Origin of the sequence: Glycomyces tenuis DSM 44171 (genome assembly GCF_000427885.1) — a bacterium.
In the GTDB taxonomy this organism is placed as follows: Bacteria; Actinomycetota; Actinomycetes; order Mycobacteriales; family Micromonosporaceae; genus Glycomyces; species Glycomyces tenuis.
Window position 1 is genome coordinate 1 of sequence record NZ_ATYW01000022.1, and the last position, 111635, is coordinate 111635.

The 111635-nt window shown below is 71.9% G+C and carries 110 protein-coding genes, 1 pseudogene and 1 riboswitch; of the genes and pseudogenes, 65 read left to right on the top strand and 46 right to left on the bottom strand.

All coding sequences use genetic code 11. The annotated features are described in order from the left end of the window. Positions 1 to 300 precede the first annotated feature (300 nt). From sigJ to YWW_RS31960, 3 genes are read left to right on the top strand one after another with little or no spacing between them, the layout of a single operon-like run. Positions 301 to 1209 carry an RNA polymerase sigma factor SigJ gene (gene sigJ, locus YWW_RS0120630; protein ID WP_026931590.1) on the top strand — a complete coding sequence of 303 codons (909 nt, stop codon included), beginning with the start codon at positions 301 to 303 and terminating at the stop codon, positions 1207 to 1209. Positions 1210 to 1236: 27 nt separating this feature from the next. Continuing rightward, positions 1237 to 1902 carry an NAD(P)-dependent oxidoreductase gene (locus tag YWW_RS0120635; protein WP_026931591.1) on the top strand — a complete coding sequence of 222 codons (666 nt, stop codon included), beginning with the start codon at positions 1237 to 1239 and terminating at the stop codon, positions 1900 to 1902. Positions 1903 to 1929: 27 nt separating this feature from the next. Beyond that, positions 1930 to 2286, top strand: coding sequence for a DoxX family protein (locus YWW_RS31960; protein ID WP_035699743.1), 357 nt, complete (start codon positions 1930 to 1932; stop codon positions 2284 to 2286). Between the two features lie 2 nt (positions 2287 to 2288). On the opposite strand, the gene YWW_RS31965 is transcribed toward YWW_RS31960, so the two are convergent. Continuing rightward, the gene (locus YWW_RS31965; RefSeq protein WP_051326113.1) at positions 2289 to 3218 is read right to left on the bottom strand and encodes an aminoglycoside phosphotransferase family protein; all 930 of its coding nucleotides are present in this window, start codon (positions 3216 to 3218) and stop codon (positions 2289 to 2291) included. 32 nt (positions 3219 to 3250) lie between these two features. Then, entirely contained in the window at positions 3251 to 3907 is a 657-nt protein-coding gene (locus YWW_RS31970) for a TetR/AcrR family transcriptional regulator (RefSeq protein WP_051326114.1), read from the bottom strand. A gap of 83 nt (positions 3908 to 3990) precedes the next feature. Here YWW_RS31970 and YWW_RS0120655 point away from each other — a divergent pair, with 83 nt between their 5' ends. The 11 genes from YWW_RS0120655 to YWW_RS31975 all read left to right on the top strand — a co-directional run bounded on the left by YWW_RS0120655 (position 3991) and on the right by YWW_RS31975 (position 18145). Next, a complete protein-coding gene (locus YWW_RS0120655; protein ID WP_026931592.1) occupies positions 3991 to 5451 on the top strand; it encodes a serine hydrolase domain-containing protein in 1461 nt (486 codons plus the stop codon). A 241-nt stretch (positions 5452 to 5692) separates the two neighbouring features. Next, a complete protein-coding gene (urtA, locus tag YWW_RS0120660) occupies positions 5693 to 6967 on the top strand; it encodes an urea ABC transporter substrate-binding protein (protein ID WP_026931593.1) in 1275 nt (424 codons plus the stop codon). A 27-nt stretch (positions 6968 to 6994) separates the two neighbouring features. After that, positions 6995 to 7879 carry an urea ABC transporter permease subunit UrtB gene (gene urtB / locus YWW_RS0120665; RefSeq protein ID WP_026931594.1) on the top strand — a complete coding sequence of 295 codons (885 nt, stop codon included), beginning with the start codon at positions 6995 to 6997 and terminating at the stop codon, positions 7877 to 7879. Next, positions 7876 to 8958 carry an urea ABC transporter permease subunit UrtC gene (gene urtC / locus YWW_RS0120670; RefSeq protein ID WP_026931595.1) on the top strand — a complete coding sequence of 361 codons (1083 nt, stop codon included), beginning with the start codon at positions 7876 to 7878 and terminating at the stop codon, positions 8956 to 8958. The genes urtB and urtC overlap by 4 nt, the downstream gene beginning before the upstream one ends. Next, on the top strand, positions 8955 to 9719 hold the full coding sequence (gene urtD / locus YWW_RS0120675) for an urea ABC transporter ATP-binding protein UrtD (protein WP_026931596.1): 765 nt from the start codon (positions 8955 to 8957) through the stop codon (positions 9717 to 9719). The genes urtC and urtD overlap by 4 nt, the downstream gene beginning before the upstream one ends. Then, on the top strand, positions 9703 to 10413 hold the full coding sequence (locus YWW_RS0120680; RefSeq protein WP_026931597.1) for an ATP-binding cassette domain-containing protein: 711 nt from the start codon (positions 9703 to 9705) through the stop codon (positions 10411 to 10413). The genes urtD and YWW_RS0120680 overlap by 17 nt, the downstream gene beginning before the upstream one ends. After that, complete coding sequence (locus YWW_RS0120690; protein WP_035699737.1) at positions 10410 to 11123, top strand: GntR family transcriptional regulator; 714 nt, start codon at positions 10410 to 10412, stop codon at positions 11121 to 11123. The genes YWW_RS0120680 and YWW_RS0120690 overlap by 4 nt, the downstream gene beginning before the upstream one ends. Before the next feature lie 24 nt (positions 11124 to 11147). Beyond that, positions 11148 to 14717: an urea carboxylase gene (uca, locus tag YWW_RS0120695; RefSeq protein ID WP_026931599.1), complete on the top strand. Its 3570-nt coding sequence runs from the start codon at positions 11148 to 11150 to the stop codon at positions 14715 to 14717. Between the two features lie 29 nt (positions 14718 to 14746). Further along, on the top strand, positions 14747 to 16414 hold the full coding sequence (gene atzF / locus YWW_RS0120700; protein ID WP_026931600.1) for an allophanate hydrolase: 1668 nt from the start codon (positions 14747 to 14749) through the stop codon (positions 16412 to 16414). Between the two features lie 96 nt (positions 16415 to 16510). Next, positions 16511 to 17353 (top strand): YwqG family protein, encoded by an 843-nt coding sequence (locus tag YWW_RS0120705; protein ID WP_026931601.1) that lies wholly within the window; start codon positions 16511 to 16513, stop codon positions 17351 to 17353. A gap of 39 nt (positions 17354 to 17392) precedes the next feature. Then, positions 17393 to 18145, top strand: coding sequence for a maleylpyruvate isomerase family mycothiol-dependent enzyme (locus YWW_RS31975; protein WP_051326115.1), 753 nt, complete (start codon positions 17393 to 17395; stop codon positions 18143 to 18145). A 57-nt stretch (positions 18146 to 18202) separates the two neighbouring features. On the opposite strand, the gene arfA is transcribed toward YWW_RS31975, so the two are convergent. Together arfA and YWW_RS0120720 are read right to left on the bottom strand one after the other, a co-directional pair. Further along, positions 18203 to 19714 carry an arabinosylfuranosidase ArfA gene (gene arfA, locus YWW_RS0120715; protein ID WP_026931602.1) on the bottom strand — a complete coding sequence of 504 codons (1512 nt, stop codon included), beginning with the start codon at positions 19712 to 19714 and terminating at the stop codon, positions 18203 to 18205. 85 nt (positions 19715 to 19799) lie between these two features. Beyond that, positions 19800 to 20807, bottom strand: coding sequence for a LacI family DNA-binding transcriptional regulator (locus tag YWW_RS0120720; protein WP_026931603.1), 1008 nt, complete (start codon positions 20805 to 20807; stop codon positions 19800 to 19802). A 257-nt stretch (positions 20808 to 21064) separates the two neighbouring features. Here YWW_RS0120720 and YWW_RS31980 point away from each other — a divergent pair, with 257 nt between their 5' ends. From YWW_RS31980 to YWW_RS0120805, 17 genes are all read left to right on the top strand, one after another. Then, on the top strand, positions 21065 to 21424 hold the full coding sequence (locus YWW_RS31980; RefSeq protein WP_081687631.1) for an L-rhamnose mutarotase: 360 nt from the start codon (positions 21065 to 21067) through the stop codon (positions 21422 to 21424). Beyond that, positions 21421 to 22590: an L-rhamnose isomerase gene (gene rhaI, locus YWW_RS0120730; RefSeq protein ID WP_026931604.1), complete on the top strand. Its 1170-nt coding sequence runs from the start codon at positions 21421 to 21423 to the stop codon at positions 22588 to 22590. Before YWW_RS31980 ends, rhaI begins: the two co-directional genes overlap by 4 nt. Then, positions 22590 to 24623: a bifunctional rhamnulose-1-phosphate aldolase/short-chain dehydrogenase gene (locus tag YWW_RS0120735; RefSeq protein WP_035704828.1), complete on the top strand. Its 2034-nt coding sequence runs from the start codon at positions 22590 to 22592 to the stop codon at positions 24621 to 24623. Before rhaI ends, YWW_RS0120735 begins: the two co-directional genes overlap by 1 nt. Further along, positions 24620 to 26089 (top strand): rhamnulokinase, encoded by a 1470-nt coding sequence (locus YWW_RS0120740; protein WP_026931606.1) that lies wholly within the window; start codon positions 24620 to 24622, stop codon positions 26087 to 26089. Before YWW_RS0120735 ends, YWW_RS0120740 begins: the two co-directional genes overlap by 4 nt. A 74-nt stretch (positions 26090 to 26163) precedes the next feature. Further along, positions 26164 to 27459 (top strand): ABC transporter substrate-binding protein, encoded by a 1296-nt coding sequence (locus YWW_RS0120745; protein WP_026931607.1) that lies wholly within the window; start codon positions 26164 to 26166, stop codon positions 27457 to 27459. Between the two features lie 27 nt (positions 27460 to 27486). Next, positions 27487 to 28476, top strand: a complete 990-nt coding sequence (locus tag YWW_RS31985) for a carbohydrate ABC transporter permease (RefSeq protein ID WP_051326117.1) — start codon at positions 27487 to 27489, stop codon at positions 28474 to 28476. After that, positions 28473 to 29363 carry a carbohydrate ABC transporter permease gene (locus YWW_RS0120755; RefSeq protein ID WP_051326118.1) on the top strand — a complete coding sequence of 297 codons (891 nt, stop codon included), beginning with the start codon at positions 28473 to 28475 and terminating at the stop codon, positions 29361 to 29363. The genes YWW_RS31985 and YWW_RS0120755 overlap by 4 nt, the downstream gene beginning before the upstream one ends. Before the next feature lie 32 nt (positions 29364 to 29395). Next, the gene (locus tag YWW_RS0120760; RefSeq protein WP_026931609.1) at positions 29396 to 30016 is read left to right on the top strand and encodes a hypothetical protein; all 621 of its coding nucleotides are present in this window, start codon (positions 29396 to 29398) and stop codon (positions 30014 to 30016) included. A gap of 100 nt (positions 30017 to 30116) precedes the next feature. After that, the gene (locus YWW_RS0120765; protein ID WP_155830310.1) at positions 30117 to 30740 is read left to right on the top strand and encodes a hypothetical protein; all 624 of its coding nucleotides are present in this window, start codon (positions 30117 to 30119) and stop codon (positions 30738 to 30740) included. A 309-nt stretch (positions 30741 to 31049) separates the two neighbouring features. Beyond that, positions 31050 to 31652, top strand: a complete 603-nt coding sequence (locus YWW_RS0120770) for a CDP-alcohol phosphatidyltransferase family protein (RefSeq protein ID WP_026931611.1) — start codon at positions 31050 to 31052, stop codon at positions 31650 to 31652. Between the two features lie 191 nt (positions 31653 to 31843). After that, on the top strand, positions 31844 to 32221 hold the full coding sequence (gene gcvH, locus YWW_RS0120775; RefSeq protein ID WP_026931612.1) for a glycine cleavage system protein GcvH: 378 nt from the start codon (positions 31844 to 31846) through the stop codon (positions 32219 to 32221). 34 nt (positions 32222 to 32255) lie between these two features. Continuing rightward, positions 32256 to 32693, top strand: coding sequence for an FHA domain-containing protein (locus YWW_RS0120780; RefSeq protein ID WP_026931613.1), 438 nt, complete (start codon positions 32256 to 32258; stop codon positions 32691 to 32693). 125 nt (positions 32694 to 32818) lie between these two features. After that, on the top strand, positions 32819 to 33280 hold the full coding sequence (locus YWW_RS0120785; protein ID WP_035699718.1) for a bifunctional nuclease domain-containing protein: 462 nt from the start codon (positions 32819 to 32821) through the stop codon (positions 33278 to 33280). 140 nt (positions 33281 to 33420) lie between these two features. Further along, positions 33421 to 33954 (top strand): MerR family transcriptional regulator, encoded by a 534-nt coding sequence (locus YWW_RS31990; RefSeq protein WP_051326119.1) that lies wholly within the window; start codon positions 33421 to 33423, stop codon positions 33952 to 33954. Positions 33955 to 33987: 33 nt separating this feature from the next. Continuing rightward, positions 33988 to 34088: riboswitch (glycine riboswitch) on the top strand. Positions 34089 to 34174: 86 nt separating this feature from the next. Continuing rightward, the gene (gene gcvP / locus YWW_RS0120795; protein WP_026931615.1) at positions 34175 to 36997 is read left to right on the top strand and encodes an aminomethyl-transferring glycine dehydrogenase; all 2823 of its coding nucleotides are present in this window, start codon (positions 34175 to 34177) and stop codon (positions 36995 to 36997) included. 179 nt (positions 36998 to 37176) lie between these two features. Beyond that, positions 37177 to 38796 (top strand): substrate-binding domain-containing protein, encoded by a 1620-nt coding sequence (locus YWW_RS0120800; protein WP_155830311.1) that lies wholly within the window; start codon positions 37177 to 37179, stop codon positions 38794 to 38796. A 71-nt stretch (positions 38797 to 38867) separates the two neighbouring features. Beyond that, positions 38868 to 40019: a chorismate-binding protein gene (locus YWW_RS0120805; protein ID WP_245595478.1), complete on the top strand. Its 1152-nt coding sequence runs from the start codon at positions 38868 to 38870 to the stop codon at positions 40017 to 40019. Here YWW_RS0120805 and YWW_RS0120810 read toward each other — a convergent pair. Beyond that, positions 40005 to 40259: a hypothetical protein gene (locus YWW_RS0120810; protein WP_155830312.1), complete on the bottom strand. Its 255-nt coding sequence runs from the start codon at positions 40257 to 40259 to the stop codon at positions 40005 to 40007. The genes YWW_RS0120805 and YWW_RS0120810 overlap by 15 nt on opposite strands. Before the next feature lie 242 nt (positions 40260 to 40501). Between YWW_RS0120810 and YWW_RS0120815 the strand changes: the two genes are divergently transcribed. Further along, the gene (locus YWW_RS0120815; RefSeq protein WP_026931619.1) at positions 40502 to 40882 is read left to right on the top strand and encodes an ankyrin repeat domain-containing protein; all 381 of its coding nucleotides are present in this window, start codon (positions 40502 to 40504) and stop codon (positions 40880 to 40882) included. An 83-nt stretch (positions 40883 to 40965) separates the two neighbouring features. Here YWW_RS0120815 and YWW_RS0120820 read toward each other — a convergent pair whose 3' ends face one another. Next, positions 40966 to 41898 (bottom strand): LysR family transcriptional regulator, encoded by a 933-nt coding sequence (locus YWW_RS0120820; protein WP_342673586.1) that lies wholly within the window; start codon positions 41896 to 41898, stop codon positions 40966 to 40968. Positions 41899 to 42029: 131 nt separating this feature from the next. Between YWW_RS0120820 and YWW_RS0120825 the strand changes: the two genes are divergently transcribed. From YWW_RS0120825 to YWW_RS0120840, 4 genes are all read left to right on the top strand, one after another. Further along, positions 42030 to 42707, top strand: a complete 678-nt coding sequence (locus tag YWW_RS0120825) for a succinate dehydrogenase/fumarate reductase transmembrane subunit (protein WP_026931621.1) — start codon at positions 42030 to 42032, stop codon at positions 42705 to 42707. A gap of 1 nt (position 42708) precedes the next feature. Next, a complete protein-coding gene (locus tag YWW_RS0120830; protein ID WP_026931622.1) occupies positions 42709 to 44649 on the top strand; it encodes a fumarate reductase/succinate dehydrogenase flavoprotein subunit in 1941 nt (646 codons plus the stop codon). Beyond that, the gene (locus tag YWW_RS0120835) at positions 44646 to 45392 is read left to right on the top strand and encodes a succinate dehydrogenase/fumarate reductase iron-sulfur subunit (RefSeq protein WP_026931623.1); all 747 of its coding nucleotides are present in this window, start codon (positions 44646 to 44648) and stop codon (positions 45390 to 45392) included. Before YWW_RS0120830 ends, YWW_RS0120835 begins: the two co-directional genes overlap by 4 nt. Positions 45393 to 45660: 268 nt before the next feature. Continuing rightward, positions 45661 to 46422, top strand: a complete 762-nt coding sequence (locus YWW_RS0120840; protein ID WP_026931624.1) for a MerR family transcriptional regulator — start codon at positions 45661 to 45663, stop codon at positions 46420 to 46422. A gap of 61 nt (positions 46423 to 46483) precedes the next feature. On the opposite strand, the gene YWW_RS0120845 is transcribed toward YWW_RS0120840, so the two are convergent. The 10 genes from YWW_RS0120845 to YWW_RS0120895 all read right to left on the bottom strand — a co-directional run bounded on the left by YWW_RS0120845 (position 46484) and on the right by YWW_RS0120895 (position 59353). Continuing rightward, on the bottom strand, positions 46484 to 47668 hold the full coding sequence (locus YWW_RS0120845) for a hypothetical protein (RefSeq protein WP_026931625.1): 1185 nt from the start codon (positions 47666 to 47668) through the stop codon (positions 46484 to 46486). 159 nt (positions 47669 to 47827) lie between these two features. Beyond that, positions 47828 to 48994: a type III PLP-dependent enzyme domain-containing protein gene (locus YWW_RS0120850; RefSeq protein ID WP_026931626.1), complete on the bottom strand. Its 1167-nt coding sequence runs from the start codon at positions 48992 to 48994 to the stop codon at positions 47828 to 47830. Next, positions 48958 to 50490 (bottom strand): IucA/IucC family protein, encoded by a 1533-nt coding sequence (locus YWW_RS37850; protein WP_051326120.1) that lies wholly within the window; start codon positions 50488 to 50490, stop codon positions 48958 to 48960. The genes YWW_RS0120850 and YWW_RS37850 overlap by 37 nt, the downstream gene beginning before the upstream one ends. Next, on the bottom strand, positions 50487 to 51848 hold the full coding sequence (locus YWW_RS32000; protein WP_051326121.1) for an IucA/IucC family protein: 1362 nt from the start codon (positions 51846 to 51848) through the stop codon (positions 50487 to 50489). Before YWW_RS32000 ends, YWW_RS37850 begins: the two co-directional genes overlap by 4 nt. A gap of 48 nt (positions 51849 to 51896) precedes the next feature. Next, positions 51897 to 53171 carry a J domain-containing protein gene (locus YWW_RS36995; protein WP_081687652.1) on the bottom strand — a complete coding sequence of 425 codons (1275 nt, stop codon included), beginning with the start codon at positions 53169 to 53171 and terminating at the stop codon, positions 51897 to 51899. A gap of 163 nt (positions 53172 to 53334) precedes the next feature. Then, a complete protein-coding gene (locus tag YWW_RS32010) occupies positions 53335 to 54861 on the bottom strand; it encodes a molybdopterin-dependent oxidoreductase (RefSeq protein WP_051326122.1) in 1527 nt (508 codons plus the stop codon). 62 nt (positions 54862 to 54923) lie between these two features. Then, complete coding sequence (locus tag YWW_RS0120880; RefSeq protein ID WP_026931629.1) at positions 54924 to 55427, bottom strand: hypothetical protein; 504 nt, start codon at positions 55425 to 55427, stop codon at positions 54924 to 54926. After that, entirely contained in the window at positions 55420 to 57306 is a 1887-nt protein-coding gene (locus tag YWW_RS0120885; RefSeq protein ID WP_051326123.1) for a dynamin family protein, read from the bottom strand. Before YWW_RS0120885 ends, YWW_RS0120880 begins: the two co-directional genes overlap by 8 nt. Then, positions 57303 to 57878: a nucleotide exchange factor GrpE gene (locus YWW_RS36150; RefSeq protein ID WP_155830313.1), complete on the bottom strand. Its 576-nt coding sequence runs from the start codon at positions 57876 to 57878 to the stop codon at positions 57303 to 57305. The genes YWW_RS0120885 and YWW_RS36150 overlap by 4 nt, the downstream gene beginning before the upstream one ends. Positions 57879 to 57898: 20 nt before the next feature. Further along, entirely contained in the window at positions 57899 to 59353 is a 1455-nt protein-coding gene (locus tag YWW_RS0120895; protein WP_245595479.1) for a dynamin family protein, read from the bottom strand. Between the two features lie 212 nt (positions 59354 to 59565). On the opposite strand from YWW_RS0120895, the gene YWW_RS37855 reads away from it, so the two are divergent. Together YWW_RS37855 and YWW_RS0120905 are read left to right on the top strand one after the other, a co-directional pair. Next, a complete protein-coding gene (locus YWW_RS37855; RefSeq protein WP_051326124.1) occupies positions 59566 to 61983 on the top strand; it encodes a helix-turn-helix transcriptional regulator in 2418 nt (805 codons plus the stop codon). Then, positions 61980 to 62492 (top strand): hypothetical protein, encoded by a 513-nt coding sequence (locus YWW_RS0120905; RefSeq protein WP_026931633.1) that lies wholly within the window; start codon positions 61980 to 61982, stop codon positions 62490 to 62492. The genes YWW_RS37855 and YWW_RS0120905 overlap by 4 nt, the downstream gene beginning before the upstream one ends. Positions 62493 to 62504: 12 nt before the next feature. On the opposite strand, the gene YWW_RS0120910 is transcribed toward YWW_RS0120905, so the two are convergent. Further along, positions 62505 to 63218: a DUF6319 family protein gene (locus tag YWW_RS0120910; RefSeq protein ID WP_035699694.1), complete on the bottom strand. Its 714-nt coding sequence runs from the start codon at positions 63216 to 63218 to the stop codon at positions 62505 to 62507. A gap of 175 nt (positions 63219 to 63393) precedes the next feature. Between YWW_RS0120910 and YWW_RS32020 the strand changes: the two genes are divergently transcribed. Then, positions 63394 to 64566, top strand: a complete 1173-nt coding sequence (locus YWW_RS32020; RefSeq protein WP_051326125.1) for a glycosyltransferase — start codon at positions 63394 to 63396, stop codon at positions 64564 to 64566. Here YWW_RS32020 and YWW_RS32025 read toward each other — a convergent pair. After that, a complete protein-coding gene (locus YWW_RS32025) occupies positions 64463 to 65008 on the bottom strand; it encodes a DUF2269 domain-containing protein (RefSeq protein WP_155830314.1) in 546 nt (181 codons plus the stop codon). The two genes, YWW_RS32020 and YWW_RS32025, sit on opposite strands and share 104 nt — an antisense overlap. 158 nt (positions 65009 to 65166) lie before the next feature. Here YWW_RS32025 and trhA point away from each other — a divergent pair, with 158 nt between their 5' ends. The 3 genes from trhA to YWW_RS0120935 all read left to right on the top strand — a co-directional run bounded on the left by trhA (position 65167) and on the right by YWW_RS0120935 (position 66709). Continuing rightward, complete coding sequence (trhA, locus tag YWW_RS0120925; protein ID WP_035699693.1) at positions 65167 to 65832, top strand: PAQR family membrane homeostasis protein TrhA; 666 nt, start codon at positions 65167 to 65169, stop codon at positions 65830 to 65832. 38 nt (positions 65833 to 65870) lie between these two features. Then, positions 65871 to 66257: a DnaJ family domain-containing protein gene (locus YWW_RS0120930; RefSeq protein WP_026931636.1), complete on the top strand. Its 387-nt coding sequence runs from the start codon at positions 65871 to 65873 to the stop codon at positions 66255 to 66257. Between the two features lie 83 nt (positions 66258 to 66340). Beyond that, positions 66341 to 66709, top strand: coding sequence for a DUF4180 domain-containing protein (locus YWW_RS0120935; protein ID WP_026931637.1), 369 nt, complete (start codon positions 66341 to 66343; stop codon positions 66707 to 66709). Here YWW_RS0120935 and YWW_RS0120940 read toward each other — a convergent pair. Further along, positions 66706 to 67452, bottom strand: a complete 747-nt coding sequence (locus YWW_RS0120940; RefSeq protein WP_026931638.1) for a class I SAM-dependent methyltransferase — start codon at positions 67450 to 67452, stop codon at positions 66706 to 66708. The genes YWW_RS0120935 and YWW_RS0120940 overlap by 4 nt on opposite strands. 71 nt (positions 67453 to 67523) lie before the next feature. On the opposite strand from YWW_RS0120940, the gene YWW_RS32030 reads away from it, so the two are divergent. Beyond that, on the top strand, positions 67524 to 67823 hold the full coding sequence (locus YWW_RS32030; protein ID WP_051326127.1) for a putative quinol monooxygenase: 300 nt from the start codon (positions 67524 to 67526) through the stop codon (positions 67821 to 67823). Between the two features lie 14 nt (positions 67824 to 67837). On the opposite strand, the gene YWW_RS0120950 is transcribed toward YWW_RS32030, so the two are convergent. Then, positions 67838 to 68809, bottom strand: coding sequence for an NAD(P)/FAD-dependent oxidoreductase (locus YWW_RS0120950; RefSeq protein ID WP_026931639.1), 972 nt, complete (start codon positions 68807 to 68809; stop codon positions 67838 to 67840). An 86-nt stretch (positions 68810 to 68895) separates the two neighbouring features. Here YWW_RS0120950 and YWW_RS0120955 point away from each other — a divergent pair, with 86 nt between their 5' ends. Both YWW_RS0120955 and YWW_RS0120960 read left to right on the top strand, forming a co-directional pair. After that, on the top strand, positions 68896 to 69516 hold the full coding sequence (locus YWW_RS0120955; protein WP_026931640.1) for a helix-turn-helix domain-containing protein: 621 nt from the start codon (positions 68896 to 68898) through the stop codon (positions 69514 to 69516). A gap of 48 nt (positions 69517 to 69564) precedes the next feature. Beyond that, a complete protein-coding gene (locus tag YWW_RS0120960) occupies positions 69565 to 70293 on the top strand; it encodes a response regulator transcription factor (RefSeq protein ID WP_051326128.1) in 729 nt (242 codons plus the stop codon). Here the strand turns inward: YWW_RS0120960 and YWW_RS0120965 are convergent. Together YWW_RS0120965 and YWW_RS32035 are read right to left on the bottom strand one after the other, a co-directional pair. Further along, on the bottom strand, positions 70280 to 71050 hold the full coding sequence (locus YWW_RS0120965; protein WP_026931642.1) for a polyphosphate polymerase domain-containing protein: 771 nt from the start codon (positions 71048 to 71050) through the stop codon (positions 70280 to 70282). The two genes, YWW_RS0120960 and YWW_RS0120965, sit on opposite strands and share 14 nt — an antisense overlap. Further along, positions 71047 to 71631, bottom strand: a complete 585-nt coding sequence (locus YWW_RS32035) for a DUF4956 domain-containing protein (RefSeq protein ID WP_035699688.1) — start codon at positions 71629 to 71631, stop codon at positions 71047 to 71049. Before YWW_RS32035 ends, YWW_RS0120965 begins: the two co-directional genes overlap by 4 nt. A gap of 163 nt (positions 71632 to 71794) precedes the next feature. Between YWW_RS32035 and YWW_RS0120975 the strand changes: the two genes are divergently transcribed. Then, positions 71795 to 73378: a CotH kinase family protein gene (locus tag YWW_RS0120975; RefSeq protein WP_026931643.1), complete on the top strand. Its 1584-nt coding sequence runs from the start codon at positions 71795 to 71797 to the stop codon at positions 73376 to 73378. Between the two features lie 203 nt (positions 73379 to 73581). Here the strand turns inward: YWW_RS0120975 and YWW_RS32040 are convergent, their stop codons facing one another. Next, complete coding sequence (locus YWW_RS32040; RefSeq protein WP_081687633.1) at positions 73582 to 74661, bottom strand: hypothetical protein; 1080 nt, start codon at positions 74659 to 74661, stop codon at positions 73582 to 73584. Between the two features lie 872 nt (positions 74662 to 75533). On the opposite strand from YWW_RS32040, the gene YWW_RS0120990 reads away from it, so the two are divergent. After that, positions 75534 to 75959: a VOC family protein gene (locus YWW_RS0120990; protein ID WP_026931645.1), complete on the top strand. Its 426-nt coding sequence runs from the start codon at positions 75534 to 75536 to the stop codon at positions 75957 to 75959. A gap of 72 nt (positions 75960 to 76031) precedes the next feature. Here the strand turns inward: YWW_RS0120990 and YWW_RS0120995 are convergent, their stop codons facing one another. From YWW_RS0120995 to YWW_RS32045, 5 genes are all read right to left on the bottom strand, one after another. Then, on the bottom strand, positions 76032 to 77030 hold the full coding sequence (locus YWW_RS0120995) for an ABC-2 transporter permease (protein WP_026931646.1): 999 nt from the start codon (positions 77028 to 77030) through the stop codon (positions 76032 to 76034). Then, positions 77027 to 77929 (bottom strand): ABC transporter ATP-binding protein, encoded by a 903-nt coding sequence (locus YWW_RS0121000; RefSeq protein ID WP_035699686.1) that lies wholly within the window; start codon positions 77927 to 77929, stop codon positions 77027 to 77029. Before YWW_RS0121000 ends, YWW_RS0120995 begins: the two co-directional genes overlap by 4 nt. Next, entirely contained in the window at positions 77926 to 78315 is a 390-nt protein-coding gene (locus YWW_RS37860) for a GntR family transcriptional regulator (RefSeq protein ID WP_026931648.1), read from the bottom strand. The genes YWW_RS0121000 and YWW_RS37860 overlap by 4 nt, the downstream gene beginning before the upstream one ends. Positions 78316 to 78443: 128 nt before the next feature. Then, positions 78444 to 78668 carry a hypothetical protein gene (locus YWW_RS0121010; RefSeq protein ID WP_026931649.1) on the bottom strand — a complete coding sequence of 75 codons (225 nt, stop codon included), beginning with the start codon at positions 78666 to 78668 and terminating at the stop codon, positions 78444 to 78446. A 12-nt stretch (positions 78669 to 78680) separates the two neighbouring features. Further along, positions 78681 to 79277, bottom strand: a complete 597-nt coding sequence (locus tag YWW_RS32045; protein ID WP_035699684.1) for a rhomboid family intramembrane serine protease — start codon at positions 79275 to 79277, stop codon at positions 78681 to 78683. A gap of 137 nt (positions 79278 to 79414) precedes the next feature. Here YWW_RS32045 and YWW_RS0121020 point away from each other — a divergent pair, with 137 nt between their 5' ends. After that, positions 79415 to 80077, top strand: a complete 663-nt coding sequence (locus YWW_RS0121020; RefSeq protein WP_026931650.1) for an NAD(P)-dependent oxidoreductase — start codon at positions 79415 to 79417, stop codon at positions 80075 to 80077. On the opposite strand, the gene YWW_RS0121025 is transcribed toward YWW_RS0121020, so the two are convergent. After that, on the bottom strand, positions 80074 to 80550 hold the full coding sequence (locus YWW_RS0121025) for a MarR family winged helix-turn-helix transcriptional regulator (RefSeq protein ID WP_026931651.1): 477 nt from the start codon (positions 80548 to 80550) through the stop codon (positions 80074 to 80076). The genes YWW_RS0121020 and YWW_RS0121025 overlap by 4 nt on opposite strands. A 141-nt stretch (positions 80551 to 80691) precedes the next feature. On the opposite strand from YWW_RS0121025, the gene YWW_RS0121030 reads away from it, so the two are divergent. Continuing rightward, positions 80692 to 81123 (top strand): FKBP-type peptidyl-prolyl cis-trans isomerase, encoded by a 432-nt coding sequence (locus tag YWW_RS0121030; RefSeq protein ID WP_245595480.1) that lies wholly within the window; start codon positions 80692 to 80694, stop codon positions 81121 to 81123. Between the two features lie 52 nt (positions 81124 to 81175). Here the strand turns inward: YWW_RS0121030 and YWW_RS0121035 are convergent, their stop codons facing one another. Both YWW_RS0121035 and YWW_RS0121040 read right to left on the bottom strand, forming a co-directional pair. Then, positions 81176 to 81463, bottom strand: coding sequence for a MoaD/ThiS family protein (locus YWW_RS0121035; RefSeq protein ID WP_026931653.1), 288 nt, complete (start codon positions 81461 to 81463; stop codon positions 81176 to 81178). Between the two features lie 2 nt (positions 81464 to 81465). Next, positions 81466 to 82617, bottom strand: a complete 1152-nt coding sequence (locus YWW_RS0121040; protein ID WP_026931654.1) for a WD40/YVTN/BNR-like repeat-containing protein — start codon at positions 82615 to 82617, stop codon at positions 81466 to 81468. Positions 82618 to 82823: 206 nt separating this feature from the next. On the opposite strand from YWW_RS0121040, the gene YWW_RS0121045 reads away from it, so the two are divergent. Next, positions 82824 to 83516: an HNH endonuclease family protein gene (locus YWW_RS0121045; RefSeq protein WP_035699679.1), complete on the top strand. Its 693-nt coding sequence runs from the start codon at positions 82824 to 82826 to the stop codon at positions 83514 to 83516. A gap of 9 nt (positions 83517 to 83525) precedes the next feature. Here YWW_RS0121045 and YWW_RS32050 read toward each other — a convergent pair whose 3' ends face one another. Continuing rightward, positions 83526 to 84194, bottom strand: coding sequence for a maleylpyruvate isomerase family mycothiol-dependent enzyme (locus tag YWW_RS32050; RefSeq protein WP_035704821.1), 669 nt, complete (start codon positions 84192 to 84194; stop codon positions 83526 to 83528). A 39-nt stretch (positions 84195 to 84233) separates the two neighbouring features. Between YWW_RS32050 and YWW_RS0121055 the strand changes: the two genes are divergently transcribed. Together YWW_RS0121055 and YWW_RS37555 are read left to right on the top strand one after the other, a co-directional pair. Further along, positions 84234 to 84956 (top strand): hypothetical protein, encoded by a 723-nt coding sequence (locus YWW_RS0121055; protein ID WP_026931656.1) that lies wholly within the window; start codon positions 84234 to 84236, stop codon positions 84954 to 84956. Positions 84957 to 84978: 22 nt separating this feature from the next. Further along, positions 84979 to 85623, top strand: coding sequence for a tetratricopeptide repeat protein (locus YWW_RS37555; protein ID WP_081687634.1), 645 nt, complete (start codon positions 84979 to 84981; stop codon positions 85621 to 85623). 456 nt (positions 85624 to 86079) lie between these two features. Here YWW_RS37555 and YWW_RS37865 read toward each other — a convergent pair. Beyond that, positions 86080 to 86250 (bottom strand): annotated as a pseudogene (locus YWW_RS37865) (nucleotidyltransferase domain-containing protein); the annotation flags it as partial. A 4-nt stretch (positions 86251 to 86254) separates the two neighbouring features. Continuing rightward, complete coding sequence (locus YWW_RS0121070) at positions 86255 to 86707, bottom strand: MerR family transcriptional regulator (RefSeq protein ID WP_245595481.1); 453 nt, start codon at positions 86705 to 86707, stop codon at positions 86255 to 86257. Positions 86708 to 86758: 51 nt separating this feature from the next. Between YWW_RS0121070 and YWW_RS0121075 the strand changes: the two genes are divergently transcribed. Further along, positions 86759 to 87724: an aldo/keto reductase gene (locus tag YWW_RS0121075; RefSeq protein ID WP_051326129.1), complete on the top strand. Its 966-nt coding sequence runs from the start codon at positions 86759 to 86761 to the stop codon at positions 87722 to 87724. On the opposite strand, the gene YWW_RS0121080 is transcribed toward YWW_RS0121075, so the two are convergent. Next, positions 87721 to 88140 carry a secondary thiamine-phosphate synthase enzyme YjbQ gene (locus YWW_RS0121080; RefSeq protein WP_026931660.1) on the bottom strand — a complete coding sequence of 140 codons (420 nt, stop codon included), beginning with the start codon at positions 88138 to 88140 and terminating at the stop codon, positions 87721 to 87723. The genes YWW_RS0121075 and YWW_RS0121080 overlap by 4 nt on opposite strands. A 93-nt stretch (positions 88141 to 88233) precedes the next feature. Here YWW_RS0121080 and YWW_RS0121085 point away from each other — a divergent pair, with 93 nt between their 5' ends. The 3 genes from YWW_RS0121085 (at position 88234) to YWW_RS0121095 (ending at position 91285) form a co-directional block, all read left to right on the top strand. Next, positions 88234 to 89211 carry a tyrosine-type recombinase/integrase gene (locus YWW_RS0121085; RefSeq protein ID WP_026931661.1) on the top strand — a complete coding sequence of 326 codons (978 nt, stop codon included), beginning with the start codon at positions 88234 to 88236 and terminating at the stop codon, positions 89209 to 89211. A 65-nt stretch (positions 89212 to 89276) separates the two neighbouring features. Beyond that, positions 89277 to 90776, top strand: a complete 1500-nt coding sequence (locus YWW_RS0121090; RefSeq protein WP_026931662.1) for a DNA-3-methyladenine glycosylase 2 family protein — start codon at positions 89277 to 89279, stop codon at positions 90774 to 90776. Further along, on the top strand, positions 90773 to 91285 hold the full coding sequence (locus YWW_RS0121095; protein ID WP_026931663.1) for a methylated-DNA--[protein]-cysteine S-methyltransferase: 513 nt from the start codon (positions 90773 to 90775) through the stop codon (positions 91283 to 91285). Before YWW_RS0121090 ends, YWW_RS0121095 begins: the two co-directional genes overlap by 4 nt. 76 nt (positions 91286 to 91361) lie before the next feature. Here YWW_RS0121095 and YWW_RS0121100 read toward each other — a convergent pair whose 3' ends face one another. Continuing rightward, positions 91362 to 91805, bottom strand: coding sequence for a hypothetical protein (locus tag YWW_RS0121100; protein WP_026931664.1), 444 nt, complete (start codon positions 91803 to 91805; stop codon positions 91362 to 91364). Positions 91806 to 91936: 131 nt separating this feature from the next. Between YWW_RS0121100 and YWW_RS0121105 the strand changes: the two genes are divergently transcribed. Then, the gene (locus tag YWW_RS0121105) at positions 91937 to 92632 is read left to right on the top strand and encodes a lytic polysaccharide monooxygenase auxiliary activity family 9 protein (RefSeq protein ID WP_026931665.1); all 696 of its coding nucleotides are present in this window, start codon (positions 91937 to 91939) and stop codon (positions 92630 to 92632) included. A 73-nt stretch (positions 92633 to 92705) separates the two neighbouring features. Here the strand turns inward: YWW_RS0121105 and YWW_RS0121110 are convergent, their stop codons facing one another. The 4 genes from YWW_RS0121110 to YWW_RS0121125 are packed head-to-tail and all read right to left on the bottom strand — an operon-like array spanning position 92706 to position 97513. Beyond that, a complete protein-coding gene (locus tag YWW_RS0121110; protein ID WP_026931666.1) occupies positions 92706 to 93350 on the bottom strand; it encodes a maleylpyruvate isomerase N-terminal domain-containing protein in 645 nt (214 codons plus the stop codon). Between the two features lie 13 nt (positions 93351 to 93363). Continuing rightward, positions 93364 to 94347 (bottom strand): VldE C-terminal domain-containing protein, encoded by a 984-nt coding sequence (locus YWW_RS36155; RefSeq protein WP_155830315.1) that lies wholly within the window; start codon positions 94345 to 94347, stop codon positions 93364 to 93366. A gap of 35 nt (positions 94348 to 94382) precedes the next feature. Next, complete coding sequence (locus YWW_RS0121120) at positions 94383 to 95162, bottom strand: exodeoxyribonuclease III (RefSeq protein WP_026931668.1); 780 nt, start codon at positions 95160 to 95162, stop codon at positions 94383 to 94385. A gap of 59 nt (positions 95163 to 95221) precedes the next feature. Beyond that, on the bottom strand, positions 95222 to 97513 hold the full coding sequence (locus tag YWW_RS0121125; RefSeq protein ID WP_155830316.1) for a hypothetical protein: 2292 nt from the start codon (positions 97511 to 97513) through the stop codon (positions 95222 to 95224). 114 nt (positions 97514 to 97627) lie between these two features. Here YWW_RS0121125 and YWW_RS0121130 point away from each other — a divergent pair, with 114 nt between their 5' ends. Genes YWW_RS0121130 through arfB form a run of 5 tightly spaced genes read left to right on the top strand, consistent with a single transcriptional unit; the run spans position 97628 to position 103631 of the window. Next, positions 97628 to 98434: an exodeoxyribonuclease III gene (locus tag YWW_RS0121130; protein ID WP_026931670.1), complete on the top strand. Its 807-nt coding sequence runs from the start codon at positions 97628 to 97630 to the stop codon at positions 98432 to 98434. A 35-nt stretch (positions 98435 to 98469) separates the two neighbouring features. After that, a complete protein-coding gene (locus tag YWW_RS0121135) occupies positions 98470 to 100965 on the top strand; it encodes a DUF3516 domain-containing protein (protein ID WP_035699655.1) in 2496 nt (831 codons plus the stop codon). 43 nt (positions 100966 to 101008) lie between these two features. Then, complete coding sequence (locus YWW_RS0121140; protein ID WP_026931672.1) at positions 101009 to 102139, top strand: hypothetical protein; 1131 nt, start codon at positions 101009 to 101011, stop codon at positions 102137 to 102139. Between the two features lie 12 nt (positions 102140 to 102151). Then, positions 102152 to 103198 carry a phosphotransferase gene (locus YWW_RS32060; protein WP_051326131.1) on the top strand — a complete coding sequence of 349 codons (1047 nt, stop codon included), beginning with the start codon at positions 102152 to 102154 and terminating at the stop codon, positions 103196 to 103198. 19 nt (positions 103199 to 103217) lie between these two features. Next, a complete protein-coding gene (gene arfB / locus YWW_RS0121150) occupies positions 103218 to 103631 on the top strand; it encodes an alternative ribosome rescue aminoacyl-tRNA hydrolase ArfB (RefSeq protein WP_342673587.1) in 414 nt (137 codons plus the stop codon). Here the strand turns inward: arfB and YWW_RS37870 are convergent. From YWW_RS37870 to YWW_RS0121180, 6 genes are all read right to left on the bottom strand, one after another. Next, entirely contained in the window at positions 103628 to 104620 is a 993-nt protein-coding gene (locus YWW_RS37870) for an NAD(P)-dependent alcohol dehydrogenase (RefSeq protein WP_026931674.1), read from the bottom strand. The genes arfB and YWW_RS37870 overlap by 4 nt on opposite strands. 102 nt (positions 104621 to 104722) lie before the next feature. Next, the gene (locus YWW_RS0121160; protein ID WP_026931675.1) at positions 104723 to 105406 is read right to left on the bottom strand and encodes a TetR/AcrR family transcriptional regulator C-terminal domain-containing protein; all 684 of its coding nucleotides are present in this window, start codon (positions 105404 to 105406) and stop codon (positions 104723 to 104725) included. A gap of 63 nt (positions 105407 to 105469) precedes the next feature. Further along, positions 105470 to 106441 carry a glycoside hydrolase family 43 protein gene (locus YWW_RS0121165; protein WP_026931676.1) on the bottom strand — a complete coding sequence of 324 codons (972 nt, stop codon included), beginning with the start codon at positions 106439 to 106441 and terminating at the stop codon, positions 105470 to 105472. Between the two features lie 45 nt (positions 106442 to 106486). Continuing rightward, positions 106487 to 107116 carry an IMPACT family protein gene (locus YWW_RS0121170; protein WP_245595482.1) on the bottom strand — a complete coding sequence of 210 codons (630 nt, stop codon included), beginning with the start codon at positions 107114 to 107116 and terminating at the stop codon, positions 106487 to 106489. Beyond that, positions 107103 to 107744, bottom strand: a complete 642-nt coding sequence (locus YWW_RS0121175) for a response regulator (RefSeq protein WP_026931678.1) — start codon at positions 107742 to 107744, stop codon at positions 107103 to 107105. Before YWW_RS0121175 ends, YWW_RS0121170 begins: the two co-directional genes overlap by 14 nt. Positions 107745 to 107753: 9 nt before the next feature. Then, positions 107754 to 108128 carry a CBU_0592 family membrane protein gene (locus YWW_RS0121180; RefSeq protein WP_026931679.1) on the bottom strand — a complete coding sequence of 125 codons (375 nt, stop codon included), beginning with the start codon at positions 108126 to 108128 and terminating at the stop codon, positions 107754 to 107756. 479 nt (positions 108129 to 108607) lie between these two features. Between YWW_RS0121180 and YWW_RS32065 the strand changes: the two genes are divergently transcribed. The 3 genes from YWW_RS32065 to YWW_RS0121195 are packed head-to-tail and all read left to right on the top strand — an operon-like array spanning position 108608 to position 111582. Then, on the top strand, positions 108608 to 109555 hold the full coding sequence (locus YWW_RS32065; protein ID WP_051326133.1) for a LysR family transcriptional regulator: 948 nt from the start codon (positions 108608 to 108610) through the stop codon (positions 109553 to 109555). 54 nt (positions 109556 to 109609) lie between these two features. Further along, positions 109610 to 110968 (top strand): UDP-N-acetylglucosamine 1-carboxyvinyltransferase, encoded by a 1359-nt coding sequence (locus YWW_RS32070; RefSeq protein ID WP_051326134.1) that lies wholly within the window; start codon positions 109610 to 109612, stop codon positions 110966 to 110968. Between the two features lie 29 nt (positions 110969 to 110997). Further along, a complete protein-coding gene (locus YWW_RS0121195; RefSeq protein ID WP_026931680.1) occupies positions 110998 to 111582 on the top strand; it encodes a hypothetical protein in 585 nt (194 codons plus the stop codon). Positions 111583 to 111635: the final 53 nt, after the last annotated feature.

The window sequence follows — 111635 nt, forward strand, 5'->3', positions numbered from 1 at the left end:
CCTGCCAGGGGCTGCGCAGCGAGATCATCGACAGCACCGGATCGCGTGAGGCCCAAGTGATCGCGCCGATGCCCGGCACACACCTGTACTGGCCGAGCACCAGGCTCCCCGTGCTCAGAGGCGTCCTCGAACCAGGCCACCACGTTCTGAAATCACTGATATATATCGGCCAAGAGTTATTAATCACCGGTCACCTCACCGATGAGAGACCGGCCACAATCCCGAACCGGGCGTCACAGCGACGGCCCCGGCACACTCTCAGATCGGCGACCATCGAAACCGTCGATCCAGGAGGAGCCAGTGGCACCCGATTCGCAGCATCGCTCGGCGACCGACGTGTTCACCGAGCACCGCGAGCTGCTGTTCGCGATCGTCTACAACATGCTCGGGACCGTCGCCGACACCGAGGACGTGCTCCAGGAGACCTGGCTGTCGTGGGAGGCCCGCTCGCGCGGCGAACCGATCGGCCACCCGCGCGCCTACCTCGTGCGCGTCGCCGTCAACGCCGCGATCGCGCGGCAGCGCGACGTCAAACGGCGGCGCGAGACCTATATCGGTCCATGGTTGCCCGAGCCGCTGCCCGGCGGCCCCTCGACCGGCAATACGGCGGCCGACGGGGCCGAGCGCGTGCTCTTGTCCGAGTCCGTCTCCATGGCGCTGCTCGTCGTGCTCGAGTCCCTGACACCGGCCGAGCGCGCCGTGTTCGTGCTCGGGGAGGTTTTCGGGTTCGGGCAGAGGGAGATCGCCGAGATGCTCGAGCGGACTCCGGCCGCGGTCAGGCAGCTGGCCCACCGCGCCCGCTCCCATGTCCACTCGAGACGGCCGCGCTACCGGGTGGATCCGCGGGTCCACCGGGAGGTCACCGAGCGGTTCATGTCCGCCGTCGGCGGTGGCGACATGGAGGCGCTGCTGCGCCTGCTCTCGCCGGAGGTGTCCTTGACGTGCGACGGCGGCGGCAAGGCCCCGGCGGCCGGGCCCAGGCCCGTCCACGGCCCTGATCGCGTCGCCCGTCTGCTGGCCAAGCGCACGTTCCCGCGGTCCGATGGCCTCGAAATCGACTACCGGATCGTCAACGGCGCCCCGGCGGCGTTGCTCGTCCGCGACGGGGAGGTCGTCGGCGTCCTTCTGCTCGACCTCACCGCCGAGGGCGACCGTGTCCTGGGCGTCTACGCCGTCACCAATCCCGCCAAGCTTTCCCGCCTGCGCTGACCGCGCCTCAATCGCACAAGGAAGACCATGAAACTCACCGTCATCGCCGCGACGGGTGGGATCGGCAGTGCCGTGCTCGCCCAGGCCCTCGAAGCCGGCCACGAGGTCACCGCCGCCGTCCGCGATCCCGCCAAGGTCGACGCCGACGTCCGCGTCGTCGCCGTCGACATGGGCCGCCCCGATCCCGGCGCGCTGCGCTCGGCGGTCGAGGGCGCCGACGCCGTCCTGTCCGGGCTCGGGCCGCGCGGTCAGGCCGAGTTCGGCATCGTCTCCCGAGGCACCGCCGCCCTGGTGGAGGCGGTGCGAGCCGCCGGCGTGCGCCGCGTTCTGGCCATCACCGGGGTCGGTCTTTCCACCGTCGCCACGCCGATCCGTCCGAAGCCGTCGAGGCGCGAGCCCGGTGCGGGGGCGATCATGAACCTGATCACGCTGCCGCTGGCCAGGAGGGTTCTCGGTGGGCACATGCCCGATGCGGCCCTGGCGGAGCAGATCCTCGCCGACAGTGGCCTCGACTGGACCTCGGTCCGTGTGCCCTACCTGCTCGATAAGCCGCTGACCGGTGTCTACCAGGTGGCCTACGGCGTGAGTCTGCCTCGCGCGTTTCGGCTCGGCCGCGCCGACGCCGCCCACTTCATGCTCCGCGCGATCGGTGACGAGCGGTCTTTCGGCCGCTATGTCACCGTCGCCTACTGACCCGTCGCTCACTGATCTGGAGATCCCATGTCCACGCTGTACACCGTCATCGTCGCCATCGCCGCTGTGTTCAACCTCGGCTCGGGCATCCTCACGATGCTCAGGGTCCGGTTCATCTTTCCGCTGTTCGACGGTGCGGGCATACCGCACTCGTGGGCGGTGTTCCCCATCGGGACGTTCAAGGCCCTGGGAGGACTCGGTCTGGTCCTCGGCCTGCTGGGGGTGCCCTGGATCGGCTTGGCCGCCTCGATCGGGTTGGTGCTGTTCTGGACGTGCGCGATCTACACCCACTTCTTCACGAGGTTCTGGCCGCCGCAAAGCGTCTTCACCTTCGTGTTCTTCTCGCTGTCAGCCGGCTCGCTGTCATTGGGCCTGTTCGTCTGACCTCACAGGAGTCGGGCGGCGACGTCGAGTTTCTCGTGGCCCCAGTCGAGGCCGTGTTCGAGGACGTAGAGGCCCGTCGCCACCCGCTCGAGGAATCCCCACTCCCAGATCGCTTCGGGATCTGCTCCGGTGTGCTCGGCGAGCAGTGCGCAGTAGCGGCGGGCCAGTGACGGTGCGTCGCCGCTTGCGAGTTCCTTGTCCCAGTCGCGGAGTATGACGCCGAGGTCGTAGGCGGGTTCGGCGGCGAAGCCGTCGGGGTCGATGAACACGAAGCCGGATGCGGCTCCGGGCCGGTCGGCGGGGGCTCGGAGGGCGTTGCCGGGGTGGGGGTCGCCGTGGACGTGCACGCAGTGGTCGTCGCGGTGCGCCGCGGCTCGGCGGTCGGCGAGGCGCCTGGCGTGGTCGACGACCGCGGCGGGGCAGGGCCGGTCGAGTTCCCGCCAGAGTCGTTCGATGAGTTCGGCCAGTCCGTGGGCCTTCTGTCGGCCGTCGTGGGGTGCGGATTCGATCGGCAGGGTCCACGCTTCCCGGAGCGTGGCGCACAGGGTCGCGAGCATGCGCTCGACCGGCCAGCCGTGGTCGTCGAGTGCGGGGCCGAGCGCCTCCATGAGCATCGCGTCTTGGGGCGGGTCGGCGGCGAGGAGTCGCACGTACCCTCGGCCTTCGGCCCGTTCGATCGCGGCGCCGTGCCATTCGCGCCACGGCATCGGCATGGCGACTTTCAGAACGGCGGCTTGGCCGTCGGCGGTTGTCGCGGGGGCCACATAGCCTTCGTTGGCTCCCGGGAACGCCGGTCCGAGGGTGATCGACCACCGCTCGGTGAGTTCGGCGATGATGCCTTCCAGGTCGTCGAGCCAGCGTGTGCCGGTGTGGCCGAGCAGTGCTGCTCGGGTGCGGGCGGTGGGGGAGAGGTCGAAGGGGCGGTCGTTCATGGCCCGATCGTGCTCTGGTGCTGGCGAGTCGGTCAATCGGTTTTGACCGGGTCGGTCCAGTCGGGGTCGTGGTGGTGGCATTCGCCGGTGAAGACCTGTGCCAGGCCGTCTCGGAGGAGGTCTGCGGCGGTGGTGGCGAGTGGCCGTCCAGGGTCGTGGTAGAGCTGGTCGGCAAGGCCGTTCACCAGTGCCGAGAGGCCGACTGCCGCGGTCTCGGGGTCGGCGGTGAGGTCGACTTCGCCGCAGTGTTTGCCGTTGCCCACTGCTCGGGCGATCTGGGCGCGCAGGTTCGCGGCCGTCTTGCGGGCGACTGATGCGACGGTCGGGCTGTCGAGTGAGCGGGCGTGGAAGGCTCGGCCGATGCGGTATTCGGCGCGGCGTCGGTCGTCGAGCGGCCAGAGTTCTTGGAGGCCGGTGAGCATGATGTCGGCGATCGTCTGCTTCGCCGCCTCGCCTTCGGCCACCAGGCGCATGACGCGTTCGAGTTGGCCTTCGGTCGTGCGCCGGTAGACGAACAGCAGCAGTTCGTCTTTGGAGGGGAAGTAGTGCTGTACCAGGCCGACGGAGAAGCCGGCTTCGCGTGCGACGGCCGCCATCGTGGCCGTGTCGAGTCCGGTGTGGGCGATGAGGCGGTGTGCGGCTTCGGCGATCTGGGTGCGGCGGAGGTCGTGGTCTGCGGTCCTTGGCATTCAATAATCATATACGTGTATGGTTATCTTGAAACCATACGACCATATGGTTATGGTCGTCCCTTGAACACCCTGAGGAAACCATGCGAACCACCGCACTCACCTGTGCCGCCGTACTCGCCTGCATCGCTGCGGCGGCGACTCCCGCACACGCCCAAGAGGCGGCCGCGGCCCCGTATGCGGCCGTCGACGACTACCTCGCCGAGCGGTTGGCGTCCAACGGCGTTCCCGGCGCCGCCTACGCCGTCGTCTCCCCGGACGGCATCGAGCACACCGCCGCCTGGGGCGAGGACGGCGACGGCGAAGCGGTCACCGAGTCCACTCCGTTCCTGTGGGGCTCGGTCGCCAAGCCCGTGACCGCCACCGCCGTCATGACCCTCGTGGAGGACGGCAGGGTCGGCCTCGACGAGCCGGTCGCCGTCTACCTGCCGGGCTTCCGGCTCGCCGACGAGGACCACTCGGCGCGCATCACCGTGCGCCACCTGCTGGAGCAGACCAGCGGCATCCCCGAGGGCACCGGTGTCACCGACCGCTTCGAGGAGCGCGAGGACCCCTACGGCGAGGCCGTCGCCGACCTCGCCGATGCCGAACCCTTCGCCGAGCCCGGTGAGACCTTCGAATACGCCAGCGCCAACTACCTCGTCCTCGGCGCGATCGTCCAAGCCGTCAGCGGGCAGCCGTACGAGCAGTACCTGCGCGAGGCCGTCCTCGACCCGCTCGGCATGGACGGCGCGGTCGCCACCGCCGAAGACGCCGAGTCGGTTCCCGACGGCCACACCTACGTCTTCGGGCAGACCGTCGCCATCGACGCCCGCTTCGACCCGACCGGACCGAGCTACGGGTACCTCGGCGGCACGGTCACCGATCTCGCCCACTTCGCGATGGCGCACCTCGGCGGCGGATCGCCGGTACTGGAAGCGGCCTCGGTCGAGCAGATGCACACCGGCGCGGCGGAGATCTCCGAGACCAGCTCCTACGGACTCGGTTGGTACGCCAACTCGCGCCACGACGGTCTGGACACGTCGACGGTCTGGCACGTCGGTGCCACCCCCGGCTACAGCGCCAGCGTGATCCTGCTGCCCGAGCTCGACCGGGCGCTGGTGATGGCCCAGAACGCCTACGGCTACTTCCAGGACGGCCCCTTGATCGGCGCCATGTTCGACGCGGTCCGCCTCCTCGCGGGCGGTGAGGCGACCGACCCGGGAGGCGACTGGCTCTACCCCTCGCTCCTCGGCCTGCTCGTCGCGCTGACGGCCGCCGCCGTGGCCGTCGTGGCCCTCACGCTGCGGCGGCTCCGCCGCGGCGAGCGCCGTCCGGCGCCGCGGTGGCGCACCGCCGTCGGCATGGCGGCTTGGACGCTCGGCGGTCTGGCCGTGGCCTATGTCGCGGGCGTGGCGGTGCCGAGCATCGCGCCGAGCCGGACGGTGCTCCTGCTCTTGACGCCCGATCTCGGATGGGGACTGTACATGGTGTCCTTCAGTGCGCTCGCGGTGGTCGCGGTGCGGCTGTGGGCGGGCGTGCTCCGGCTGCGGGCCCCGAACTGAGGCGAATCGTCCACGCACCCGCACGGCCAGTGGTCGTGCGGGCTTTTTTACGGCCTGGAAACCACAGTTCATCGGCCTGTGCGCAACGGGCATTGGGGTGAAACATCGCGAACCTAGCGTGTACGCAACGCGGATACGCCGTTGTATACGCACCTGTGCACCGCCGCTGCCTGCGGCGGTGTCCCATGCAGACCCCGCCGTCCCGCCGGCGGGGCACTCCTCTGCGAAAGGTCGAGCCCGCATGCCACACCGCCCCGAACATCGCCCACGCCGCGCCGCCCGCGCGATCGCCGCCACAGCGGCCCTCATCGTCACCGCCGGCGCGGCTGCCGCGTGCGGTGCCCGCGCCGGCGAGGAGACCGACGCCTTCGAGCCCTGCCTGGACACCTCCGGCGACACCGTCAAGGTCGGTGCCCTCAACTCGCAGTCCGGCACCATGGCGATCTCCGAGACCACCGTCTTGGACGCGATCCTCCTCGCCGCCGATCAGATCAACGCCGCAGGCGGCGTCCTCGGCAAGCAGATCGAGGTCATCGACGAGGACGGCGCCTCCGAGCCGGTCGTCTTCGCCGAGAAGGCCGAGAAGCTCATCCGCGAGGACTGCGTCGCCGCGGTCTTCGGCGGTTGGACCTCCGCTTCCCGCAAGGCCATGCTGCCGGTCTTCGAGGACTACGACTCGCTGCTGTACTACCCGGTCCAGTACGAGGGCCTCGAAGCCTCGGAGAACATCTTCTACACCGGCGCGACCACCAACCAGCAGATCATCCCCGCTCTCGACTACCTCGCCGAGACCGGTGTCGAGTCGCTGTACCTGGTCGGGTCCGACTACGTCTTCCCGCGCACCGCGAATGCGATCATCAACGCCTACGCCGAGGCGCACGGCATCGAGATCCTCGGCGAGGACTACGTCCCGCTCGGCTCCACCGAGTTCTCCACCATCGTCAACCAGGTCTCGGCCGCCGGGGCCGACGCGGTCTTCAACACCCTCAACGGCGACTCCAATGTGGCCTTCTTCCGCGAGTACGCCAACGTCGGCCTCACCGCCGAGCAGATGCCGGTCATGAGCGTGTCCATCGCCGAAGAGGAGGTCGGCGGCATCGGCGTGGAGAACATCGTCGGCCAACTCGCCGCCTGGAACTACTACCAGACCGTCGAGTCCGAGGCCAACGCCGCGTTCGTCGAGGCGTTCAAGGCCGAGTACGGTGCCGACCGCGTCACCTCCGACCCCATGGAGGCCGCCTACAACGCCGTCCACCTGTGGGCCGCCACGGTCGAGAAGGCCGCCTCGTTCGCCGTCGACGACGTCCAGGAGGCCGCCGGCGGCGTCTCCTTCGAGGGCCCCGAGGGCACCGTCGTCATCGACGGGGAGAACAACCACGTGTCCAAGACCGCCAGGATCGGCGAGATCCGCTCGGACGGGCTGCTCTACACCGTGTGGGAATCGGAGGGGCCCATCGAACCCGACCCGTTCCTCGACGGCTACGAGTGGGCCGCCGATCTGGCCGTCGCCGAATAGCCGGCCGATCGGGAAGGAGACCGACTCGTGGACATCCTCGTCGGACAGCTGTTCACCGGGTTGAGCACCGGTTCGATCCTGCTGCTCGCCGCGCTGGGCCTGTCGCTCACGTTCGGGCAGATGGGCGTCGTCAACATGGCGCACGGCGAATTCATCATGGCCGGCTGCTACACCGCGTACGTCACCCAGCAGGTCGTCGGCGGCGCCGGCGTCTCCCTGCTGATCGCCCTCCCGATCGGTTTCGCCGTCGGCGGCGCGATGGGCCTGATCCTGGAGGTCCTGCTCATCCGCCGCCTCTACCACCGGCCCTTGGACACGCTGCTGGTGACCTTCGGTGTCGGATTGATCCTCCAGCAGGTGGCGCGGGACGTCTTCGGGGCCCCGGCGGTCAACGTGACCGTCCCGCAGTTCCTGCGCGGCGGCGTCGAGATCCTGGGCACGACGGTGCCGAAGACGCGCCTGTTCATCATGGCCTTGGCCGTCGTCGCCGTCGCCGCCCTCGCGCTGGTCCTGCGGTTCACTCCCGCGGGGCGGCGCATCAGGGCCGTGGTCGGCAACCGGGACCTGGCCGAGACGGCCGGGATCTCCTCGCGGGCGGTGGACGCGGGGACGTTCTTCATCGGCTCGGGCCTCGCCGGCGTCGCCGGTGTCGCCCTGACGCTCATCGGGTCGACCAGCCCCACCACCGGGCAGTCCTATCTGGTCGACGCGTTCCTCGTCGTCGTCGCCGGAGGCCTGGGCCGCATCAAGGGCGCGGTGGTCGCCGCCGTCGCGCTCGGGGCGCTCCAGTCGGTCTTCGAGACCTACTCGACCGCGTCGCTGGCGAAGGTCGGCGTCTTCGTCGTCATCGTCGTCTTCTTGCAACTGCGCCCCCAGGGGCTGTTCACGTTGCGGACAAGGAGCCTGGCATGAGCAAGTTCTGGGAGTCCCGGCTCGGCGTCTGGTCCGGGTTCGCCGCCGCCGCGGCCGTCCTGTTCGGTCTGGCGCCGCTGCTGCTGTCGGGTTTCCGGCTCGGCCTGTTCGCGCAGTTCATCTGCTATGCGATCGTCGCCGTCGGCATCGGTCTGGCGTGGGGGAGGGGCGGCATGCTCACGCTCGGGCAGGGCGTGTTCTTCGGGATGGGCGCCTACCTGATGGCCATGCACCTCAAGATGGCCGACGCCGAGTTCCGGGGCGGGCCCGGGGCCGTGCCCGACTTCATGGAGCTCGCCGGGGTGCGCGAGCTGCCCGCCTACTGGGTGCCGTTCGCCTCCCCGGTGTTCACCATCGCCGCGATCGTGCTGCTGCCCACCGGCCTGGCCGTCCTGCTCGGCCTGGCCGTGTTCAAGCGCCGCGTCAAGGGCGCCTACTTCGCGATCCTGTCCCAGGCGCTCGCCGGGGCCTTCGCGATCTTCCTGATCGGGCAGCAGAGCCTCGGCGGCTTCAACGGCCTGAGCTACTTCCGCTACTTCTTCGGGTTCACGCTCAACGACCCGGTCAACCAGCGGATGCTGTACTTCATCACCGCCGCGGCGCTCCTGGTCGTCGTCGCCGCCTCACTGCAACTGCGTCGCTCCCGGTACGGCGAGCTGCTGGTGGCCGTCCGCGACGCCGAAGAGCGCGTCCGCTTCCTCGGCTACGACGCCGCGGGCGTCAAAGTCGTCGCCTATGCCGTAGCGGCCCTGTTCGCCTCGATCGCCGGGGCCCTGTTCGTGCCGGTGGTCGGGATCATCTCCCCGGCCAGCATCGGCATCGTCCCCTCGATCATGTTCCTGCTCGGCGTGGCCATCGGCGGCCGGGGCACCCTGATCGGCCCGGTCGTCGGCGCGCTGGCCGTCGCCTTCGCCCAGACCGCCCTGTCCGAGCAGTTCCCTTCGGCGTGGACCTACGCCCAAGGGCTCCTGTTCGTCTGCGTCATCGCCCTGCTCCCGGGCGGGATCGCCTCGATCCCGGCTGTGGCCGGGCGCATCCGAGTCAAGCACCGCCCCGAAGCCGTGGAGGCGACCACATGAACGCTATCGCTTTGAGCTGCACCGATATTCGCGTCGACTTCGACGGTTTCACCGCCGTCGACGGCGTCGACCTGACCTTGCGCCGCGGCGAGGTCCACTTCCTCATCGGCCCCAACGGCGCCGGGAAGACCACCCTCGTCGACGCCGTCACCGGCCTGGTCAAGTACACCGGCTCGGTCGTCAAGGACGGCCGGGAGCTGCGCGGCAAGAAGGTCCACCACATCGCCCGCGCCGGCGTGGGCCGGACCTTCCAGACCGCCGCGGTCTTCGAGAACCTCACCGTCGCGCAGAACCTCGACATCGCCGCCGGGGCCGCCCGCTCGCCGTGGACCCTGCTGCGCCGCCGCACCTCGCTCCCGGCCGCCGTCGCCGACACCATGGAGCGCATCGGCCTGGCCGAGCGCGCCGGCGCGGCGGCGGGGACGCTCGCCCACGGCCAGAAGCAGTGGCTCGAGATCGGGATGCTCCTGGTCGGCGACGCCGACGTCCTCCTGCTCGACGAACCGATCGCAGGCATGGGCCAGGCCGAACGCGAGACCACCGGCAGGCTCCTCCACGACATCGCCGCCGAGCGGGCCGTGGCCGTGGTCGAGCACGACATGGACTTCATGCGCGCCAACGCCTCCCGTGTGACCGTCCTCCACGGCGGCGCGGTCCTCGCGGCCGGATCGGTCGACGAGGTCTCGGCCGACCCGAAGGTCCAGGAGGTCTACCTCGGGGCCGCCGAGCGCGAGGAGGCCGTCGATGCTGCGGCTGCGTGAGCTCACGTGCGGCTACGGCCGCTCCGCCGTCGTCCACGGCATCGACCTCGACGTCGGGGTCGACGAGGTCGTCGCCGTCATGGGCCACAACGGGGCCGGGAAGACCACCCTGCTCAGAGCCGTCGTCGGCCTCATCCCGGCCATGGGGCGCGGCACGATCGAGTTCGCCGACGCCGCCGGGAACTGGACCGACGTCACCGGCCGTCCCGCGAACCGGCGCGTCCGCTCGGGCATGGCCTACGTCCCCCAAGGCCAGCAGTGCTTCGCGCACCTGACCTGCGCCGAGAACCTCCGCCTGGTCGCCGACGGCCGCAAACGGGGCAAGGCCCTCATCGACGAGCAGCTCGACCTGTTCCCGGCCCTGCGCGGCCTCCTGACCCGCCAGGCCGGGCTCCTGTCGGGCGGACAGCGCCAGCAGCTGGCGATCGCCCGCGCCCTCATCGGCGAGCCGCGCCTGCTCATCCTCGACGAACCCACCGAGGGCATCCAGCCCACCGTCGTCGCCGAGATCGAGTCCACGATCGTCGCCCTCGCCGCCCGCGGCGGCCTGTCGGTCCTCCTGGTCGAACAGCATCTCGGCTTCGCCCTCCAGGCCGCGAGCCGCTACTACGTGCTCCGCTCGGGCCGCATCGCCTCCGAAGGCGAGACCGGCACCGGAGCCGAGGCCCGAGTCAGGGAGGCCATGGCCATATGAGCGACGCCTTCTCGCCGCTGGCCCCGACCGGCGAGCCGCTCGCCGCCCGCGTCTACATGGCGCTGCGCACCGACCTCATGGCCGGACGGTACGAGCCGGGCCGCAGGCTCGGCGAGGAGCGGCTCGCCGGGAACTACGGCGTCTCGCGCACCCCGGTGCGCGAGGCGCTCAGCCGATTGGCCGCCGACGGCCTGGTCGCCCGCGAAAGCGACGGCCTCTACCCCTACCGGCCCCGCATCGACCAGCTCAACGACCTCTACGAAGTCCGGCTCACCCTCGAATTGCGCGGCCTGGCCCGCGCCGCCGCCGACCCGGGAACCGCGCACGACCGCGACCTGCTCGGGCCCGAGCTCGACCGCTGGTACGCCCTGCGCAAGGCCCCGCCGGGCCCCGACGCCGGCTTCGTCGACGCCGACGAGCGCTACCACGTCACCCTCCTGGCCGCTGCGGGCAACCCGCAGCTGGCCGAAGCGCTCAAGGCCGTCAACAACCGCATCCGGCCCGCGCGCATGTTCGACTACTTCACCGACGAGCGCATGGCCTCCACCATCGCCGAGCACATCGCCATCGCCGAAGGCGCCCTCGACGGACGCTACGAGGAGGCGACGGCGATCCTCACCGGCCACATCGAAACCTCCCGGTCCATCGTGGTCGCCCGCGCCGAGGCGGCCCTGTCGTGGGCGCGCCTCGCCGGCGCCGTCCGGCCCTGACACCCCTGAAAGCGAGAGCCATCCGTGTTCGACCGCATCCTCATCGCCAACCGCGGCGAGATCTCCCGGCGGATCACCGGCACCGCCCACCGGCTCGGCATCGAGACCGTCGCCGTCTACTCCGAGGCCGACGCCGCCTCCCTGCACGTCAAGGACGCCGACGAGGCCGTGTGCATCGGCCCGGCCGCACCGGCCGAGTCGTACCTGAACGTCGATGCGATCCTGTCGGCCGCCAAGGACACCGGCGCGCAGGCCGTCCACCCCGGCTACGGCTTCCTCGCCGAGAACGCCGAGTTCGCCCGCCGCTGCGCAGCAGCCGGACTGGTGTTCATCGGCCCGACCCCCGAGCAGCTGGAACTGTTCGGCGACAAGGTGGCCGCGCGGGCCGCCGCCACCGAAGCGGGCGTTGCGCTCGCGGCCGGCACCGCGGCGCTCACCGACCTCGACCAGGCCACCGAGGCGGCCGCATCGATCGGCTACCCCGTCATCGTCAAGGCCTCGGCCGGCGGCGGCGGCATCGGCATGCGCGTCGCGGCCGACGCCGCCGAGCTCGCCGACGTCTTCGCCTCGGTCAGGCGCCTGGCCGCCGACAACTTCGGCGACGACGCGGTCTACCTCGAACGGTACGTACGCCGCGCCCGCCACATCGAAGTCCAGGTCTTCGGCGACGGCGCCGGCCGCGTCGTCAGCCTCGCCGACCGCGACTGCACCCTCCAGCGGCGCCACCAGAAAGTCATCGAAGAGGCCCCCGCGCCCGCCCTGCCCGGTCCCGTCCGAGCGGCCATGCACGCCTCGGCCCGCGCCCTGGCCGCCTCCGCGGCCTACCGCTCGGCCGGGACCGTCGAGTTCATCTACGACGCCGACCGCGGCGAGGCGTCCTTCCTGGAGTTCAACACCCGCCTCCAAGTCGAGCACCCGGTGACCGAGCGGATCCTCGGCATCGACCTGGTCGAGTGGATGATCCGCCACGCCGCCGGCGACACCGGCCTCCTCGACGGCGTCCCCGACGCCGGGCCGCCGCCCACCGGCTGCGCGGTCGAGGCCCGCGTCTACGCCGAAGACCCCGCCCGCGGCCACCTCCCCAGCGCCGGACTGCTCACCTGCGCCGACCTGCCCGCATCGGCCCGAGTGGACACCTGGATCGAACGCGGCGTGACGGTCCCGTCCGCCTACGACCCGATGCTCGCCAAGATCATCACCGCGGGCGAGGACCGCGAAGCCGCCTGGGCCGCCCTCGCCGAAGCCTTGGGCCAGACCAGGATCGAAGGCGTCCACACCAACCTCGGGCAGCTGGCCGCCGCCGCCCGCGACCGGCGCGTCGCCGCCTGCGAACACACCACCGCCACCATCGCCGACATCGCCGACGACTCGCCGCGCATCGACGTCATCGCACCAGGCGTGCTGACCACCGTCCAGGACTGGCCCGGCCGCATCGGCCACTGGCAGGTCGGCATCCCGCCCTCGGGCCCGATGGACGACTACTCGTTCCGCCTGGGCAACCGCGCCCTCGGCAACGACGAGGGCTCCCCCGGCCTCGAATGCACCATCACCGGCCCCACCCTGCGGTTCAGCGCCCCCGCCGTCGTCTGCGTCACCGGCGCCCCCGCACCGGTCACCCTCGACGGCGAGACGGTCGAGCAATGGGTCCCCCTCACCGTCCCCGCCGGCGGCGAACTCGCGATCGGCCAGATCGGCGACGCCGGCGCCCGCACCTACCTCCTCTTCCAAGGCGGCCTCGACGTCCCGACCTTCCTCGGCTCGGCCGCGACCTTCCCGCCGGCGCGGATCGGCGGCTACACCGGCGACCAGCTGCGATCCGGCGACCGCCTCCTCCCGGCCCCGGCCACCGGCGCCGCCGCCGCACCGGTGCCGGTCGCCGCCCGCCCGAGCTTCGGCCACGAATGGACCCTCACCGTCACCCCCGGGCCCCAGCCCGCCCCGCACTACTTCACCCGAGCGGACATGGCCGCCCTCTACGACGCGGCATGGACCGTCCAAGTCCACGCCGGACGCTCCGGCGTCCGCCTCGACGGGCCCCGCCCCGCCTGGGCCCGCACCGACGGGGGAGAAGCGGGCCTGCACCCCTCCAACCTCCACGACAACCCCTACTCGGTCGGCACCGTCAACTTCACCGGCGACACCCCCGCCCTGCTGGGCCCCGACGGGCCCAGCCTCGGCGGCTTCGCCTGCCCCTTCACCGTCACCACCGCCGACCGGTGGAAACTCGGGCAGCTGCGCCCCGGCGACACCGTCACCTTCGCGCCGGTCGACCAGACCGAGGCCGACCGGCTCCGCGCCGCACCCCTCGCCGCGCCCGCCCTCCTGGCGGGCGCGGCCGACGACGACGCCACCCTCGCCCGCATCGAAGCCGGCCCAGACCGGCCCGCCGTCGCCTACCGCCGCGCCGGCGACGACGCCGTCCTGGTCGAATACGGGCCCATGCGCCTCGATGTGGGGCTGCGGATGCGCATCGGCGCCCTCATGGACGCCCTCGCCGAGGCCGCGCCCGCAGGGCTCGTCGACACCACACCGGGCGTGCGGTCCCTGCACCTGCACGTCGACCCCGACGTGCTGCCGATCCGCGCCCTCACCGGCCTCCTGGTCGAACTCGAGGCCGAGCTGCCGGTCATCGACGACATGGTCGTGCCCTCCAGGCAGGTGCGCCTGCCGATCTGTTGGAACGACGCCGTGGTCGACGAGGCCATCGCCCGCTACACCACCAACGTCCGCGACGACGCGCTCTACAACCCGTCCAACATCGAGTTCATCCGCCGCATCAACGGCCTGGACTCGACCGAGGACGTCGCCCGGATCGCCACCGCCGCCGAATGGCTCGTCCTGGGCCTGGGCGACGTCTACCTCGGCGCGCCCGCCGCCGTCCCCGTCGATCCCCGCCACCGCCTGGTCACCACCAAGTACAACCCCGCCCGCACCTGGACCGCCGAAGGCACCGTCGGCATCGGAGGGTCCTATATGTGCATCTACGGCATGGACTCCCCGGGCGGCTACCAGCTCGTCGGCCGCACCGCCCCCATCTGGGCCGGGCTGCGGAACCTCGCCTCGTTCCACGGCGGCCTGCCCTGGCTCCTGCGGTTCTTCGACCGCGTCGTCTTCGAGCCCGTCGCCGAGGACGAACTGGCCGACATCCGCCGGGAACTGGCCGCCGGGCGGCGCGAGATCGACATCCGCCCCGGCTCCTTCGCCTACGCCGACTACCGGCGCCTGCTGGCCGACAACGCCGCCTCCATCGAAGCGTTCACCGCCCGCCAGGCCGCGGCGTTCGAAGCCGAACGGCTGCGCTGGGCCGAGGCCGGCGAATTCGACCGGGACGTGGCCGAGGAGGGCCCGGCCGCGGCCGCGGTCGACCTGGCCGAGGGCGAGACCATGGTGGAGGCGCCCATGGCCGCCAGCGTCTGGCGCGTCGCCGTCGCCGAAGGCGACCGCGTCGAAGCCGGCCAGACCGTCCTGGTTCTGGAGGCGATGAAACTCGAGATGCCCCTGGCCGCACCGGTGTCCGGGACCGTGCGGCGCGTGCTGGCCCGGCCCGGCGACCAGGCCGCGCCGGGCACACCCCTGCTCATCGTCGCCCGATAGCCTTGGAAGCAAAGGAGACACCCCAGCCCGTGAACACCACCGACCGCGCCCTGGCCGCCTACGCCCGCATCGCCGAGATCGACCGGCCCGAAGCCTGGATCGCCCTGCGCGACCAGGACGACGTGCTCGCCGAGGCCGCCCGCCTCGACGCCGCCCGCGCCGCCGGAGCGGACCTGCCCCTGGCCGGGAAGGTCTACGCCGCCAAGGACAACATCGACGTCGCCGGGCTGGCGACGAGTGCCGCGTGCCCCTCGTTCGCCTACGAACCCGACCGCGACGCGACCGCCGTCGCCCGGCTCCGAGCGGCCGGAGCGGTCTGCCTGGGCAAGACCAACCTCGACCAGTTCGCCACCGGCCTGGTCGGCACCCGCAGCCCCTACGGCGCGGTCCGGTCCGCCGCCGACCCCGCCCTGGTCGCCGGCGGGTCCTCCTCCGGCTCGGCCGTCCTGGTCGCCCTCGGCGCGGTCGACTTCGCGCTCGGCACCGACACCGCCGGATCGGGCCGCGTCCCCGCCGCGCTGGGCGGGATCGTCGGCGTCAAGGCCAGCCTCGGACTCGTGCCGGTCGACGGCGTGGTCCCCGCCTGCTTCTCCTACGACTGCGTGACCGCCTTCGCGCCCGACCTGGCCGGCGCGGTCGAGGCCATGCGGGTCATGACCGGCCCGGCCGAGACCGACCCCGCCTCACGGACCTGGCCCGCCGAGCTCCCGCTCGCCGCGCCGCCCGAGCCGCGCGTGGCCGTCCCGCGCCCCCAAGACCTCGCGCCGCTCGATCCGGACTTCCGGCCGCTGTTCGAGGCGGCCGCGGCCGCACTCGAAGCGGCCGGCGTCACCTGCGTCGAGACCGACGTCCGGCCGTTCCTCGACGCCGCGCTGCTGCTGTACGAGGGCGCGCTGGTCGCCGAACGGTTCGCGGCCTTCGGCGCGCACCTCGACGCCTGGCCCGAGGACGCCGACCCGGTCGTGGCCGAGATCGTGCGGGGCGCCGGCAAGTTCACCGGCGCCGAGCTCGCCGCCGACCAGCAGCGGCTGCGCCGCTCCCGCGCCGCCGCCCGGGCGGCCCTGGACGGCCTGGACGCGCTCCTGCTGCCCACCGCGCCGATGCACCCGGCGATCGCCGAGGTCCGGGCCGACCCGATCGCGACCAACGCCCGCATGGGCACCTACACCAACTTCGTGAACCTGCTCGACATGGCCGCCGTGGCCGTCCCCGCCGGCACGGCCGGGTCGAAGGGCTTCGGCGTCAGCCTCATCGTCCCGGCCTTCGCCGACCAGGTCGCGATCGACCTCGCCGCCCGCCTCCAAGGCGTCGAGGCGCCGCTGTACGCCCCGGCCGGGGCCGAACTGGTCGTCTTCGGCGCGCACCTGGCCGGCATGCCCCTCAACGGGCAGCTCACCGCCCTGGGCGCGCGATTCGCCGGCGAGGTCGCCACGGCACCGGCCTACCGGATGTACGAACTGGACACCGAACCGTCCAAGCCGCTCGTCGTCCGCTCCGGCGAGGGCGCGAGCCTGCCCGGCGAACGCTGGCTGCTGAGCCCGGCCGCGCTCGGCCGCTTCCTGTCCGCCCTGCCCGCGCCGATGAGCCTGGGGAAGGTCGAGCTGTCCGACGGCACCTGGGCCACCGGCTTCGTCGCCGCCGCGCCGGAGGGCGCCGACATCACCGCCGCGGGCGGCTGGCGCGCGCACCGCGGATGAGGCAATCGCCGCAAACGGTCACGAACCAGCTCGCCTCGCACGCCGGGTGCGGCATGAGCGGCCGACACGGTCGCGGGATTGCGCTACGGTGCGGTGATGACGGATACTCAGGAGCTCGCCGCGCTGGCCGACCAGCACCTCCCGGCCGAGGCCGCCGCGCGGTGGAAGAGCCTGCTCAGGCCGGCGATCCAGTTCGACTGGGCCGCCGGGAGCGACCCCGTTGCGGCGCAACTGGGCGGCGATCCCGAGCTGCCCGTCGGCCACGCCTGGCCCGAGTGGGACGGGCACGGCCCGCTGACGTTCATCGCCGCTTTCGACTGCGCGCGGCTGCGCATCGGCGGCTTCCCCCTGCCCGAGACCGGGCGGCTGCTGTTCTTCTACTTCGACGGGCAGATCGACGGCGGCATCGAGACCGCCGGGGCGTTCGAGCCCGGCACCCAGGGCGGGGCCCGCGTGCTGCACGTCCCCGCCGGCGCCCCGCTCGAGCGGCGGCCCGCCCCGAGCCCGCTCAAGGCCTACCCGCAGCAGCTGCTGCGGGCCGAGGCGGTGACGACCGCCCCCGAACCCGACGGGCCCCGCATCGCCGCCGCGTTCGGGGCCGAGGCGGGGCGGGGCCCGGGGCACCCGATCGACAACGCCGCCTTCCACGACGCGGTCTATGAGGAGGTCTCGGTCAGCGTGTGCCACCAGGTCGGGGGCTACCCGCTGTCGGTCCAGGGCGCGGTCGAGTACGAGGCCGCCGGCGCCGCCGCCGAGGTGCCCGGCGGCGGGGCCGCCTACGCCGACCCCGACCGGTGGCTCCTGCTCGCCCAGATCGACACCGACAGCGGCTCGAACATGATGTGGGGCGACGCGGGCATGCTCTACTGGCTCATCCAAGAACCCGACCTCGCCGCGGGCCGCTTCGACCGAGCCGTGTTCACCTGGCAGTGCGCCTGAACGGCGCCGGTGTGGCACCGGTGTGGAAGGATCGCGGGCATGGAATCCTCCTCCCTCAGGTCCCACCTCATCGACGAGGCCGCCCGACTCAAGACCGCCGTCGCCGGCGCCGGAGCGAACACGCCGGTGCCCACCTGCCCTGATTGGACCGTCGCCGAGCTGCTCGACCACGTCACCGAGGTCTACGACCACAAGATCCAGTGCATGCGGCTGCTCAGGGAGCCGGGCGAGGACGAGCTGCTGTCGCGCAAGGGCAGCCCCACCGAGCGTTTCGACGCGGCCCTGGCCGAGCTGCTCACCGAGTTCGACGACCGCGGCCCCGACAGCCTGGCCTTCACCTGGTACGGGCCCGACCAGACCGTCGGCTTCTGGATCAGGCGCATGGCCTGCGAGACCGTCGTCCACCGCGCCGACGCCGAACTGGCCGCCGGAGCGGACATCGGCCCGGTCGAGGCGGCGTTCGGCATCGACGCCGTCGAGGAGATGCTCACGGTCATGATCGCCTGGGGCAGCCGCGCCTACCGGCAGTGGCTCGCCGAGACCCTCGAGGCCAACGACGGCCTCACCGTCGCCGTCGACGCCGAGGAGCGGTCCTGGACGCTGCGGGTCGGCCGCGAGGGCGTCGCACTGAGCGACGGCGTCGCCGCCGACGCCCAGGCCACCGTCGCGGGCACGCCGCGCGAGATCCTCATGTGGCTGTGGCGCCGCCTGGGCGCCGGGGCCGTGGCCGTCCGCGGCGACCGCGCGAAGGCGAAGGCCCTCTACGGCATGATCGAGACCTTCGCCCAATAGCCGCATCGGACGCGGGCGGGCGGGGGCGATGCGCCCGGGCCCGCCCGCGACCGGTGTCTACTTCGGGTGGATGCGGATCGTGTTCCAGCTCATCGCGGGCAGTTCGACGGTGACCGTGCCGTCGGCGGCCCGCACGGTCTCGTTCGCCGCCGGGGCCACCCGGGTCTGGTCCTCGAGGGTGTTCTTCGCGTCGGGGTCCGCGTGGGTCAGCGTCGAGCACGTGACCTCGCCGATGCCGGCCATGGCGCCGGGGTCGACCTCGAGCGTCAGCGGCGCCTTCAGGTCGCGGTTGACCGCGAACACGGTCACCGAGCCGTCCTCGTTCGCCACCGCCACCGAGTGGAGCGCCTCCACGGGGCCGAACTTGGCGGTCGTGAACGACGGCGAGGCCGCGCCGAGCCGCAGGACCTTGCCGCGCCCGAACCGGCTGGCCTCGGCGAAGGGGAAGAACGTCGTCTGCCGCCACGCCGGGCCGCCCGGCTCGGTCATGATCGGGCCGATCACGTTGACCAGCTGCGCCAGGCACGCCGCCGTCACCCGGTCGCAGCGGCGCAGCAGCGTGACCAGCAGCGAGCCGAACACGACCGCGTCCATCGCCGAGTACTGGTCCTCGAGCTGGCGGGGCGCCTCGGACCAGCGCTCGGGCGGCTCGTAGCCCTCCGAGCTCTGGTACCACACGTTCCACTCGTCGAAGGAGATGTTGATCTTCTTGTCGCTTTTGAGTTTCGCGCCGACCGAGTCGGCGGTGGCGACGACGCCGTCGATGAACAGCTCCATGTCCTGGGCGCTGGCCATGAAGCTGTCGAGGTCGCCGTCGACGGGGTGGTAGTAGGCGTGCGCGGAGATGTAGTCGACCGACTCGTAGGAGTGCTCCAGCACCTCGGCCTCCCAGGCGCCGAAGGTGGGCATGCCGCGGCTGGAGGAGCCGCAGGCGACCAGGTCGAGCCCGGAGTCGAACATGCGCATCGCGCGGGCGGTCCGGTCGGCGAGGCGGCCGTACTCGGCGGCGGTGCGCTGGCCGATCTGCCAGGGGCCGTCCATCTCGTTGCCCAGGCACCACAGCCGGATGCCGTAGGGTTCCTCGTCGCCGTGGGAGCGGCGCAGGTCCGACCAGTGGGTGCCGCCGGGGTGGTTGGCGTACTCGAGCAGGTCGAGGGCCTCCTGAAGGCCGCGGGTGCCGAGGTTGACGGCCATGTTCGGTTCGACGCCGACGGTGCGGCAGAACTTGATGAACTCGCCGAGGCCGAACTGGTTGGTCTCGGTGACGCCCCAGGCCAGGTCCAGGCGGCGGGGCCGGTCTTCCTTGGGGCCGACGCCGTCCTCCCAGCGGTAGCCGGAGACGAAGTTGCCGCCGGGGTAGCGGATCATCGTCGGGCCGAGTTCGGCGACCAGGTCCAGCACGTCGCCGCGGAGGCCGTCGGCGTTCGCGGTGGGGTGGCCGGGCTCGTAGATCCCGGTGTAGACGCAGCGGCCCAGATGCTCCACGAAGGAGCCGAAGAGCCGCTCGGGCACCTCGGCGACGGTGAAGCGGGGGTCGAATTCGATGCGTGCTCGGCGGTGTTCGGCCATGGCTGCCTCCCGGGGACGGCGACCGCGTCGGCGGCGTCCACGGCGCGCCGATCACGGTACTTTATCGGTAAATACCCGCGTCATGTTACAGGTCGACGGCCGTCGACGCGCGGGCCACCAGCTCCGGCTGGAAGACCACGTTGCGGTGCGTGTGGCCCTTGCCCTCGGCGATCTCCTCGAACAGCAGCTGCGCGGCGGTGCGCCCCAGCTGCGCCCGCGGCTGGCGGACCGAGGAGAGCGGGACGGCCGCCGCCGCGGCGAAGTCGATGTCGTCGTAGCCGACGATCGCGCACTCCTCGGGCACCTTGACCCCGTGCATCGTCAAACCCTGGAGCGCGCCGAGCGCGACCAGGTCGTTGGCGCAGAAGACCGCCGTGGGCGCGTCCGGCAGCCGCAGCATCTGCTCGACGGCCTGCCTGCCGCCCCCGACGTTCAGACTCACCGAGGTGAACGTCTCCAGGCGGGTCCCGGACCGCTCGCAGACCTCCCGGCACCCGGCCAGGCGGTCGCGGACCTGCGGGATCGACAGCGGCCCGCCGATGAACGCGACCGAGGCGTGCCCCTGCTCGACCAGGTGCGCGGCGGCCAGGCGGCCGCCGTGGACGTCGTCGACCGCCACCGAGCAGTGCGGGTGGAGCCCGGCGCCGCGGTCGACCAGGACCACCGGGATGTCGTGGGCGGTCAGCCGCTCGAGCCGCTCGGCCGAGGTGTCGTCGACCGGCGTGATGAGCAGGCCCCGGACCCGCTGCTCCTCCAGGATCTCCAGGTGGCGCTGCTCGCGGCGCACGTCCTCGCCCGAATCGCAGACGGTGACCACGCCGCCGGCCGAGTCGACCAGGGGCTCGGCGCCGCGCACCACGTCGGTGAAGAAGGGGTTGGAGACGTCGAGGACCACGATCGCGACGTTGCGGCTGCGGCCGGCGCGCAGCTGCCGGGCCGAGTCGTTGCGGACGTAGCCGAGCGAGGCGATGGCGGCCAGCACGCGCCGCCTGGTCTCCTCGGCCACCGCGTCGGGCCGGTTGAGCACGTTGGAGACCGTGCCGACCGAGACGCCCGCGGCCCGCGCCACGTCTTTCATGCTGCTAGTGGTCATCGTCACCTCATGGAGTGTATCGAGGGGCACTGCGAGGGCCCCGGCCCCGGACGGCGCGCCGGGGCGCGCAGGTGTTGAAACGAATCAACACCGGATCGGGAGCACGCGGAATCATATCGCGAGTCTGTCACGGAATTGTCGCCGGACGGGTCTTGACAGCGCTGGCCAGCGCGTCTTATGTTAACGGGACCCCCGCGTGAAACGATTCAATTATTCCGGTGTAATAATCGTGACCACGACCTCAAGGAGGTACCCCCGTGACACAACGAGTGTGTTTCACCCTTCGCGTCCGGCGCGACCGACTCGGCGAATACCGCGAACGGCACGCCGCCGTCTGGCCCGACATGCTCCGCGCTCTGGCCGAGACCGGCTGGGGCAACTACTCGCTGTTCCTGTCCGACGACGGACTCCTCGTCGGCTATCTCGAGACCGAGGACTTCGAGGCCGCGAACGCCGCCATGGCCGAACGCGACGTCAACACCCGCTGGCAGACCGAGATGGCCCCCTTCTTCGAAGGCACCGACGGAGCCCCCGCCGACCAGTCGTTCAACGTGCTCACGGAGGTCTTCCACCTGGAGGACCAACTGGCGGCGGCAGAGGCGAAGGAGCCGAAATGAGTGACACAGTCGCGCACGCGAAGACGGTGCTGGCGAGTCAGAACATCGAGACGCCCTCGTGGGCGTTCGGGAACTCCGGCACCAGGTTCAAGGTGTTCGCCCAGCAGGGCATCCCCCGCGACCCCTACGAGAAGATCGCCGACGCGGCCCAGGTCCACCGCTTCACCGGAGCGGCCGGCACCGTCGCCCTCCACATCCCCTGGGACAAGACCGACGACTACGCGCACCTGGCCGCCTTCGCCGCCGACCAGGGCATGCGGATCGGGACGATCAACTCCAACACCTTCCAAGACGACGACTACATGCTCGGCAGCGTGTGCCACCCCGACCCCGGCGTGCGGCGCAAGGCCACCGACCACCTCCTCGAATGCGTCGACATCATGGACGCGACCGGCTCGGACTCGCTGAAGCTGTGGTTCGCCGACGGCACCAACTACCCCGGACAGGACTCCATCGCGGCCCGCCAGGACCGCCTCGCCGAAGTCCTGGCCGAGGTCTACGCCCGGCTCGGCGAGCACCAGCGGATGCTCCTGGAGTACAAGCTGTTCGAGCCGTCCTTCTACCACACCGACGTGCCCGACTGGGGCACCTCGTACGCCCACTGCGTCGAACTGGGCCCCAAAGCGCAGGTCGTCATCGACACCGGCCACCACGCGCCCGGCACGAACATCGAGTTCATCGTCGCGTTCCTGCTGCGCCAGGGCCGGCTCGGCGGCTTCGACTTCAACTCCCGGTTCTACGCCGACGACGACCTCATGGTCGGCGCGGCCGACCCGTTCCAGCTGTTCCGGATCATGCACGAGCTCGCGCTGCGCGAGGCCATCGGACCGGACTCGGGCATCGCCTACATGCTCGACCAGTGCCACAACCTGGAGCCGAAGATCCCCGCGGTCATCCGCTCGGTCCAGAACGCCCAGGAGGCCACCGCCAAGGCCCTCCTGGTCGACCACGCCGCGCTCGAAGCGGCCCAGACCGCCGGCGACGTCCTGGGCGCCAACGCCGTCCTGATGGACGCCTACAACACCGACGTGCGCCCGCTCCTGGCCGAGCTGCGCGAAGAGCGGGGCCTGCACCCCGACCCCTTCGCCGCCTACGGCGCCAGCGGCTACGCCGAGACGATCATCGCCGACCGCCAGGGCGGCCAGGCCGCCGGATGGGGGGCCTGATGAACCGGACGGTCGAGGACCTCATCGCCCGATCCAACCGGCTCGGCGCCGACAAGCGCAACACCAACTTCGCCGGCGGCAACACCTCCGCGAAAGGCACCGAGACCGACCCGGTCACCGGCGAGCCGGTCGAACTGCTGTGGGTCAAGGGCTCCGGCGGCGACCTGGGCACGTTGCGCCCGCAGGGCCTGGCCGTGCTCAGACTCGACCGGCTGCGCGCCATGACCGGCACCTACCCCGGCGTCGAGGCCGAAGACGTCATGGTCGAACGCTTCGACTACTGCCTCCACGGCCGCGGCGGCGCCGCACCGTCGATCGACACCGCCATGCACGGCCTGGTCGAGGCCGACCACGTCGACCACCTCCACCCCGACTCCGGGATCGCCTTCGCCACCGCCGCCGACGGCCCCGAACTCACCAAGGCATGCTTCGCAGACCGGGTCGTGTGGGTGCCGTGGCGCCGCCCCGGCTTCCAACTCGGCCTCGACATCGCCGAGATCAAACGCGCCAACCCGCAGGCCATCGGCTGCATCCTCGGCGGCCACGGCATCACCGCCTGGGGCGAGACCTCAGCGCAGTGCGAAGCCAACACGCTGGAGATCATCCGCGGCTGCGAGACGTTCATCGCCGAGCGCGGCAAGGCCGAGCCCTTCGGGGCCCGCGTCGACAAATGGACGAGCCTCGACGACGCTGCTCGCGTCGAGCGCGCCGCCGCCCTCGCACCCGTCATCCGCGGCCTGGTCTCCACCGACCGCCGCCAGGTCGGGCACTTCTGCGACGAGGACACCGTCCTCGACTTCCTCTCCACTGAGAAGATGCCCGACCTGGCGGCGCTCGGCACCTCCTGCCCCGATCACTTCCTGCGCACGAAGGTCCGGCCGCTGGTCCTGGAGACCGCGGCCGACGCTCCGCTCGACGAAGTGATCGCTCACTTGACCGAGCGCCACGCGGCCTACCGCGAGGAGTACCGCGCCTACTACGAACGCCACGCCGGGCCCGACTCGCCGCCCATGCGCGGCGCCGACCCCGCGATCGTCCTGGTGCCCGGCGTCGGCATGTTCTCCTTCGGACCCGACAAGAAGACCGCGAGGGTCGCCGGCGAGTTCTACGTCAACGCCATCGGCGTCATGCGCGGCGCCGAGGCGATCTCCTCGTACCGGCCCATCGACGAGTCCGAGAAGTTCCGCATCGAGTACTGGGCCCTCGAAGAAGCGAAACTCAAACGCCTCCCGGAGCCGAAGCCGCTGGCCGGCCGCATCGCCCTGATCACCGGCGCGGCCAGCGGCATCGGCAAGGCCACCGCCGAGCGGCTCGCCGCCGAGGGCGCCTGCGTGGTCATCGCCGACCTCGACGGCGACAAGGCCTCGGACGCCGCCGCCGACATCGCAGGCACCGATGTCGCCGTCGGCGTCGGGGCCGACGTGACCGACGAGGGCGCCATCGCCGCCGCGATCGCCCGCGCCGCCCTGGCCTTCGGCGGCGTCGACCTGGTGGTCAACAACGCCGGCCTGTCCCAGTCGAAACCGCTGGTCGAGACCACCGCCGCCGACTGGGACCTCCAGCACGACGTCATGGCCAAAGGCTCGTTCCTGGTCAGCCGCGAAGCGGCCAAGCTCATGATCGCCCAGGGCATCGGCGGCGACATCGTCTACATCGTCTCGAAGAACGCCGTGTTCGCCGGGCCGAAGAACATCGCCTACTCCGCCACCAAGGCCGACCAGGCCCACCAGGTGCGGCTGCTGGCGGCCGAACTCGGCGAGCACGGCATCCGCGTCAACGGCGTCAACCCCGACGGGGTCGTGCGCGGCTCGGGCATCTTCTCCGGCGGCTGGGGCGCCCAGCGGGCCGCCGTCTACGGCGTCAAAGAGGAGGAGCTCGGCCAGTACTACGCCGGGCGCACCCTGCTCAAGAAGGAGGTCCTCCCCGAATCCGTGGCCGACGCCGTCTACGCGCTCGTCGGGCCCGACCTCGGCCTGACCACCGGCGTCCACCTGCCCGTCGACTCGGGCAACCCGCAAGGATTCCTGCGATGACGACGACACTCGCGGCCGTCGACCTCGGGGCCTCCTCGGGCCGGGTCATGGCCGCCGCCGTCGAGCGGCACCGGGACGGGGACCGGATCGGCCTCACCGAGGCCGCCCGGTTCCCCAACCGCGCCGTCGCCGCCGCCGGGCGCCTGTACTGGGACGTCATCGGACTGTGGAACGGCGTCCTCGACGGCCTGCGCGCCGCATCGGGCGCCGCAGCGGTCGCCGTCGACTCCTGGGCGGTCGACTACGCCCTCCTCGACGCAGGCGGCGACCTGCTGGGCACTCCCGTGTGCTACCGCGACGCCCGCACCCGCGCCTCCCGCGAGACCGTCCTCGCCGCCACCGGCGCCGAAGCCCTGTTCGCCCGCACCGGCGTCCAGCACCAGCCGTTCAACACGATCTTCCAGCTCGCCGCCGAGCGGCCCGAGACCCTCGACGCCGCCGAGCGGATGCTGCTCATCCCGGACCTGTTCTCGTACTGGCTCTCGGGCGCCTTCGCGTGCGAGGCGAGCAATGCCTCCACCACCGGCCTGGTCGACCAGGCCACCGGCACCTGGTCGCCCGAGCTGTGCGATGTCGCCGGCGTACGGGGAGAACTGCTCGGCCAGATCACCGAGACCGGCACGGTCCTGGGCGGCCTGACCGACGCCGTGGCCGCCGAGACCGGCCTCGGCGGCGCTGTCAGCGTCATCGCCACCGCCAGCCACGACACCGCCTCCGCCGTCGCCGCCGTCCCCTACGAGACCGAGAACGCCGCCTACATCTCCTGCGGCACCTGGTCCCTGGTCGGCACCGAACGCACCGGCCCCGTCCTCGGCGTCGAAGCGCTGCAGGCGGGCTTCACCAACGAACGGGGCGCCGACGGCACGGTCCGCTTCCTGCGCAACGTCGCCGGACTGTGGCTCCTCCAGGAGTCCATGCGCGCCTGGCGCCGATCCGGCCTCGAAGTGGACCTCGCCGAACTGGTCAAGGAGGCCGCCGACGAGACGCGCCTGCGCTCGATCGTCGACCCCGACGCGCCGGTCTTCGCCGAACCCGGCGACATGCCCGAGCGCATCCGCGCCTACTGCGCCGAGACCGGCCAGCCGGTACCCCAGACGCCCGCCGCGATCGCCGCGTGCGTCCTCGACTCGCTCGCGCTGGCCCACCGCCGCGCCATCGACGACCTCGAACGGCTCGGCGGCACCGAGATCGACCTCGTCCACATCGTCGGCGGCGGCTCCAACAACGAACTGCTGTGCCAGCTGACCGCCGACGCCACCGGCAGGCCGGTCCTGGCCGGACCGGACGAGGCCACCGCCCTCGGCAACGCGCTCGTCGCCGCCCAGGCGCTCGGCCTCATCGCGCCCGGCCCCCAGGCCCGCCGCGAGGCCGCTCGCGCCTCGGCCGCGCCGCGGCGCCACCTCCCGGCCGGCGATTCCGCGCCGTGGCGGCGCGCCGTCGCCCGATTGGACGACTTCCCCGGTTGAGACTGGGGAGCAACTGAATAGATCCTGAAGGCCCGCGCGAGCGGGACCCCTCTGCAAGAAGGAGAGCATCAACGATGATCCGCCATCCATACCGCGCCAAGCGACGGACACTGCTGACCGGCGCCGCGGGCGCCGCCACACTCGGCGCAGCGGCCGCCTGCGGGGACGACGGACCCGCCGGGACCGCCGACGACCCGATCGAGATCAGCTTCGAATGGTGGGGCGACGACGTCCGCGCCGGGCTCTACACCGAAGCGATCGAGCTGTTCCAGCAGAAGAACGAGGGCATCACGGTCCAGACGAACTTCGCCGACTTCCCGGCCTACTGGGAGGGCCTGACCAGCCGCATGGCCTCGCGCGACCTGCCGGACGTGTTCCAGATGGACTACTCGCGGCTGCGCCAGTTCGGCTCGAACGGCCTGCTGCTCCCGCTCGAGGGCGTCGTCGACACCTCCGACTACCGGGAGGGCTTCCTCGAGACCGCGCAGCTCGACGGCGAACTCATCGCCGTCCCGATCTCGGGCAACACCCTCAGCCTGATCTACCGCTCCGACTGGTTCGAGGAGCACGGCATCCCGACCCCCGAGCCGGGGCAGTCCTGGGACGACTACAAGGCCACCATCGCCGAACTCACCCCCGCCCTGGGCGAGGGCAAGTGGGGCGGCGGCGACTGGTGCGGCCAGTACCACTTCATGGAGCTGTGGCTGCGCCAGCAGGGCGGCAGTTTCTACACCGAGGACGGCACCGCGCTCAACTTCGAGCCCGCGCAGCTCGCCGAGTGGTGGCAGCTCGCGGACGACCTCCACGCCGACGGCCTCGTGCCGCCGGTCGAGACGACGATCGAGTGGACGACCGGCGGCATCCCGCAGGACCTGCTCGGCTCGGAGATCGGCTGGGACAACTTCATGGCGAACTACTCGCCGTCGGTAGCCGAGTTCGGCGGCACCCTGGCGCTCGCCGCGCCGCCGACCCTCGACCCGAGCAACCTCGGCCTCTACCTGAAGCCGGGCATGCAGTTGGTCATCTCGGCCACCTCGGAGTACACCGAGGAGGGCGCCAAGCTCGTCGACTTCCTCCAGTCCGACCCCGAGGCCATCGCGATCCTCGGCACCAACCGCGGCATCCCGGCCACCAACACCGGCATGGAGAACGTCGAGGTCGACGAGTACGCGCAGGCCGTCCTCGACTACGAGGCCAGCGTCGAGCAGTACCTGACCACGCCGCCGCCGGCCCCGCCCGCGGCCACCGGTGCCATCGAGGTCAAGTTCGCGGAGCTCTACCAGCAGGTGCAGTACGCGGAGATGACGCCCGACGAGGCGGCCGAGCTGTTCTTCACCGAGGCCGAGACCCTCTTCGCCGCCGAGCAGTAGCTAGCCACCGAGACAAGGACCTTCACCGTGTCAGCTTCTCCCTCCACCGCCGCGCCCAGCGAGGCGGACGAGGCCGGAGCGCCGCCGACGCGCGGAAACCGGGGAGCGGCCAAGCGCCGCTCCTCGGCCATCCGCGGCGGTGAGCGATTCGCCGGCTATACCTTCATGTTGCCGTGGATTATCGGCACGGCGGTGTTCACCATCGGCCCGATGGTCTGGTCGCTGTACCTGTCGTTCACCGACTACCACCTCATCCGCGGCGGGGACTGGATCGGCCTCGACAACTACACCGCGATGTTCGACGATCCGATGTTCGCTCGCGCCGTGCGCGTCACGCTGATGTACGTGGTGTTCGCGGTGCCGATCAAGCTGGCCGCGTCGCTGGCGGTGGCGATGCTGCTGGTGCAGCGGCGCCGCGGCATCGGCTTCTACCGGGCGGCGTTCTACATGCCCTCCCTGATCGCGATGAGCGTGGGGATCGCGATCGTGTGGAAGGCGCTGTTCGCCAACGGCGGCCCCCAGGACCAGTTCATGTCCTGGTTCGGCTGGGAAGGCGGGGGATTCATCGGCAACCCCTCGGTGTCGATCCTGATGCTGGTGCTGTTGAGCGTGTGGACGTTCGGGGCGCCGATGGTGATCTTCATGGCCGGGCTGCTCCAGGTGCCCGGCGAGCTCTACGAGGCCGCCGAGGTCGACGGCGCCGGCAAGTGGCACCGCTTCGTGAAGATCACCTTGCCGATGCTCTCGCCGGTGATCTTCTTCAACGTGCTGATGGAGACGGTGGGGGCGTTCCAGTTGTTCGGCCCGGCCTACATCATCGGCGGCGAGGCCGGCGCCCCGGCGTGGTCGACGCTGTTCTACACCGTGCGGATCTACTCGCTGGCGTTCATCGACCTGCGCATGGGCTACGCCTCGGCGTGGGCGTGGGTGCTGGTGCTCGCGGTCGGTGTGGTCACCTTGATCATGTTCCGTGCCGCGAAGAGCCTGGTCTACTACGCCGGAGAGGACAACCGATGAGCATCACCACCACCGCCGACGGCCGAGTGGTCGAGCGGCGCAAGCGTCCGCCCCGCGAGCGCGCCAAGTCCGCGGTCTGGCACCTCAGCCTGCTGGCGGTCCTGGCGATCGTGCTGTACCCGGCGCTGTGGGTGCTGATCGCCTCGGTCAAACCGAACGCCGAGATCATCACCGACGCCTCGCTCATCCCCAGCACGATCACCTGGGAGCACTTCGCCTCCGCGTTCGACGGCCTGGCCGGGGTGCCGCTGTGGCGGTTCTTCTGGAACTCCACGCTCATCGCCGGCCTGTCGGTGATCGGGATCGTCCTGTCGTGCTCGATCACCGCCTACGCGCTGGGCCGGCTCTCCTTCCCCGGACGCAAGGCCATGTTCGGCATCGTCATCGCCACGCTGCTGCTGCCCGGGCAGGTCATGCTCATTCCGCAGTACCTGATCTTCTCCGAGATGGAAGTGGTCAACACGATCTTCCCTCTGGTGGTCGGCAAGTTCCTGGCCTTGGACGCGTTCTTCGTGTTCATGTACGTCCAGTTCCTGCGCGGCATCCCGCGCGAGCTCGACCACGCCGCGAAGATCGACGGCGCCGGGCACTTCCGGATCTTCTTCTCGATCATGCTGCCCCTGCTGCGCCCGGCGATCGTGACCTCGGCGATCTTCACCTTCATCTGGTCGTGGAACGACTTTCTGGGGCCGCTGATCTACCTGCACGAGATCGAGAAGTTCCCGCTGCCGCGGCTGCTCCAGTCCTATGAGAACACCGAGGCGGTCTCCAACTACGGCGGCATGATGGCCATGACGCTGCTGTCGCTGATCCCGGTAGTGCTGTTCTTCCTGGTCTTCCAGAAGTTCCTCATCAAAGGCATCGCCGCCTCGGGCATCAAGGGATGAGGCGGGCCGTGCGCAACGAGCGAGGAGGCTGAATGGCGGGGGAGCGGCCGAGGCGCCGCGCCGGGGCGCGCGGCGCGCGCGAGGGCGGCAGGGCCTTCGCCCTGTTCGCCGAGTGCCTGCTGACCGGCGTGTGGTTCACCGTGGCGGCGCTGCCGCTGGTGACCGTCCCGGCCGCGCTCGCCGCCTCGTCGCGGCATCTGGCCGGGCACCTCGACGGCACCCCCTCGTCCCTGGGCGATTTCGTCCGGGACGTGCGGAAGGCCTGGAGGGGCGGCTGGCTGGTCGGCCTGGCCTCGATCGGCGTGGCGCTGTTCCTCGCCGCCGACTTGGCGGTGCTGACCGTCGAGGGCGTCCCGGGCCGCTCGGTGACGGCGCTGCTGATCATGGTCGTCGCGGGCCTGGCGGCGACGGTGCTGCTGCGGGCCGCCGCCGCCTGGGAGCCCGGCGGATCGTGGAAGTCGCTGCTCGCCGGGGCCCTGGAGGACACCAGAAAGGACTTCGGCGGCACCGGCATCCTCCTGGGTGGACTGCTGGTGCTGGTCGTGTGCGCCTGGGCGCTGTGGATCCTCTTCGTTCCCATGAGCGGCTGCCTGATCGGCGCGGCGCTGGCGGTGCGCCGGCGCCGCCTCGAGGCGGCCGAGACCCCCTCCTAGAAGACGAGAGCCGAGTCGTGCTCAGGTAGGACAGGGGTTCCTTCCAGCGACGGTGGTCGATGATTGGTAGCTTGAGAGCACCTGACCATTGGAGGGAACCATGACCAAGCCATCCCCGCCCATGGAGAAGCAGCCACGCCCCGGCGCGGTGACCTTCGCTGTCGTGCTGCAACTGCTCCTGGCCGCGGCCATGGCCGCCACGGCCGTCCTCACCATGCTCTACGGCGCCGACGCGCAAGAGGCCTATGAGGCCGAGCTCAACGCGCAGGGCGTCGACGTGGACACCCTGCCCGCCGGATCGACGTCCTTCGGCGGCGGCTCGAACCTCGTCTTCCCGATCGTGGTGATCGTGATCCTGGTGGTGCTGGCGTTGCTCAACGCCGCCGGGAACCGCGTGGGGCGCATCCTGACGTGGGTCTTCCAGCCGCTGGTGCTCATCTGCGGCGGCTTCGTCTTCGCCAGTGCGCTGTTCGGCGAGCAGCTGACGCAGTGGGCCTTCGACAACTCCGGCGACGAGACGCTCGAGTCGCTGGACGCCGGACAGCTGCTGGAGGCGGCCTACAACGCCTATCCGGGCTGGAGCGTCGTCGTCGACTGGGCCACGGTCCTGTTGACGACGCTCGGCTCGCTGCTGGTCATCATCCTGCTGGCCGTGCCCGCCGCCAACGCCTACTTCCGCAAGGAGGCCCCGCCCACGTACATCCCCGGCGCTCCGACCCAGTAGCGCCGCCATCCGACAACCCGGGCCGCACGCGGCCCGGGTTGTTTCCTATCACTGTCCTGATCAAATATATATCGACACCGATAATTCTCGACCTCCCGCCAAGACTAGGAATTCGCACCTCAGGACCCCTATATCGCCGGGCTTCGCCCGTCAGCGACACATCGGCGGCGTCTGATTTCGGGAATACAGTGTCGTACCTCTGAGGCTAGAATCGGCCTACACCCACCGAACACCCGTCGACCACACGGCTCGCGATCGTCGCCGAGCGGAAGGAAACCCACGGCTCCCGGAGCCGTCGAGAGGACAGCCTTGAGCAAGTCAGCAGCGCCCACCGGCTGGGGAGTCTGGACGTGGCCGAACCTGGTCACGGCCGTGCGCCTGGCGGGGATCCCGCTGTTCTGCTATCTGCTGCTGGCCACCGAGCACTACTGGCAGGCCGCGGTCGTCCTCGCCGTCGGCGGCGGCACCGACTGGGTCGACGGCCAGTTGGCGCGCCGGCTCAATCAGGTCTCCAAGCTGGGGCGTCTGCTCGATCCGTTCGTGGACCGCCTGTACATCCTCACGGCGCTGCTGGCGTTGACCTACGTGCATCTGCTGCCGTGGCCGTTCACCTTGGCCGTGCTCGTGCGGGAGGCGACGATGGTGGGCCTGGTGATCGTGTTGCGCTGGCATGGCTACGCGCCGCCGCAGGTGCATTTCCTCGGCAAGAGCGCCACGTCGGTGGTGTTCATGTCCTTCCCGGTGCTCGTGGTGGCCGGTCTGGTGGAGAACGCGGATGTGTGGGCGGCGCCGCTGGGGTGGGCGCTGGCGTGGTGGGGTCTGGCGCTGTACTGGGCGGCGGCTCTGGTGTATCTGTGGCAGGCCGCGGGTTTGATGCGCGGTGGGCGCGCGAGAGCGCATGTGGTCGCGTAGGGAGACGCTTCGGGCGGGTCGTTCGGGTGCTTCGCGAGGCGTTTCGATCGGGATGATCACGCAATAGCGGCCCCGCCGTCGGCGCGATGCGGCTGGGCGATACGGTCATGTGCGTCCGACCCGCCGCCAGTGTTGGTGAATCGTGTGAGTTTTATTCGCATGGGCGGGCTTCTCAGAGAGGGGAGCACCAGGTGATTCCGGAGCAGTTGCGCTACACCGCGGAGCATGAGTGGGTCGAGCGGCGCGACGGTGACGTCGTGCGGGTCGGGATCACCGATTTCGCGCAGAATGCGCTCGGCGACGTCGTGTTCGTCCAGCTTCCGGAGGTCGGTGCCCAGGTGCGGGCGGGGGACGTGATCGGTGAGGTCGAGTCGACCAAGAGCGTCTCTGACGTGTACGCTCCGGTGACCGGTAAGATTCAGTCATGTAATGACGAACTGTCGGAATCCCCGGAATTGGTGAACGGCGACCCCTATCAGGCGGGCTGGATGTTCGACATCGCGGTCGAGGATTCCGGCTCGCTCGCTGCTTTGCTGGACGCGGGAGCGTATGCGAAGCTTACTGAGTGACCAGAGGGTCCAGATTTGTAGAAGGTGGCAATCCATGACGCGTTCGAATGATGAGTTCCCTCCGCCGGATGTGACGGCCACGATGAATCTCTCCGCTCTTCAGGAGAGCGGTGAGGTCGACGCGGAGTTGAATTCTGCGCGGCTGGCGGATTCCCTGCCGGCCGGGACCGCGCTGTTGGTGGTGCGCCGTGGTCCGAATGCCGGCGCGCGGTTTCTGTTGAATACTGAGGTGACGACGTCTGGTCGTCATCCGGATTCGGATATCTTCCTGGATGATGTGACGGTGTCGCGGCGTCATGCCGAGTTCCATCGTGATGCTTCGGGTTTCACGGTGCGTGATGTCGGCAGCCTGAACGGGACGTATGTCAACCGTGAGCGGGTGGAGACGGCGTCGCTGGGCAACGGTGACGAGGTGCAGATCGGGAAGTTCCGTTTGGTGTTCATCAGTGGGCCGGGTCCGGCCGCGGCTTGATGCCGGTTCGCGCTCGTGTCACGTTGTCGTGATTTGCGAGTAGGCTGAGGGCGTGGGGCCCGTCGCGGGTGCGGCTCGGGGCGGGTCCGGCGTCAGCGACGATGGCATTCGTTGGAGGCGAGCCGGTGCGGATGATGACCGTAGTCGGGGTCCGCGTGGAACTCCCGAGCAATCAGCCGGTGGTGTTGCTGAAGGAGTCCGATGGCAATCGGTATCTGCCGATTTGGATCGGGACGGTCGAGGCGGCGGCGATCGCGTATCAGCAGCAGGAGGTGCAGTTGTCGCGGCCGTTGACGCATGATCTGATGCGTGATGTGCTGGAGGCGCTGGAGGTGTCGCTGACGGCTGTGGAGATCACGGAGCTGCGGGAGACGGTGTATTTCGCGGAGCTGGTGTTGGACGGGCAGACGCGGGTGTCGTCGCGGTCGTCTGATGCGATCGCTCTGGCGTTGCGGGCGGATGCGCCGATCTGGTGTGCCGATGAGGTGCTCGATGAGGCGGGCGTGGTGCTTCCGGATACGCAGGAGGACGAGGTGGAGAAGTTCCGCGAGTTCCTCGAAGAGGTCAGTCCCGACGATTTCGGCTGAGCGGGCGATGTGCGGTCGCCGCGGCGTGTGGTGTGCGCGGTGGGGCCGTGACCTGGCGAGCAATATTCTGGTTCCGACCATTGTGTAGAGCCCGGGCGTTACTCTCGGTTTCCAGGAGCCTCTATGGTGCGGAGGGTGCGATGGATGCCCACAGTGGGGCGGGCGGGCGTGGTGCGGTGCCGGCGTCGCAGATTCGGGGTTGGCGCGGTACTGCGGCGTGCCGGGTGGTCGGCATTACGTACCGGCAGCTGGATTATTGGGCGCGTACGGGTCTGGTGGAGCCGAGTGTGCGTCGGGCGTCGGGGTCGGGTTCGAACCGCTTGTACTCGTTTCGCGACATCATCGTGTTGAAGGTGATCAAGCGGCTGCTGGATGCGGGTGTGTCGTTGCAGAACATCCGCATGGCGGTGGAGGCGCTGCGGTGCCGCGGGGTGAAGGATCTGGCGGAGATCACGTTGATGTCGGACGGGTCGCGGGTGTACGAGTGCCGGTCGGCCGGTGAGGTCATCGAGTTGCTGCGGGGCGGTCACGGGGTGTTCGGGATCGCGGTGCGGTCGACGGTGACCGAGGTGATGGGGCGCTTGGCGGCGTTGCCGGGGGCGGAGGCGCCGGTTCGGGCGCCGGAGCAGGCGCAGGGGCGTCTGGGGGCGGGTGAGGTGCCCACTCGACGGTAGTCGGCCTTCTGGCATACGATGTGCGCAGAGCCGGAAAACCGGGCAGGAGAGATCGTGGGCCACACTGGCTGCGCGGCACCGAAGGGGCAAGTCCCTCGCTTCAAACTCTCAGGTACCAGGACTGTTCGGGATTGGCCGCTCTGGAACCGGTGCTGAGGTTCAGTGGTTGGTGACAGACGAGGGGACTGCAACTGCCGTCGACTGTCACCGGAGGACCCTCGTGACTGACCGTTCTTTCTCTGATCGCCATATCGGTACCAGTGCCGCTGATCGCGACGCGATGCTCAAGGCGGTGGGGTTTTCGAGCCTTGAGGCGCTGATGGACGCCTGCATGCCGGATCTGATTCGTTCCGCGGGGCCGGTGGGCTTGCCGGCGGCGGTGTCGGAGGCCGAGGCGCAGGCGGAGCTGCGGGCGATCGCGGCGCAGAACCGGCCGATGCGGTCGATGATCGGGCTGGGGTATTACGGGACGCGCATGCCGGCGGTGATCCGGCGCAATGTGCTGGAGAATCCGTCGTGGTATACGGCGTATACGCCGTATCAGGCGGAGATCAGCCAGGGGCGTCTGGAGGCGCTGTTGAACTTCCAGACGATGGTCGCCGATCTGACGGGCCTGTCGGTGGCGGGGGCGAGCCTGTTGGACGAGGCGAGCGCGGCGGCCGAGGCGATGCTGCTGGCGCGGCGTGCGGCGCCGCGGGGCGCCGGCGAGGTGTTCGTGGTCGATTCGGGGGTGCTGCCGCAGACGCTCGCGGTGCTGCGGACGCGGGCGGAGCCGGTGGGCATCGAGCTGGTCGTGGCCGACTGCGCGGTCGAGGAGCTGCCGGAGGGCGTGTTCGGGGTGCTGTTGCAGTATCCGGGCGCTGATGGTGCGGTGCGGGACTGGGCCGGTGTGGTGGAGGCGGCGCATGCGGCCGGGGCGCGGGTGGCGGTGGCGGCCGATCTGCTGGCGCTGTCGTTGCTGGTGCCGCCCGGGGAGTTCGGTGCCGATATCGCGGTGGGGTCGGCGCAGCGGTTCGGGATGCCGGTGGGGTTCGGTGGCCCGCATGCGGGTTTCATGGCGGTGCGCGATGAGCTGCGGCGGCAGTTGCCGGGCCGGCTGGTCGGGGTGTCGCGGGACGCGGACGGCGCGGTGGCGTTGCGGCTGGCGTTGCAGGCGCGGGAGCAGCATATTCGTCGGGAGAAGGCGACGAGCAACATCTGCACGGCGCAGGTGCTGCCGGCGGTGATCGCCTCGTCGTATGCGGTGTGGCACGGCCCCGAGGGCCTGGAGCGGATCGCCGAGGGGGTCGCGGGCCGGGCGGCGCGGTTGGCGGCGTCGTTGGAGGCGGCCGGGGTCGGGGTCGTGCACGGCTCGTTGTTCGACACGGTGGTGGCGCGGGCGCCGGGCCGGGCCGATGCGGTGGTGGCCTCGGCCGCGGCGTACGGGGTGAACCTGCGGCGGGTCGATGGGGACCATGTGGCGGTGGCCTGTGATGAGACCACGTCGGAGGCGGATCTGCGCATCGTGTGCGACGCGTTCGGGGTCGATCTGGTGGATGAGGCGCCGGTGGCGGTGCCGGCACGGCTGCGGCGGCACGGCGGGTTCTTGACGCATCCGGTGTTCTCCCAGTACCGCTCGGAGACGGCGATGATGCGGTATCTCAAGCGGCTGGCGGACGCCGATTACGGGCTGGATCGGGGGATGATCCCGCTGGGGTCGTGCACGATGAAGCTGAACGCGGCCGCGGAGATGGAGCCGGTGTCGTGGCCGGAGCTGGCGGAGGTGCATCCGTTGGCGCCGGAGTCGCAGACGGCGGGGTGGCGGCGTCTGATCGGGCAGTTGGAGTCCTGGCTGGCCGAGGTGTGCGGCTATGCGGCGGTGAGTGTGCAGCCGAACGCGGGCTCGCAGGGCGAGTTGGCGGGTCTGCTGGCGATTCGGGCGTGGCAGGCCGACCGGGGCGAGGGCGGCCGTGACGTGTGTCTGATTCCGGCCTCGGCGCATGGGACGAACGCGGCGTCGGCGGTGCTGGCGGGGATGCGGGTGGTGGTGGTCGCGTGCGATGCGGCCGGGAACATCGATCTGGAGGACCTGGAGGCGAAGGTCGCGGCGAACGCGGATTCGCTGGCGGCGTTGATGGTGACGTATCCGTCGACGCACGGGGTGTACGAGTCTTCGATCGTGGAGGTGTGCGGGCGGGTCCATGACGCGGGCGGTCAGGTGTACGTCGACGGCGCGAATTTGAACGCGCTGGTGGGGTGGGCGAAGCCGGGCCGGTTCGGGGCGGATGTGTCGCATCTGAATTTGCACAAGACGTTCTGTATTCCGCACGGCGGGGGCGGGCCGGGGGTGGGTCCGGTGGCGGTGGCCGAGCATCTGGTGCCGTATCTGCCGTCCGATCCGATGGCCGAGGAGCCGGGGCGGGTGGGTCCGGTGTCGCAGGCGCGGTGGGGCAGTGCGGGGATCTTGCAGATCCCGTGGATGTATCTGCGGATGATGGGCCCCGAGGGGGTGGCTTCGGCGACGGCGTCGGCGGTGCTGGCGGCGAATTACGTCGCGGCGCGGCTGCGGGATTCGTTCCCGGTGCTGTACACCGGTGAGGGCGGTCTGGTGGCGCATGAGTGCGTGCTGGATCTGCGGGAGTTGACCCGGCGGTCGGGGGTGACGGTCGAGGATGTGGCGAAGCGGCTGATCGACTACGGCTTCCATGCGCCGACGATGTCGTTCCCGGTGGCGGGGACGTTGATGGTGGAGCCGACCGAGTCGGAGGATCTGGCCGAGTTGGACCGGTTCTGTGCGGCGATGATCGCGATCCGGGCCGAGATCGAGGCGGTCGCCTCGGGTGCGGTGGCGGTGGAGGACTCGGCGCTTCGCCGGGCGCCGCATACGGCGGCGGCGGTGACCGCCGAGGCGTGGGATCGGGCCTATTCGAGGAGTGAGGCGGCCTGGCCGGCGGGGATGACGTCTGCGAAGTACTGGCCGCCGGTGGGGCGGGTGGACAACGCGTGGGGGGATCGGAACCTGGCGTGCACGTGTCCGCCGATCGAGGCGTACGGGGCCGACTGAGCGGGCCTGGGGTGCGGTGGGTCGCCGGTGGCGTGTCCGGCGGGTTCTACACTGGGCGCCGACGCATCCCCCCAGGAGAGTAGCTGATGGTATTCGGGCATACGCGGACGGTGAAGTCCCATCGCACCGGTCGGCGGCGGAAGAAGGGCGGCGCGAAGCTGCCGGTGGCGCCGTGGATCGTGATCACCTTGGTGTCGGTGCTGGTGGCGTCGGCGCTGGTGGCGGGGTTTGTGACGCTGCTGCGGGCGGGTTGCTCGGATGCGCCCTACCGGGTGCCGGTCGCGGTGGCGCCGAATCTGTTCTCGACGATGGAGGATCTGGCCAGGGCGTGGGAGGCCGAGGAGCCGGAGGTCGACGGGAACTGCGTGGGCGTGGAGGTGTCCGACGTCGCGGCGGTGGACGCGGCGCAGAGCCTGACCGGTGAGTGGGACACGGTGTCGCTGGGGAAGCGGCCGATCGCGTGGGTGCCGGATTCGGATGTGTGGCCGCAGTGGGTGACCGGGACGGAGGTCACGGCCGATTACTTCTCGTCGGCGCCGGTGGTGCTGGGGCAGTCTTCGACGGTGCTGGCGGTGCCGGAGCCGGTCGCCGAGGAGCTGGGGTGGATCGGCGGGGAGCCGCCGTCGTGGAGCGAGGTGCTGGAGGCCTCGGAGGCCGGGGAGGTGACGATCGCGGCGGCCAATCCGCGGACCTCGACCGAGGGGCTCCAGTCGATGCTGAACGCGGTCAGTGACGGCGCCGGCGGGGTCGATGGGGAGGCGATGGTCCGCTACAGCGCCGCCTTGGACGCCGGGCGGGTCGGGGAGAGCGCCGAGGCGCTGTTCGCCGAGTATCTGGCCGCCGACGACCCGGCGGCGTTCGCGAACGTGTTCACGGCCCTGGACTACCAGGTGGAGGACTTCAACGCGGATTCGGGCCTGGACTACCAGCTGGTGCCGATCACGCCCAGCGGGGCGGTGCTGAACGCGGTGTACCCGTACATGGTGCTGGACGGGGCCGGGTGGGTCTCGGACAGTGACGCGCGGATCGCGGGCATGTTCGGTGATTACCTGCAGACGGGCGCGGCCGAGGAGGAGTTGGCGGACGCGGGTCTGGCTCCGGCGTCCAGCGAGGGGGCCTCGACCGAGGGCGTGATCACCGGTGAGACGGTGCAGGACGCGGTGCGGCAGTGGCAGGAGATGCGGCGGGACTTGAATCTGCTGATCGTGGTGGACCGGTCCGGGGTGGGCGAGGAGGAGACGGTCGAGTACGGCGGTGAGCAGGTCTCGGCCGCGATCGCGGAGATCCGGTTGGCGTTGGCGCTGGTCGATGAGCTGGGGTCGACGTCGCGGGCCGGGCTGTGGGAGTTCGGGGTGGGGGCGGTGGACGCCCAGACGCATTGGCGGGCGGTCACCGAGAGCGCGGAGTTGTCCAGTGAGCAGCGTCAGACCTTGACCGATGACTTGTACGCGCTGTCCGAGGAGGGCCTGTACGAGGGCGGGTCGCCGCTGTTCGACACGGTGACGGCGGCCTACGACTACATGGGTGAGCATGCGGTGGAGGGGGCCGACAACGTGGTCGTGGTGCTCACCAACGACGGGACCGATTCGGTGAGCGCGCCGACGATCGAGGAGACCGAGCAGTCGCTGGCGACCGTGGCCTCGGGGCAGGCGGTGCCGGTGTCGTTGTACACGGTCGGGTTCGGCTCGGCCGATGCGGACAATCTCGCGCGCTTGGCGGAGGCGACGCAGGGGGCCTATATCGAGGCGCCGGCCTCGGGCGGGGTGCTGGACCAGCTGCGGGGCGGCGGCGAGGGCTGAGGCCGTGAGGCGCGGCACTGGCGGGGGCCGGGCCGGTGGCGCCTCGGTCGAGGCTCGCTCACACTTGGGCGATGTCGATGTTCTCCGCTGTGGATGCGGCGCCGCCGGGGGTGCCGGCCGCGTGCCGGGGCCGCCTGGTCGAGGTCGACCGCATCGAGTGGCGCGTGGGCGAGGCCGGTGACCCGGCCGAGGCGGTGGCCGCGTTCTGCGACCGCTACGAGGGGGGCCACAGCGGGCTGTCCGGTTCGGTGTGCGGGGTGGCGGTGCTGGTGTCGGCTGCGGCGGGCGCGGTGATGGCCGGTGGGGCCGCGGGGGCGCCGACGCCGGTGCCGGCGGTGCCGGATGTCGCCGCGGTGGCCTATGCGCACGGGCCGGGTGCGGCCGGTGCGGTGCGGGGGCGGTTCGCGGTGGGGGCGTGGCGGCGGTCGTGGACCGCGGCCGATCATGCGAAGGCCGTGGCGGTGGTGCAGGAGGCGATCGGGCGCGGCGAGGTGTATCAGGCGTGCGTGGTCGGGCACCGGCAGGCGCCTTGGTCGGGTGATGCGGCCGGGGCTGCGGCGGCGGTGGCGGGCGTCGACGGCGCGCGGTGGGGCGGGGTCTTGGCCGGTGAGGACTGGATGGTCGCCTCGGGGTCGCCCGAATGCTTCCTGGCCGTCGATGGGGAGTCGGTGGCGACCTCGCCGATCAAGGGGACCGCGCCGGCGACCGCGGCGGGGCGGGACGCTCTGGTCGCTTCGGTGAAGGAGCGCGCCGAGCACGTCATGATCGTCGATCTGGAGCGCAACGACTTGGCGCGGGTGGCGGTGCCGGGGAGTGTGCGGGTGCCCGAGCTGTTCGGGGTGCGGCGCTGGGCGGATCTGTGGCAGGCCGAGTCGACGGTCACCGCGCGTCTGGCGGGCGGGGCGGGGGTGGCCGAGCTGCTGCGGGCGATGTGCCCGCCGGGGTCGGTGACGGGGACGCCGAAGCTGGCGGCGCTGGACCTGATCGGTGCGGTCGAGCCGGTGGGGCGGGGTCCGGCGATGGGCGCGTTCGGGTACCGGTGCGCGGGCAGGCTGCGGTTGGGTTTGACCATTCGCACGGTCGCCTTCGATGCCGATGCGGTCCATGTGTGGGCCGGCGGCGGGATCACGTGGCGTTCGGACGCGGCACGGGAGGTGGCCGAGGCCGAGGCGAAGGCCGCCGGTGTCATCGGGGCGTTGGGGTCGCTCTCAGGCGGGGCGTGAGGCCTGCCAGAGCGCGATGGTGCGTTCTTTGGCCTCCTCGCGGAGCGCGTCGGGCCATTCGGCGCGGTACAGGCGCAGTCGCGGTGTGGGCGTGTCGAGTTCGACGACGCAGCCGAGGGCCATGGGCGGGTCGGGGTGGACGCGTTCGAGCCAGACCGTGCCGCCGGTGCGGCCGTCGCCGCTGACTTGGATGGTGCGGTGTTCCAATTGGAACTGTCCCAAGATTTTCGGCTCGTTCATGCGCGAGTCCTCACCATTGCGTGCTCCCACCGTTGCGGCGCGGCGGCCAGTGTGTCAGCGTCTCGCCGGTCTCGCGCCAGATGTCAATCTTTGCGGCGCAGCGTGGCGATGTCAATACCCGCCTCGCCGCCTTGGCGGGTGAAACCGCAGGACAGGCTGGTTTTGGACGGTGAAGTGTCGGGTAAGCGTTAGTGCCGTGATCGGCCGGGCGGGGCGGGAGCGGTTGTGCCAAGCTGTCGGGCATGGGTGAGGACGAGGATTTCCGGCAGATCGCCGATGCGGCGTTCGATCTGGCCAGGCAGGGGGAGACGGCGCGGCTGCTGGCGTTCGTCGAGGCGGGGCTGCCGGTCGATCTGGTCAACGGTTCGGGTGATTCGCTGCTGATGCTGGCGGCCTACCACGGGCACGCCGACACGGTGCGGGCCTTGATCGGTCGCGGTGCCGATGTGGAGCGTCGCAACGACCGCGACCAGTCGCCGTTGGCCGGGGCGGTGTTCAAGGACTACGGCGAGGTGGTGACCGTCTTGTTGGCGGCGGGGGCCGACGCGGACGCGGGGACGCCGTCGGCGCGGCAGATCGCGGCCATGTTCGACCGCCGTCTCGGCGAAGCTCGCGAGCCGTGAATGAGCCTGGTCTCGGCGAAGCTCGCGAGCCGTAAATGTGCCCCGCCTCGGCGAAGCCGGCGAGCCGTGAGACGGGCCGGGTCTTAGACGGTGCGCATGCCTTCGGGCAGTCGCCCCCAGGCGTGCAGGTCGGTCAGGTGGGCCTGGAGGCAGTCGGCGAAGGCCTTGGCGGCCTTGGTGGGCGGGGCCTCGGATCGGGCGGTGAGCGCGATGGTGCGGCTGGCGCCGGGCGGGGCGATGGGCGTGGCGCGCAGGCCCGGGGAGGCGGCGGCGATCATGGCCGGCAGGAGCGCGATGCCCAGGCCGGCCTCGACGAGGCTGGCGACGGCGTCGGTGGCGCCGCCGTCGACGGCGACGATCGGGGTGAACCCGGCGGCCTCGCAGGTGGCGATGGTGAGCTTGCGCAGGTCGTAGCCGTGCGCGGGGAGCACGAACGGTTGTTCGCGCAGCTGCGCCAGGCCGATGTGGGCTTGGCGGGTGAGCGGGGGCAAGGCGGCGGCGGAGGCGACGACGAGCGCTTCGGACAGCAGCGGCTGGACGGCCAGGCCGGCCTCGGTGGGGGTGCCGCCGATGGTGAAGGCGAGGTCGAGGTCGCCGGCGGCGAGGCGTTCGCTCAACGGCTCGGAGCCGTCTTCGGTGAGGGTGACGGTGACGCCGGGATGGGCCTCGGCGTAGCGGACCAGGAGCGGGGCGATGAGCCAGGAGCACAGGCTCGGGGTGGCGCCGAGCCGAAGGCGTCCTTTGCGGACGGCGAGGACGTCGTCGATGTCGGCGCGGGCGGCCTCGTGGGCGGCGGTGATGCGGCGGGCGTGGCCCAGGAGGGTGCGGCCGATGTCGGTCAGTTCGATGCGGCCGCGGGCGCGGGTGAACACCGCGGCGCCCAGTTCGTGTTCGAGCGCTTGGATCTGCTTGCTCAATGACGGTTGTGTCACACCCAGGTTTTCGGCCGCCTGCGTGAAATGACGGGTTTGCGCGACGGCGAGGAACGCGTTCAACTGCTGCGGGCGCATGTCCATACCGTATCGGCATGGAAACTGCCGACACCATGAATTGGACTCGTGACATCGGTCGCGTTTAGCGTGTTCATGTGTCTACGGAACTCAAATCGCGCACCGCCGCGCCACCGGCGGGCGCGCCGGCGCGGCCCCTGCCCCGGTGGCGCTCCTCGATCGGGCTGAAGATCGTCATGGCCGTCTCCGGGGTGCTGATGGTGCTGTTCATCATCGCCCACATGGCCGGCAACCTCCACATCTTCGAAGGCCGCGAAGAGATGAACGACTACGCGCACGGCCTGCGCACCTTCGGTGAGCCGATCCTGCCGCACGAGTCGCTGCTGTGGGTGCTGCGCCTCGGATTGATCGCCTCGATCGGCGCCCACCTGTGGTCGGGCATCGTGCTCTCCAGGCGCGCCCACCTGGCCCGCCCGGTCAAGTACGCGCACCGCCACAAGGCCCGCGGCGAATCGCGGGGCGCCTACGGCGTCATGCGCTGGGGCGGGATCACCATCGCCGCGTTCGTCGTCTGGCACCTGCTGGACCTGACGTTCCGGACGGTCAACCCGGTCAAGGACGTCCCCGACGCCTACGGCGCCGTCGTCGCCACCTTCGCGCCCGAACGCTGGCCGGTGACCGTGTTCTACCTGCTGGCGCTGGTCGCCCTCGGGTTCCACCTGCGGCACGGCATCTGGTCGGCCGTGCAGACCATCGCCGGCCCCGGGCCGGTGTGGCGCCGCCGCTGGCAGGCCGTCGCCCTGACCGTGGCCGCCGTCGTCGTGGCCGGGTTCGCGATCGTGCCCCTGGCCGTCTCCTTCGGATTGGTGAGCTGACATGAGCACAGCCGAGTACTACACCGGCGGCGAGCCGATCGCCGACACCAAGGCCCCCGCCGGGCCCATCAACGAACGCTGGCAGACCCGCCGCTTCACCGGACGGCTGGTCAACCCCGCCAACCGGCGCAAACTCCGCGTCATCGTCGTCGGCACCGGCCTGGCCGGCGCCAGCGCCGCGGCCACCCTCGGCGAACTGGGCTACCGGGTGGCCAACTACTGCTTCCAGGACTCGCCCAGGCGGGCCCACTCCATCGCCGCCCAGGGCGGGATCAACGCCGCCAAGAACTACCGCAACGACGGTGACTCGGTCCACCGCCTGTTCTACGACACCGTCAAAGGCGGCGACTTCCGCTCCCGGGAGTCGAACGTGCACCGCCTCGCGGAGATCTCGACCGAGATCATCGACCAGTGCGTCGCCCAGGGCGTCCCCTTCGCCCGCGAATACGGCGGCCTGCTCGACAACCGGTCCTTCGGCGGCGCCCAGGTCTCGCGCACCTTCTACGCCCGCGGCCAGACCGGCCAGCAGCTCCTGCTCGGCGCCTACCAGGCCCTGGAGCGCCAGGTCGCGGCCGGCACGGTCGAGCTGCACACCCGCCACGAGATGCTCGAGCTGATCGTGACCGGCGGCAGGGCCCGCGGCATCGTCGTGCGCGACCTGGTCACCGGCGAGGTCGCCACCGAGATCGCCGACGCGGTCGTGCTGGCCACCGGCGGGTACGGGAACGTGTTCTTCCTGTCGACCAACGCCAAGGGCTGCAACGTCACCGCCTCGTGGCGGGCCCACCGGCAAGGCGCCTACTTCGCCAACCCGTGCTACACGCAGATCCACCCCACCTGCATCCCGCAGTCGGGGGACCACCAGTCGAAGCTGACGCTCATGTCCGAGAGCCTGCGCAACGACGGGCGCGTGTGGGTGCCCGCCGAGCGCGGCGACGACCGCGAGCCCGGCGACATCCCCGAGTCCGAACGCGACTACTACCTCGAGCGGCGCTACCCCGCGTTCGGGAACCTCGTGCCCCGCGACATCGCCTCCCGCGCGGCCAAGGCCGTGTGCGACGAAGGCCGCGGCGTCGGCCCCGGCGGGCTCGGGGTCTACCTCGACTTCGCCGACGCGATCGACCGGCTCGGCAAGGACGCCGTCGAAGCCAAATACGGGAACCTCTTCCAGATGTACGAGCGGATCACCGGCGAGAACCCGTACGAGCGGCCCATGCGGATCTACCCGGCCGTGCACTACACCATGGGCGGCCTGTGGGTCGACTACGACCTCCAGTCGAACATCCCGGGCCTGTTCGTGACCGGCGAGGCGAACTTCTCCGACCACGGCGCGAACCGGCTCGGCGCCTCGGCGCTCATGCAGGGCCTGTCCGACGGGTACTTCGTGCTGCCGAACACGATCTCGGACTACCTCGCCGACGGCCCGTTCGAGGCCGTGGACGAGGACCACGAATCGGTCGCCGCCGCCCTGGGCGCGGTGAACGAGCGCATCGAGTTCTTCTTGAACAACGACGGCGACCGCACCGTCGACTCCTTCCACCGCGAACTGGGCCGCATCATGTGGGAGTACTGCGGTATGGAGCGCACCGACGAGGGCCTGCGCAAGGCCATCGGGCTCATCCGCGACCTCAAGGCCGAGTTCTACAAGCGGGTCAAGGTCACCGGCAAGGCCGCCGAGCTCAACCAGCAGCTCGAGAAGGCCGGGCGCGTCGCCGACTTCTTCGAACTCGGCGAGCTGATGTGCATCGACGCGCTGCACCGCACCGAATCGTGCGGCGGGCACTTCCGCGCCGAGTCCCAGACCGAGGACGGCGAGGCCAAACGCGACGACGAGCACTTCTCGTACGTCGCGGCCTGGGAGTTCGCCGGCTCCGAGCCCGTGCTCCACAAGGAGCACCTGGAATTCGAATACGTCAAGCCCACCCAACGGAGCTACAAGTGAAACTACGCCTGCGTATCTGGCGCCAGAGCGACGCCGAGTCCAAGGGCAAGATGGTGTCCTATGTGATCGACGGCGTCTCGGAGGACGCGTCGTTCCTGGAGATGCTCGACGTGCTCAACGAGGAGCTCATCGCCGACGGCGAGGACCCGGTCGCGTTCGACCACGACTGTCGCGAAGGGATCTGCGGGGCCTGCTCGCTGGTCATCGACGGCCAGCCGCACGGCCCGCAGGCCGCCACGACGACCTGCCAGCTGCACATGCGCCAGTACTCCGACGGCGACACGATCGACATCGAGCCGTGGCGGGCCGGCGCGTTCCCGGTCGTCAAGGACCTCGTGGTCGACCGCTCGGCGTTCGACCGGATCATCCAGGCCGGCGGGTACATCTCGGCGCCGACCGGGACCGCCCCGGACGCGCACGCCGTCCCGGTCCCCAAGGCCGACGCCGACGCCGCGTTCAGCGCGGCGGCGTGCATCGGCTGCGGCGCGTGCGTCGCGGCCTGCCCGAACGGCTCGGGGATGCTGTTCATGGCCGCGAAGGTGGCGCACCTGGGGCTCATGCCGCAGGGCCAGCCCGAGCGGCACACCCGCGTGCTCGGCATGGTCGCCGCCCACGACGAGGCCGGTTTCGGCGGCTGCACCAACACCGGCGAGTGCTCGGCGGCGTGCCCCAAGGAGATCGGCCTGGACGTCATCGGCCGGCTCAACAAGGACTTCCGCAAGGCGGCGGCCCGCGCCGCCTAGGAGCCCAACGGACGTGTGGCCCCCGGCGAAGCCGGGGGCCACACGCACTTCAGCCCCGCGTGAACGGGGAGCACTCGCCGGGTCAGGCCGCGGCATACTGCGCCGACCGGCTCGCCCCGCCTGCGTGGGGAACATTCACCCTGAACAACGAACGAGACTCGCTCCAGTCGTGCCCCGAGCGAGTGATGCGCGTCTCTCGGATTCAGTCTTGCGGTTGACGTAGCGTCAGCTTCTAGCGTCGAAGGCACATCGACGAGAGAGGAAGCCGATGCGGACCTGGACGACCGCCGAGGTGTCGAAGATGGCCGGCATATCGCCGCGAACGCTGCGGCACTACGACGCGATCGGGTTGCTCGAACCCGCTGCCACCGGGCACGGGGGCATGCGCCACTACGGCCACCGCGAGCTGCTCAGGCTCCAGCAGATCCTGCTGCTGCGGCGCCTCGGCCTGGCGCTGGAGACCATCGGCGACATCCTCGACGGCGGCCTGGACACCGTCGCGGCCCTGCGCCGCCACGCCGAGCAGCTCGAGGGCGAACGCGAACGCCTCGACCGCCTGGCCGCCACCGTCGACGACACCATCCGACAACTCGAAGGAGGCCAGCCGATGGCACCCGAAACCTGGTTCGAAGGGCTCGACGCCGGGCGCCAGTCCGAATACGAGGCCGAAGCGCGGCGCCGCTGGGGCGACGCCGTCGTCGACGCGGGCGAGCGGGCCGTCAAGCAGATGAGCCCGGCCGAACGCGCCCGGATCCCCGCTCGCTTCGAGGAGATCCACCAGCGCCTCGCCGCCCGCATGGAGGCGGGCGACGGCTCCGGCGACGACGCCGTCCAGGCCATCGTCGCCGACCACTACCGGTTCATGGAGCGGCTGTGGGGCACCGCCCCCACCGCCGAGGCGTACAAGGGACTCGGCTCGCTCTACACCGACGACCCCGCCTTCACCGCCACGTACGACGCGGTCGCCCACGGCCTGGCCGCCTACCTGCGGGACGCCATGCACGCCTGGGCCGACCGGCACCTCGCCTGACGGCACGGACACGGCCGGGCCGCCGCGCTTCACCGCGCGGCGGCCCGGCCGCCGTCGCCTGTCACCGGCCCGGGTGGTGCAGTTCGATGAACTTCGCCGCCGAGGCGACCAGGGCCCCTTCGGCGGCGTGGCGGGACCGCAGCCGCTCCACCAGATCGGCCAGGACACCGGCCAGGTCCGCCGCCAGATCCCGCTGCCTGCGGACCGCGTCGGTCAAGGCCAACAGCATCGCCAGCCACACCGGGCCGTGATCGCGGAAGTTCAACCTGAGGTTCCGCTCGCCTTCCCGGTCGGCCGCGGCCAGCAGATAGTGGATCTCGGTCGCCATCCGCCACGCCAGGGCCGGATGGGACACCCGCAGCGCCTCGACCGCGCCGCCCACGGCGTGCAGCGCCACCGGCGCCAGGCCCGGGTCGCACCGCGCCGAGATCGCCGGCGGCGCATCGTGCGCGACCGGGTCGGGGCACAGGCGGTCGATCAGGTTCGCGTCGGCGAACACGCCGAGCCGCCCGGCGGCGACCAGTGCCGCCCGCAGCGTCAGCGGCGGCGCGGCCGAGCGGTGCGGCGCGGCGGGGTCGGCGCCGGGGAAGTGCTCGGCCAGCAGCCGGGCGGCCGAGCGGGCGTAGGCGTCCCGGCCGGCGGCGGCGTGCAGCTCGACCGCCAGACCGAGCACGTCGCGCAGGTAGTCGCGCCGGGCCGCCTCGTCGCCCTGGCCGGGGATGGCCAGGATCATGCGGGCGGCCTGGTCGGCGGCGCCGACGGCGAGATCGGGGTCGGCGGCGTGGTGCAGGATCCGGGCGTTGCGGGCCAGCGCCGCGGCCAGGGCCCAGAACGTCGGCCCCGACGGGTCGACCGCGTCCCGGCGGTCGTAGGAGCGGACGGCACTGTCGGCGGCCGTGGCGGCGGTCAACAGGTGCCCGGCCCGCAGGTGGGCCTCGGCCAGGTCGAGTTCGACCTCGGCGAGCTCAGTGCGGGGCCGGTCGAGTTCCCGCAGGTGACGCAGGCGCTCGGTCAGGGCCACGGCGGCGCGGCCGGGCTGTTTCAAGGCGTTCTCGGAGGCGGCGACCTGGGCGAGGAGCTCGGCCAGTTCGGTGCGGGCCGACTCGTCGTCGGACCGGGTGCGCAGATGGTCGCGGTATTCGGCGGCCGCGCGGTGGTAGCCGGTCAGCGCGGTCTGGTGATTGCCGGCCGAGGCCAGCCGCGCCGCGTCCCGGTGCGTCTTGCGGGCGTGACGCTTGTTGGGCATGACTACTCCTCGAAGGAGAGGGATCGCAGAGGTCTTAGATTGTCATGTGGCGCGTGGTGCGCGTCACTTGGGCGGCCGCGGTGGGCTGGTCGCGGCGCTCCGGCGTTGCCGGGTACCTCATCGTAGTCGGATGCTCTCGCCGCTCGGCGGCGGGCGATTTCAGACCCGGTCGATGACGATCTGCAAGGGCCGCTGGTGATCGAGGAACCGGTCGTGGGAGATCTCCCAGCCGTAGGCGCCGGCGTCGGCGAACAGGAGCCGGTCCCCGGCCGCGAGCGAGGCGACGCGCTGCCCGGCGTTGAGGACGTCGCGGGGCGTGCACAGCTCCCCGCACACGCGCACCTCGACGTCGTCGAGCCGCGGGCGCGGCCACGGGTGGGCCCAGTGGTCGACCGGGACGACGGTGAACGGATGCGAGTAGCCCCACGCCGCCGGGAGCCGGAAATGGTGGGTGCCGCCGCGCACGACCGCGAACGCCCGGCCGGCGACGGTCTTGACGTCGACGACTTCGGCCAGATACCAGCCGGCCGGGGCCGCGAGGTACCGGCCGGGCTCGAAGACGAGCTCGACGCCGCCGGCGTCGAGGCCCTCGAGGCCGGCCGCGAGGGCGGCCAGGTCGATCGTCTCGCCCCTGGGGTCGGCGCCGAGCCCGCCGCCGACGTTCACATAGCGCAGGTCGATGCGCGCCTCGGCCGCGGCCCCGCGCGCCCAGGCGAGGGCGCCGGTGACGTGGGCGGCGTAGGCGGCCGCGTCCAGGCAGTTCGAGACGGCGTGGAGGTGGAAGCCGACCACGTCCAGGCCGAGGGCGGCCGCGCGGGCCGCGGCGGCGGGCACCTCGGCCGCGTCGATGCCGAACGGGGTGGGCTCCCCGGCCATGCGGTGGCTGCCGGGCAGGGGCCGCCCGCGGTTGACGCGCAGCGCCACCGGCCCGCCGAAGCCGGCCTCGGCCAGGCCGTCGAGCTCGGCCAGGCGTTCGACGTGGACGCACAGGTCCGCTTCGGCCGCCGCGGCCCGGGCGAAGTCGCGGCCGGTCTTGGCCGGGCCCGAGAAGGCCAGGCGGGAGGCGCCGGCCTCCAGGGCCCGGCCGAGCTCGCCGGCCGAGGCGCATTCGATGCCGTCGGCGGCCTCGGTGGCGGCGGCCAGGATCGCCGGGTTCGCGCAGGCCTTCATGGCGTACAGGATCGTGTGCCCGGCGAGGGCCTCGCGGAGCGCGGCGAGGCGGGCGAGGAGGCGCTCGGGCGAGTAGATCCAGGCGCACGCCGGGGACGGCAGTCCCCGGGCGAGGTCGGTCACGGCGCTCGCCGGTGCAGGGGGTTGTCGACCCATGCCTCGACCTCCGTTCCGGGATGGAGCCGCATCGTCAGCAGCGCCTTGGTCGGCATCCGTTCGGCAAGGTAGCGGTCGCGGTCGCCCGGCGGCAGGTCGAGTCCGGCGACGAGGTCGGCCAGGTCGGCCCAGAAGCGGGCGGCGTCCAGGCCGCAGTCGCGCGCCAGGGCCTGGACGATCGCGGCCAGCTGGTTCTGGAACAGCGTATAGGCCACTTTCGCGATCACCTCGCCGTGTCCGGCGGCGCGGACGGGGCTGTCCGGCGGCAGGTCGATGGCGAACGGCAGCGCGGGAGGGTGGAGGCGGACGCCGCCGAGGTCGCGGGTGATCAGCCGGACCGGTTCGGGCCCGGCGAAGGCGATCAGGCTGTTCTGGAGGTGGGCCTCCAGGCCGATCCCGGCCTCCGAGGCCAGGCGCAGCACCGGCGGGACCACCAGGGACGCGTAGGAGCGGATCCACGCTTCGGCGCCGCCGGCCCAGTGGGCGTACTCGGCGGCGAGGGAGGCGCCGGTGACCGGGGAGGCCGTGCACAGTGCCGAGGCGGGCACCACGACGGTGCCGGGCGGGGCGGCCTCGGCCAGGGGGGCGCGGGCGATCGCCGTCAGGTCGCGCGAGCCCGGCAGCCAGGCGCCGGCCTGGTCGGCCGCGATCGCGTGGCGCTCGTCGGCCCCGACCAGGCGGGCGAGGGCGCCGGTCAGGGCGGGCGCGAGGCGCGCGGTCGCGGGGGAGATGTCGCGTCTGGTGGAGGTGATGTGGATGCCGAGGGCGAGTTTGAGGTGGCCGGGGCGCCCGGCGCCGCAGACGGTGCGGACCGCGGCGGTCGGCCAGGCCAGGACGGTCTGGTCGAGCAGGCGCAGGCGGCCGGTCGCGAACAGGTCCCGGTGGGCCGGGAGGATCCGGTGCTCGAGCTGCCAGGGGTGGACCGGCACGACGGGGTCGGGCAGGTCGAGGCCGGCCAGCATGGCGTGGTCGCGGAAGTCGCCGCCGGAGCGGGCCAGGAGCCCGGTCGGGTCGGCCAGGAGCCGGACGGGGACCGGGCGGGGCGTCTCGACGTCGAAGCGGGCGAAGTCGGACGGGCCCCAGCCCAGGCGGGTGCGGGCGCACGGGTGGAGCTGGTGGCCGTCGGTGGCGAGGGTCTCCAGCAGTCGGGCGGTGCCGTCGGCGTCTTTGGCGCAGCCGGCCAGCAGGGCCGCCAGTGAGGAGGCGCCGGCGCGGTCGGCCAGGGCGGCGAGGTGGCGGCGGCGCTCGGCGCCGCGGGCGGCGGCGATGGCGTGGCCGGTCTCGGCGGAGGCGAGTTCGGCGGCCAGGTGGGCCGGGGCGGGTGAGCCGAGGATCGCCTCGAGGGCCTCCAGCGGGGTGAGCTCGGGGGCGCTGGTGACGGTGAGCTGGTTGAACGGGCCCTCGTGGGCGGTGAACGGGATCGGCCGGGGGCGTTCGCGCAGGCCGTTGAGGTTCTCGCGCCAGGCGGCGGCCAGGATCTTCGAGGTGAGGTTCACGCGTCCGCCAGCGGGTTGTCGACTCCGGCCCACAGGTCGGCGAGCGGGTCGTCGGCCAGTCGCATCGCGGTGGTGGCCTTGATCGGCCAGGTCGGGGCGAACAGCGCCGATGTCAGCGCGGGCGAGGCGGCCGCGGCCGCCCGGGCGGGCCCGGCCAGGGTCTTCCACCACCGGCCGGGGGCGGTGCCGCTCCAGGCGGCGATGGCGTCGACGAGGGCGCCCAGGGTCGTCGGGAACAGGGCGGCCAGGAGTTTGCGGACGCGTTCGTCCTCGTCGTCGCACCTCAAGGCGCCGCGCAGGGACGGCCAGCCCGCGGAGGGGACGCGGATGCCGCCCAGGTCGCGGTAGACCAGGCCGGTCGCCCTGCCGACCGCGTCGAAGGCGACGAGGGTGTTCTGGCCGTGGGCTTCGAGGGCGGCGCCGGTCGCGGCGAACAGCCGCAGCGGTGCCGCGGCGGCCTCGGCGAGGGCGCTCCACCACCGGTCGAGCTCGGCTCCGGCGATGGCGGCGCCGATGGGGCGGCCGGTGGCCGGGCAGGGCTCGGCCAGGGCCGCGAGGGGGACGACGCGCGGTCCGGCGAGGGTGTGGGGGGCGGGGCGGATGATCGCGGCCAGGTCGGGCCGGGGCCCGTCCGGTCCGCGGGCGGCCGCGGCGCGCTCGGGCAGGATCGTGATGCCCGAGCGGCGGGCGGGCGCGGCGAGCCGCGCCGACACGATCGGTCCGTTGTGGATGGCAGCGGGGGTGACGTGGCGGACCGCCGAGGTCAGTTGGAGGTCGACGGCGCATTTGACGTGCCATCGGCCGGTCGAGACGGTGCGCAGGCTCATCAGCGGCGCGGCCCCCTCCCAGGCCCGCTCGGGCGCGGCCAGGCCGTGGCGGGCGGCCTGCCAGGGGTGGACCGGCAGCAGCGGCCCCTCTCGGCCCCGGGCCGGCCAGTCGGGGTCGGCGGCGAGGCCTGGGAGGCGGTGGAGGCCGAGGGCGATCCGGGGCCGGTGCTCGGGGGCCCACGCCCGGATCTCGGCCTCGGTCAAAGCGCCGCGGGAGCGGGCGAGGGGGTGGGTGGGGTGGCCGAGGACGACGGCCTGCTCGAACCAGACCGTCGGGTCGGCGTGGGCGGCGGCGGCGCCGACCCACACCTCGGCCGGGTGGGGCCTGGCGGCGTCGAGGGCGAGCGCGGTCCCGGCCACGGCCTGGGCGATCTCGGCGCGGAAGCGGGCCGCGTGGGGTGATGCGGCGCTGATCGCCTCGGCGGCCTCGGCGGCCGTGGCGCAGGCGGCGGGGCCGGGGAGCGCCTCACGCGCGGCGGCCTGGCGCAGACGGTCGGCCACCAGGGTGTCGGCGCGGCGGATGGCGTTCATCGCTTTGCACTGTACTCACTTCGGACCCAAGGCGACTCGTGCGTTCGGTCACGCGCGCACGGCGGGGGCGCGCGAGGTCGAGCGCTGCGCGGGGACCGCGGCCAGGCGCAGCCGCAGGGACTGGAGCACCGGCAGGTCGTAGTGGCCGCCGCCGGCGGCCAGCCACAGGCCGATGTCGGCCGCCGCGGCGTCGACGGCGACGTCGTCGACGCCGCCGTCGAGGGTGGTCGGGCCCTCTTCGGGCAGGGTCGGCCACAGCACCCAGCCGTGGACGTGGGCCTCCGGCAGGTCGGTGGCGATGCGTTCGACGGCCTCGGCGAGATTGGCGGCGTCGGCGTCGCCGACTTCGCGGCCGACCGGGGCGCACAGCAGCGCGAGGCGGTCGCCGCACACGATGGCATGCGGGACGCGGACGTCGTCGGTGGCAGGCAGGGAGACGAACAGCCGCGCCGCGGGCAGGTTCGTCAAGACCTCGCGCAGCAGCCGCCCGGTGGGGCGGTCGGCCCGGGGGCGGGTGCCGGCCGGGCCGAAGGCGTTGAACTCCCTCAGGGCCGCGCCGACCGAGCGGCGCAGCGCCCCGGCCCAGCGGACGCGGCGGACGGGCCAGATCAGGGCCGCCCCCGACAGGGCGTACAGGGCCAGCCACCAGCCCAGCCAGGAGCCGGGCCCGGCCGTCCAGACCGCGGCGGCGCCGAACAGGACGGCCAGGGCGAGGCGGCCTTTGGGGATCGGCGGGGCGGTCTGCTCGTTGGAGCGGCGGGTGCGGGCGACCTGGCCGAGGACGGCGATCGCTCCGGCGAGGGCGAGCGGGATCGCCAGGGCCCGGACCGGCAGCGGCGCGGCGGTGGCGAGTGCGGCGGCGACGAAGGCGAATCCCGCCCAGGCCCACAGGGCGAAGGCGGCCGCGCACACCCCCAATTCTGTCCACAGTGAAGGCTTGGAGGTGGCGCGGCGGCGTTGCAGCCGCGCGTGCCAGGGGACGGCGACGAGCGCGCCGGGCCCGGGCTCGGGGGGCGCCTCGGCCCGGCGGGCCGCGGCCTCGGGCTGGACGGTCCAGCCGCGGACCTTGCGGTGGGAGGGGCGCGCGGCGGCCCGCCCGTAGCGTTTGGCGGCGCGGCGACCGAACCGCAGCAGGTCGTACTCGCGGCGCAGCGACGCGTCCGAGAGGGTCTCCCAGGCCGCCTGGACCTGGTGGAAGGCGTCCTCGTCACCGCCGCGGTCGGGATGGGTCTCGCGCAGGCGCCGCCGGTAGGCGGCCTGGATCTCGCCACGCGGAGCCTTCGGGCTCACCCCGAGGATGCGGTAGTGGTCTGGTTCGTTCACCACACGGCTCCCGGTCGGTCGTACGGGGATGGGACGGCGCGCATATCGAGGGGGCCGGTCCCGTCCTGTGTGTCAGAACGGGCCGTATCCGCGCCGAGTTCGACGGTAATGGAGCCAATCTACCGCCGGTACGCCTTTTTTGGTGCCGCGAGGTCCGAGAAATTCACGCCACGGTGATCTTGACATTGTGGAGTCCGGTCGCGCCGGACGGTTTGGTGGGCGCGACCTCGTCGGTCTGCACCCGCCCGTCGCCGTCGGTGGCGCGGACGGTCAGGGTGTGCTCGCCGGAGGAGGCGTCCCAGTCGATGCGCCACTGCCGCCAGGTGTCGTCGGTGGCGACATCGGACAGTTCGCATTCGGTCCAGGGGCCGTCGTCGACTTTGAGTTCGACGGCGCTGATGCCCCGGTGCTGGGCCCAGGCGACGCCGGCGACGGTCACCGTCCCGGCGTCGGCGCCCGAGCGGGGCGTGTCGATGCGCGAGGCGGTGTGGACCGGTTCGGGCAGGCCCCAGTCGCGTTCGATCCAGTACGGGTCGTAGGCGTCGAAGGTGGTCAGTTCGAGTTCGGTGAGCCATTTGGTGGCCGAGACGTACCCGTACAGGCCGGGGACGACCAGGCGGGCGGGCCAGCCGTGGTCGACCGGGAGGGGCTCGCCGTTCATGCCGACGGCGATGAGCGCGTCGCGGCCGTCGAAGACCATCGCGGTGGGCGTGCCGGCGGTGAAGCCGTCGACCGAGCGCGACACGAGCTGGTCGGCGCCGGGGTCGGGTTCGGCCTCGGCGAGGAGCTCGGCCAGGGAGACGCCGAGCCAGCGGGCGTTGCCGACCAGGTCCCCGCCGACGGGGTTGGACACGCAGCACAGGGTGATGTCGCGTTCGACCAGTTCGCGGCCGAGGAGGTCGTCGAAGGTGTAGGTGCGTGTCCGTCCGACCATGCCGTGGACGCGCAGGCGCCAGGTGTCGACGTCGACGGCCGGGGAGGTGATGGCGGTGTCGATGCGGTAGAAGTCGGCGTTGGGGGTGCGCCACGGGGCGAGGCCCTCGACGTCGAGGTCGGCGCCGGGGCCCGGTTCGGCGGCCGGCAGGTCCGGCTCGGGCACGGTGAAGGCCTCCCGGTCGGCTTCGACCGAGCCGGGGCCGAAGCGGCGGGCCAGGAGCGAGGCGGCGACCGCACCCGCGCCGACGGCGACGGCCACGGCCAGGAAACGGCGCCGACCGCTCGCGTCGCGCTCGGGCCGGCGGGTGTCCCACCAATGGAGGCACCCCGCGGCCCACAGGCCGGCGGCCAGGGACGGGAGCGCGGCGGCCGGGCCGAGGTCGGGGCGGGTGACGGCGGCCGCGGCGCCGGCGAGCGCCAGGAGCGCGGCGACGGCCGCCCCGGCGGTGCGGGCGGCGCGCCAGGCGATGCCCGCCAGCATCCCGGCCACGGCGACGGCGACGATGATCCCGGCTTGCAGGAGCGGCTTGTCGGCGGTGCCGAAGGTCTCGATGCCCCATTGGGTCACCTGCGGCGGGGAGGCGGCGATGACGACGTCGCTGATCGCCGACAGCGGGGCGGCGCGAGGCGCGAACAGGGCGGCGGCGAGCTGGCCGACGGCCAGGCCGCTCAGGGCCGCGACGAGGCCGGCGAGGGCCCAGGCGCGGGCCGGGGCGCGCTCGGCCTCGGTGTCGGGGACGGTGTGGTCGGTCACGATTCCATCTTCCACGCGACCGGCGCTCGCGCCCCGCTTCAGCGGCTTACGCTTTGCTTACATCATTGTTCCCAGAACCGCGAGAGCGCCTCGGAGGCGACGTCGTCGAGGTCGGCGGCGACGTAGTCGGAGGAATCGACGGTGTTCACCCACGGCTCGGCCTCGGCCGAGCCGAGCGTGTCCAGGTCGACCCACGGGTAGCCGTCGACCGGTTCGGGCACGTCCAGGTCCAGCTCGGGCGGGAACGCGGCCGGGTTGTCGGCATCGGCGACGAGCACGTCCTCATAGGTCGAGGCGTAGGCCGACTCGTCGGCCGCGGCGGCCGGGGCCTCGTCGTCGTAGTCGGCCTCGACGTCGAAGGCGTCGTCGATCCCGTCCTCCAGGCCCGCCTCCTCGCCGTCGTCGCCGTAGCCGTAGGCGAGCGATTCGAGGTCGGTCTCGCCGGGAACCTCGTCGTCGTCGAAATCGTCGAAGGCGGAGGAGGGGTGCTCGTCGTCCATGCCGGCCTCGTCGAACCCGTCCGGCCCGCCGCCCGCGCCGTCGGCGAACTCGTCGAACTCATCCATCGGATTCCTCCTCGCCCGGCACGAGCGTGCGGGCCTTCGCCAGCACCTCGTCCAGCTGTTTCACCTTCTGCGCCATCGAATCACGACGCTGCTTGAGGGCGTCTTTCTTCTTCGCGCGGGCCGCCTGGTCGGCCTTGGCCGCCGATTCGGCCGCCGAGATCCGCGCGTCGTACTCGGCGCCGCGGCGCTCGAGCGCGTCGTCGAGCGTGGAGTTGAACACGAACTCGACCTCGGTGAAGCGGAACCCGATCTCCTCGTTGAGGTTCGCCCTCGCCTCGGCGACGACGCGCTGGATCCACTGCTTGGCGGCCTGCCGGTTGCCCTGGATCTTGCGGCGGTACAGCAGGAACGCCGCCGCCGCGAGCCCGACGCCGATGCCCGACGCCGACAGGGCGACCGCGCCGATGCCGCTCAGGGCGCCCAGGCCGACCGCGCCGGCGCCCATCGTGACCGCCCGCCCGGCCATCATCGCCACACCCGCCGAGGAGGCCATGAGCAGCGCTCCGTCGGTGTTCGCGTCCCGCCTGGCCCGCCCGGAGGCGGCCGCGCGGAGCCCGGCGGAGATCGAGCTGGTCGCCTGGCGCAGCTCGTCGTCGTTGAACACCTGCCGCAGCACCCGCTCGGCCAGGAGTACGAACCGCTGGTGCAGCTCGCCCGACAGGCGGGCGGCGATGCCCTGGAGTGCGATGTCGACGCGCTGCGGGAGGGATTCGAGCGCGGCCTTGTTGGCCTTCTCGACCTCGTCGAGCAGGGCCTCCTCAAGCTGCTGGAGGTGGGTTCTGAGGCGCCCCTGGACTTCGATCTTGGCCCGCTGGGTCTCCACGCGCAGCGCCAGGTTCGCCTTCTTCGTCTCGCCGCGGCGGGCCGCCAGGACCTGCTTCTTCTCCTCTTTCAAGCGGTCGGCGGCGGCCGGGTCGGGGTCGTAGGCCTTCATGTCGGCCTGCGCCGAGGAGGCCAGGCGCGCGAACTCGGTGCGCACGGCCCGGACCACGTTCGCCGCGACCAGGGCCTTCCCGGCCGTGGAGACGCGCACCAGCGCCCGCTGGAGCTTGCCGATGCCCGACTCCTTGGCCAGGGCCTGGCGGGTCGGGCCCTGGGAGGCCAGGGCGTGCTGGGCGAGCATGGCCGAGACCGGGAAGTGCGGGGCGTGCCGGAAGCGGGGCGCGTGCGCCTCGATCAGGGCCCGGTTCTCCTCCAGGACGGTGCGCCACCCGGGGAAGGTGTCGGTCTTGGTGAGCACGAACACCACGAAGTTGACCCGCCGGGACGCCTCGGACAGGAAGTCCAGTTCGGTCTTGGCCATCGGCGAGGACGCGTCGGTCACCATGATCAGGCACGTCGCCCGCGAGACCGCTTCGAGCGCGATCTGGGCGTGGTCGGGGTCGAGCCCGCCCGTCCCAGGAGTGTCGACGATGGACAGGTGTTTGAGCAGGGGCGCGGGGTGGCCGACGAGCATCCGCCGCGGCGGGACCATGCCCGGCGGCATGGTGCCCAGGCGCGTCGCCCAGTTGCGCAGGTCGCCCACGCCCAGCAGCATCGGGTCGGCCGCGCCGGGCTGCCAGGCGCGGACCGAGGCCTGCTCGGCGTGGGAGAACTCGAGGTAGGCGGTGGTGGCGACCGCGGCGTCCACCGGCGATAGGCCGGGCGTGCCCAGCAGCGCGTTCACCAGCGAGGACTTGCCCCTCTTGGTCTCGCCGACGACGACGGCGACGGGCTTGTCGGGCTGCCAGCGGGCGACTTCGTCGACTTCGGCGGCGGCCTTGGCGTCGACCGACCTGAGCGAGGCGGTCCCGGCCTTGGCGGCCTTGGCGCACAGTTTGTGGATCTGCGCGGCCGGGTTCGGCTTCGGTTTCGGCTTGGTCTCGGTGGCGGTGGTCATGCGCGCACCTGGCCGCGGTAGACGGTGACGACCGGGTGGCGCAGCAGGCGCCCGCGGTCGGAGTAGCCGACGGTCTCGGTGCGGGCGATGATGCCGTCCTCGGCCGGGCCGGGGGCGGCGACGGTGGCGCCGGCCTCGTGCACGGCGGGGTCGAAGCGCTGACCGGTCGCGTCCACGGCGGCGACGCCGACGCGCTGGAAGGTCTGGTCGAGCTGGGAGGCCAGGGCGGGCGAGGTGGCGCGGTCGCGCATCCAGATGCAGGCCTCCACGAGCGCGGCCCGGTCGGCGATGGTCTGGGCGGCCAGGGCCGGCTCGGCCAGCTGCGCGGTCGGGATCGGCCCTGAGTTCGCCCCCGGGGCCCGGCCCGGCGCGGGGCGGGCGGGCGGGGCGCTCGCGGGCGCGGTGAGGGACCGGCCGGTGGCGACGGCGACGACGGCGGCGATGACGACCGGCCCGCAGGCGATGGCGAAGGTCCGCCATGTCAGGTCGTCCGCGATGAACACGGCGCCGAGGCCGGCGGCGGCGAGGCCGACCAATGCCCCCACCAGGGGCCCGCCGAGTCGAAACGTCACAATATGCTCCTTAGTCGTTCTCAGCCGAGGCGTTGCGCCAGTAGATGGAAACCACGATGCACCACGTTCGCCACCCGCGCCTGGGCGGGCGTGGCGCCGCCGTTGGCGAACGCCCGCCAGCGCGCGGCGGCCTCGATCGCGGCGCGCCGCAGCTGGGGCCGGGCGGCGTCGGGGAGCCCCAGGACGACGCCGGCGTCGTCGGTCAGGGCCAGGCGGGCGACTTCGGCCTCCATCTCCTCGGGCAGGGCGACCTGCCCGGTGGTGACCGAAGCGGCCGCCTCCAACAGCGGCAGCCGGTGGTATTCGGGACGGGCCACGATCGATTCGACCGCGCCCCGCAGCAGGTCCCGGTCGCCGGGCGGCCCTGAGGCGGCCGCCGCGTCCAGGCGTGAGAGCGCCCAGCCGGCCTTGATGACGTCGGCGCGGACCCCGAAGATCTGGTGCAGTGTCGTGCGCAGCCTGGGGAACCCCGAGGCGGCGAACAGCAGGCGCACCAGCTCCCCGGTCGCCAGGTGCGGGTCGGCCTGGAGGTGCGCGATCGCGAAGTGGATGCCGTACAGGTCGAGCCGTTCGAGCAGGCGGCGGCGCTGGTCGACGTCGACCGGGCCTTCGGTGGAGGTGAACAGGCCCGCCGAGGCGAGCATGAGCGCCCGCTTCTCCTCGTCGAGACCGGCCAGGGTCCGCAGCGCCTCGCAGTCGGCCGCGGTCAGCAGGCCGGCCTCGGCGGTCTCGGCCAGCAGGCCCACCACCGGAACGACGTCGCACACGGCGCGGCGCAGGATCTGGGACTGGTCGGCGGCGATCGGCCCGGCGACCGGCCACGGGTCCTGGCCCGGCCCCGGCGCGAGCTTGTCGGCCTTGTTGTACAGGGCGAGGGAGTTCATCGGGGAGCTCGACAGCTGCTGGGAGGCCTTGGCGAAGGCCTCGAGCGCTTCGACGTCGTCGGCGCGGACCTGCTGGGTGAACACGTAGATGATCGCCTCGGCGCCGGCGACGGCCTCACGGGAGTCGTCGTCGACGTCGTCGGCCATGGGCGCGGCGAACAGCATCTCGCGGGCCGCGTCGGAGATGTCGGTGTTGATCGACTGGAGGCCGGGCGTGTCGACCACGATCAGGTCCCGCAGCCGGTCCGAGGACAGCTGCACGTCGATCATGGCCGCGTCGTCGGCCGGGATCGGCAGCGTCGTGGGGATCATGCCCGAGGCGTCCAGGGGCACCGCGTGCTTGCGGCCGCCGCGGTCGATCACGTCGACGCGGTCGGCCGGGCCGTAGCGGAACTGGGTGACCACCCTGGTGCACTCGCCCGCGGCCGTGGGGGCCACGCGGCGGCCGATGAGGGCGTTCACCAGTGTCGACTTCCCGGCCTTCAAGCGGCCGGCGACGGCGACGCGCAAGGGCTGCCCCAGCCGGGAGGCCACCTCCTCGACGACGGCGCGTGAGGAGTCGCTGACCTTCCCCGACAGCTCCTCGCACATGCTCGCCACACTCGTGGTGAGTTGCCCTGCCACCATACCGACGCGTCCGCCCTTTCGTCCGTCTCGCATGCCGAGCCGCCGACGCCGGTCTGCGGCATCGAAGCTTCCGCAATATCATGAGAGGCGTCGGCGATCCGTCGACTGACAACGACGATACAAACCGCAGGCGCCCCGCCGCCTCCCCCATTCGTGCCAGAGCGTAAGGAGCACACTTGGCCGCCCCGTCGTCTCCCGTCCCCGGCCTGCGTCCCAGGGCCGTCCCCGCCGAGCCGGCGAGCGCCGCCGGCCGAGACGACGCCCTGCGCCGCGCCGCCGAGGCCCTGACCGAGACCGGCCTGGTGATCTTCACCGGCCCACCCGGCTGCGGGCGCACCCGGCTGCTCGAGCGGCTCGCCGCGGCCTCGGCCCGCCCGGTCCACGCCGGCGGGGGACTGGCGATGCTCTCGGCCTCGCCGGCGCTCGCGCTCGAGCGGGCCACCCGCGCCCGCATGCCCGCCGGCGACCTGCCGCTGCTGGCCGAGGCGGTCTACTCGCGCACCAGAGGCGGCGTCCTGGTCATCGACGACCTGCAATGGTGCGACGCGGCCACGCTCGCCGTGCTTCCGGCCCTGGCCGAGCGCCTCCCGGTCGCCTCGGCGCTGCGCACCCCGAACCGGATCCCCGCCCCGGCACTCGAGCGCCTGTTCGCGGCCGCCACGGTCATCGAGGTGCCCGACCTGACCGACGCCGAGGCCGAAGCGCTCATCCGCGGCGCCGCCCCGACCCTGCCGACGCACCGCGTCGCCGCGCTCGCCGCCCGCGGCGGCCGCAATCCACTGGCGTTGACGGCCCTGGCCCGCCGCGCGGGCGACCCCGACGCCGAACTCGACTTCGACGCCGTCGCCGACCCGGCCGCGGCCGCCGCGGCCGCGATCGCCGACCTGCCCAGGCCGGGCCGCACCGCCTTGGCCGCGCTGGGGCTGCTGGGCCGCCCGGCCCACCCCAGCCTCCTCGGCGACGGCGCGCAGCTGCTGCTCGAGGCGGGCCTGGCCGTCGCCGACGGCCAGCATCTGCGCCCGGCCAGCCCGTGGATGGCCGAGATCGCCGCCGGCATCCTCGACGCCGAGGCCCGGACCGCGATGCACCTCCACCTGGCCGATGCCACGACCGGTCTCGAATCGGCCCGCCACGCCCGCGCCGCCGGCGCCGACGAGCGGGCCCTGGCCGCGGCGCTCGAGGCCGCCGAGGGGGCCGGGCCGTCGGTGCGGTCCGAGGCGCTCCTGCTCGCCGCCGGGCTCGACCCGGCCCACCGCCTCGCCGCGGCCCGCTCGGCGATCGAGGCGGGGCGACCCGGCGCGGCCCTCGAGGCCCTCGAGGGCGAGATGGGCCCCGGCGCGGCCCTCGCCCGCGCCTGGGCCCATCTGGCGACCGGTGAGACCGGCGCCGCCCGATCGGCCCTCGACGGGGCCGCCGAGGGGGCCGAGGCCGACCAGCTGCGGCTGCTGTGCGCCTCCGCCGCCGAGCGGCCCGCGCTCGCCTCGGCGGTGCGCGAGCGGTGGGGGGACCGGCCCGAGCATCCCGGGCTGGCCGCCGCGCTCGCCGGCGACGATCCCGAAGCGCTCGCGGCCGCCGAGGCGCTCGCCCGCGCCGCCGGTGACGCGACCTGCGCGAACTGGTGCGCCTGGAGCCGTGTCATCGCCCTGGCCGACGCGGCCCGGCTCCTGGAGGCCGAGGCCGCCGCCCGCGAGGCGGCCGCCCGCTGCGGCGAGGCCGGCGCCTACTCCTGGCAGACCCGGTTCCTCGCCGCCGCCGCCTGGTGCCTGGTCCTGTCCGGCACCGGCCTGGACCATCTGATCGCCACCGCGCAGTCCCTGGCCGACCACGCCCTGCCAGCGGTGGCCGACACCCTCATCGTCGCCGCGCTCGCCCTCGCCGAGGCCGACACCGGCGCGCTCGGCACCGCCCGCGCCCGCCTGGTCCGCCTGGCCGATGCGCCTGCCGCGCTCGAAGGCCTGGTCGAATGGCTCGAGCACGAGACGGCCTGGCTCGACGGCCAGCCCGGCCCCGAAGCGCCCGAGGGCGGCTTCGGCCTGGTCGGCGGCCTCGCCCACATCACCGGCCGCTGGATCGCCTACGACACCGGCACCGATCCGGCCGAGGCCGAGGCCGACGCCTGGCCCGCACCCGTGGAGGCCACGCTCACCGCCTGGGACTCGGCCCGCGGGGAGGCCTTCGACACCGCCGCGGCGGCCTGGGACGGCCTGGCCGCGCGCGAGCAGGTCCGCTGCCTGCTCGCGCTCGCCGCCCACGCGGGCGACACGGCCGGGGCCATCGCCGCCCTCGAGGCGGCCGAGCAGGTGGCCGAGCAGCACGGCCTGACGGTCCTGGCCGGACGCGCCCGCCGGTCCCTGCGCCGCCACGACGTGCGCCGCGACCGCCGCTCGGCGCGCGGCAGCGGCGGCCTGACCGACCGGGAGGTCGAAGTGCTCCGCCATGTCGCCTCGGGGCACCCGTCCCGGCGGATCGCCGAGATCCTGGGGATCACCGCCGAGACCGTCGAGACCCACATCCGTTCGGGGATGCGCAAACTCGGTGCCAAGACCCGCACCGAGGCGGCCGTCCTGCTCGACGCCCACGGCGGTGGGGCATGAGCGATGCGCTGCCGTTGCACGTCGTGCCCACCGGGTCCGACGCCGATGCGATCGTGCGCCGCTGCGCGGCGGCCGGGTGGAAGGCCCACCGCGGGTTCGCGCTGCTGGAGCCGGCCTGGGACCTGGCCGAGCGGCGCCTGGTCGCCCACGGCCCGGTCGCCGACGAGCACACCGCCTCGCAGGCGGTCCTGGCCGCCGCCAGGGGCGCGGGGGTCGTGGCCGTCGCCGGCGGCCGGATCGCGCTCGCGCTCGCCGCGGACCTGCGCCGCGTCGGCCCGCTCGGGCTGACCCCGGGCAAGGCCGAACCGGACGACGGCCTCGAACTCGACATGGAGCAGCGGGCGCTGCTCAACCGGCTCGCGGCCGGGTCGACGATCGCCGCCGCGGCCGAGGCCGAGTTCGTGTCCCTCAGGACGGCCAACCGGCGCATCGCCGCGGCCCGCTCGGCGCTCGGGGTCAAGACCACCCGCGAAGCGGTGATGATCTACATCAAGCACGCCCGCAGTTGACCCCCGGCTCCGTCATGTGGCCTGGTCGAGCTCGGCCAGGCGCGCTTCGGCCTCTTCGAGGCGCTTGCGCAGCGCCGCGGCCTCCTCGGCGGCCTCGGAGCGGATCCGGTCGACCACTTCGGTGACGAGCTCGTTGACTTCGGCGGATTCGGCGGCGGCGCACATCGACAGCGCCGCGGTGTGGCTGACGTGGACGCCTTTGACGAGCGTGCGCGCGCCCTTGGCGGCCGCGACGGCCCACTCGCCGTCCTCATAGGTCAACGTGACGGTCAGTTCGGGGTGCTTGTCCTTCGCGGCCCTGGCCCGGGTGGTCTTCTTGCGGGCCGGGGCGGCCTCCGGCTTGGTCTCGCTGGCGGGCTGGGACACGGTCTTCCTCTCGGCGGTCGGCGACGGTTCGGCGCCCTTGGCGGGCTTGTCTGGTGCGTCGGGCAGCAGGCCGGGCCCCGGCGGCGGGCCGGCGGCCGCGGTGGCGGCGCGCTGCCGGGGCGCCTTGGCGCGGGCGCTCTCGCCGCGCTGGGGCATGCGCAGCTCGGCCGGGGAGAACGGCAGCTCGTCCGAGCCGAACGCGACCAGGAGGAAGTCGCCCTCCCGGGCCGCGTCGAGCGCGACGACCTTCCCGGACTTGCCGGCGACCTGACCGGCCGACTCGGTGAACATGACCTTCGGTTTCTTCCCTTGCGCCAACACCGACTCCAAATGGGTGATGTCGGCACTCGACAGTGACATCGCGGGCTCCTTCGGCATCGTGCGAGCCTGTCAGGCTCTGCGGGCTTCGTGCATCCTCCAATACGTATCGCACACCTGTGACACCGCCCCGCGGCGGCGAGAGTGTCGGCAACGGTTCAAACCCGCGCCATGTCGCATTCGCACACCGGCCCAGCTGGGCCAATACATTGCGAGCATGAAAGTCGCCCTCGTCACCGAGTCGTTCCCGCCGCAGGTCAACGGCGTCGCCCGGTCGGTCGCCCGCACCACCGAGCACCTCCACGCCCGCGGACTCGAGCCCGTCGTCATCGCCCCCGCCCCCGGCCCGGGGCCGCGCCCGCACTTCCCCTGGCCGGTCGTGCGCGTGCCCTCGCTGCCCGTCCCGGCCTACCGCGGTTTCCGCGCCGGCCTGGCCACCCGCGCCCTCGACGAGGCGCTGGAGCACCACCGGCCCGACGTCATCCACCTCGCCTCGCCGTTCGGCTACACCGGCCGCGCCGCGGTCTGGGCCGAACGCACCGGCACGCCCGCCATCGCCGTGTGGCAGACCGACCTGCCCGCCTACACCCGCGCCTACCACCTGACCGCGTTCGAGCAGCTCGTGTGGCGCCGGCTGCGCCGCATCCACGCCCGCGCCCACGTCAACGTCGCGCTCACCCGCAGCTGCGCCCGGTCCCTGGCCGAGCAGGGCATCGGCGGCGTCACGGTCCTGCCGCACGGGGTCGACACCGACCGCTTCGAGCCCGGCCGGCGCGAGGCCGCCCTCCACGACACGCTCGCGCCCGACGGGGCGCTCCTGGTCGGCTACGTCGGCCGCCTGGCCCGCGAGAAGCACCTCCACCTGCTGCGGGCGACCAGTGAACTGCCCGGGGTGCGGGTGGTCGTCGTCGGCGACGGGCCCCGCCGCCGCTCGCTCGAGCGGCTCATGCCGCGCGCGGCGTTCCTGGGAAGCCTCCACGGCGAGGACCTCTCGCGCCTGTACGCCTCACTGGACCTGTTCGTCCACACCGGGCCGTTCGAGACGTTCGGGCAGACCGTGCAGGAGGCCCACGCCTCCGGCGTCGGCGTGGTGTGCGTCGACGCCGGAGGCGCGGCCGAGCTGGTCGACCCCGGCGTCGACGGCGCTCATTTCGCTCCCGGCGACGAGCGGGGCCTGGCGCGCCTGGTCGCGGCCCTGGCCGTCCAGCGGCCCCTGCTGCGCGAGTGGGGCCGCAGGGGCCGCTTGAAGGTGCTGGGCCGCACCTGGGAGGCCGAGGGCGATGCGATCATCGGCTACTACGAGCAGGCTCTGGCCGCCTCGCCTCGGGCCGTGCCGCTCGGCGCTCGACCGGGCGGCGCCGGGGCTTCCCGGCCGCTCCCCACGGCTTGACGTAGGACAGGGCGATCGCCGTGATGTAGACCGTCGAGGACACGATCGGGCCCATGATGACGCCCTGGTCGACGGCGATGAGCCGCGCCGGGTCGACCTCGGCGGCCAGGGCCGCCAGGCTCGGGCGCAGCAGCACGAGCGTGAGCGTGAAGGTCGCGCAGGTGGCGATGAGCTTGACCAGGACCCACCGGTAGCGCAGGCTCCAGCGCGTGCCCAGCGCCAAGACCAGGCCCGAGACGAGCGCGGTCGCGCCGATCGGGACGGCGATGGTGGAGGCGAGGATCGACATGGCCGTGGCCGAGGCGAACTGGACGCCGGCCTCGCCGGCGGACATGACCGTCAAGCCCAGGACGAGCAGCGCCAGGCTCAGGCCCAGCCAGGCCACCGAGGCGGCCACGTGGACGATGATCACGAACCGGTACATGCGACGTGAGAGATTCATGCCTCCACCCTCGCGGCCGCACCGTCGCCTCGCATCGAAGCGGAAGCGTATTCGCCGCTACGGCCAGGCGCTGACACCGCCCCGGGGGCCTAGGCCCACCGCCGCGAGTGGACCTACAGGCACTACCGGCCGGTAACGTCGGCGCGTATCGTCGTGGCATGGACACCGCCCTGGACCAGCGACCGGCAGCGGCGGTCAAGCCGCGGCTGCGCGGCTGGCTGCACCTGGCCGCCTTCCCGGCGGCGATCCTCGCCGGCCTCGTCCTGGTCGCCACCGGCCCCACCCAGACCGCGCGCCTGACCTCGGCGGTCTACGTCGCCGCCTCGGCGACCCTGTTCGGCGTCTCGGCCCTGTACCACCGCACCAACCTGGGCCCGATCGCCACGGCCCGGCTCAAGCGGGCCGACCACGCGGGCATCTACCTCATCATCGCCGGCACGTACACGCCGGTGGCCGCCCTCGCGCTCGAAGGCGCGGCCCGCACCGCGATCCTCCTCGCCGTCTGGGTCGGCGCCGCGGCCGGGATCGCCTTCCGCACCCTGTGGCTCTCGGCGCCCCGCTGGCTCTACACGGGCCTGTACATCGCCCTGGGCTGGATCGCCCTGGCCGTGCTGCCGCAGCTGAGCGCGGGAGCGGGCTGGCCGGCGACGGTCCTCATCGTCGCCGGAGGCCTGCTCTACACCGCCGGGGGCCTGGTCTACGCCCGCAAACGCCCCGACCCGGCGCCGGGCTGGTTCGGCTTCCACGAGGTCTTCCACGCCTTCACGCTGGCCGCCTACGCCACCCAGTTCGCCGCCGTCGCCATCGTCGTCCGGGCCGCCTGAACCGGCTAGCATGGGTGGCGGACACAAGGGAGGCGGCCATGAGCGACAGGCAGATCCGCGGCGTCGAGCGGGCCATCCGCGAAGCGGAGGCGCGCGGCGAGTTCGCCGACCTGCCAGGGGCGGGCAAACCGATCCCGGGCCTGGACCGCCCGGCCGGCGAGGACTGGTGGCTGCGCCAGCAGGCCGCCCGCGAGCAGATCGGCGATGAGGCCCTGCCGCTGTCGATCCGGCTCCGCAAGGAAGTCGACGGCCTGGCCGAAGCGCTCGACGCCCTCGACGGAGAGGCCGCCGTCCGGGACTTCCTGGCCGAGCTCAACGCCCGCATCCGAACAGCCCTCATCGGCCCGCCCGAGGGGCCCCCGCTCAACTTCGGGCCCATCGACGTCGAGCAGGCCGTCGCGGCCTGGCGGGAGCGCCGCGCCTGAAAACGGCTTGAAGCCGCCGGGCCCGGCGCCGACACTGGAGGACCGGGCCGAAGCGGTCGGCCCGCCAGACCGGAAGGACCGCCGTGACCGAGCAGTTGATCCACTTGAGCCAGACACCTGTCCTGTTCGCCGACGGGACGCCCGGTGAGGATCCGCTGGAGCTCATCGGCGCCGCCTTCGGACACGAGGCCACGTGGATCGCCGCCACCCACCAGCGGCTCGGCCCCGACTTCTTCGACCTGCGCTCGGGCGTCGCCGGCGAGCTGACGCAGAAATGCGTCCAATACCATCTCGGGCTGGCCGTCGTCGGCGACATCGCGCCCTACAGCGGCGGCAGCGAGGCCGTGCGCTCGTGGGTGGGCGAGGCGAACCGGGGCCGGCGCCTGTGGTTCGTGGCCGACCTCGATGAGCTCGAGCAGCGTCTCGGAGCGCCGGCCGGCCGGGGACGCTAGTCGACGGGGCGGCCCAGCGTCAGGTAGGCGAAGCCGAGCAGGCGCCGGTGCCCGCGCAGCCACCGGCCGCGGTGCTCATCGGCCCGGCGGCGGATCCGGTCGGCATCGGGCGATGCGGGGTGGGCGAGGAGCCACGTCTCCCAGTCGGCCAGGTAACCGGACTCGAAGTCGTCCCATTCGGACTGCTCGACCGCTTCGACGCGCAGCGGACGGAACCCGGCCGCGATCGCGGCGTCGACCAGCTCGGGCAGTTCCAGCATCTCCTCGACGCTCGTGCCCGGCCACATCCGCTCCAGCTGCGCCGCGGTGGGCACCCGCTCCCAGTACCCGTCGCCGAAGACGAGGCGCCCGCCGGGCTCGACGAGCCGGTAGAGCTCGCGCAGCGCCTGCGGGGCGTCGCCGAAGACATGGGAGGCGCCGATGCACACCACCGCCTCGGCCGACTCGGTCCACGCCCGCCCCTGGTGTTCGACGAACGACACCCGGCCGTCCAGCCCGCGCCGCTTCGCGGCGGCGCGGGCGCGGTCGAGCAGTTCGGCGTCGGCGTCGACGCCGGTGGCCCGCGCGAGCGGGGCGGCCTCGGCCAGGCGCAGGAGCAGTTCGCCCCAGCCGCATCCGATGTCGACGATCGTCGCCGGCCGCGCCGAGGCCAGGGCCGACACCAGGCGGTCGGCGCGCCAGGGCGCGATGGGGGAGTTGAAGTCGAGATGGCCGTATCGGGTCGGCTCTGGATTCGCAGTCACAGGGCCGCACCCTAGACGCCCCGCCCGCACCGGGCAAGCGGAAAACGACGGCCCGGGCGTAGCGTTGCGGCATGATCGTCGTCCACGTCTCCCTCTACAGCCGCCCCGAGCACCGCGCCTCGTTCGCCCGGGCGCTGCGGCGGTTGCAGGCCGCGACGCTCGAGCGGGACGCGGGGTGCCTGCGGTACGACTGCTCGGTCGACCTGGCCGATGCCGACCGGTTCACCTGCGTCGAGCAGTGGACCGACATGGACAGCGTCCGGGCCCACCTGGAGGCGCCCCATCACCTCGAGGCCGACGCGCTGCTCGACCGGTGGCGGGCCAGACCCGCCGAGGTGCGCCTCTTCACCGCCGAGCCGGCCGAGCTGTGAGCGCCGACGGCGCCTCAGGGCGCCAGGGCCCGGCGGCGCTCGGCGACGGCCCGGTCGGTCTCGGCCTCGATCAGGTCGAAGTTGATCATCGCCGCGGCCCGCACGCCCGACTCGGCCGCGCCGACGACCTGCGCCATCGGGTTCGCCACGTTCCCGGCCACCCACACACCCGGCACCGGCGTGGCGCCGGTCTGGTCGGACTCGATGTAGGTGCCGATCACGTGGCCTTCGCGCGTCATCTCGGTCGGCTTCAGCCCCAGGTCGGCCAGGACGGCGCCGGCGGCGGTGAACGTGGGAGCCACGGCCAGGGCCCGGCACGCCACCATCGAGCCGTCGGCCAAGGCGACGCCGACGAGCCGGTCGTCCTCGACGTCGAGGGCGGCCACCTCGCCGTCGACGACGGCGATGCCGCGCGCGGCCAGCCGCTCGGCGTCCTCGGCGCCGAACGGCGCCGCGGTGTGGCGCAGGACGGTCACCGTCTCGCTCCACTGCCGCCACAGCAGCGCCTGGTGAACGGCCATCGGACCGGTCGCCAGGACCGCGATCGGCTCGCCGCGGACCTCCCAGCCGTGGCAGTACGGGCAGTGCAGGGCGTCGCGGCCGAACCGCTCGGCCAGACCGGGCACCGGCGGCAGCTCGTCGACCAGCCCGGTGGTGACCAGGAGCCGGTCGGCGCTCACCCGCGTCCCGTCGGCGAGGGCCACGGTGAAGACCTCGCCGTCGCGTCCGATGCGGACGACCTCGCCGTCGCGGATCGCACCGCCGTAGCCGCGCACCTCCTCGCGGCCGACCGCGACGAGCTCGCCGGGGGGCATGCCGTCACGGGTCAGGTAGGAGTGGACGCCCTCGGCCCTGGCGTTGCGGGGACGCCCGGCGTCGATCACCAGGACGCGCCGCCTGGCCCGCGCGAGCACGACCGCGCCGCTCAGCCCGGCGGCGCCGCCGCCGACGACCACGACCTCGTAGTGCATGTCGGTCTGTTGCATGGTTCCTCCTCAATCGATGCACCACGATCATGGACTCCCGCCGACGCCGGTGGCAACTATCTTGCCGATATGGCAATAATTGGAGGATGGCACACGACGACTTCGCCGACGTCCTCACCGGCGTCGGACCGCGCCTCAAAGACCTGCGCCGCCGGCGGGGGACCACCCTGACGCAACTGGCCGAGCGCACCGGGATCTCCCTGAGCACGCTCTCGCGGCTCGAGTCGGGGCAGCGCAAACCCACCCTGGAGCTGCTGCTGCCCCTGGCCAAGGCCCACGGCGTGCAGCTCGACGACCTGGTCGGCGCGCCGACCACCGGCGATCCGCGCGTCCACCTGCGGCCGTTCAGCCGCTCGGGCCAGACCTTCGTCCCGCTCACCCGCCACCTGGGCGGCCTCCAGGCCTACAAGCAGATCCGCCCGCCCGACCACGACGTGCCCCAGCGCATCGAGCAGCGCGCCCACGAAGGCTACGAGTGGATCTACATGCTCTCAGGACGGCTGCGCCTGGCCCTGGGCCCGCACGACTTCCTCATCGGCCCCGGCGAGGCCGTCGAGTTCGACACGCGCGTGCCGCACGGCTTCGTCAACCCCGGGCCCGAACCGGCCGAGTTCATCAGCATCTTCGGCCCGCAGGGGGAGAAGATCCACGTCAAGGCCCGATCGACCGACCGCCGCGAGCAGGCGGGCGACGAGCGCACAACTTGACATAGAAGGGTGTAGATATATATGGAATGTCGGGTTTAAAATGTTCACGTGGAGTTCAACCTGAAGAAACCATGGCTGAGCGGCTCTGACTCCACCCTCACTAGGATCCTCACAGCCGACCCGGACCCCAACGTCCGAGGACTGATCAACCTGGCATGCCGACTCGAAGGCTGGCGCACCATCCCCGCAGGCGACGGCGCGACCGCACTGGCCCACCTCCGGGCACAGCGCCCCGACCTGCTCGTCACCGAACTGGCCATGCCCGACATCGACGGCATGGTCCTGCTCGGCCGGATCCGATCGGAGTTCCCCCGAACCCCCGTCCTGGTCCTCGCCGACGAAGACGGCACCCGAAGACGCATCGGATGCCTCGCCGCAGGCGCCGACGACTACGTCGCCAAACCGTTCAACCTCGAAGAGGTCATGCTGCGCCTCAAAAGCCTCCTGCGACGCAGCACCGCCCCACCCCAGACCGCCCCGCCCCGCCTCGTCGTCGGCGACCTCGAACTCGACGAGGAGGCCCGCGAAGTCAGCCGCAGGGGAGTGTCCATCGACCTGACCGACACCGAGTTCCGCCTCCTGCGCTACCTCATGCGCAACCCCCGCCGCGTCCTGAGCAAAAGCCAGATCCTCCACCAGGTCTGGAGCTACGACTTCCGCGGCCGGGCCAGCATCGTCGAGCTCTACATCTCCTACCTGCGCCGCAAGATCGGCCACCACGAAGCACCCCTGATCCACACCGTCCGCGGCGTCGGCTACGTCCTCAAACCCGAATGAGCGGACCCGGCTCCCAACCGAAATGCCGACGCAGCGTCCGATTCCACTTGTTCGCCGGCAGACCCGGACGCAGCAAGGCCATGCCCGTGCCGTACTTGCTCATCGCGCACGGCCGATACCCCGCCGCCCACAGACGCCGATCCAACGGCCCCGAACCGCGCGGACTCTTGACCTCGACCACCGCCAGATCCGGACGCAACGCCCCCGCACGGCCCTCGAAATCGGCGAACCGCAGACCGGTGTCACAGGTCAACCGCGCCCCGCTCGGCCGGTGCAGCACCGTGACACGCATATAACGCGTCACCAGCACCGGCCCGAGCTCCACGGCGGGCACCGGCACCTCACCGGCCCCCTCGATCCACACCAGCCCCTCGGCACTGAGCCGCCACCGGTCATCGAACGCGTAACCGAACCGGCGCTTGACCGTCACCGCACCGGACCGCGTCTTGATCTCCAGCATGCACGCACCCGAATCCAGATACGTGCGCGTGCGAACCTTGAACCGCCGCCGCCGCGACCGCGCCGTCCCCAGAAAACTCGGCAACTGCGGCGTGTCGAAATACACCGACTCATAGGCGAAACGCCGACACCGGTCGATCTCCAGCACCGCCAACTCACCGCCCGGATCCTCCAGCAGCCCACCCAGATCGTCCCGAGCGACCAGGTACTTGCGATCCACCCGCACCTGAAGCTCGGCGGCCTCCAGCAGCTCACCGAGCCCGACCGCCGGCAGCCACCGGTGCACCGACGCGCTCACCGCGCCAGCACCGGCGCCCGCACCGAAGCGGCCGCCACCCGGTAGGTGACCTCCACGGTCTGCGAATCGCGCACCAGATCGGTCTCCACCGTCTCGATCCGCACGATCGCCTCCGCGTCGAGCAGCTCGAACAGCCGCGCCTCCAACTCGGTGCGCGAATGGAACACCCGCTCCAGCACCACCCGCTCATGGCGCCACCGCCGATGCAGGAACGGCTGATCGATCACCGCCATCACCACCACCACGAGCAGACCCAGCAGCGGCCCCGTCCACGGCGAAGCGAGCGTCATACCGCACACCAGACCGATCGCCAGCGACGAGAAGTAATAGCACACATCGCCATGGCTGATCTCGGCAGACCGCAACCGGATGATCGACAAGACCCCGAACAGCCCGATCCCCACTCCCATGCCGACATCGGCGCCCAGCAACGCCGTCACCACCGCGTACACGCCCACATTCAAACCCACATAGGGGACCACCATGTGCCGCCGCCGATGGCGGCGGTAGTAGACCCCGAACACCAGCGCGCTGATGAGCAGCAGATCGGCGACCAGACCCGTCAATCCGAATTCGTCCATGCATCGAGTTATAAGGCCAGAACCTATGAGAATCGAATGAGCACACTATGCGGACCCTATGAGAAAGCAAACGTTTCCATAGGGTTTCCATAGCACCCGCTGCTACGGTACCGACCATTCACAAAGCACCGAACCCCCTTCCCCCGCCACGGAGGCACCACACATGCGACCCACCAGACGAACCCTCGCGGCCATCGCCACCGCCCTCACCCTCGCCGCAGGACTCGCCGCGACCACCACCGCCCGAGCCGACGAGACCACCCCGCAACAGACCGGCCTGTGGGACACCACCACCATCCACGACGTGCAATTCACCGTCGACCCCGACACCTACACCACCATGGTCCGGGAATACATCGACACCGGCGAGAAGCACTGGATCGAAGCCGACGTCACCATCGACGGCCGGACCTTCCCCCGATCCGGCGTCAAACTCAAAGGCCAATCGAGCCTGTTCGGCATCACCCCCGACACCGCGCCCACCACCCTCCCATGGCTCATCCGCCTCGACAAATACGTCGAACAGGACTTCGACGGCTACCAGCGCTTCGCCGTCCGCTCCAACTACACCGCCTCCTCACTCAACGAAGCCCTCTCCCTGCGCCTGCTCGAACAAGCCGGCCTTGCCACCACCAAAAGCTTCCCCACCGCATTCAGCGTCAACGGCGACACCGCCGAACTGCGACTGGTCGTCCAAGAACCCGACAAGACCTTCGACCACGAGCAATTCCCCGCCCCCGACGGCACCGAAGACGGCGGCACCCTCTACAAGAAACAATGGGACGTCGACTTCTCCTACCTCGGCGACGACCCCGAAGCCTACGACGGCGCCTGGGAACCCAAAGGCGGCGACGAAGACAACTGGCAGCCCCTGTTCGACTTCCTCGACTGGATGAACAACGCCACCGACGCCCAGTTCGCCGCCGAACTCGACACCAGAATCGACACCGACGCCTTCGCCGCATACCTCGCCGTCGAAGACCTCATCCTCAACTGGGACGACATCGACGGCCCCGGCCAGAACGGCTACTTCCGCTGGACCCCCTCCACCGGACGGATGACCATCGTCCCCTGGGACCACAACCTCGCCTTCGGCGTCTTCCCCGAACCGCCCCGACCCGGCACCGCCGAGCCGGGGGAGACGACCCCCCACAGCGACCTCGAAGCCGCCCAACGCACCACCTGGGGCTGCCCCTGCGTCGAACGCGCCCTGGCCGTACCGGCATTCCGCGACCTGTACGAGCAGACCTTCCACCAGCTCAAAACCGAACTGTACGACTCCGGCCTCGCCCAGACCGCCCTCGACGAACTCTCCGCACCACTGGCCCAGTCGAACCTGATCACCCCCGCCGAACTCGAACAAGACCGCGCCCGGATCCAAGCGGTGTTCACACAGGACATCCCCCCGCGCACCGAAGACCCCGGCGACCCCGACCGGCCCCCGACCGACCAAGGCTGCACCGCCCAGATCGCGACCGTCAGCCAATGGAGCTCAGGCTGGCAAGGCAACGTCAGCATCACCGCCCCGGACACCGACGTCAACGGCTGGACGCTCACCTGGACCTGGCCCGGCGGCCAAAGCCTGGCCAGCCACTGGAACGCCGAAGTGACCACCACAGGCACCACCGTCAACGCCACCGACATGGGCTGGAACGCCCACATCACCGCCGGCCAGACCCTCCAAGCCTGGGGCTTCGTCGGCTCCGGCACCCCCGCCACACCAGCGGTCACCTGCACCGCCGACTGAAACCCCCATCAACGCGGGCCCCGCACCCCCCGACCGGCGCGGGGCCCGCCCCATCAGACGGCGGGCTCACCGCACCAGCGGAACAGGCACTCCCGGCGACACCTACGTCACACGCCCGACCGTGACGCGAAGGGGGAGTAGCCACATCGATACAGCGTTCATGGGTCTCACCTCCTCAGACGACGTCACGGTCCGCCGCAGAACTACGCCGGCGCTTCGCCACGGCCGCGCTCCAGGCGGGCCTCGGCGGCCAGCGCCCGCCCACGCCACGCCTCCACCCCGCCCAGCGCCTCGGCGCGCTCTGCCTCAGCGGCCTCCAGGCGCGCGGCCAGCACCCGCTTGTCGGCCCGCAGCGACTCGGCCTCACCGGCCTTGCGCTCCAACGCCTCTCGCGCGGCGGCGGCCTCCTCGCCCGACCGCTCGGCGTCACGCCTGGCGACGGCCACCTCTGCCACGAGCGCCTCGACGCGACCGCGCTCGGCATCGCGCTCACGCATCAGGCCCGCGGCCCGCACATCGGCCCGCTCCAGCGCCTCCTCGGCGGCCCGGACCGCGGCAGCGGTTTCGGCGGCGACCTCATCGGCCCTGGAACGCGCCGCATCGGCCTCGCCGCTCGCCCGAACGGCAACGGCCTCGGCCGCGGCCTGCGCATCGAGTGCCCGGTCCCGCTCGGCCCGGGCCGCATCGGCCTCGCCCTGCGCGGCCTCGGCGTCGGCCAGTGCCGCCTGCCGGCCCGCCACCGCCGCTCGGGCCGCTTCCTGCGCCGCCGCGGCCGCCGCGTCGGCGTCCTCGGCTGCTTTGCGGGCCTCCAGGCGCGCCTCGACCGCCGCGTTCGCGCGCTCCTGGGCCGCCCGAGCGGTCTCGGCGCCCCGCTCGGCCTCGGCTCTGGCGGCGGCGAGTTCCTCGCCGAGCGTGGCGGCTCGGCCGGCGGCCTCGTCCCGCTCGGCTCTGGCGGCGGCGACTGCGGCGGCGGCCTCGGATCGGACCTCGGCGAGCCTGGCCTCGACCTCGGCCGGGTCGGTTTCGGCGCGCAGCGCCTCGGCCAGGGGTGCGAGCGCGCCGGCCATGGACTGCTCGATCTGCTCGTAGAGTTCCTCGGCCCGCGCCAGGGCGCCTTCGAGACCGGGGGTGGAGCGGCGCAGTTCCCGCTGCCGTTTGGCCTGAGTGGCGCAGTCGCCCTCGGCGCAGTACAGGCGCGGCCGCCCGCGCCCGCCGGCCTGCGGGATGGGCTTGCCGCAGCGCTTGCACAAGGTGGCCGTCTTCGTTGGCGGTGTTTTCGTCATGCCATACCCTAGCATTATTAATTTCCGTTTTTTAAAAACAAAAACTATAAAAACAAGCGTGTCCCGACCCGACATATAACTCACGAGAAGAGCCGTTCCCGCAAGTTATATACTGGAGAGCCCTGCCCACGGGGGTCCCGCGTCCCGCGAGTGTCGAGATCGGCCGCCGTCGCCGATGCGCGGGCCGCGCGGCCGCCGGTGTCCGGTCTTCGGCGAGGTCGGCGCCTGGGTCGCAGCTGCGGCGGGTGCGCCCGGCGTTGACCGGTGGGCGGGCCTCGGCGACGGGCTCGGTGAGGGGCCGGATAGCTTGGCCGGCATGTCATCACTCTCTGCGGTTCCGAACTGGCCGGCCACGATCACCACCGCCCGGCTCACCCTTCGCCCGGCGCACGAAGACGACATCGAGGTCTACCGGGCACTCTGGACCGACCCCGGTGTCCGCCGCTTCCTGGGCGGGCCGGTCGAAGGCGAACGCCTCACTGCTTACGAGCAGGGCTACACCCGCCAGCCCTGCGTCTTCAGCGTCGTTGCCGACGTTCGGAGGACCCGAGCATCATCGCGGTCACTCAGGAAGCCAACACCCGCTCCCGCCGTCTGCTCGAGACGGTCGGCATGGACCGGTTCGACGGCTTCGTCGAGTTCGGGGCGCCCCAGGCGGCGTATGCGATGAGCCGGGGTGAGGGCTCGGCCGCGTCCTGAACACCGTCTCATGGCCGCCGGGCCGTCACGGCTCCTCCGGTGTGCGCCGAGTCCGATCGGATCGTTCGATGCCGCTCCCCCGGCGGGCGTCTTGCGCCGTTCGGCTGCCGGTGGCGCCGGTCGCTGCCACGATGGCCTGGTAGGTACACCGATCCTCATGTAAGGAGCATGCGATGGCGTCGGTTCTCAACCCGTATCTGACCTTCGACGGGAACGCGCGGGAGGCGATGGAGTTCTACCGCGATGCGCTGGGCGGTGAGTTGACGCTCAACACGTACGGCGAGATGGGCGACCAGGGTCCGGCCAAGGACAAGATCATGCACGCCGGTCTGCGGACCAGGGCCGGGTTCACGCTCATGGGCGCCGACACGGCGCCGGGCATGGAGTACACGCCGGGGCAGAACATCTCGATCAGTATCAGCGGGGAGGTCGAGGACGCCGCGGAGCTGCACCGGTACTGGGAGCGGCTCTCGGAGTCGGCGACGGTGACGGTGCCGCTGGAGAAGCAGATGTGGGGTGACGAGTTCGGGGCGTGCGTCGACCGGTACGGCATCAGTTGGATGGTCGACATCGCCACTGAGGATTCGCAGCAGTCCTGACTCCCCCGCCGGGTCGTTTCCGCGGTGCACGCGGGCGCGGCGGCAAAACCGCCGCCGCGCCCGCGTGCCTGCTCAGTTGAGGCCGCGGGGGATCTTCCAGAACGCGACGCCGATCAGGATCGCGGTCAAGGCGAGGGCGAGGCCCAGTTCGATCCATTGGAACGTCCAGTACCGGTCGCCCGGCTGGTATTCGATGGTGAACTGGGCTCCCATGGATGTCAGGCATTCGTCGGGCATGGTGGTGCCGTCGGACTCGCATGCGCTCAGCTGCTCGTGGCTGATGGTGTTGCCTTCGCCGTCGACGACTTCGGCGGCGTCGGTGAGGACCCAGGCGCCCGGGACGGTGTATCCCTGGACGGTTCCGCCGTCCGGTCCGAAGCCGAGCATGTCGATGCGGCCTGCTTCGCGGGCCTCGGCGACGGTGACGGTGTCGGTTTCCGGTTCGAACATGTTGGGGCGCACCATGTTTGCCATGAGCACTTGGAAGGCGATGAGGGCGACCAGGGTGATCGCCATGGCGGCGAGCGTGCGGCGGGTGAGCAGGCCGACGGTGAGGCCGACGACGAATGCCAGGGCGGCGTAGCCGAGGGGGGCGAGGTTGCGCGCGGCGAAGGTCAGCGGGGTGAAGCGGTCGTCGACGAAGGTGTCGTAGGGGTGGGCGGCCCAGGTGAGCATGAGGCTGAGGGCGCCGACGGTGATGACGCTTGCTCCCCCGCCGACGGCGAGTTTGATCGTGAGCCAGCGTCTGCGGGTGACGGACTGGTTCCACACCAGGCGGTGGGTGCCGGTCTCGAGTTCGCGGGTGATCATGGGGGCGCCCCAGAAGGCGCCGATGAGGGCGGGGACGGCGATGAGGAAGCCGCCGAGGAGCATGAGGGTGAGGCCGAACTGGTCGGCGATGAGTTGGCGGGCCGCGCCTTCGTCGCAGGCGCTGGTGCAGTCGGTGACGTTGCGGTCGTAGACGGTGCGGATGGTGGTTCCGAGGACGGCGAGGTAGATCGCGGTGGCCGCGATCGCGGCGGCGCCGATGAGCGATTGGATTCGGAATTGGCGCAGGGTCAGCCAGATCATCGGGTCGCCTCCACGGGGGTTGTGGTCTCGCCGGTGATGCGGCCGGCTCGGTGCAGGTAGGTGAGGACCATGTCCTCGAGGTCGAGGTTCGGTGTCTCGCGCAGTGCTCGGGGGGTGTCGGGTCCGGTGTTGCGGACGATGAGGGTGGTCTGTCGTTCGGTGTGGTCGGCGCTGATGACTTCGACTCCGGCGGGGAGGTCGGGGAGGTCGCCGCGGGGGCCGACGAGGCGGTGGTGGCCTGCGATGAGGGTTTCGGTGTCGCCTGCTATCTGGACGCGGGATTCGGCCAGGACGATGAGGTGGTCGCAGACGCGTTCGACGTCGGAGAGCAGGTGGGAGGAGAGGATGACCGAGACGTCGAGGTCAGCGACGAATTCCATGAGGTTCTGGAGGAAGGCGCGTCTGGCGAGGGGGTCGAGGGCGGCGACGGGTTCGTCGAAGATGAGCAGTTCGGGTCGTTTGGCGGCGGCGATGGTGAGGGCGAGTTGGGCTTTCTGGCCGCCGGAGAGGCGTCCGGCTTTCTTGGTGGGGTCGAGGCCGATCTGTCTGATGCGGTCCGCGGCGAGGCGGGCGTCCCAGTGGGGGTTGAGGCGGCGGCCCATGCGGAGGTGTTCGTCGACGGTGAGGGCGGCGTAGACGGGGGTGTCTTGGGCGACGAAGCCGACGCGGGCGAGTTGGGCGGCGTCGGCGGCCGGTGGTGATCCGAGGACTTCGATGGTGCCGCTGGTGGGTCGGATGAGTCCGGAGGTGAGTGCGAGGAGGGTGCTTTTGCCGGCGCCGTTGGGGCCGACGAGGCCGACGATGCTGCCGGTGGGGAGGGTGAGGGTGACGTCGGTCAGGGCGGTGTGGTGGCCGTAGCGTTTGGTGAGTGCTTTGGTGTGCAGGATCGGTGGGTTCATGGTTTCCCCTGGTGTGTCTTTCTGAGGGTGGTGGTGATGAGCGCTTGGATGGCGTCGTGGTCGAGTCCGGCGGCTTCGGCTTTGGCGATCCAGTGTTCGAGTTCGGTGCGCAGGGCTTGGTGTGCGCTCAGTGAGTCGTCGGCGAGGGTGGCGGTGATGAAGGTGCCGCGGCCGGGCTTGGGTGCGACGAGTCCTTGGCGTTCGAGTTCGCGGTAGGCCTTGAGGACGGTGTTGGGGTTGATGGCGATCTTGGCGACGACGTGTTTGACGGTGGGGAGCTGGTCCCCCACTTTGAGCATGCCGAGGCGCAGGGCTTGTTGGACTTGTTGGACCAGTTGCATGTAGGGGGCGACGCCGGATTTCGGGTCGAGGTGGAAGTCGATCATGCCTCCTATTCTACTATTGAACTATGATGTTAGCACTATAGTGGTGTGGAGGTGGGGTCGTCGGCCGGGGGCGGCGGGCATGGGAAGAGCCCGGCTCGCACAGGCCGGGCTCTGGTGGTGTCGCTCCCCTATCGGCGCTGGTTGCGGGGGTGGTGTTTGGCGGTGCGTTCGTTGCCGAGTTTGTAGGAGCCGGTCCAGCGGGCCATGATCTGCTGTGGGTCGCCGGTGGCGATCTCGGCGAGGAACTTGGCGGCTCTGGCGCCGCGGAGGGTGGCGGCGGCTTTGCCGCGGTGGACGATGACGACGGTGCCGTCGCCGCGCTGGCGGTAGGAGAATCCCGAGGGCGGGGCCATGGTGCCGCTCCCCTATCCGAGGGGTGTGGTGGTCGTGGGGCGGCGGGCGAGGGCGAAGGCGGTGGCGAGGCCGCCGAGGAAGCCGAACAGGTGGGCCTGCCAGGAGATGTGAGGTTGGGAGGGGAAGACGCCCCAGATCATGGAGCCGTAGACGAGGATGAGCAGGACGCCGATGGCGATGTCGCCGAAGCGGCGGACGAACAGGCCGCGGCCGAGGAGGTAGCCGAACAGGCCGAAGACGAGGCCGGAGGCGCCGACGGTGACCGAGCCGGCCGGTGAGGTGAGCCAGACGCCGAGGCCGGAGACGACGGTGATGGCGGCCAGGGCGATCCAGCAGGCGCGCCAGTCGCGCAGGGCGGCGATGGTGCCCATGACGGCCAGGGGCACCATGTTGGAGATCAGGTGGCCGGCGCCGGCGTGGAGGAAGGGTGCGGCGACCAGGCCGGGGACGAGGCCGTCGAGGCTGCGGGGGGTGATGCCCCAGTCGGTGAGGGCGCCGGGGGTGGTCCAGTCGGCGAGCAGGAGCAGCCACATGGCGGCGATGAGGGCGCCCCACAGGGTCAGGGCTCGTCTGAGGGGGTGGATCGGTCGGGCCTGGGGGGCGGTCATGGCGCTCCTCGGTCGGCGGGTGGTCGGCTGTTGTGTAGCGTAGCGGCGCCGTGCCCGCGGTGGCGAGGGCGGCGATGCGGCGGGTGTGCGAACCGCAGATATTATGGTTCTCGTAATATTTGTGGTTGGGAGGCCTCATGCGACTCGTCATCATCGCCGCGACCGGTGCGACCGGCCGTCATGTCCTCGATCAGGCGCTCGACGCCGGGCACGAGGTGACCGCTCTGGTGCGCAGCCCCGGCGCCCTCGCCGCCGAGGTCAAGGCCGTCCGGGTCGACTTCGCCGATCCGGATCCGGTGGCGCTCGCCGAGGCCGTGCGCGGCGCCGACGCGGTCGTCTCGGCGCTGGGCGCCACCTCGAAGGCCGAGGCCGGGATCGCCGAGGCCGGCACGCGGGCCCTCGTCGAGGCCATGCGAGCGGGCGAGGTCCGGCGCCTGGTCGTGCTCAGTGCCGCCCCGATCGGGACCGTCCCGACCGCGGCCAGGCCCGACAAGCCGCGGCACGAGCCGGGCGAGGGGTGGTTCATGCGCCGCGTCTCGGGGGTGCTCAAACGCGTCCTGCGTGAGCACTATGCCGACCTGGCGGCCATGGAGGACGTGGTGCGCGACAGCGGTCTGGACTGGACGATCGTGCGTCCGCCGCGGCTGACCGACAAGCCGGCCGCGGGCCGCTACCGCACCGCCGTCGACGGCCTGCCGCGGGGCGGGTGGCGGATCGCCAGGGCCGATCTGGGGCACGCGATGCTGCGCGCGGCCACCTCGCCGGTGCCGAGTCGGCAGGTGTTGGGCGTGGCGGATTAGCGGTCGGCGACTTCGGCGGTGGTGGCCCGGCCCGCTTCGGTGGCGCGGCGCAGGAAGTCGGCGACGGTGGCCAGTTCGGTGTCGGTGAAGTCGGCGCAGATCTCGCCGAGTCTGGTGATCATCGGCCCGTACAGGGCGAGGATCTCTTCGTCGCCGCGGCCGGGGACGGCCTGCACGTGCACGGCCCGCCGGTCGCTGGGGACGCGTTCGCGGCGGACCCGTCCGGCGCGTTCGAGCCGGTCGAGGACGCCGGTCGTGGTCGCGGGGTGGAGTCCGGCCTGGCGGGCCAGTGTGCCGGGGGTGAGCGGGCCTTCGCGGCTGATGATGTCGAGGCAGTCCAGGTCGACGTCCTGGAGGCCGAGCAGTCCGGCGATCTGGTGGTTGAGCAGGGACAGCTGCACGGTCAGTTCGCGGAGCCGGTCGGTCACCTCGCCGGCCACTGCCGGGGCCTGGGGTGTCTCGCCTGGGGTCATCGTCCTGCTCTCTGTGTGGTCGGGCCCGGTCCAGGATAGGTCACGGCCGCGTCGATCGGGTGCGGTGGCGGGCCGGGTGGTAGGTTCCCTCGGTGGCGGCGGGGGGAAGGCCTCGGTGCCGGGAGTGACAAGGAGTCTGGTGTGGTGGAGATCAGTGCGGGCTGCGAAGTCGAGGTGTCGGCCGATACGGCGGCCAAGCCGGTGGTGGAGGTGCCCGACTGCGCGCCGCCGAGCGATCTGGTGACCGCCGAGATCGTCGCCGGCGCGGGCGGCGGGGCCGCGGCCGGAGACGCGGTGTCGGTGCGGTACGCGGGGTTCAACTGGTCGACCGGGGCGCAGTTCGACGCGTCGTGGGACCGGGGCGCGGCGCCGTTCGACGTCTCGCCGCTGGGGTCGGCGCCGGTGATCCAGGGCTGGAACGACGGCCTGGTGGGCGCGAAGGTCGGTGAGCGGCGGCTGATCGTGATCCCGCCGGGGCTCGGGTACGGTGCGGCCGGCGCCGGGGGCGTCATCGGTCCGAACGAGACGCTCGTGTTCGTCGTCGATGTGGTCGCGATCAACGGGCGGTCCTAGCGACGAGGCGGTTCGGACAGGGGCGTCCCGCCGGGGCGCCCCCATCCGGTGTTCAGGCGCCCCCGGCGATGGAGGGCAGGATCTGGACGCTCTGGCCGGGACCGATGGCGGCGTCCAGGCCCCCGAGTCCGCGGCATTCCTCGTCGCCGATGTAGACGTTGACGAAGCGGCGGATCTGCCCTGCCTCGTCTCGCAGCCGCCGGGCCAGGCGCGGGTGGGCCTGGCCGAGGCGGTCGAGGACCGCGGCGAGGTCGGCGCCGTCGGCGACGGTGACGGTCAGGTGGCGGGCCCCGCCGCATTCGCTGGCGAGCGCGGCGGGGATCTTGACGTCGACGTCCATGGTCAGCGGGTCTCCATGGCCCTGACGCACAGCACGTCGGGCAGGTGGGCGGCGACGGGATGCCACTGGCCGTCGGAGTCGGCCGCGGCCCACACGTCGCCGCAGCGGGTGCCGAAGTACCAGGCCGGGTCGGCGGTGCCGTCGTGGCAGGCGGCGTCGCGCAGCACGATCCCGAAGTAGTCCTCCTCGGGCAGGCCCCTCCCCCACGGCCGCCAGGTGTCGCCGGCGTCGTCGGTGCGCCAGGCGCGGATGCGGTGGTCGGGCGGGAAGCGGTCCATGGCCTCGGAGACGGGGTAGGCCATGGCGACGCCGGGCCGGGCCGGGTGGGCGGTGATGTGGAAGCCGAAGTTCGACGGCAGCTGCGCGGAGATGTTCGTCCATCCCGAGGCGGGGTCGGTGCTGCGGTAGGCGGGGCCGTGGCTTTGGACGAAGAAGGCGCCTTCGGCGTCGCGGGCGACTTTGTGGATGCATTGGCCCGAGGCCGGTTCGGGGTCGGGCCCGTAGTCGACGGTGATGCCTTGGGTGACGCCGTTCCAGGTGCGGCCGTCGTCGCGGCTCTGGTAGATGCCGCCGGCGGACATGGCGATGGTGAGCGTCTGGGGATCGTCGGGGTCGGGGACGATGGTGTGGACGGCCGCGCCGCCGCCGCCGGGGCCCCAGGTGTCGTGGTCGGGGTGTTCCCATAGGGCGCGGTTGAAGGTGAAGGTCTGGCCGCCGTCGTCGCTTCGCCACAGCGAGGTCGGTTCGACCCCGGCCCAGACGCGGCCGTCTTGGGGCCCGAAGGCGAGCTGCCAGATGCGTTTGACGGTGTTCGTGCGGTCGGAGTCGGGTTGGTCGACGCCGGGCGCTTCGGAGGAGAAGTCCAGGGGCCGGTAGGGCAGGTCCTGGGGGAAGGCCAGCGGGGCGGCCTCGGGTTCGTGCCAGGTGGCGGCGAGGTCGTCCGAGCGCCAGATGCTGGGCCCGAAGTGCGGTGATTCGGCGCCGACGAGGATGCGGCCCGAGGCGGGGTCGCAGGCGAGGGCGTAGATCTCGGAGACGGCGGTGAAGCCGTCGGCGTCGAGGGCGTGCGGGCCTTTGAGGACCCAGCTGCGCCGGTCGTCGCTGGTGGCGGTGAACAGGCCTTTCTTGGTGCCTATGAGGGCGAGGTATCCCATGGTCCTGGCCTCCTTGCCGGGAATGCGGACAGTGTCGTTCTCATCCTCGCGCGCCGGTGTGACGTTTCTGGTCCTGTCCGGGGTTTTCCGGTCGGCGAGTCGGGGCCGTTTCGGTGGGCCGGTGGGCCCCGCGGGGGCGGTGATCGTGCTACGTTGCCCTCGCCGGTCGTACTGGTGTCCCTTACTCGGCAGACAGGATGGCTCCCATGCTGACCTTCTCCCGCTTCGCGGCGGCCGTCGCCTCGGCGGCGGTGCTGCTGTCGGCCGTCTCGTGCGGGTCGGCCGACGACGTGCTCGCGCCGACCGACCCGGAGGCGTCGGGCCGGTTCAGTGATCTCGCGCCGTTCGCCGCCGAGGTCGACGCCGCGGCGCTGACCTCGGCGATCGAGGCCTTGCCGGTGGCCGAGGAGTCCGGGGCCGGCTATGACCGGTCGCTGTTCCCGCATTGGAGCGACGCCGACGGCAACGGCTGCGACGCCCGCGACGACGTCTTGATCGCGCAGGACCGGTCGGGGGCTTTGAGCGAGGCCGACTGCGATGCGGCCATGGCCGGCGAGTGGGTCTCGATGTACGACGGCGTGACCGTCACCGAATCAGGTGAACTCGACATCGATCATTTCGTGCCGTTGAAGGAGGCGTGGGATTCGGGGGCCGGCGACTGGTCCACCGCCGACCGCGAGGCGTTCGCGAACGCGCTCGAGCCGCCGTGGCATCTGGTCGCGGTGACCGCCTCGTCGAACCGGTCGAAGTCCGATCAGGACCCCGCGGAGTGGATGCCCGAGGTCCGCGAGGTCTGGTGCGTGTATGTGTGGGCGTGGGTGCAGGTCAAGACCGAGTGGGGCTTGAGCGTCGACGAGGCCGAGGCCGAGGCGCTGCTGGGGTACGCCGCCGAATGCTGAAGCGGCCGGTCAGGACAGGGTCAGCCAGGTGATGCCCAGGGAGGTGACGCGGTCGCGTTCGGCGTCGGTCATGGCTTCGCGGCCGGTCGCTTTGGCGATGAACGCGACCGGGTCCCAGCCGAGGGTGGCCAGCGCGTCGGGCTGGTCGAGCAGCAGGTCGACGATGAGGCGGGCGGTCTCGGGCATGGTCCAGCGGGGCAGGCCCACCGCGTCGGCCAGGTCGATGCCGTGGACGGCGACCTCGACCACGCGGGTGGTGAGGAAGTCGTCGAGGGTCATCGCGTCGCCGTAGCGGGTGGTGACCAGCCGGTCCTCGCGCTCGGCCTGGCAGCGGTCGGCGGCGGCTCGCCAGGTCGCGTCGAACGCCTCGGCCAGCGCCGGGCCGCCGGCCTCGGCGGCCGCGACCGCTTCGTCGATGCGGTCGGCGGTGGCTTCGGGTGAGAATCGGGTATCCGGGCGGTAGTAGTCGGCGGCGGTCACCGTCGCCGAGGCCGGGGGTTCGGCCTCGAGCATCCAGGACAGGCGGCTGACGGTGCCGGTGATGTGGGCGAGCAGTTCGGCGGCGTTCCACGGCTCGCAGCGGGTGGGCCGCTTCCACTGGTCGTCGGTGAGGGCCGAGGCGGCGCTGGAGAGTCGGGCGCATTCGGCGCTGAGCGCCGACAGGGGGGATGAAACCATGAGCGAATCCTATTCGGCGAAGCGGGGGAAGGGAACACGGTGCGCTACGCGGGACTGATCCGGCCGGTGATCGACCGGGTGTACGTGGGGGTGCGTCACGCCGCGAGGGATCGCGTCCGGGCGCTGTACGACCAGTGGGAGCTCGATCCGGGTATCGAGTCGGACTATTACTTCGCGCTGCTGGACCATCCGGTGCCGACCGGCGCGGTCGAGGCGGCGATGACCTACCGGCGCTTCGAGCCCAGCCGCGAGATCGCCCGGGGCGTCGCGGTGATCGAGGACGGCTCGTGGCGCCTGACGGCCGAGGGCCTCGAGCTGGCCGGGGCTTTGCGGCACGCGATCGGGGCCGCGGCTGCGGAGCTGTGGGGGCTGCGGCCGATCGCGACGATGCCGGGCCTGGCGGGCCTGGAGCGGCTGTGCGGTCTGGTCGGGCGGTGCCTGGAGGCCGGGCAGGCGAGCGGCGGTCCGGCGTTCGGCGGGCTCACGCCGGTGTTCGAGCCGGCGGAAGCGGCGGCGGCGGAGGTGCTGTCGTCCAGGTTGGGGGCGCTTCGCCATCACCGGGGCGATGCGCACCGGGCCGCGTGGCACGGTGCCGGGTACAGTCTCGCCGATCTGGAGGCCATGGGCCCGGGGCCGCAGCGGCGGGCGATCGAGGAGGACACCGACCGGCTCGACGAGCCGGTCTACGCCTCGCTGTCGGACGGTGAGCGGCTGGAGCTGCTGGCCGGTCTGGGGGCGCTGGCCGACGGGCTGGGCACGTGAGGATCCGGTGTAGGTTCCAGGCATGACGACACCGGATTGGGAGCGGCGGTGCGCCGCGCTGTGGGAGTCCTTCGACGAGGTCGAGCCGGCCGCGTTCGTCGAGGCGATGCGGGCCTTGGCCGATGAGTGCCCCACCGATCCGGTGGCGCTGTTCGAGCTTGGCGGCGCGCACGATTCGACCGGGCGGACCGGTGAGGCGGTCGGCTACTACCGGCGGGCCATCGAGGGGGGCTTGGACACCTCGCGGCGGCGGCAGGCGACGATCCAGATGGCCTCGTCGCTGCGGGAGACCGGGAGCCCGGTCGAGGCGCTGGAGCTGATCGAGGCCGAGCAGTCGGCCGTGAGCGACGAGTACGACGGGGCGGTGGCGATGTGCCGGGCGCTCACGCTCGCCAAGTTGGGGCGCGACCGGGAGGGCCTGTCGGCGGCACTGATCGCCTTGGCCCCGCACCTGCCGCGCTATCGGCGTTCGACGGTGAACTACGCGCTCGGTCTGCTGGAGGACCGTTTAGGCCCCGTGGCGTGCCGCGAGGCGGCAGGCGGTCGCGACGACCGGCCGCTGCGTCTCGTCCAGGGCTTCGTCGACGCGGGCGGCGGCGATGCGGTAGAGCCGCAGGGCGGCCCGGCACGAGGCCGCCGGGTCGGTCCCGGTCAGGCCGGCCGCTGAGTCCCAGGCGTCGGTCCAGGCCTCGCCTTCGGCCCGGCAGATCAGGTCCCACAGTTCGTTCTCGCTGCGGTAGAGGATCCGGTCGGCCGCGGCCAGGAGGCCGGGCAGCCGCAGTGTGAGGATGGCGCGGTTGGCGGCGGCGGCGCGCGCGTTGTCGGCGGTGAGCATGCCGCAGACTTTGTGGACCTCTTCGGCGAGTCCGGTGACGCCCGCGGCGGCCCACCGGTCGGCCTGGTCGGCGATGAGCAGCCAGTCCCATGCGGCGGCTCGGGCCTTGACGTGTTCGAGCAGCCCTTCGGGGTCGGCCAGGAGGCGGGCGTCCCGCCAGGCGGGGACGGCGGCGGGGGCCTCCCAGGGGCAGTGGAGGGCCGCTTCGATCTCGTCGATGGTCTTCCAGCCGATGGTGACCATGCGGCCTTCGACGGACCGGATCTGGTCTTCGCGGGCGGTCTCGGCCACGGCGACGAGGTCGATGTCGGAGTCGGGGTGGTCGGTGCCGGTGGCGATCGAGCCGGTCAGGGCGACGCCGCGGGCGGTGAGTTCGCCGGCGAGGGCCTCGGCGAGCCGGCGGGCGTGTCGGGTGTGGTCCACGCTGTGAGTATGTGCGGGCCCGGCCCGGGCCGCCACCGGTTTAGGAGGCGGACCGGTAGTAGTCGATCTTGCCGATGAGGTAGCGGCGTTTGGCCTCGAAGTCGGCGATGCGTTCGTCGACGGCCCGCCGGTGGTCTTCGAGCAGTCGGATGCGTTCGGCCATGGTGTGGTCGCCCGAGCGCACCAGGGCGGCGAAGCGGCACATCTGCTCGACGGGCATGCCGGTGTCGCGCAGGCATTTGAGGGTGCCGAGCCAGGCGAGGTGGTCATCGCTGAAGCGCCGCTGGCCGGTGGTGGTGCGCGCGACGCCGTCGATGAGGCCGAGGCGTTCGTAGTAGCGCAGGGTGTCCATGGTGAATCCGGTCCGGCGGGCGCATTCGCCGATCGTGTACGGGGCTGCGGGGCTGGTGTTGACGGCCACGCCTCTGAGGATACCCGCCGCCGCCACCTGCCGCTGGGCGACTGCTGCCTGCGGGTTTGCCTTGGAGTCCACTCCAGGTCCTAGCGTCGGAGGCGATTTCGAACACGAGAAGGGAGGTCCGCTGTGGAGCGGATCGAATTGGGGCCGGACCGCATCGGGGTCTCTCGGCTGTGCTTGGGCGCGATGGCGCTCGGCGCGGTTCAGGACGAGGCGACCAGTTTCGCGATCCTGGACCGGTTCCGGGAGTTGGGCGGGAACTTCATCGACACGGCCAACTGCTACATGTTCTGGGTGCCCGGCGGGACCGGGGACGAGTCGGAGCTGCTGCTGGGCCGGTGGCTGGCCGCGCGGGGCGGGCGCGAGGACCTGGTGATCGCGACCAAGGCCGGGCGGCGCCCGACGGTGCCCGGCGGGGGCCTGGAGGCGTCCGAGCCGCTGAGCCGGGAGCGGATCGTCCAGGCCCTGGAGGAATCCCTGGAGCGGCTCGGGACCGACTATGTGGACCTGTTCTGGTCGCACCGCGACGACCGGGAGACGCCGCTGGAGGCGACCGTGGCCGGTTTCGAGGAGACGGTGCGGGCCGGGAAGGCCCGCATGGTCGGGGCCTCCAACCACGTCGCGTGGCGCGTGGAGCGGGCCAGGGCCGTCGCCGACCGCGGCGGGGCGGCGGCGTACACGGCGATGCAGAACCGCTACTCGTATGTGCAGCCGCGTCCCGGGACGCACCTGCCCGAGGGCGGGCACGTGCACGCTTCGGCGGCCGATCTCGACTATGTCGCCTCGACGCCGGGGATGGCGCTGCTGGCGTACTCCTCGCTGCTGTCGGGGGCGTACACGAACCGGGCCAAGCCGCTCGGAGAGCACTACGACCACCCGGGCACCGAGGCACGGCTGCGGGTGCTCGACGAGGTCGCCGCCGAGTGCGGGGCGACGCGCAACCAGGTGGTGCTGGCCTGGCTGATCGGCCACGAGGCGCCGGTGGTGCCGCTGGTGGGCGTCTCGTCGGTGGCGCAGCTCGAGGAGGTGTGCGCCGGGGTCGATCTCAAGTTGGATCCCGAGCAGTGGCGGCGGCTCTCCGAGGCCGCTTAGCCGAGGAAGCTCAGCCGGACGGTCCGGTCGGGGTTGTCCCGATTGGTGTCCACCAGCACGATCGACTGCCATGTGCCCAGCGCGGCCGACCCGGCGGTGACCGGGACGGTCGCGTGGGGCGCGACCAGGCCGGGCAGGACGTGGTCGCGGCCGTGGCCGGTCGAGCCGTGCTGGTGGCGCCACCGGTCGGTGCGGGGCAGCAGCTCGCCGAGGGCGTCGAGGAGGTCGTCGTCGGAGCCGGCGCCGGTCTCGATGATGGCGACGCCGGCGGTGGCGTGCGGGACGAACACGTTGAGCAGGCCGTCGCGGGCGCCGATCTCGTGGAGGAACGCGGCGCATTCGCCGGTCAGGTCGCGGATGGTCTCCCTGTGGCCGGTGGTCAGGCGCAGGGTCGTGGTGTGGAATGCAGAGCCCATGGGGATCGATCCTGCCATGGTCGCCTCGGGCCGGGGCGCACTCGGGGTGCGCGTGGAGGGGCGGTGTCGGTGCGGTGGACTATCGTGTGGTGCATGTCGTCTGCTGAGATCGCCGGGGTGTCGTGGGGGCCTGAGCCGGTCGTGGTCGGGCCGGGCGCCGATCCGTACCGGGCCTATCTGGACTCGTTGGGCTCGGCCGAGTCGCGGCGGACGATGCGCGGGTGCCTGGACCGGATCGCGCAGCTGCTGTCGGGGGACGAGGAGGTCAGCGGCGAGGGCCAGCCGTGGCATCTGCTGCGCTATGAGCACACCTCGCGGCTGCGGGCGGCGATGATCGACCGGGGCTGGTCGGGCGCGTACGTCAACAAGCATCTGGCGGCGCTGCGGCGGGTGCTCAAGGAGGCGTGGCGGCTGGATCTGATGGCCGCCGAGGACTATCAGCGGGCTTGTGATCTGGCGCCGGTCAAGGCGACCCGCCTCCCAGTCGGTTCGCAAGTGGACGGTGAGGCGTTGGGGGCGGCGCTGTACGCGTGCGACATGGACCCCTCGCCGGCCGGGGCGAGGGACGCGGCGGTCCTGGCGACCTTGTACTCGACCGGGTGCCGCCGCTCGGAGCTGGCCGGGATGCGGCTGGTCGACTACGACTCGGGCGAGCGGTCGATCCGCATCGTCGGCAAAGGGAACAAGGAGCGCCTGGTGTACCTGACCGAGGCCGCCGCGGCCCGCGTGGAGCGGTGGATGGCGGTGCGGGGCTCGGACGCGGGGGCGCTGTTCTGCCCGGTGAACAAGGCCGGGCGGCTGCGCCGCAGTGGGACGCGCCTGGCGGGCATGACCGGGCAGGCCGTGGCCGACCTGCTCACCAAGCGCCTGGTCGAGGCCGGGCAGCGCCGGCACACCCCGCACGATTTCCGTCGCACGTTCATCGGGGAGCTGCTGGACGCGGGCGTGGACTTGGCGATCACGCAGTCGCTGGTGGGGCACGCCTCGCCTGCGACGACGGCCCGCTACGACCGGCGTCCGGCCCGCCGCAGCCGCGAAGCGGTCGACCGGCTCCGCCTGCCCGAAGCGTGATGTCGAATTCTGGCTAGCCGATGTCGGGCCCGGCGGGCACGCTTAGAGGCATGACCTTGACTGTGATAGCCGAGAACGAGGAGCGGCTCGCCGCGGCCGTGGCCGGGCGCGACGCCCGTTTCGACGGCTGGGTGTTCCTGGCGGTCACCTCGACGGGGATCTACTGCCGTCCCTCGTGTCCGGCGGTGAAGCCCAAACGCGCGCACATGCGGTTCTACGCTTCGGCGGCGGCTGCCCAGGAGGCCGGGTACCGGGCGTGCAAGCGGTGCCGGCCCGACGCGGCGCCGGGTTCGCCGGCCTGGGACTGGCGCTCGGACGTCACCTCGCGGGCGATGCGGTTGATCGGGGAGGGTGTGGTCGACCGCGAGGGCGCCGCGGGCCTGGCCGCTCGCCTGGGCTATTCGCTGCGGCAGCTCGAGCGGCTCTTGATCGCCGAGGTCGGGGCCGGGCCGGCGGCGCTGGCCCGCGCGCAGCGGGCCCAGTGCGCGCGCGTCTTGATCGAGTCGACCGATATGCCGATGGGCAGGGTCGCCTTCGCGGCCGGGTTCGCCTCGATCCGGGCGTTCAACCGGGTCGTCGCCGAGGTGTACGCCTGCTCCCCCACCGAGCTGCGCCGCAAGGCCGCCGCCCGGGGCGCCGCGGCCTGCTCGACCGGCGGGGTGATCGGGCTGCGCCTGGCCTACCGGGAGCCGTTCGAGCCTTCGAACCTGTTCGGGCACCTCGCCGCCGCGGCGGCGAGCGGGGTCGAGGAGTGGCGGCAGGGCGCCTACCGGCGCACGCTGTCGCTGCCGCACGGGCCCGGGATCGCCTCGCTGCGGCCGGCCGAGGGCTACATCGAGTGCCGGCTGCGCCTGGCCGACGTCCGCGACGTGATCGCCGCGGTGGCCCGCTGCCGCCGGGCGCTGGATCTGGACGCCGACCCGCTCGCGGCGGCCGAGGTCCTCGAGGCCGATCCGCTGCTGGGGCCTTCGGCGCGGAAGACGCCGGGCCGCAGGGTGCCGCGCAAGGCCGACGGCGAGGAGTACGCGCTGCGGGCGGTGATCGGCCAGCAGGTCTCGACCGCGGCGGCGGCGACGATCGCCGCGCGGCTGGCCGAGCGGTACGGCGAGGCCGTGGCCGACCCCGAAGGGGGCCTGGGGCGGCTGTTCCCCGCTCCGGCCCGGATCGCCGAGATCGACCCGGCCGAGCTGCCGATGCCCGCGCGGCGGGCGCGGACGCTGCTGGCCTTGGCCTCGGCGCTGGCCGAGGGCCGGGTCGAGGTGGGTCCGGGCGCGGACTGGGAGCAGTCCCGGGCCGATCTGGCGCGGGTGCCGGGGGTGGGGCCGTGGACGGTCGAGATGATCGCCATGCGGGCACTGGGCGACCCCGATGCCTTCCCGGCCGGTGACCTGGGCGTGGTCAGGGGCGCCGAGCGCCTCGGGCTCGCGTCCTCGCCGAAGGCGCTCGCGGCCGCGGCCGAGGCGTGGCGGCCGTGGCGGGCCTATGCCACGCAGTACCTGTGGGCGAGCGATGACCATCCGACGAACCGACTGCCGGGCGAGCAGAGAGAAGATGAGGGACGATGACGCGCACCAAGGCGCCGAGGGACGGCGCGAAGCACATGACGATGGACTCCCCGTTGGGGCCGATCGCGGTCTCGGCGGTGGACGAGGGCCTGACGTACGTCCACATGGGCGCCGAGGAGATCGACCGGGCCTGGGGGCCCGAGGGGGCGACGCCGGTGCTGGAAGCGGCCCTGGAGCAGCTGGAGGCGTATTTCGCCGGCGAGTTGACCGAGTTCGATCTGCCCTTGGCCGCCGCCGGCACCGATTTCCAGCATCGGGTGTGGGCGGCGCTGCGGGCGATCCCGTACGGCACAACGGTCTCCTATGGGGACATCGCGCGCCGGATCGGCAATCCGGCGGCGGTGCGGGCGGTGGGTCTGGCCAACGGGCAGAATCCGATCGCGGTCGTCGTGCCGTGCCATCGGGTGATCGGCTCGAACGGGAAGCTGACCGGTTACGCCGGCGGGGTGTGGCGCAAGGAGCGCCTGCTCGCGCTCGAGCGCGGTGAGACGGGCCTGTTCGCGGCCTAGGACCGCTGCTCGCGCGGGGCTGCCGGACACCGGTGTCCGGCAGCCCCGCGCGAGCGGGCGGGGACCGGGCCGGGTGCTAGAGGAGGGTGACGAGCAGTTCGACGGTGACGGTCTGGTCGTCGACGATGATCGTGGCCGAGTAGCAGACCTGGTCGGTGCAGCCGGCGGGGATGATGCCGGTGGCCGTCCCGGCCGGGGTGGTGCCCGAGAGCAGGGGCGCCTCCATGGCGTTGTCGGCGATGAACGACCCGAATTCGTCGGCGGGGATGTCGACGGTCGCCTCGCCTCGGGAGCCGGGGGTGGGGGTGTGCATCTGGGACAGGTCGGCTTCGACGACGTCGGTGCCGCTGGGGTATTCGAGGTGGGTGGCCTCGGCGACGGTGGACAGGCTCGGCGGGGCCGATCCGGACAGGGCCCAGCCGATGGCCCAGACGGCGCCGATGAGGCCGCTGAACGCGGCGGCGAGCCAGGCTGCGGCGATGAGGGCGCGTCGGCCGGAGGGCGGCGGTGGCGAGACCATCCGGCGACCTTACACGAGCGCGGACACCTGTCCGATTCGCGCGGCCGCCCGGTCTGCCTCCATTGGTTTCGCAAACACCCTAAATGAAGTAATATATAAATACTTCAATGTCTATGTGGGGAGGTATTCCCATGAACGCAACCGCCGCAACCGGCATGCGGCGCCGAACGGCCGTCATCCTCGCCGCCGTGATCGCGGCCGCGGCCGCCGCGGCCTCGGCCCTGTTCTTCGCTCCGTCATCCGATGCCCACGGCACGGCCATCGGCCCGCCCTCGCGCAACTACTCCTGCTGGGAGCGCTGGGGCCACGACTTCCAGAACCCGGACATGGCCACCGAGGACCCGATGTGCTGGCAGGCCTGGCAGGCCGACCCGAACGCCATGTGGAACTGGAACGGCAACTACCTCGAGCAGGTCGGCGGCGACCACGAGGGCGCCATCCCCGACGGGCAGCTGTGCTCCTCGGGCCAGGACCGCTACGCCGCGCTCGATGCGCCGGGCCGGTGGCAGACCACGCCAGTGGACCAGGACTTCACCTTCACCAACCACGACCAGGCCGACCACGGCGCCGACTACTACCGGATCTACGTCACCGAACAAGGATTCGATCCGACGACGCAGGCCCTGGGCTGGGACGACCTGGAACTGGTCGCCGAGACCGGCGTCATCGCCCCCGGTGAGGGCGAACCGTCCGACACCGTCGGGACGCTGGTGAACATCGACGTCTCGGCGCCGGGGCGCACCGGCCACCACATCGTGTACATGATCTGGCAGGCCAGCCACTTCGACCAGTCGTTCTACTCCTGCTCGGACGTGTACTTCCAGTAGACGACCGGGCCGCGGACGCACGAGCGCGGGCGGGCCCGGGGACGGCGTCCCCGGGCCCGCCCGCGCTCGTGCGTCACAGGGCGCTGATGTCGCCGCCGGCGCGCTCGGAGCGGGCCAGGGCGCGCACCAGCGCGGCCTGGCCGTGGCGCTGCGCGGCCAGGCGGGTCAGCACCCACGCGGCGGTGTCGAAGGCGTCGGCGTCGAACTCAGGGGTCGCGATGCCGACCGAGACGGCCAGGTCGTCGGCGTGGACGACGAGCTCCATGATGCGCGTGACCAGGAAGTCGTCGAAGCTGGTCGCGTACGTCCAGCGGCGGGCCCCGCCGAGGGCGTCGTCGCCGAGGCCCGGGAGCCGGTCGTGGAGGGTCTTCAGGGCCGCTTCGGTCTCGGCGAGGACGGCGCCGGGCCCGGCCGCGGCCTCGTCGTTGCCGCGGTCGCGGATGGCGGTGTTGTAGTCGTTGGCGACATCGGCGGCCAGCCAGGAGGCCCGGGCCCGCTCGTAGTGGTCGAGGACGCCGACGACGTCCTTGCCGCCGAAGTCGGCCCCGAGCGCCTCGGCGCCGGAGCCGATCTGGGAGGCCAGGTGGGCGGCCAGGCCGCCGACGGTGAAGCCCTCCAAGGCCGAGGGGGCCTCCCACGCCTCGGCGACGGCGTCCTCGCCGAGCAGCGCGAGCACGGTTTCGGCGGCGGTGAGGTACTGCTTCCTGATCGGTGTCATCGCGGGTTCCTTACTAGCGCACGGAGACGTGGACGTGGTTGGTGTGGTCGCCCGCCGGCGTCCCGTTGGCCCCCGAGTAGGACCGCCACCCCGACGAGGGCGACCAGAACTGGCGGTACCAGATGACGTATTCGACCGCGAGCGCATCGGCGTTGTTGACGTACCAGGCGGCGAGCTGGTCGCCGTAGGTCTTGTCCGAGCCGCTCGCGTCGGAGTTCTGGAAGCCGCTCTCGTCGGCGGCGAAGTCGCAGGCGCGGCCCTGCGGGTGCTCGCCCGAGCCGCCGGAGCGGTAGCAGGAGACGTAGTGGTCGAAGTCGGCTTCGCGGGTCTCGTTGTAGACGTGGAGGGTCCTGGGGGTCAGGCAGCCGCCGGTGGTGGGGTCGTCCTCGGTGCACGACTCGGACGGCAGGGACCCGTCGCCGTTGCGCGGGACGGGGTCGGCCGCGGGAGCGCCGCCGTCCGAGCCGGGCCCGGCGGCCTGGTCGGCTCTGAGCTCTTCGAGCTGGTCTTCGAGCTCGGCGGCGGCGTCTTCGGCGTCGGCCAGGGCCTGCTCGGCGGCCTCGACTTCGGCGGTGTGCGCCTCGGTCTGGGCCTCGAGATCGGCCAGCAGCGTCTCGGCCTCCTGGACGAGCGCGGCCCGCTCGTCGGCGAGATAGCCGGTGAAGGTGAGCGCGTCCACCATCTGGTCGGGGCTCTGGGCCGACAGCAGTGCGGCGGTGGTGCGCAGGTCGCCTTCGGTGTGGAGGTAGACGGCGTATTCGTCGAGGTCGCCGGACAGCTCGTCGAGCAGCGCCTGGGTCTCGGTGATCTGGACGGACAGTTCCTCGGCCCGGTGCTCGGCGGCGGCCACCGCTTCTTCGGCGTCGGCGACGGCCTCGATGGCGTCGGCAAGGTCCGATTCGAGGGTCTCCTCGTCGGGGTCGGCGTTCGCCGCGGTGGTGGGCATCAGCGCCACGAGGGCGGCGATGCACACCATGGGGAGGATTCGGTGGCGCACGTGTGTCTCTTCGCTTTCCGGGAAGGGGCAGTCGGTTACAGGTCGAGGTCGAGCACGACGGGGGCGTGGTCGGAGGCGCCTTTGCCTTTGCGTTCCTCACGGTCGACGTAGGCGTCTGCGACGGCGCCGGTCCAGGCCGCGTTGGCCAGGGCCAGGTCGATGCGCATGCCGCGGTTCTTGGGGAAGTCGAGGTTGCGGTAGTCCCAGAACGTGAACGGCCAGGCGTGTTTGAGGGCGCGGGGGAACACGTCGGACAGGCCGGCGCTCTCGACGTCGGCGAGGGCGGCCCGTTCGGCTTCGGTGACGTGGGTGGTGCCGCTCCAGGCCTGCGCGTCCCACAGGTCGTCGTCGGTGGGGCAGATGTTGAAGTCGCCCAGGACGGCGAACGGGCGCTCGGCGGCGGCGTCGGCGGCGACGGTGGTCTTCAGCGCCTCCAGGAAGGCGAGCTTGTACGGGTAGTGCAGGTCGGCGACGTCGCGGCCGTTGGGGACGTACACCGACCACACGCGGACCGGCCCGCAGGTCGCGGCGATGGCCCGCGGTTCGAGGGCCCCGTCGAAGACCGGCTGGTCGTCCAGGTCGCGGACGACCTCGCCGATGCCGACCTTCGAGAGGATCGCGACGCCGTTCCAGCGGCCGTCGCCGTGGGCGGCGATCTCGTAGCCGGCCGCGGCGAGGGCCTCGGCGGGGGCGTCGGCGGCGGCGCATTTGAGCTCTTGGAGGCACACCACGTCGGGCCGGGCGGCATCGAGCCAGGCCAAGAGCCTGGCCAGGCGGGCGTTGATCGAGTTGATGTTCCACGTCGCGACGCGCATGGGCCTCACGATACCGCCCGGTCCGTCCCGGCGGCGCGGCCCTGGCCGGGCCGGGGCCCTCACGCCTCGCCGCGGGCGGTGCCGGCGGTCTCGGTCCGGGCGGGCGCCTCGGGGCCGGGCGGCTCGGGCCGGGGCCCGACGGCGATGGCCAGGAGGCCGAAGCCGACGGCGGTGGCGAAACCGGGGACGGCGATACCGGAGTCGTTGACGCTGAAGCCGATGACGGCGACGGCGACCAGGCCGACGGTGGCCGCTTCGGTCGAGGCCGAGCGGATGGGCGAGCGGCGTCGCCAGATGAGCCAGGCGCCGACGGCGGCGGCGGCGACGAGGTAGGTCAGGGGGGTGCCGATGGAGCTGATCGCCGAGTCGGCCTTGCGCAGCAGGACGCCGCCGGCGCTGCCTTCGAGGACGGCGCCGACGAAGCGGCCCAGGTGGGTCTGGTCGGCTTCGGGCCGCAGGTAGTCGAGGACGCCGGCGGCGACGAACACGGCCGCGGCCAGGCCGCCGGCCCAGGCGAGGCCGCCGATCGAGAGCCGGCGGCCCCACAGGCTCAGGCAGGCCAGGACGAGGGCGGCGACGATGGTGAGCATGCCGCCGACGTCGCCGCCGAGGGAGGGGGCGCCGACCAGGACGGTCGCGGCGGCGCCGAGGACGACCGGCCCGATGTGGCGGGCGCGGCCCCGCCAGGGGGTGAGGGCGATGATGAGGACGACGGCGGCGGCGAACACGGCGAAGGAGTAGTTGCCGAGCCCGGAGAACCGGGCCCCGGCCTGCGCGGTGTACCCCAGGGGGGTGTGGAGGGGCCAGGTGGCGCCGGTGAACTGGTCGACGGCGATGAGCCCGGCGGTCACGCCCGCGACCATGAGCGCGGCCCGCCTGCCCGCCCGCAGGCCCGGCAGCCACGCGGCGGCGGTGAGCACGGTCACGCCCGCGGCGATGACGAGCCAGAACGCGAGCTCGGGGTTGTCGGCCCGCCACCACGGCGGGATGCCGGCGGCGACACCGGCGACGGGGATCGCCGAGACCGCGACGCACACCGTCCGGGCCAGCGGCCGGAGCCGGTCGGGGCCGATCAGCAGCCACACCGCGGCGGCGACGGCGGCGACGCCGAGGGCGGCGAGGGTGCCGTAGAACTTCCAGCCGACCTCGGCCACGGCCGCCGAGGCCTGTGTCTCGTCGACGCCGGCCGCGACGGCCGCCTCGGAGCTGTGGGCGGGGTCGGCTTCGACGCTGGCGGGCCGCCCGGACATGGCGGCGGGGACGTCGGCGCCGACGACGTCGAGAGCGGTGGGGGCGAGGTCGACGAGCTGGACGTAGCCGTCGCGGCCGGTCGTCGCCGAGGTCAGCGACCCGGCCTCGATGCCGTGCCCGGCGTAGAGGACGGGGTGGAGCGAGGAGGGGGCGGCGGAGTCGGCGATGCCGGCGACCATGAGCCGCCACCGCTCGGGCAGGGCGGCGGCGACATCGCCGATGGCCTCGTCGGCTTCGGAGGCGGCGGCGACGCGGATCGGGTCGGGCTCGGTCTCCTCGCCGGCGGCGGTGTCCTCCTCGTCGAGGGGGACGTCGGCGTCGTCTTCGCCGAGCGCGTCGTAGTCGGTGGTGGTGTCCTCGGCATCGCCGGCGTCGTCGCCGACGATGACGCCGGGATCGACGATGACGATGTCGCAGGCGGCCATCGCCTCGGGCAGGGCGTCGAGGTCCTCGCCCCAGAACGCGAGGTTCCCTTCGGGGTCGGCGGCGGCCAGGGCCGCGCCGACGCCGATCGCGGCCACGCACAGTCCCTCGCGGACCTCGACCGGTTCCTCCCCTGCCGCGGCGGCCTCCTCGGCGGCCTCGGCCTGCTCGACCGCGAGCTGGTCGACCGCCTCGGCGAGCGAGCCGAGCCGGGCCCCGTAGTTGTAGGCGGCGTTGGCCTCTTCGAGCTCGTCGAAGTGCGGGACGGTCCACTCGCCGCCGGCGGAGACCGGCGCAGGGATGCGCGACTGGGCCATGCAGTGGGCGTCGCGGGGCGCGGCCCCGCCGGCCCGCTCGCCGGCGCCCAGGCTCACCCAGCCGGCCTCGGCGCACGTCCACGACCCGATGGTGCGCACGCTCATCGACGCGGTGGCGCCGGCCCCGGCCAGGTCCCACAGGGCCGGCGTCTCCGAGGCGGAGATGTCCGACCAGGTCAGGCCGGGCACGCCGACGACGACGACGCCGCCGGGCTGGTCGAGCGCCTCGGCGTCGGGCTCGTCTTGCGCCCGGGCCGGCGTCAGGGCCGCGAGGGCGGCGATCATGGAGGCGAAGGAGGCGACCAGCGCCCGCGTCCACCACGTCCGGCCCGCTGCCGGGCCTTGTGCCGCCGAAGTCATCCTTGCAGTCTATTGGGTCAGCGCCCGGCCTCGGGCCTGTCCCCGCCCCGGGGACGACGCATCTCACCGCATCGCCTCCGGGCCGGTCCGGAGGCCGCGGGTTAGGGTGGGCCCATGCGCACCATCGCCACCGTCAATGTCAACGGGATCCGGGCCGCATCGAAGAAAGGCCTGGTCGCATGGCTGGCCGGCACCGAGGCCGACGTCGTGCTCCTCCAGGAGGTCCGGGCCACCGCCGATCAGGTGCCCGCCGCGGTCACCGACGTCCCCGGCTGGCACTGGCTGCTGGCCCCGGCCGAGAACGACGGCGCCAAGGGCCGCGCCGGGGTCGCCGTCCTCACCCGGCAAGCGCCCGAAGGGCAGCGGATCGGCTTCGGTTCGGCCGAGTTCGACACGTGCGGGCGCTACGCCGAGGTCGACCTGCCGGGCCTGACCGTCGGCAGCCTCTACCTGCCCTCCGGTGAGGCCGGGACGCCCCGCCAGGACGAGAAGGAGCGGTTCATGGCCGCCTTCGCCGACTACCTCACCGACGCGGCGAAACGCTGCGCCGAGGACGGGCGCGAGCTGCTGGTCGGCGGCGATTTCAACATCGCCCACACCGAGGCCGACCTGAAGAACTGGCGCGGCAACAAGAAGAGCGCCGGGTTCCTCCCGGGCGAGCGGGCCTGGCTGACCGAGTTGTACGAGCAGCGCGGCTTCGTCGACGTCTTCCGCTCCCTCCACCCCGACGTCGAGGGCCCCTACTCGTGGTGGTCGGTCCGCGGGCGGGCCTTCGACAACGACACCGGCTGGCGCATCGACCTCCAGGTCACCACGCCCGGCTTGGCGCGGGCGGCCCGGCGCGCCTGGATCGAGCGCGCCGCCTCCCACGCCGAGCGCTGGTCCGACCACGCCCCGGTCCTGGTCGCCTACGACCACTGACCCGCCCTGGCCGCCCGAGAGCGGCCGGGGCACCATTGACCGTTGTGAGCCTCATCGACTACCTGCCCGCCACCGACCGGCCCGACGCCGACGACGTCTACACCGCCTTCGCCTCCTGGGCCGCGGATGAGGGCATCGACCTGTACGAGCACCAGGAGGAGGCGCTGCTGGCGATCTGCTCGGGCGCCAACGTCGTCGTGAACACCCCCACCGGCTCGGGCAAGTCGCTCATCGCGGCCGCCGCGCACTTCAACGCCCTGGCGAACCAGCGCACCTCCTTCTACACCGCGCCGATCAAGGCACTGGTGTCCGAGAAGTTCTTCGAGCTGTGCGCCCAGTTCGGCCACGACAACGTCGGCATGCTCACCGGCGACGCCTCGGTCAACCCCGATGCGCCGCTGATCTGCTGCACCGCCGAGATCCTCGCCAACCTCGCCTTGCGCGAGGGCGCCGACCTGGACTGCGACTCGGTCGTGGCCGACGAGTTCCACTTCTACGCCGAGCCGGACCGCGGCTGGGCCTGGCAGGTGCCCCTGCTCGAATTGCGGCGGGCCCAGTTCACGCTCATGTCGGCGACCCTGGGCGACACGGCGTTCTTCGAACGGGACCTGACCGAGCGCACCGGCCGCGAGACCGTGCTGGTCGCCGGCGCCACCCGCCCGGTCCCCCTCGACTACGAATACCGCAAGACCACGCTGCACGAGACGGTCGAGAACCTGGTGAACCACCACCGGGCGCCGGCCTACATCGTGCATTTCACGCAGGCCGCGGCCTTGGAGACCGCGCAGGCGCTGGCGAGCCTCAGACTGGTCGACAAGGACGCCAAGGCCCAGATCGCGGCCGCGCTGGGCGGGTTCCGCTTCACGACCAAGTTCGGGCAGACCCTCGCCCGGCTGGTGCGCTCGGGGATCGGGGTGCACCACGCGGGGATGCTCCCGAAGTACCGGCGCCTGGTCGAGCGGTTGGCGCAGCAGGGCCTGCTGACGGTCATCTGCGGCACCGACACGCTCGGGGTCGGCATCAACGTGCCGATCCGCACGGTCGTGTTCACCGGCCTGGCCAAGTACGACGGCAGGCGCACCCGGCGCCTGCGGGCCCGGGAGTTCCACCAGATCGCCGGCCGGGCCGGCCGGGCCGGGTTCGACACGGAGGGCTTCGTGGTCTGCCAGGCCCCCGAGCACGTCATCGAGAACACCAAGGCCGAGGCCAAGTTCGGTCTGGATCCGAAGAAGCGCAAGAAGATGGCGAAGAAGAAGCCCCCGGAGGGCTTCGTCGGCTGGACCGAGGAGACCTTCGGTTCCCTGGCCGAGGCCGAACCGGAGGCGTTGACCAGCCGCATGCGCATGAGCCACGCCATGCTCGTGAACGTCCTGGCCAGGGGCGGGAACGCCTTCGATCACGTCCGGGGCCTCATCGAGGGCTCGCACGCCGACCGGGCCGAGCAGTTGCGCATGGCCCGCACGGCGCTGCGGATCGCGCGGACGCTGCGCGATGCGGGCATCATCGTCATCGACGGCAGCAAGGTCAAGCTCACCGTCGACCTGCCGGACCATTTCGCGCTCAATCAGCCGCTGGCGCCGTTCGCGCTGGCCGCGCTCGACCTGCTCGACCCCGACGGCGAGGAGTACGCCATGGAGGTCGTCTCGGTGGTCGAGGCGACCTTGGAGGGGCCCGGTCAGATCCTGGCCGCGCAGCGCAACAAGGCCAAGGGCGAGGCGATCGAGGCGATGAAGGCCGACGGGGTGGACTACTTCGACCGGATGAACCGGCTCGACGAGGACCAGATCGACTACCCCAAGCCGCTGGCCGAGCTGCTGGAGGAGGCCTTCGAGGTCTACAAGACCAGTCACCCGTGGGCGGCGGACTACGCCTTGGAGCCCAAGTCGATCCTGCGGGAGATCTGGGAGGGCCACATGAGCTTCGGGGAGTACATCGGCGTCTACGGCCTGCCCAGGGCCGAGGGCCTGCTGCTGCGGTACCTCTCGAGTGCCTACAAGGCGTTGATCCAGACGCTCCCGGAGGGCGCGGGCGGGCCGGAGCTCGACGATCTGACCGCGTGGCTGGGCGAGACGATCCGCCAGACCGACTCCTCGCTGATCAATGAGTGGGAGCAGTTGACCAATCCGGTCGACGACGAGGGCGAGATCGATGTCGGCCGGCCGGCCAGGGCGTTCACCGACAATGAGCGGGCGTTCGCGATCGCGGTCCGCAACCTGGTCTTCCGGCACGTCGAGTTGGCCGCCGCGGACCGGCCCGCCGCTTTGGCATCGCTGGAGACGGGGTGGACGGAGTCGGCGTGGGATGCGGCCCTGGAGCGGTATTTCGACGCCCATGACGACATCGGCACCGCCACGGGGGCGCGTTCGGACGAGTTCTTGGACATCGGGCGGGAAGGCCGCACCTGGCGGGTGCGGCAGACCATCGACGATCCGGCCGGCGACCGGGACTGGGCGATGGTCTTCACCGTGGACTTGGACGCCTGCGACGAGGCCGGGACCGTAGTGATGTCCATCGAGGACTTCACCGATTAGGTCGTGACCACAAGGGAGAAGCGGGGGTTGGTAGCATCGCCCGATGCCCCCGCTCCTCCCCCGAGGCGCCCTCGAGGTGCCGTCGCTGAAGGCCCGCTGGGCCGCTTTGGCCGCTTTGGCCGCACTCGCGGCCCCATTCGCGATCAGCGCCGCTCACGACGCCCTGCCCGCCGCGCTCACGCAGCAGACCACCGAATTCACCTGGGACGCCGACGCCATCGCGGCCGCGGACGCACCGGTCGACACCCGTCTCACCGCGCTCTTGGCCGACCCCGAATCGCCCCGTGGCGCGAAGGTGCGCGGCAGTGCCGATGGCGATGCGTTCACCGTCACCGCCGTCTGGGAGCCCGGTGTGACCGTCACCGAAATCCGCCTGGACCACTACACCGACCTCCACGGCGAAGGGCTCCGCATCGGCTTGGCCGCTGAGACCACCACCCATACCGGCGAGCACTGCCTTGCCGTCGCCGTGACCGGTCTGGACACCGCCATCGGCGACACCAGTCTGCGTACCTGCGCCCGCACCGATGCACAAACGCAGAACGACACCTATCCTGGCCGCGGCGAGAATTTCGACAACGGCAAATGGCACCCAGGGCACCTTTTCCTCACCCAGACCGCCCAGGTCACACCCGCTACGACCAGTGAGCATCTCGTCGAGTACCTCGGCATCGGCGCCAATCCCGGCGATGCCTACGAGAGCGGCCTGTGGGGACCGAACTGGTGGCAGCCGATGGACTACAGCCCCTACAACGAGCTCTGGCGTTGGTCGTGCGACCAGCCAGACCCCACCGTCGCGCTCGACGACGACCCGACCTACGGCGAGCAGTACGCCCCGCCCCTGGCCGAAACCGAACCGCCTGCCCTGCCGATTCCCGCGTGTGCACCGATCAACCACGAAGGCAGCATGAACCCGCAGTCGTTCGTCAGCTTCTCCACCGCTCCGTTCACCGCCACCGCGCCCAGTCCGCTCTCGGCCTGGGCGCGCTACAACGACGCCGGAGGCCGATCGCAGCCGTTGCGTATCGCAACCGCTGCCGATCTGCGCACCTGCGATGCCGCCATGGACCGCTGCCACACTGACACCGGAGCCGATTGGCTCGACGCCATGCTCGGTATCGACTGCACTCACGCCATCGGCAGCCCGTGTCCCGGCGTCGGGCCGGGCGACTGACACAATCGAGGCGTGCTCCACGATCTCGTCTGCTCCCCCGTCGGTGTCCCGTCCGGTTGGGAGCCGCTGCAACACAATGCCGCCAATGAGGCCACCGGCGGCATCTGGCGCGTCACCGGCCCCGGCGGCACCGCCGTCCTCAAGCACGCGACGCCCGGCGAGGGCGGGAGCGGGCATTGGGCGCCCAGTGACGATGCGCGGCACTGGAACTACTGGAAGCGCGAATACCTCGCTTACACCACCGGCGCGGCCGAACGCTACGGCGAGGGCGCCGGTCTGCTTGCGCCGCGGCTGCTGACCGCGGGCGAGCGGCCCGACGGCTCGGCCGAGTTGTGGCTCGAGGACGTCCAGGGCGCATCGGGCGGCCGGTGGGCGGTCGAGCAGTTCGCGCTGTTCGCCCGCCGGCTCGGCGCCGCCCAGGCCCGGCACGCGGCATCGCCCGAGCAGCCGTGGCATTCGCGGCGGTGGCTGCGCCAGTACGCCAGCTCCCGCACCTTCGGCGACATCGACTGGGACCATCCGGTCGCGGCCCGGCACTGGCCCGATGAGCTGCGCGAGGGGCTGCGCGTGATCTGGAAGCGCCGCGGCGACCTGTTCGACCGGGCCGAGGCCCTCCCGCAGACGCTGTGCCACTTGGACGTGTGGCCGATGAACCTGCTGATGCGCGGCGCGGATCCGGTGCTGCTCGATTGGGCGTTCGTAGGGCGCGGCGCGGTCGGTGAGGACGTCGCGAACCTCATCGCCGACACCTTCCTCGACGGTCTGCAGCCGGTCGATCGGCTCGATGAGATCCGGGGGGCGCTCGTCGACGCCTACCGTGCCGGGCTCGTCGAGGCCGGCGGGAGGAGCGAGGGGCTCGAGACGGCCGTCGCGGTCACCGGCGCGGCCAAGTACTGCTGGCTGGCCCCGTCGATACTGACGCGGCTCGCGCAGGGCAGACCGCTCGATGCGGGCGCGTATGAGGCCGAGGCGGGCGTGGGCGATGACGCCGTGCTGGTCCGGTGCCGGCCGATCATGGCCATGTTCGTCGCTTGGGCGCAGGCCGCGCTCGACTACTGAGGAAGGGCTCGCCGTGCCTGTGCGCGTCACCGACGAGATCGTCATTCCCGACAGCGAGTTGACCTGGCGGTTCTCGCGGTCGTCGGGGCCGGGCGGGCAGGGGGTCAACACGACCGATTCGCGCGTCGAGCTCGTGTTCGATCTGGTTTCGACCAGGGCGATTCCCGAGCCGCTGGTCGAGCGGGCGCGCTCGCGCCTGGCGGGCCGCCTGGTCGATGGGACGGTGGTGGTCGCGGCCTCGCAGTTCCGGTCGCAGTTGCGCAACCGGCAGGCCGCGGCCGAGCGGCTCGGTGAGCTGCTGCGGCGTTCGATCGCGGCGCCGCCGCCGTCGCGCAAGGCGACCCGGCCGTCGAAGGGCGCCAAGCGGCGGCGTCTCGAGGAGAAGCGGCGCCGTTCGGAGACCAAGCGGCTGCGCCGGGACACCTCCGATTAGGGCACGGTGATGACGATGTTGCCGCTGGCCCGGTGGCTGAGCATGTGGGCGACGGCTTTCGGGGTCTCCTCGAGTGGGTAGGCGTGGTCGACCACAGCCCGGATCGCGCCGGATTCGAGGAGCCGGGCGAGGGCGGTGAGCGCCTCGCGGTGGTATTCGGTGGTGACGAATCGGACGTCGGCGCGGCGCAGGCGTCCGAGCAGGTTCGCTCTGGCCATGCGGCCGAGGCCGGCGAGCAGGCCGCCGGTGTTGCCGACGCTGTTGGGCATGAGGACGCCGCCTTCGGCCAGGGCGCGGATGGTGCGGCTGGGCGGGTGGTTGAGGACGTTGTCGAGGATGGCGTCGTAGCGTTCGGTGCCTGCGGTGAAGTCGTCGGTGGTGTGGTCGATGGCGGCCGCGGCGCCGAGGGAGCGGACGAGGTCGAGGTTGCCCGGGCCGCAGACGCCGGTGACGTGGGCGCCGTCGTGGGCGGCGATCTGGACGGCGAAGGTGCCGACGCCGCCGGAGGCGCCGTTGACGAGGACGCGCATGCCGTCGTGGACGGGGGTGGTCGCTCGCCAGGCGTGCAGGGCGGTCAGGCCGGACATGACCGAGGCGGCGGCGGTTTCGAAGCTGAGGGCGGCGGGTTTGCCGATGAGCTGGGCGGCCGGGGCGAGGGCGTATTCGGCGAAGGTGCCGGTGGTGGTCATGCCGCCGGTCCAGGCCGATCCGAAGACGTCTTGGCCCGGCCGCAGGTCGGTGACGTCGTCCCCGACGGCTTCGACGGTGCCGGCGAGGTCGGTGCCGCGGACGGCGCCGCGGCGCATCTCGCCGGCTCTGGCGCGCAGGAGGTAGGGGGTGCCGGTGACGGCGATCCAGTCGGGGGTGTTGACGCCGGTGGCCTTGACGCGGACGAGGACTTGGCCGGGGCCGGGTTCGGGCCGTTCGATGTCGGTGAGGGCGAGGACCTGTTCGGGTGCGCCGTAGCGGTGGTGGACGACGGCTTTCATGCTGGCTCCAAGGGGTGTTCTTACAACGTAAGGACAACGATAGGCTTACAAAGTAAGGCTGTCAAGGGGCGCGCGGTGCCCCGGACCCATACGGGACGGGGTTCAGGATCCGGCGCGGAGCCGTTCGAGGCCCTCGAGGATCAGATCGAGCCCGAACTCGAACTCGGCCTGGTAGTCGCACCAGCCCAGCCGCCCCGACGAGCCGTGGGCGGCCTCGGCGACCATCGCGGCCAGATGCGGGACCTGTTCGGCCATGGCCGCCACCGCCTCCTGGGGCATCGCCTCGCCTCCGCCGGCCGGCTCGAACAGCTCCTGCGAGAAGCCCAGGGCCCGGCTCCCCAGGGCGTGCAGCGCCCGATGCCCCAGGTCGTAGCTGAAGCCGCCGCGCAGCATCAGCGCCAGCAGGCCGTCGTAGTAGCGGGCCACCGGCAGACTCCCCCCCGTGCGCGTCTCGAACACGCCGGGCGCCCACGGGTGGCGCAGCAGCACCTGCCGGGCGGTGAGCACGCGCCGGCGCATCGCCGCCCGCCAGTCGAGGCCGTCCTCGTCCAATGCGTCCACCGCCGCGGTGATCTCGGCCATGACGACCTCCACGAGCCCGTCGAGGACGGCCTCCTTGTTCGCCACGTGGTGGTACAGCGACATCGCCTCCACGCCGAGCGACTCGGCGAGGCCGCGCATCGTCACCGCCCCGACCCCGCCCGCATCGGCCAGCGCCGCGGCGGCCCGCAGGACGCGCTCCCGGCTCAGACGGGCCCCGGTCCCGCTCCCCGTTCCGCCGCCCATCGCCGCACTCCCTCTCCCTGGTCGCGAAGCCACCGTACAGCCCGCTGCCGGGCCGCCTCGCCCCTACCGCCGCTCGGGCAGCGGCTCGCCGAACACCGGCAGGCCCGCCTCCGACCAGTCGAACCGTTGGAGACGGCAGTGCCGGTCGGGGTTGTCGAGCGGGTCGCCCTCGATCTCGGCGTAGGCGCGGGCGTGGAAGACCAGCACGTCGCGCCCGTCCTCGTCGACGGTGAACGCGTTGTGGCCGGGCCCGTAGATCCCGTTCGCCTCGCTGGTGGCGAAGACCGGCTCGTCGTGCTTGGTCCACGAGGCGGGGTCGAGCAGATCGGATCCGACCTCGGCGCTGAGCAGGCCGACGCAGTACTCGGCGCCGGTCCCCGAGGCGGAGTAGGTGATCAGGACGCGCCCGTCGCGGACGATGGCGTAGGGGCCCTCGTTGACGGCGAAGCGGATCGTCTCCCACGCCGCCTCGGGCCGCGAGAGCTCGACCGGCTCGCCGGCGAGGGTCCAGGGGTCGGCCAGTTCGGCGAGGTAGAGGCTGGTGTTGGTCTCCGGCAGGGCCGGGTTGTGCTGGGCCCAGCACAGGTAGCGGCGCCCGGCGCAGGCGAAGGTGGTCGCGTCCAGGGAGAACGAGTCGATCGGGGTCCGGATCCGCCCGCGCTCGGTCCAGGTGCCCTCCAAGGGGTTCGCTCCGGTGTTCTCCAGGACGTACATGCGGATGCGCCAGACGTCGGCGGTCTCGTCGCCGGCCTCGCCGGCGGCGAAGTAGACGTACCAGGCGCCGTCGATCCAGTGGAGTTCGGGCGCCCAGATGTGCGAGCCCATCGGGCCGGACTCGTGGGCGGTCCAGATCGTCACCTCCTCGGCCTCCCGGAGTCCGGCGAGGGACTCCGAGGCGCGCAGCACGATCCGGTCGAAGGACGGGACGGTGGCGGTGAAGTAGTAGCGGCCGTCGCTGTGGCGGACGATCTGGGGGTCGGCCCGCTGCTCGATGAACGGGTTCGGGAACCGCCCCGCCGTAGAGTTATCGTTCACATCATGGTCGGTCATCACATGCCCCATCTCTCGGAAAGCAACAGCTTACAACTCCACCCGCACCGACCCCGCCGGCTCGACCTCAGCGGCCCCCGCCGTCTGCGACGCCAACCACGCCACGAACACCTCCACATCGGCACAGGCCACATCGAAGACCACCACCGAAGCGAAATCCACCCCGCACAACCGCACATCCTCCCGCAACCGCAACAGCCCCTCCAGACTCCCGGCCCGCCCGTAGTCGAGCCGCACCCGCAGCCGCGACCACACCGCCACCACCACCGTCCCGGCCCCCTCGACCGCCCGCGACACCGCCCCGCCATAGGCCCGCACCAAACCACCAGCACCCAGCTTCACCCCACCGAAATACCGCGACACCACCGCCAACACCTCACTGAGACCACGCCCCCGCAACACCTCCAGCATCGGCGCCCCCGCCGTCCCCCCAGGCTCCCCGTCATCACCCGACCGCTCGACCGCACCACCACCGAGAATGTAAGCCGTGCAATGATGCGAAGCACCCCACATCGCCCGCCGCCGCTCGGCGATCCGCTCCCGCACCGCCGCCTCATCGGCCACCCGGTACACCGTGCAGACGAACCGCGACCGCATCACCACCGACTCGGCAGTGAACTCCGGCACCGCCAAGGTCCGCACCGGATCAGCCGACGACACCGTGCTCCCACGCCCAGATCGCGATCTCCGTGCGATTGCGCGCCCCCAACTTCATCCGCACCGCCTCCAGATGCGTCTTCACCGTCGAGACCGACACGAACAACGCCCCCGCGATCTCCGCGTTCGTCCGACCCCGCGCCACATGCTCGACCACGTCCAGCTCACGCTCGGTCAACACCTCCTCGGCCTTCGGACCCCGCGCCACCGGCTCGGCCAGACGCTGCAACAGCCGCACCGTCACCGACGGCGACACCAGCGACTCCCCGTCAGAAGCCGCCCGCACCGCCTCCACCAGCAGCGTCGGACCCGAATCCTTCAACAAGAACCCCGTCGCACCCGACCGCAACGCCCCGTACACGTACTCATCGGTATCGAACGTGGTCACCACCACGATCCGCGGACCCGAACCACCCGCCAGCAACGTCCGCGTCGCCTCCAAGCCGTCCAACCGCGGCATCCGGATATCGAACAGACACACGTCCGGGCGATGCCGACGCGCCTGCGCCACCGCCTCCACACCGTCGGCGGCATCGGCCACGACCTCCATGTCGCTCTGCGCATCGATAATCGCCCGGAACCCGGCCCGCACCATCTCCTGATCGTCGGCGATCAGCACTCGGATTGTCACACGTGCAGACTAGCGGCCCGCACCGACCAGCTCGAGCTCACCGGTGTTCCCCATGTCGAACACCGCGGCAGGCGCCTCCACCGACCCGACCGGCGCCGACTCACCACTCGCCTCCGCGCCCGCCGCAGCGGTCGCCACCGCCTCACGATGCCGCACGACCAAGGTCACCGACACCATGACCAGCCACGACACCTCCAAGATGATCAGGCCCCAGTCGGCGCCCATGATCGCCGAAGCGAGCAGAATGACCCCACCAGAGGCCACGATCAGCAGCGACGTCGGCTGCGTCGCCGTGATACGACGAGTCTGAATGAGCAGATAGTTGGCCACGCACAGCAGCGCCCCGGCGATCTGGAGCACCATGCGCAGGTCGAAGTCCAGCATTGCAGCGAAATCCTTCTCAGTCACAGGTTCAAGACACGAACGCACGCCAACACCGCCGCACCGCGGCGACGTGCAAAAAAGAGAGGTGAGAAAAGTAGGGGGACCTCGGGAGGGGCAGCCCCGATCAGACGGCGGCGGCCCGCGCACTCGGACGGCTCCGCGCCGTCACCACGGCCGTCGCACCGCGAAGCACCCTGGTCTGAAGCGACCCACAAGCGCACCGCGTCCACATCGTGACGCCCGACGGTGTCGGATGCACAGAGACAGTCGTCACCGGATCGTCATCAGGCCAACCACAAAACGGGCAGCACAGCATGAGCCTTCCTCCTCACAGGATGTCTGAAAACATGAGATCGTCGCGGGTCGACGCCCGCACATCGAATGTAAGACCTCATTCGCCCGGGGCACAACACACCGGCAGCCTGAGTTTGCGAAACTCACTGTGAAGCGAAGGCTTAAGCGTCAAGGAGGCCCACACCGTGATCGATCTGCGCCGACTCCACGTCCTGCGCGCCATCGCCCACCACGGCACCGTCTCCGGCGCCGCCAAATCCCTGCACATGTCCACCTCCGCCGCCTCACAGCAGATCCGCCTCCTCTCCAAAGAACTCGGCGTCCCCCTCCTCGAACCCCACGGCCGCCGCGTCCGCCTCTCCTCCGCCGCCCAGATCCTCCTCGCCCACATCGACGCCATCGAAGCCATGTGGCGCCTCGCCGAAGCCGAACTCCAAGCCACCGAAGGCGAACCCTCCGGCCTCCTGCGCCTGTGCGGATTCCCCACCGCCATCGCCACCCTCCTCGCCCCCCTCGTCGACCGCGCCCGCACCCGCCACCCCGCCCTCGAACTGCGCCTCCGCGAAACCGAAGCCTCCGAAAGCTTCGACCTCCTCTTCGCCGGCGAAGCCGACCTCGCCCTCGTCGAAGCCACCCCCGACAACCCGCCCCCCGAAGACATCCGCTTCGACTCCCAAACCGTCTTCAACGACCCCTTCGACCTCGTCGTCCCCGCAGACCACCACCTCACCGACACCACCACCATCGACCTGCGCTCACTCGAACGCGAACCCTGGGTCATCGGCGTCCCCGGCTCCATCCACCGCCGCCACGTCCTCACCGCCTGCTCCAACGCCGGATTCCGCCCCACCGTCATCGGCGAAGCCCGCGAATGGAACGTCATCGCCATCATGGTCGCCCACGGACTCGGCGTCGCCCTCGTCCCCCGCCTCGTCGACCTCCCACCCCACCTCGACCTCACCCGCATCCCCGTCTCCGGCCCCTTCACCCCATTCCGCCACTTCCGCGCCGTCACCCTCCGCGGCGCCGCCCGCCGCCCCGCCGTCGCCGCCGTCATGGAAATCCTCGACGAACTCCTCCGCGAAGCCGAAGGCATCGGCCCCGCCCCAGACCCCTACCCCCAAACCCCCTAGGGCCGGTGCCCCCGAACCCCACAGAAACACCCCCGACTCCGCTAGTCTGACGCCATGCTCGAGACCGAAGCCGGCACGCGCCCCACCTCAACGGCCCCCATCCACCTGCGCGTCCGCGGCGGCGTCACCCTCTCCGGCTCCATCGACGTCAAAACCTCCAAGAACGCCGGCGTCGCACTCCTATGCGCCAGCCTCCTCAACAAAGGCACCACCACCCTCCGCCGCGTCGCCCGCATCGAAGAGGTCAACCGCATCCTCCGCGTCCTCGCCAGCATGGGCGTCCGCTACCGCTGGCTCGGCCCCGACGGCGACCTCGAAATCGACCCACCCGACCACCTCGACCTCACCCGCATCGACGCCGACGCCGCCCGCCGCACCCGATCCATCATCATGTTCCTCGGCCCCCTCCTCCACGAATACCCCGAATTCGAACTCCCCTTCGCCGGCGGCTGCGAACTCGGCGACCGCACCGTCGAACCCCACATGGTCGCCCTCCGCCGCTTCGGCCTCTCCGTCGAAACCTCCCACGGCTGCTACCACGCCTCCGTCAAAGAGAAGACCGAACCCCCCGGCACCATCGTCCTGACCGAACGCGGCGACACCGTCACCGAAAACGCCATCATGGCCGCCGCACGCCACCCCGCACCCACCACCATCCGCAACGCCTCATGCAACTACATGGTCCAAGACCTCTGCTTCTACCTCGAACGACTCGGCGTCCGCATCGACGGCATCGGCACCACCACCATCACCGTCCACGGCCGCGAGACCATCGACGTCGACATCGACTACGCCCCCTCCGAAGACCCCATCGAAGCCTGGAGCCTCATCACCGCCGGCATCGTCACCCAATCCGAGATCACCGTCCGCCGCGTCCCCATCGAATTCGTCGAAATCGAACTCGCCCTCGCCGAAGAAATGGGCCTGCGCTACACCTGCGACACCGAATACCTCGCCGCCAACGGCCGCACCCGCCTGCTCGACCTCACCGTCCACCCCTCCGAGCTCCACGCCCCCATCGACAAGATCCACCCCATGCCCTTCCCCGGCCTCAACATCGACAACCTCCCCTTCTTCGCCCTCATCGCCTCCTGCGCCGAGGGCTCCACACTCATCCACGACTGGGTCTACGAGAACCGGGCGATCTACCTCACCGAACTGAACCGACTCGGCGGACGCGTCCGCCTCCTCGACCCACACCGGATCTATGTGGACGGACCGATCCGCTGGTCCGGCACCGAAGTCGTCTGCCCACCCGCCCTGCGCCCCGCCGTCGTCCTCCTCCTCGCCATGCTCTGCGCCAAAGGCACCTCAGTGCTGCGCCACGTCAACGTCATCCACCGCGGCTACGAACGACTCACCGAACGACTCAAAAAACTCGGCGCCGAGATCGAGGTCTTCTGGGGCGACTGAACTCGCACCGATATGTGAAACTGCACCGTATGAACCTCGTCCCCGACCTCGCACCCGACAACTACGCGCTGCTGCGCCTGATGCTCGCCCACCTGCGGCATCTAGAGAAGAAGAACGGCGAAAGGCTGTCCGCCCCGCAGTGGACCATCGCCGCGCAATCGGCCAAGACGGTCGCGGCCGCCAAATTCCCCGGCCACGTGATCGACCCCGACGACATCCCCATGATCATCGGCACCGGCGCACCCGGACGCCACCGGCACCTGTACACCTCGATGCCGTGCCCGCCGAGCGTGGCCGCCGCGGCCGACGAGTCCGATGTCGCGATCTTCATCTACAACCGGCGCGGCCGAATCCAGCCGGCGAACCGCACCGCCACCGCCCGGCAGCCCCGCCCCTGGTACCCGCCGGCCAAGGCAGACGTCCCCATGGGCATGATGAGCGACGCCGCCTGGGGACCGGTCGAACAGGCCATCGGCGAGACGGACACGATGGGCGACGAGACCGGACGTCCGGGCGTCTTCGAGGCCGCCGCCGGCTGGCTCGTCCTCCTGGTCTTCCTGGTCTTCCTCGCCGGATCGGCCTACCTCGCCCTGTGGTTCTTCGACATCGTCTGACCCACGGAGCCGCTCTGTTCTCGGTGAGCGCGCGGGCGAAGCCCGCGCTCCTC

Excerpts from the sequence above, each read along its gene's own strand:
- YWW_RS0120635 (WP_026931591.1), top strand. The coding sequence starts at position 1,237 with ATGAAACTCACCGTCATCGCCGCGACGGGTGGGATCGGCAGTGCCGTG.
- YWW_RS31960 (WP_035699743.1), top strand. The coding sequence starts at position 1,930 with ATGTCCACGCTGTACACCGTCATCGTCGCCATCGCCGCTGTGTTCAAC.
- YWW_RS31965 (WP_051326113.1), bottom strand. The coding sequence starts at position 3,218 with ATGAACGACCGCCCCTTCGACCTCTCCCCCACCGCCCGCACCCGAGCA.
- YWW_RS31970 (WP_051326114.1), bottom strand. The coding sequence starts at position 3,907 with ATGCCAAGGACCGCAGACCACGACCTCCGCCGCACCCAGATCGCCGAA.
- YWW_RS0120655 (WP_026931592.1), top strand. The coding sequence starts at position 3,991 with ATGCGAACCACCGCACTCACCTGTGCCGCCGTACTCGCCTGCATCGCT.
- urtA (WP_026931593.1), top strand. The coding sequence starts at position 5,693 with ATGCCACACCGCCCCGAACATCGCCCACGCCGCGCCGCCCGCGCGATC.
- urtC (WP_026931595.1), top strand. The coding sequence starts at position 7,876 with ATGAGCAAGTTCTGGGAGTCCCGGCTCGGCGTCTGGTCCGGGTTCGCC.
- urtD (WP_026931596.1), top strand. The coding sequence starts at position 8,955 with ATGAACGCTATCGCTTTGAGCTGCACCGATATTCGCGTCGACTTCGAC.
- YWW_RS0120680 (WP_026931597.1), top strand. The coding sequence starts at position 9,703 with ATGCTGCGGCTGCGTGAGCTCACGTGCGGCTACGGCCGCTCCGCCGTC.
- YWW_RS0120690 (WP_035699737.1), top strand. The coding sequence starts at position 10,410 with ATGAGCGACGCCTTCTCGCCGCTGGCCCCGACCGGCGAGCCGCTCGCC.
- YWW_RS0120705 (WP_026931601.1), top strand. The coding sequence starts at position 16,511 with ATGACGGATACTCAGGAGCTCGCCGCGCTGGCCGACCAGCACCTCCCG.
- YWW_RS31975 (WP_051326115.1), top strand. The coding sequence starts at position 17,393 with ATGGAATCCTCCTCCCTCAGGTCCCACCTCATCGACGAGGCCGCCCGA.
- arfA (WP_026931602.1), bottom strand. The coding sequence starts at position 19,714 with ATGGCCGAACACCGCCGAGCACGCATCGAATTCGACCCCCGCTTCACC.
- YWW_RS0120720 (WP_026931603.1), bottom strand. The coding sequence starts at position 20,807 with ATGACCACTAGCAGCATGAAAGACGTGGCGCGGGCCGCGGGCGTCTCG.
- rhaI (WP_026931604.1), top strand. The coding sequence starts at position 21,421 with ATGAGTGACACAGTCGCGCACGCGAAGACGGTGCTGGCGAGTCAGAAC.
- YWW_RS0120735 (WP_035704828.1), top strand. The coding sequence starts at position 22,590 with ATGAACCGGACGGTCGAGGACCTCATCGCCCGATCCAACCGGCTCGGC.
- YWW_RS0120740 (WP_026931606.1), top strand. The coding sequence starts at position 24,620 with ATGACGACGACACTCGCGGCCGTCGACCTCGGGGCCTCCTCGGGCCGG.
- YWW_RS0120745 (WP_026931607.1), top strand. The coding sequence starts at position 26,164 with ATGATCCGCCATCCATACCGCGCCAAGCGACGGACACTGCTGACCGGC.
- YWW_RS0120755 (WP_051326118.1), top strand. The coding sequence starts at position 28,473 with ATGAGCATCACCACCACCGCCGACGGCCGAGTGGTCGAGCGGCGCAAG.
- YWW_RS0120760 (WP_026931609.1), top strand. The coding sequence starts at position 29,396 with ATGGCGGGGGAGCGGCCGAGGCGCCGCGCCGGGGCGCGCGGCGCGCGC.
- YWW_RS0120765 (WP_155830310.1), top strand. The coding sequence starts at position 30,117 with ATGACCAAGCCATCCCCGCCCATGGAGAAGCAGCCACGCCCCGGCGCG.
- YWW_RS0120780 (WP_026931613.1), top strand. The coding sequence starts at position 32,256 with ATGACGCGTTCGAATGATGAGTTCCCTCCGCCGGATGTGACGGCCACG.
- YWW_RS31990 (WP_051326119.1), top strand. The coding sequence starts at position 33,421 with ATGGATGCCCACAGTGGGGCGGGCGGGCGTGGTGCGGTGCCGGCGTCG.
- YWW_RS0120805 (WP_245595478.1), top strand. The coding sequence starts at position 38,868 with ATGTCGATGTTCTCCGCTGTGGATGCGGCGCCGCCGGGGGTGCCGGCC.
- YWW_RS0120810 (WP_155830312.1), bottom strand. The coding sequence starts at position 40,259 with ATGAACGAGCCGAAAATCTTGGGACAGTTCCAATTGGAACACCGCACC.
- YWW_RS0120815 (WP_026931619.1), top strand. The coding sequence starts at position 40,502 with ATGGGTGAGGACGAGGATTTCCGGCAGATCGCCGATGCGGCGTTCGAT.
- YWW_RS0120820 (WP_342673586.1), bottom strand. The coding sequence starts at position 41,898 with ATGGACATGCGCCCGCAGCAGTTGAACGCGTTCCTCGCCGTCGCGCAA.
- YWW_RS0120830 (WP_026931622.1), top strand. The coding sequence starts at position 42,709 with ATGAGCACAGCCGAGTACTACACCGGCGGCGAGCCGATCGCCGACACC.
- YWW_RS0120840 (WP_026931624.1), top strand. The coding sequence starts at position 45,661 with ATGCGGACCTGGACGACCGCCGAGGTGTCGAAGATGGCCGGCATATCG.
- YWW_RS0120845 (WP_026931625.1), bottom strand. The coding sequence starts at position 47,668 with ATGCCCAACAAGCGTCACGCCCGCAAGACGCACCGGGACGCGGCGCGG.
- YWW_RS0120850 (WP_026931626.1), bottom strand. The coding sequence starts at position 48,994 with ATGGGTCGACAACCCCCTGCACCGGCGAGCGCCGTGACCGACCTCGCC.
- YWW_RS32000 (WP_051326121.1), bottom strand. The coding sequence starts at position 51,848 with ATGAACGCCATCCGCCGCGCCGACACCCTGGTGGCCGACCGTCTGCGC.
- YWW_RS0120880 (WP_026931629.1), bottom strand. The coding sequence starts at position 55,427 with ATGGATGAGTTCGACGAGTTCGCCGACGGCGCGGGCGGCGGGCCGGAC.
- YWW_RS0120885 (WP_051326123.1), bottom strand. The coding sequence starts at position 57,306 with ATGACCACCGCCACCGAGACCAAGCCGAAACCGAAGCCGAACCCGGCC.
- YWW_RS0120895 (WP_245595479.1), bottom strand. The coding sequence starts at position 59,353 with ATGTGCGAGGAGCTGTCGGGGAAGGTCAGCGACTCCTCACGCGCCGTC.
- YWW_RS0120905 (WP_026931633.1), top strand. The coding sequence starts at position 61,980 with ATGAGCGATGCGCTGCCGTTGCACGTCGTGCCCACCGGGTCCGACGCC.
- YWW_RS0120910 (WP_035699694.1), bottom strand. The coding sequence starts at position 63,218 with ATGTCACTGTCGAGTGCCGACATCACCCATTTGGAGTCGGTGTTGGCG.
- YWW_RS32020 (WP_051326125.1), top strand. The coding sequence starts at position 63,394 with ATGAAAGTCGCCCTCGTCACCGAGTCGTTCCCGCCGCAGGTCAACGGC.
- YWW_RS32025 (WP_155830314.1), bottom strand. The coding sequence starts at position 65,008 with ATGAATCTCTCACGTCGCATGTACCGGTTCGTGATCATCGTCCACGTG.
- trhA (WP_035699693.1), top strand. The coding sequence starts at position 65,167 with ATGGACACCGCCCTGGACCAGCGACCGGCAGCGGCGGTCAAGCCGCGG.
- YWW_RS0120930 (WP_026931636.1), top strand. The coding sequence starts at position 65,871 with ATGAGCGACAGGCAGATCCGCGGCGTCGAGCGGGCCATCCGCGAAGCG.
- YWW_RS32030 (WP_051326127.1), top strand. The coding sequence starts at position 67,524 with ATGATCGTCGTCCACGTCTCCCTCTACAGCCGCCCCGAGCACCGCGCC.
- YWW_RS0120950 (WP_026931639.1), bottom strand. The coding sequence starts at position 68,809 with ATGCAACAGACCGACATGCACTACGAGGTCGTGGTCGTCGGCGGCGGC.
- YWW_RS0120955 (WP_026931640.1), top strand. The coding sequence starts at position 68,896 with ATGGCACACGACGACTTCGCCGACGTCCTCACCGGCGTCGGACCGCGC.
- YWW_RS32035 (WP_035699688.1), bottom strand. The coding sequence starts at position 71,631 with ATGGACGAATTCGGATTGACGGGTCTGGTCGCCGATCTGCTGCTCATC.
- YWW_RS0120975 (WP_026931643.1), top strand. The coding sequence starts at position 71,795 with ATGCGACCCACCAGACGAACCCTCGCGGCCATCGCCACCGCCCTCACC.
- YWW_RS32040 (WP_081687633.1), bottom strand. The coding sequence starts at position 74,661 with ATGACGAAAACACCGCCAACGAAGACGGCCACCTTGTGCAAGCGCTGC.
- YWW_RS0120990 (WP_026931645.1), top strand. The coding sequence starts at position 75,534 with ATGGCGTCGGTTCTCAACCCGTATCTGACCTTCGACGGGAACGCGCGG.
- YWW_RS0120995 (WP_026931646.1), bottom strand. The coding sequence starts at position 77,030 with ATGATCTGGCTGACCCTGCGCCAATTCCGAATCCAATCGCTCATCGGC.
- YWW_RS0121000 (WP_035699686.1), bottom strand. The coding sequence starts at position 77,929 with ATGAACCCACCGATCCTGCACACCAAAGCACTCACCAAACGCTACGGC.
- YWW_RS37860 (WP_026931648.1), bottom strand. The coding sequence starts at position 78,315 with ATGATCGACTTCCACCTCGACCCGAAATCCGGCGTCGCCCCCTACATG.
- YWW_RS0121010 (WP_026931649.1), bottom strand. The coding sequence starts at position 78,668 with ATGGCCCCGCCCTCGGGATTCTCCTACCGCCAGCGCGGCGACGGCACC.
- YWW_RS32045 (WP_035699684.1), bottom strand. The coding sequence starts at position 79,277 with ATGACCGCCCCCCAGGCCCGACCGATCCACCCCCTCAGACGAGCCCTG.
- YWW_RS0121020 (WP_026931650.1), top strand. The coding sequence starts at position 79,415 with ATGCGACTCGTCATCATCGCCGCGACCGGTGCGACCGGCCGTCATGTC.
- YWW_RS0121025 (WP_026931651.1), bottom strand. The coding sequence starts at position 80,550 with ATGACCCCAGGCGAGACACCCCAGGCCCCGGCAGTGGCCGGCGAGGTG.
- YWW_RS0121035 (WP_026931653.1), bottom strand. The coding sequence starts at position 81,463 with ATGGACGTCGACGTCAAGATCCCCGCCGCGCTCGCCAGCGAATGCGGC.
- YWW_RS0121040 (WP_026931654.1), bottom strand. The coding sequence starts at position 82,617 with ATGGGATACCTCGCCCTCATAGGCACCAAGAAAGGCCTGTTCACCGCC.
- YWW_RS0121045 (WP_035699679.1), top strand. The coding sequence starts at position 82,824 with ATGCTGACCTTCTCCCGCTTCGCGGCGGCCGTCGCCTCGGCGGCGGTG.
- YWW_RS32050 (WP_035704821.1), bottom strand. The coding sequence starts at position 84,194 with ATGGTTTCATCCCCCCTGTCGGCGCTCAGCGCCGAATGCGCCCGACTC.
- YWW_RS37555 (WP_081687634.1), top strand. The coding sequence starts at position 84,979 with ATGACGACACCGGATTGGGAGCGGCGGTGCGCCGCGCTGTGGGAGTCC.
- YWW_RS0121080 (WP_026931660.1), bottom strand. The coding sequence starts at position 88,140 with ATGGGCTCTGCATTCCACACCACGACCCTGCGCCTGACCACCGGCCAC.
- YWW_RS0121085 (WP_026931661.1), top strand. The coding sequence starts at position 88,234 with ATGTCGTCTGCTGAGATCGCCGGGGTGTCGTGGGGGCCTGAGCCGGTC.
- YWW_RS0121095 (WP_026931663.1), top strand. The coding sequence starts at position 90,773 with ATGACGCGCACCAAGGCGCCGAGGGACGGCGCGAAGCACATGACGATG.
- YWW_RS0121100 (WP_026931664.1), bottom strand. The coding sequence starts at position 91,805 with ATGGTCTCGCCACCGCCGCCCTCCGGCCGACGCGCCCTCATCGCCGCA.
- YWW_RS0121105 (WP_026931665.1), top strand. The coding sequence starts at position 91,937 with ATGAACGCAACCGCCGCAACCGGCATGCGGCGCCGAACGGCCGTCATC.
- YWW_RS0121110 (WP_026931666.1), bottom strand. The coding sequence starts at position 93,350 with ATGACACCGATCAGGAAGCAGTACCTCACCGCCGCCGAAACCGTGCTC.
- YWW_RS0121120 (WP_026931668.1), bottom strand. The coding sequence starts at position 95,162 with ATGCGCGTCGCGACGTGGAACATCAACTCGATCAACGCCCGCCTGGCC.
- YWW_RS0121125 (WP_155830316.1), bottom strand. The coding sequence starts at position 97,513 with ATGACTTCGGCGGCACAAGGCCCGGCAGCGGGCCGGACGTGGTGGACG.
- YWW_RS0121130 (WP_026931670.1), top strand. The coding sequence starts at position 97,628 with ATGCGCACCATCGCCACCGTCAATGTCAACGGGATCCGGGCCGCATCG.
- YWW_RS0121140 (WP_026931672.1), top strand. The coding sequence starts at position 101,009 with ATGCCCCCGCTCCTCCCCCGAGGCGCCCTCGAGGTGCCGTCGCTGAAG.
- YWW_RS37870 (WP_026931674.1), bottom strand. The coding sequence starts at position 104,620 with ATGAAAGCCGTCGTCCACCACCGCTACGGCGCACCCGAACAGGTCCTC.
- YWW_RS0121160 (WP_026931675.1), bottom strand. The coding sequence starts at position 105,406 with ATGGGCGGCGGAACGGGGAGCGGGACCGGGGCCCGTCTGAGCCGGGAG.
- YWW_RS0121180 (WP_026931679.1), bottom strand. The coding sequence starts at position 108,128 with ATGCTGGACTTCGACCTGCGCATGGTGCTCCAGATCGCCGGGGCGCTG.
- YWW_RS32070 (WP_051326134.1), top strand. The coding sequence starts at position 109,610 with ATGCTCGAGACCGAAGCCGGCACGCGCCCCACCTCAACGGCCCCCATC.
- YWW_RS0121195 (WP_026931680.1), top strand. The coding sequence starts at position 110,998 with ATGAACCTCGTCCCCGACCTCGCACCCGACAACTACGCGCTGCTGCGC.